Genomic DNA, 112,489 nt, shown 5'->3' with positions numbered 1-112,489 from the left:
CCGAGGGTGAGGTCGTCGGCGCGGGCGTGGGCGTGGATCCCGTGCCCCCGTCCGTCGCGCCGTCGGTGGCCCCGTCTCCCGTGCCGCCGTCGACGGGCGTCGTGGGCACGACGTCCTCGTCACCGGCCGTGGCTCCGGAGTCGCCCTCGAAGATGCTGTCGAGGGCCGCGTCCAGCGTGTCCTCGAACGCGATCTTGTCGCCGAACGCCACCAGCACCTTGCGGAGCAGCGGGTAGCTCGTGTCGCCCGTCGAGCGGACGTACACGGGCTGCACGTAGAGCAGGCCGCCGCCGACCGGGAGGGTCAGCAGGTTGCCGCGCACCACGCTCGTGCGCCCGCCGCGTTCCAGCAGGTTGAGCTGGTTCGCCACGTTCGTGTCGGAGTTGAAGTTGTTCTGGATCTGCGTCGGCGCCGGGATGGTGTCGTCGTTCGGCAGCGTCAGCAGGCGCAGCTTCCCGTAGTCGGCCGCCTTCTCCCCCGCCGTGCTGCCCGCATCCGAGTCGACCCCGAGGTAGCCCGTGAGCACGCTCCGGGAGGTGTCCTGCGTGGCCGGCGGGATGAAGGTCGAGTACAGCGAGAACCGCGGTGCGTCCTGACCCGGCATCTGCATGGTCAGGTAGTACGGCGGCTGGAGGCTCGCCGGGGTGCCCGCCTCGGTGGTCGCGGTCGGGTCGTTCGGCGTGGTCCAGAGGTCCTGGTTCGAGTAGATCGAGCCGGGGTCCGTCACGTGGTACTTGCCGAGGACCGCGCGCTGCACCTTGAACATGTCCGCGGGGAAGCGCAGGTGGCTCATGAGCTCGCCGGAGATGTCCGAGATCGGCTTGAGGGTCGAAGGGAACACCTTCTGCCACGTCTTGAGGATCGGGTCGTCGGTGTCCCACGCGTAGAGCGTGACCTTGCCGTCGTACGCGTCGACCGTGGCCTTGACCGAGTTGCGGATGTAGTTGATCTGATCCGTCGGCACGAGCGGCTGCGTCTGCTGCGAGTCCGCGATGAGGCGGCTCATGTCCTGGCGCTGCGAGTACGGGTACTGGTCGCTCGTCGTGTAGCCGTCGACGATCCACACCACGCGTCCGTCGACGACGCTGGGGTACGGGTCCTTGTCGATGGTGAGGTACGGCGCGACCTTGCCGACGCGCTCCGCGGGGTCGCGGTCGTAGATGATCTGCGACTGGTCGTTGATCTGGTTGGCCAGGAAGATCTGCTCCGACTGGAACTTCAGCGCGTAGATGAGCCGCTTGAAGACGTTGTCGACCTTCGGACCGCCGTCGCCCTGGAACGTCGTGTACGTCTCGTCCGCGCCGTCGACGCCGGACGGGTAGTCCAGCTCGACCTTGTCGCCCGACTCGGGGCCGCCGACGATGGAGTAGTCGGGCGAGTTCTCGCCGAAGTACACTCGCGGCTCGAAGTCGCCCAGGTCACCCGAGGCGGGGATGCCCGACTCGAGGAACACGGGCTGGCCGTCGGAGGTGCGCTGCGTGCCGTACGCCGCCACGAGCGAGTAGCCGTGCGTGTAGACAAGGTGCTGGTTGACCCACGACGTGCCCGTGTTGGTGGGGCTCAGCTCGCGGACCGCGACGACCGTGTCCTGCACGCGACCGTCGATCTGGTACCGGTCGACGTCGAGGTTGTCGCCGAACTGGTAGTACTGCCGGAACTGCTGCAGCTGGCTGAACGCGTCGCCCACGACCGCGGGGTCGAGGATGCGGATGTTCGCGGTCGTCGCGGCGTCCTCGCGGAGCGCGCCGGGCGTGGTGTCCGTGGTCGCGTCGTAAGGGATCTCCTCGATGTCGGCGAGGCCGTAGGCCTGCCGCGTCGCCTCGATGTTGCGCTCGTAGTACTGCGACTCGAGCGCGCGCTCGTTGGGCTCCACCTGGAAGCGCTGCACGATGGCCGGGTAGGCCGTGCCGACGAGGATGCTGGCGACGATGAGGCCGGCGGTGCCGATGATCGGCAGGCGCCAGCGGCCGATGACGGCCGTGACGATGAAGAACAGTGCCACGACTCCGGCGATGCCGGCCAGGATCGCGCGACCGGGGATGACCGCGTTCACGTCCGAGTACGCCGCACCCGTGAACAGCCCGCCGTTCGCGTTGTTGACCACCGACGAGTACTGGTCGAGCCAGATGCTCACACCCTGGAGCAGGAAGTACACGCCCGCGGTGACCGCGATCTGGATCCGCGAGCTCTTCGAGATGCGCACCTCGCGGCCCGTGAACCGCACGGCGCCGTAGAGGTAGCTCGTGGCGAGGACGCCGAGCATGGAGATGATGACGACCGCCGAGGCGAAGCCGACGACAGCGTGGTAGAAGGGCAGCTCGAACATGTAGAAGGACGTGTCGAGCTGGAACTGCGGATCCACCGTGCCGGAGGGCGTGCGGTTCAGCCACAGCAGCGTGCGCTGCCAGCCGCTCGAGGCCGAGACGCCCGCGAAGAGGCCGAAGACCGCGGGGATCGCGAACATGGCGAGGCGGCGCAGCGGCTCGATGACCTGCTGGTAGCGGTCGAGCTGCGAGTTGAGCTTCGCGTAGACGGGCCGTGAGCGGTACGCGACCTGGATGCTGACGAACACCGGGATCGCCATGGCGAGGAACCCGATGAAGAAGAGCGCGATGCCCGCGCCCCACTGCGTGAGCAGCACTCCCAGGTAGCCCAGCTGGTCGTACCAGAGGACGTCGGCGTAGAAGCCGGCGAAGATGAAGAACGCGATCACCAGCGCTGCGATGATGGCCGCGGTTATGGCGAGGGGGGCTCGGCTCCGTCTGGCGGGCCGGGCGGATGTGCTAGTCACAGATGTGCCTCAGAGTCGTAGGACAGCGGAGTCCTCATCCTAGGCGGGGCGGTTGCCAGGTACCTGCGAGCGATCAGGGGTTCCCGTCTGGTAAGGGGCACCTCGCGAGCCCCGTCAGACGCCGCCGGACCACTGCAGCGTCAGCAGGTGGGCAGCGCGTCCAGGTCCCCGCCTGTGGAGATGGCGGCGAGCGCCGCGAGCGAGTCGTCGAGCGTCGAGACGGAGAAGACGCGCAGGCCGTCGGGCACGTGCCCGCGCACCTCGTCGCAGTTGTCGGCGGGCGCCAGGAAGTACTCGGCGCCGGCGCGCTCGGCGCCGAAGAGCTTCTGCCGGATCCCGCCGATGGGGCCGACCGTGCCGCCCGCGTCGATCGTGCCCGTGCCGGCGATGGCCTTGCCGCCGGTGAGCGAGCCCTCCTCGAGCTTGTCCATGATCCCGAGCGCGAACATCATGCCCGCGCTCGGTCCGCCGACGTCGTCGAGCTGGATGTCGACCTCGAACGGGAACTCGTAGGAGGTGGAGGTGACGATGCCGATGACGGGGCGGCCGTCGCGCTCGGCGGGCGTGACCTCGACCGTGCTGTCCTGGCCGTCGCGCGTGATCCCGAAGGACAGCGGTGTGCTGGTCCCCGCGGCGGCCACGCGCGCCTGCAGGTCGGCGAGGTCGACCACGTCGGCGCCGTCGACCGTCCGGATCGCGTCGCCCGTGCGGAGGGGGCCGTCGGCCGGGGAGCCGTCGATGACGCTCTGCACCTGCAGGGTGCGCGGCACCTGGATGCCGAGCTCGGTGAGGGCGGCGGCGACGGCGTCCTGCTGCGAGTCGGTCATCTGGACCTGGTTCTGGGCGTCGCGATCCTCGGCCGTCTGGCCCGCGGGGAAGACGGCCTCCATGGGGACGACGCTGCGGCTCGGGTCCAGCCAGGCGGAGACGACCGCGAACCAGTCGGGGCGCTGCGCGGGGTTGCCGACGACGCTGACGGTGAGCATGTCGAGGCTGCCGTCGGTGGGATACGTGGTGCGGTCGGGGATGGAGATGAGCGGGCGCTCGGTGCCCGCGTGGGCGCTCGTGCCCAGGGTGTCGAACACGGGACCGGGCTGCTCGATGACGTACGGCGACGGCATGAGCCCGAGCGCGAGGGCGAGCACGGCGCCGGTGCCGGCGAGCACGCGGCCGACACGGCGGCGTCGCGCGGGCCGGGGTGCGCGGGGGGCGTGCTGGGCGAACAGGCTCATCCGGATGTCCTCGGTGTCGGGGCGCGTCGGGCCGGGAGGCGGCCGGGCGACGGGCGTCGGGGCGGCCCTCACGGCCGCTGTTCGCGGCGGGCGGAAGCCGCGAGGGCTCAGCCTAGGCGAATGCGGATGGGTTTCCCGTGGGCGCGGGCTAGCGTGGATCCACCGGCCGCGGCACCGCGATCCGGACCCCCTCGACCCCCGGGAGACCCTCCATGGCCGACGAGCCCACCCCGAACCCCGAGGACGAGTTCCGGCGCATGCTGGAGCGGTTCCTCGGCGCCGACGGGCAGATCGACCCGGACAAGCTCGCGGGTGCCGCCGGCCTGCCGCAGGACCCCGAGATGGTCCGCCAGCTCCTCGCGCAGCTCCAGGGCGCGCTCGCCAACACCGGTGACGGCGTCGACTGGAAGGTGGCCCGCGAGGGCGCCAGGCAGCTCGCCGCCGCCGAGCAGACGCAGGTCACCGCCGCCGCGTCCGCCCCGCTCGACCAGGCGTTCCAGGTCGCGGCGCTGTGGCTCGACGAGGTCACGTACGTCAGCCAGCTCACGGTCGCCCCGCGCCTCATCACCCGCGCGCAGTGGACCGAGCTGACGATGCCCGTGTGGACCCAGCTCGCCGAGCCGGTGGCCCTCAGCATCGCGGACTCGCTCACCGAGGTGCTCCAGCAGAACGCGCCCGAGGAGATGCAGGGCATGGTCGCGGGCGCCGGCCGGATGATGCGGAACCTCGGCGGCACGCTCTTCGCGATGCAGCTCGGCCAGGTGGTCGGGCAGCTCTCCACGGAGGTCGTCTCCGGCGGCGACGTCGGCATCCCGCTCCTCGACGACCAGCAGGCCGCGCTCCTGCCGCAGAACGTCGCGGCGTTCGGCGAGGGGATCGACGTCTCCGACGACCAGGTGCAGATCTACCTCGCCGTCCGGGAGCTCGCCCACGCGCGCCTCTTCCGGCACGCGCGCTGGCTGCGGCTGCAGCTCATCTCCTCCATCACGGAGTTCGCGAAGGGCGTGCACATCGACACCGACCGGCTCGAGTCGCTCGCGGAGGGCTTCGACCCGTCGAACCCCGAGGAGCTCCGCCAGGCCATGGTCGACGGATCCCTCATCCCGCCGAAGACGGACGCGCAGCTCACCGCCCTCGCGCGCCTGGAGACGATGCTGGCGCTCATCGAGGGCTGGGTGGACGTGGTGACCGCCGCCGCGACCGTGCGGCTCCCCCGGGCATCCGCCATCGCCGAGACGGTGCGCCGCCGCCGCGCGACGGGCGGTCCCGCCGAGTCCGCGTTCGCGACGCTCGTGGGCCTCGAGCTCCGGCCGCGCCGCCTGCGCGAGGCCGCGGCCATGTGGCAGGCCGTCACCGACGGCGTCGGGGCGGAGCAGCGCGATGCGCTCTGGTCGCACCCCGACGTCCTGCCGACGTCCGAGGACATCGACGCGCCGCATGCGCTCGTCGCGCGCCTCACGCAGGGCGAGCCCGAGCTCGACGAGGTCGACCAGGCGCTCGAGGACCTGCTGAGCGGATCCGACGCCGGCCGGCCGGTGGAGGACGGCCAGGGTCGCGCGACCGAGCCGGGCGAGACGCCGGACGACGGTCCGGACGACGCGCCCGGGACGGATCCGCGCCCCGTCTGACCCGCGCCCGCACCCCACGAAGAGGCCGGCACCGCCGCCGCGGTGCCGGCCTCGCGCACGTCCGCCAGGCCGCGCCTCCCCCGCGTCTGGCCTGTGGACGCGCTCCCCGCGAGCCGCGCCCGTCGGGCACTCTCCGCGCCCATGGCCATCCGACTCGATCCCCGTCTCCCGCTCGTCTGGCGCACGCCGGACTCCCTCCAGCTCGGCGTCGACCGTCCGCCCGTGGTGCTCAGCGCCGTGTCGCGGCTCGACGAACGGCTGCTCGACGCGCTCGGGCGCGGCATCAGCCGCGGCGGGCTCGACATGATCGCCGCGACGGAGGGCGCGACGCCGACGCACGTCACGCAGCTGCTCGACCTGGTGCGGCCCGCGCTCCTGCCGCCGCGCGATGAGGACCTCCCCCGCCGCGCGCGCACCGGTCCGGTCGCGATCGTGGGCGGCGGACCGACCGCCGACCGCATCGCCGACGCCCTCGCCCGTGCCGGGCACGACGTGGCCCCGCGGCAGATGGCCGGCGACGCGGATCCGCGCACCGCCCTCGCCGTGATCGTCGCGCACTTCGCCATCGCCCCGGCCGTCTACGGGCGCTGGTCCCGGGAGGACGTGCCGCACCTGCCGGTGGTCCTCGGCGACCGGCACGCCGTCGTCGGCCCGCTCGTCGAGCCCGGGCGGACGGTCTGCTGCTACTGCCTCGACCTCGCGCGCCGGGACGCGGATCCGGCATGGCCCGCCATCGCGACCCAGCTGCTCGGGCGCGACAGCGGATCCGAGCGGGGGCTCATGCCCGCCGAGCTGGCGGCCCTCGCCGCGCGGCCCGCCGACCGGCTGCTCACGACGGGCGAGAACGCGCTCGCGACGCACCAGGCGGTGCTCGACGTGCGGACGGGCCGGGTCACGCGCCGCGCTTCGCGCCCCCACCCGCGATGCGGGTGTCGAGCTCTGCCAGGAACCGCGACGGCTCCCGCTGCCCCGAGCGATGCGGTCCGCTCCGGCTCCAGGACAGCCGCAGCCCGGAGCGCGCGCGCGTGATCCCCACGTAGAGGAGGCGCCGCTCCTCGTCCACCGCCTCGAGAGTCTGCGCGTAGCTGATGGGCACGAGCCCCTCGCTCAGGCCCATCAGGTAGACGTGCTCCCACTCGAGGCCCTTGGCGGAGTGCAGCGTCGCGAGCGTGACGGCCGAGACGGTCGGCTCGTGCTGGCCCGCCTGCCGCTCGAGCAGCTCATCGGTGAAGGCGCGGAAGGTGCTGCCCGCCGGCATCCGCTCGGCGAGGCCCATGATGGCGTCGAGCGACTCCCAGCGGTCGCGCACGGCACCCGGCTGCTCCGGCGGCGCCTGGCTCCAGCCGAGGCCGCGGAGCACGTCGCTCACCGACTTGAAGAGCGGCTCGCCGGAGATGGAGACGGACGCTCCGCGCAGCGCGAGGAGCGCCTGCTTGATCTCGGGGCGGTCGAAGAACCGCTGGGATCCGCGCACCTGGTAGCTGACGCCCGCGTCGCCGAGCGCCTGCTCGAGCACCGCGGACTGGCCGTTCATGCGGTACAGCACGGCGATGTCCTCGGGCGCGATGCCGGCGGCGATCTGCTGGGCGATCGCGCCCGCGATCGCGCGCGCCTCGGCGCCGTCGGACGGGAACGCGCTCACCTGCGGCGCGCGGAAGCCCTCGCCGCGGCCGGGGACGGCGGCGGATCCGCGGCCCTTCGCGCGCGGGGAGGCCGTGCCCGTGCCGTCGCCGTCCGGATCCGCGTCCGCCGACACGAGCGTCAGCGCGCCCGGGCGGCCGCGCATCAGCCGGTTCGCCGCCTCGGTGATGCCCGAGGTCGACCGGTAGTTCCGCTCCAGCCGCACGACCGTCGCCTCGGGGAAGCGCGACGCGAAGTCGAGGAGGTACGCGCTCTTCGCGCCCGCGAACGAGTAGATGGTCTGGCTCGCGTCGCCGACGACGCAGAGGTCGCGGCGTTCGCCCATCCAGAGGTCGAGGATCGTCTGCTGCAGCGGGGAGACGTCCTGGTACTCGTCGACCACGAAGAAGCGGTACTGCTCGCGCACCTGCTGCGCGACCCATGGCTCCGCCTCGATCATGCCGGCGGTCGCGAGCAGCACGTCCTCGAAGTCGAGCTGGCGGCGCTGGTCCTTGATGTCCTCGTAGGCCTGCAGGAGCGCGACGGCCTGGTCGGCGTCGAGCTGCGGCGGCAGCGTGCGAGTGGTGCGCGCGGCGAGGCCGTACTGCTCGATGGAGATCATCGAGACCTTGCGCCACTCGACCTCGGCGGCCATGTCGCGGAGGGCCGCGGTGTCGAGGCGGAGGCGCAGCGACTCGGCGGCGTGGCCGAGCATCCGCCCCTTGCTCTCGATGAGGCGCGGCATCGTGCCGCCCACCACCTGCGGCCAGAAGAAGTTGAGCTGCTTGAGGGCCGCGGCGTGGAAGGTGCGCGCGGCCACGGGTCCGGCGCCGAGCTCGCGCAGGCGACCGCGGAGCTCCGCCGCGGCGCGCGAGGTGAAGGTCAGCGCCATGACGCGGTTCGGCGGGTACACGCCGGCCTGGATGCCGTAGGCGATGCGGTGCGTGATGGCCCGCGTCTTGCCCGTGCCTGCACCCGCGAGCACGACGACGGGGCCGAGGAGCGCCTCGGCGGCGAGCCGCTGCTGGTCGTCGAGCGCCTCGAGCAGGGACTCGGCGGTGCGGGCCTCCTCGACGGGCCCGTCTGCGGACGCGGTCGCGGGGCCGAGGGAGACGGGTGCGGGGAGGGCGCCCGACGCGGCGGACCCGTAGGGGTCACGTCCGGGCGTGCCGGGGACGAGCTGGTCGGTCACGATCGGCGGATCACCACTCCCGCTCGCCGTCCTCGAGGGGTCCGCCGTACCACTCCTCGATGATGGCGCGCGCGATGGACGACGGGCCGGGCAGCGCGATCTCGCCGAGCGACGCGCGCAGCTCCTCGCGGCTGAACCAGCGCAGATCGACGATCTCGACGCCGTCCGGCGTCGCGGGCCCGCTCGACGCGGCGACCCGCGCGAGGAAGCCCACCATGACGGACGCGGGGAACGGCCACGGCTGGCTGCCCAGGTAGCGAGGATCCTCGACGGTGACGCCGGACTCCTCCAGCACCTCGCGCTTCACGGCCGCCTCGAACGACTCGCCCGGCTCGACGAAGCCCGCGAGCAGCGAGTAGCGGTCGCCGCCCCACATGGCGTTGGCGCCGAGGAGGAGGCGGTCGTCCGCATCCACGACGCCCATGATCACGGCCGCGTCGGTGCGCGGGAAGACCTGCGAGCCGTCGGAGGGCGCGCGACGCACCCAGCCGCCCTGCTCGACGACGGTGGGCTCGCCCGTCTTGGGCGAGAACGGGTGGGAGGCGTGCCAGTTCGCGGTGGCGAGCGCGCCCGTGAACAGCGCGGCGTCGCGGTCGTCGAGCTGCGTCGCGGTCGTGCGCAGCTCCAGCCAGCGATCGTCGGCGGGCTCGAGCTCGGCGGCGGCGGCGTCGGTGAGGACCGCGGCGACGACGGGCGTGCCGACCGGCTCCCCCTCGTGCGCGATGGTCGTGCGGCCGAGGTAGATGCGGACGGTCGCGGCGGTGACCCGGTCGACCGGGAGCAGGTCGAGCGCGGCGCGGCCTTCGGTCGCGGATCCCAGCGCACGGTGGCCGTGCAGGGCGAGGACGCGCGTGGCGGGATCCGCCCACAGCTCGTCGAAGAGCGCCGGCGAGTCGCGGTGCAGGCCGTCGCGGTCGACGCCCTCGCGGGACAGGGGCAGGCGGGAGAGGAAGCTGTCGAGCACGGGGGACCAATCGACTTCGAGGGCGGACGGGCCGAGGGGCGGGACGTCATGCGTCGTGCTCCGCCCACGGTGCGCGGGGGCCGGAAGCGCGTGGCGCGGTGAGACGGAGGGCTCCCAGCGACCTAACCTGTAAGGCATGGCCAGATCCCACCTCACTCTAGCCGCGTTGGCGACCTCGGCCGTTTCGGGGCTCGACGTGGTCCGCAGCACCCCGTTCACGGCCGGCGGCGCGGGCGACTTCGACTCCGCGCTCCTCACCGCGCGCGACGGCCGCGAGCTCCTCGTGCGCGTCCCGACCACGCAGGCCGCCGAGTCCGAGCAGTCCGCCGACCTCGTCGCGCTGCGGGCGCTGAGCACCGGGATCCGCTCGCGGCTGCCGTTCCAGGTGCCCGAGTTCCTGGGGCAGGCGCCCATCAAGCCGACCCGCGGCTTCGTCTACGGGCACGTGCCCGGCCGCGTCATATCGCTCGACGAGATCCCCGCGGGCGACGGCCTGGCGCGCTCGATCGGCGCCGCCGTCTCCGCCGTGCACAGCCTGCCGACCGGGTTCGTCGCCGACGCGGGGCTGCCCGTGCTCTCGGCCGCGGAGATCCACAGCCAGACCGCGGCCCTCATCGACCGGGCCGCGGCCACCGCGCTCGTGCCGAGCCTGCTCCTCTCGCGCTGGGAGGAGGCTCTCGACGACGCGTCGCTCTGGCAGTTCCAGCCCGCGGTCGTCAACGGCGCCGTGCAGGCCTCCTCGTTCCTCGTCGACGGCGACGACGTGACCGGCATGATCGGCTGGTCGGAGCTGCGAGTCGCCGACCCCGCGCACGACCTGCACTGGGTGCTGGGCGCGCGCGCCGAGCACGTGGCCGAGAGCGTCTTCCGCGCCTACAACCAGGCGCACCACGTGACGGTCGACCGCCAGCTCAAGCAGCGGGCGCTCCTCTACGCCGAGCTCGAGATCGCCCGCTGGCTGCTGCACGGCACGGACACGCGCAACCAGGGCATCATCGACGACGCCGTCAACATGCTCAGCGCGCTCGTCGACACGGTGCGCGCCGACGAGGGCCAGCGCATCGCGCACGAGACGCTGCCGGTGATGGACGTCGACCAGGTCGAGGAGATGCTCGACTCCCGGCCTCAGCCCACGGTCTCCCCCGACGGCGCACGCGACGCGTCGGGCGTGCGCGCACCCGACCAGAGCGCCACGAGGTCCTCCTCGGAGTAGAGCCGCTCCGGCTTCACAGAGCGGTCGTCCGCGACGAAGTAGAACTCGGCGTCGATGAGGTCGGGGTCGATGCCCCGCCACTTCGCGAACGCGAGGCGGTAGAGCGCTAGCTGGAGCTGCTTGAGCTCCAGGTCGGCGGCGTCCTTCGGGGTGCGGCCGGTCTTCCAGTCGACGACGCGGTAGCGGCCGTCGATGAGGAACACGGCGTCGATCTTGCAGATGACGACCTGGCCGGCGAGCTCCATGTGGATCTCGACCTCGACCTCCTCGGGCCTCCGGCTCGCCCACTCGCTCGCCTCGAAGGTCGCGCGCAGCTGGTCGAGGTCCTCCTGCTCCACGGGCGGCTCGGTCGGATCCGCATCGAGCTCGACGCCGGACGCGTCGATGACGTCGGCCGTGCCCGCGGGTCCGTAGCGCGCCTCGACCCAGCCGTGGAAGAGCGTGCCGAGCCGGGTCTGCCGGTAGGGCCGCTCGGGCATGGGGCGGCGCAGACGCGCGGCGACGCCCGCGGGGTCGCTCACGAAGTCCTTGAAGCGGGACGCCGGGATGCGCGTGGGCAGGTCGACGAGCTCGGCGTCCCGCGCGCGGGCGTCGCGCTCGGCGAGGAGCAGGTCGATGTCGCGCGTCCAGACGGTCTCCGCCTGCGGATCCGCGTCGGCCACGGCCTCGGCGGCGGCGCGCACGCGGGCCTCGCGCGGGCCGAGCGGCGGCAGCGGCCAGGCGACGCGCGCGGATCCGGGCTCGAGCGGGTTCTCCTCCAACTCGGGCGCCTCGGGCAGCGCGTCGGGTGCGATGAGACCCACCTGCTGGATCTCGCGGAGGAACGCCCCGGGACCGCGCGGCTTCTGCTGCGTGGACCAGAACGACCCGCTCAGCAGCAGGTCGGACCGCGTGCGCGTGATGGCGACGTACGCGAGGCGACGCTGCTCGGCCGCGTTGCGCTCCTCGAGCTCCTCGCCGAACGCCTCCATCGCCTCGGCGAACTCCTTCTGCGTCTCGACGCCGCGCCAGGCGAGCGACGGCAGCTCGGCGGAGTCGCCGCGGAACTCGAACGGCAGGGCGCCGAACGCGACCCAGCCGCGCTTCTCCCGGAGCGTGCCGGGCAGCTCGCCCTCGACCATGCGCGGCACGGCGACGACGTCCCACTCCAGGCCCTTCGAGCCGTGGATCGTGAGGATCTGCACCGTTCCGGGCTCCGGCTCCTCGGTGCGCGGCGCGAGGTTGTCGCGCCGCTCCGCCTCGGCGAGCCACGCGAGGAACGGGCCGAGCGTGCCGGCGGAGTCGCCCTGGAGGTAGCCGGCGACCTGCTCGGTGAAGGCCTCGAGGCTCGCGCGGCCGAGCGGATCCGTCTCGTTGGCCGCGACCTCGATGTCGAGCAGCAGCTCCTGCTGGACGACCGTGACGAGGTCCACCAGGTCGAGCCCGACGCGGGAGCGCAGCACCTGCAGCTGGCGGCCGGCGGCGCGGAGGCGCGCGAGGCCCTCGGCGCTGAAGCCGGCGAGCGCGGTGTGGCCGTCGCGGGCGTCGACGACGAAGTCGAGCGCGTCGACGACGGACCCCACCTCGTCGGGCACCACGGAGGCCCGGAGGCCGTCGCGCACCTCGTCCGCGAGCGGCTTCTGCGCGTGGTCGCGCGACATCAGCCAGGAGGCGACGCGGGACAGCGCGTGCACGTCCTTCGTGCCGATGCGCCAGCGCGCGCCCGTGAGGAGCCGCACGAGCTCGCTGCCCGCGGTGGGGTCGTGCAGCACGCGGAGGACGCACACGAGATCGACGACTGCGGGCTGGTCGAGCAGGCCGCCGAGGCCGAGCACGCGGAACGGCACGCCCCGGTCGGCGAGCGCCGTGGTGAACGGCTCGATGGTCTTGAGGGAGCGGCACAGCATGGCGGCCGAGCGGGGGCGTCCGTCGGATCCGGTCTGCCGCAGCCGGTCGGCGAACCAGGCGGCGGTCGCGGCGGCCTCGTCGGCGACGGTCTCCTCGTAGGCGACGTCGAGGCGGCCGTCGCCCGCGTCGGGCCGGGGCTCGAGGCGCGCCACGGGGATCCGGGAGGCCGCGGTCAAGGGCTCGACGATGCGGTTCGCGGCGCCGAGCACGGAGGCCGGGTTCCGCCAGCTGGTGGAGAGCGCGTAGACCGGCACGTCGGCGGCGGAGGCACCGGCGGGTGCGAAGTCGGCGCCGAAGCGCGCGAGGTTCGCCGCGCTCGCGCCGCGCCACCCGTAGATGGACTGGTGCGGATCCCCGACCGCCATGACGGGCGTGCCGCCGAAGAGCGTGGAGAGGAGCCGCGTCTGCACGACCGAGGTATCCTGGTACTCGTCGAGGAGCACGACGCGGAAGCGCTTCCTGTGCTCGGCGACGACCTGCGGCACGCGCTCGCAGATGGCGAGCGCGAAGGCGACCTGGTCGCTGTACTCGACGAGCCCGCGCCGGGTCTTCTCCTCCTGGAAGCGCACCGCCAGGTCGACGAGCGGCGGCAGCGCGCCGACGGCGGCGACCGCCTCGGCGGCCGGGGCCTTCCTGATCCGAGCGGATCCGAACGGCAGCTCCGCGAGGCCCGTGAACGATCCCGCGAGGCGCACGACCTCGGCGGGATCCGCGACGTTCTCGCTCATCGCGCGGCTGAGGGAGATGACGGCCTGCGTGATGGGATCCACGCCGCGCCCGAGCTCGAGCAGCCGCGGGTCGGTGCTCTCGACGACGAGGCGGCGCGCGAGCTGCCACGCGGACGCCTCCGTGAGCACGACCGACTCCGACTCGCGGCCGATGAGGGTGGCGCTGTCGCGGAAGATGCCGTTCGCGAAGGCGTTGTAGGTCTGCACGGTGGGCGTGGCGAACGCGTCCGCGGGCACGGCCGCGAGCCCGGCCTGCTGGAGCTGCTCGATGCGGGCGCGGATCCGCACCCCGAGCTCGCCCGCCGCCTTGCGCGTGAACGTGAGGCCGAGGATCTCCTCGACCCCCACGTGCCCGTTGGCCAGCAGCCACACGACGCGGCTCGCCATGGTCTCCGTCTTGCCGCTGCCGGCGCCCGCGACGACGAGGCCGGGCTCCAGCGGCGACTCGATCACGCGACGCTGCTGCTCGGTGGGGCTCGGCAGGGCGAGCGCCTCGGCGATGCGGCGGGCGCTGATCACGCCGCCGCCGACCGCGCCGGTCGCCTCCGCGCCGCTCACGCCGACACCGCCCGCACGAGGTGGATGCGGTACCGCCTCGCCGATCCCGGATCCCGCTCCCCCAGATCCGGCGTGCCGTCGAAGGTCGCGCCCGCCATGCCCGTGGCCGCCTCGGCGATGCGCGCGCGGAACCCGTCGAGCTCCTCGCGGGTGAGCGGCTCCTGCGGCAGCTCGCGGTAGGGCAGGCCGCGCGTGCCGCCGGAGACGTAGAGCAGCTTGGCGCCGCCGGACGGCGTGCCGGCCGGCACCTGCTCGAGCGAGCCCTCGACGTACGCCAGCTGGTAGGAGCCGAGCTGCGCGTGCGCGGGGATCTCCGCGCGGGTCGGGTAGTGGCGCCCGGTCTTGAGGTCGACGATGACCACGCGGCCCTCCTCCGTGAGCTCGATGCGGTCGATCTTGCCGCGGAGGCGCGCGACGCCCACCTCGAGCTCGAAGCCGCCCTCGGCCGCGAGCATGCGCCCGCCGCGGGCCTCGAAGTCGCGGAGGTACCCGCTGACGCCCGCGATGAGCTCGCCGGCCTGCCGCCGCTCGCGCTCGCCCACCCAGGGTGACTCGAAGGGCAGCTCGCCCCACCGCTCGTCGAGGCGCTCCTCGAGGGCGGCCGGCCGGAGATCCGCCTCGGGGTCGAGGCTGGCCTCCTCCATGACGGCGTGCACGATCGTGCCGATGCCCATGGCCGTGCTCGTGGATCCGCCGGACGCCTGGTCGATGAACCAGTTGAGCGGCGAGCGCTCGAAGGCCTCGAGCCGCGACGGCGAGACGGGCACGCGGGCCGCGGGATCGGTCAGGTCGACGACGGGCTCCGTGGTCGATGGCTCGCGCAGTCCGTACCACTCGGCCGGATCCGCGCCCGTCACGCCCTCGGCCGCGAGGCGCGCGAGGGCGGATGCCGCGGCGAGGCCGCGCTCGCGGGTGGCGTCGGCGGGGCGGCGAGCGGTGCGGTCGCCCGAGACGACGCGGCCGTCGTCGAGGAGCACGGCGTCGCGGTGCACGACCGCGAGCTCGCGTCGGAGCGCGCCGACCAGCCCGCGCAGCGAGAGCGGGTGATCCGGGCGGATCCGCAGAGCGGCGGGCGCGTCCTGCGCCGCCCTGCCCGATTCGGCGCCGGCCTCCGCCTCGGCGAGGCCGGGCGCGGGCGGCACGAGGCGGAGGAACGGCGACGGCGCCTCCTCGTCGTTGGCGGTCGCGCTGAGGACGACGACGCGGGACGCGCGGGAGACGGCGAGCGCGAGCATCCGCAGCTCGTCGCCGAGGACCTCGGCGCGCTCGTCGACGTCGGCCCGGTCGAGGCCGCGCGCGACGGCGGAGAGGCGCTGGGGGTGCAGCAGGGAGCCGCGCAGCCGCAGGTTCGGCCACACGCCCTCCTGGAGCGCGGCGACCGCGACGACCTCGTATCCCGCGCCCACGACCGCGGACGGCGTGGCGACCAGCACGGTGTCGGCGAGCGGCTGCGGCGAGAGCGTGTCCTCCGGCACCTCGGCGCCGAGCAGCTCCTCCACGAAGTCCGACGCGGGCCGGCCCGGGTTCCGCTCGACGAACCGCCGCGCGGCCGTGAAGAGCGCGACGACGCCGTCGAGGTCGCGGTTGGCCTGGTCGGCGACGATGCCCGTCTGCAGCGCCTGCTCGAACCACGGCTTCGCCAGCTTCGAGCCCTCCCACAGGTGCCAGAGCAGCTCCTCGATGGTGCCGTCGGCGGATGCCAGCTCGCGGGCGCCCTGCAGCGTGCGGGCGAGGCGGGCGAGTCGGCGGGCGGGCGCGAGGTCGAGCGTCTCGAGCCGGCCGGGCGCGGCGAGCGCCTCGACGAGCAGCTCGTCGCTCGAGCGGTGCCCGTCGCCCGCGAGCTCCTCCTGGCGCATCGCGAGCCGGAGCCGGCGGAGCGCGACCCCGTCGAGCCCGCCGAGCGGACCCGTGGCGAGCTCCGCCGCGATGTCCGGAGTGAGCGGCACCCGGCCGAGCACGACGTCGACGGCCCGGATGAGGGCGAGCGCCGCGAGGTCGTCGCGGAGGGCGCGCCCGGCGACGGCCGTGCGCGTGGGCACCTCCGCGGTCGCGAGGCTGCGGGCGACCTGGGGCACGAGGGATCCGGAGCGCACGAGCACGACCATGCGCGCCCACGGCACGCCGCCCAGCAGGTGCTCCTCCCGGAGCCGGCGCGCGAGGCGGGCGAGCTCGAGGGCGCGCGTCGGCGCCTCGATGACCTGGATCGGGTCGGCGTCGTCGACGAGGCCCGGCGCGGATCCCGCCTGCCGCTGCCGCCCCGCGCCCGCCGCCCCGATGCGCGCCGTGACGGCCGAGGTGAGCGCCCGGAGCGCGGGCGGCTGCCGGTGCACCCGGTCGAGCACGAGCGTGCGGAGCCCGGGCAGGCCGAGCACGGTGGAGAGCCGGCCGAGCGCCGACGCCTCCGCCCCGCGGAAGGTGGCCGCCGCGACGTCCGGGTCGCCGAACGCGACCACGTCGGCACCGCGCGCGGCGAGCGCCCGGAGGAGGGACAGGGTCGCGACGGTCGCCTCGTGCAGGTCGTCGGCGACCACGAGCCGGATCCCCGTGAGCGCCTCCCCCCGCGACACGAGCAGCACGGCCTCGGCGATGAGCTCCGCGCTGTCGAGGTGGTCGCCGCGGAAGGAGTCGACGACGTCCTCGTACTCGCGGGCGAACTCGGCCGCGGCGATCCACTCGGGCACGTCGTGCGCACGGCCGAGCTCGGCGAGGGCGTCCGGCCGCACGCCCTCCTCGGTGGCGCGCATGAGCAGCTCGCGGAGCTCCGTGCGGAAGGCGCGGAGACGGCGCACCTCGACGTCGAGCGGATCCGGCCACGCGGGCCCGGTGCCCAGCTCCTCGTGCCCGGCGAGGAGGTCGGCGATGATCTGGTCCTGCTCGGCTCCCGTGAGCAGCCGGGGCGGCTCGGTGCCCATCTCGGCGGCGCGGCGCGCGAGCACCTCGAAGGCGACCGACGTGGCGGTGCGCGCGAGCGGCCCGAGCGTGGGCACCCCGACCCGGAGCGCCAGCTCGTCGCGCAGGCGCGTGGCGGCCGCGCGCGACGGCGCGAGCACCAGCACCTCGGCGGGGTCGATGCCCTGCACGAGGATGCGCTCCGCGACGAGCTCCCGCAGCGTCGTGGTGCGACCCGAGCCCGGCGCCCCGATGACGGCGGCGCTCAACCCGACGGGCAGCTCCACGACGGCGCGCTGCGACGGATCCAGCTCCACCGCGGGGACCTGGCCACCGGAGACGGAGGCGGGCGGCTGGCGGAATCCCCTGATGGTCACGCGCCCACGCTACCGGCGGCCCCCGACGACGGCCGATCCCCGCATCGGCGCCCGCCACGCGGCCGCCGAGGGCGCACCCCGTACCGGCCCCGCCCCCGCCCGTCCGCCCTCAGTGAACGCCGCGGGGCCGCGCATGCGGGTGCCCTAGCCTGAGGGGGCACCGTCGCATCCGACGCATCGAAAGGCACCTCCCGTGGAAATCCGTATCGGCCTCGTCAACACCGCCCGCGAGCTCTCCTTCACCACCAAGCAGACGCCCGAGGAGGTCCAGCGGACCGTCACGGACGCCGTCCGCGACTCCTCGCCCTTCATCTCCTTCACCGACGACAAGGGCGGCACGCACCTGGCAGTCACCGCCCACCTCGCCTACGTGGAGCTCGGCAGCGCCGACGCCCCGCGCATCGGCTTCGTCCGCTAGCCGACGTCCGTGGAGCTCCTCTTCGTCGCGATCTTCGGCGCCCTCATCGGCCTCGTCGCGCGCTACGCGCTCCCCCACCGCGCCACGCACGGTGCTCTGCTGGTCCCCGCCGTCGGCACCGTCACGGCCATGGTCGCGTGGGTCGCGCTCACGTGGGCCGGCCTGCGCTGGGACCAGGGCGTCATCTGGATCGCGACGCTCGCGCTCTCGGCGCTCGGCGCCGCCGGCACCGACCTGCTCATCGGCCGTCGACGCTCCTCCGCGGACGCCCGCGACCTGGCCGCGATCGGCGGCTGACCCTCACCCGCACGACACGACGCCCGGTCCCCTCGAGGGGCCGGGCGTCGTCGCGTGCCGGGCCGGAGCCGGCGGGCCGCGTCAGGCCGTGAGCCCCAGCGCGTCCATCCGACGGGTGTGGGCCGTGATGATCCCCGCGAACACGGGCTCGAGGTGCACGCGCGCGTCGTCCGGGTCGGCGAGGGAGGCGCGCATCGCCGTGCCCGCGACGAGCAGCGTGTCGCCGACGAGACGGCGGCCCCACATGGCCAGGCGCGACGCGAGGCGGGGGTCGCGGCGGATCCCGGCGCGCACCGCGTCGACGATGCCCTGCTGCCCCACGCCCGACGACAGCAGCACGACGACGCGCTGGCGCTGGTCCGACGGGAGCCCGGAGGCGAGGCGCACGAAGAAGTCGTCGAGCAGCCCCGTGGTGATGTAGGCGGAGAGGAGGCACTCGTACCAGTCGGCGCCCGCGACGGTGGCGGTGAACCGGTCGAACGCGGCGCGGTGCGGCTCCATGACGACGCTCGGGTCGCCGTCCTGCCGCTTGATCTCAGCCGCGAGCGCCTGGTGCTTGCCGAGCGCGATGCCGGCGGCGGTCGAGACGGCCTCCTTGCCGGCGAGGTCCGGCGCCTCGGTGACCGCGCGCGAGAGGGTCTCGAAGACCGTCAGCTGCAGGTAGGCGACGGCGCCGAGGAAGCGGAGGGTGTCGGGCGAGAAGTCGTCCACGCTCACGGTCGTCGTCTGGGATCGACGCTTCGACTCGCCGCGGGACCTGACCCGGGGCGCCTCGATCGTCGTCGACCGGCGTCCGAACATCTTGAGCACGTGGCCAGCGTATAGGGCGGCGGAGGCGGCCATCTGGCGCCCGCCCGCTAAACTCGCCCGTGGTCCCTCAACGGAAGGGCCCCATCGCGCCCGCAGAGAAGCAGTCCGGGCGTGGACCGCACCGCTAGACAGGGCACAACGTGACTTTCACCGAACTGAACATCGACGAGGACATGGTGCAGGCGCTCGCCGACCACGGCATCCTCGAACCCTTCCCCATCCAGGAGCAGACCATCCCCCTGGCGCTCTCCGGCCAGGACATCATCGGCCAGGCCAAGACGGGCACCGGCAAGACCTTCGGCTTCGGCCTCCCGCTCATCCAGCGGCTCGGCCTCACCCCGGAGCCCGGCGTGCAGGCGCTCGTGGTTGTCCCGACGCGCGAGCTCGCCGTCCAGGTCACCGAGGACCTCCAGATCGCCACCAAGCACCGCGCCACCACCGTCGTCTCCATCTACGGCGGCAAGGCGTACGAGGGGCAGATCGAGCAGCTCAAGGCCGGCGCGCAGATCGTCGTCGGCACGCCGGGCCGCCTGCTCGACCTCGTGGGCCAGCGCCTGCTCTCGCTCCAGAACGTGCGCGAGATGGTGCTCGACGAGGCCGACAAGATGCTCGACCTCGGCTTCCTCTCCGACATCGAGAAGCTCTTCGCGCAGACCCCGGCCGTGCGTCACACGATGCTGTTCTCGGCCACCATGCCGGGCCCGATCGTCGCGCTCGCCCGCCGCTTCATGACGAAGCCGATCCACATCCGCGCGACGGACCCCGACGAGGGCCTGATGCAGGCGAACATCCGCCACCTCGTCTACCGCGCGCACAACATGGACAAGGACGAGGTCATCGGCCGCATCCTCCAGGCCGAGGGCCGCGGCAAGACCGTCATCTTCACGCGCACCAAGCGCGCCGCCGCCCGCCTCGTCGAGGAGCTCAACGACCGCGGCTTCAACGCCGCCGCCGTGCACGGCGATCTCAACCAGGAGCAGCGCGAGCGCGCCATGGCCGCGTTCAAGGCCGGCAAGAAGGACATCCTCATCGCCACCGACGTGGCGGCGCGCGGCATCGACGTGCTCGACGTCACCCACGTGATCAACCACACCATCCCCGAGGACGACAAGGCGTACCTGCACCGCGTCGGCCGCACGGGCCGCGCGGGCAAGACCGGCATCGCGGTCACGTTCGTCGACTGGGACGACCTGCACAAGTGGGCGCTCATCAACCGCGCCCTCGAGTTCGGCCAGCCGGAGCCCACCGAGACGTACTCGTCCTCGCCGCACCTCTACACCGACCTCGACATCCCGGCCGGATCCAAGGGCCGACTCCGCGCGACCCCGACGGTCAACCCGGACGGCACCCCGCGCGAGCGTCCGGGCAGCCGCGGCTCCGACTCGGGTCGCGACGGCGGACGCGGCGGCAGCCGGGACGGCGGACGCGGCGGCGACCGGGGCGGCGACCGCTCGGGCAACCGCTCCTCCTCTGCCTCCTCCTCCACGGGCGGCGGCGACCGCGACCGCTCGCGCAGCCGCAGCACGTCGACCGCGTCGGCCACCGCGCCCGCGGACGCCACCGCGACGATCGGCAGCGAGCAGCCGAACACGGCGGGCGGCCACGACGCGCCCCACGCCGACGGCCAGACCCGCCCGCGCTCGCGCAACCGCCGTCGCCGCTCGGGCGGCGACCGCCCCACCGCGACGTCCTAGCGCCGCGCGCGCGGATCGCACGAAGGAGGGGCCGCATCCACCGGATGCGGCCCCTCCGTCGTGCCCGGCCCGTGGGTCGCCGGTCGTGCGTCAGGCCGCCGGCACGGGCACGACGGGCGCCCAGCCCGTCGCGCGCTCGACGATGCGGGCGAGCACGGCGGGCTCGGTGGTGTTCTCCGCGAGCCGGTTCGGCTTGCCTGCGCCGTGGTAGTCGCTGGATCCCGTGACCTCGAGCCCGAACCGCTCCGCCAGCTCCGTGAGCCGCACGCGTGCCGCGGGCGGGTTGTCCCGGTGGCGCACCTCGAGTCCGAAGAGGCCCGCTGCGACGAGCGCGGTCATGCGCGAGTCCGACAGCACGCGCTCCGGCCCGCGGGCGCCCGGGTGGGCGAGGACGGCCAGGCCGCCCGCCGCCGTGATGAGCTCGACGCCGAGGATCGGATCCGGCGCGTAGTGCGGCCGGTAGTAGCCGCCCTGCCAGTGCAGGATGCTCTCGAACGCGGCCGTGCGGCTCGGCACGTGCCCTCGGGCGACGAGCGCGTCGGCGATGTGGGGCCGGCCGATCGTGCTGCCGGGCGTGGTCTGCGCCAGCACGTCCGCCCAGGTCAGCGCGTAGTCGCGCGAGATCCGGCCCACCATGGCCTCGGCGCGCGTCATGCGCTCGGAGCGCACGCGTGCGGTCATGGCCGCGAGGTCCGCGTCCTCGGGATCGAAGAGGTAGGCGAGCACGTGCACGCTCGCGTACTCGAGCTGAGTGCTCATCTCCATGCCGGGGACGAGCGTGATGCCGTGCGCGAGGGCGGCCGCTGAGGCGTCGTCCCAGCCGGCGGTGGAATCGTGGTCGGTGAGCGCCACGGCCGACAGGCCCTGCGCGGCCGCCTGCGCGACGAGCTCGACGGGCGTCTCGGTGCCGTCGGACACGGAGCTGTGCGTGTGCAGGTCGATGGGACCTGGCTGCTCCTCCGGCATCCCGCCATCCTACGCGGCGGCCCGATGCCGCCCGGCCGGCCGGAGCCCGCGGCGGCGCTCTCCCAGAGAGCCGCCATAGTGTGGTGGACGTCATGGGTCGGATCGTCGGAGCAGCAGCCATCCTCATCACGGCTGCAGGGCTCCTCGTCGTCACCTGGCCGCAGCTCCTCGGGCTGGAGCAGACGTACCTCGTCGCCCACGCCGTGGCCATCCGCGGCGGCCTCGTCGCCGCGGCGGCCGCCGTGCTGGTGCTGACCCTCGTCCTCTGCCTCGCGATCCGCCCCGGACGCCGTCTCCTCGGCAGCATCGCCGTGCTGCTCGTGCTGTTCATCGGCGCCAACTCGGCCGTGCTCGCCACCCGCGGGCTCGGCGACACGGCGTTCCAGGAGGCGCAGGACGACGACGTCACCGTGCTGACCTGGAACACGCTCGGCGGCGCGACGGGCGCGCGCGCCGTCGCCGACCTGGCCATCGAGTCCGGCGCCGACGTCATCACGCTGCCGGAGACGCGCGAGGAGACCGGCGCGGAGATCGCGGTGCTCATGCGCAATGCGGGACGGCCCATGTGGGTGCGCACCGCCGCGTTCGACGACGTGGCCGCGGCCCGCTCCACCACCATCCTCATCAGCGCGGCCTACGGCGACTACCGCATGGACGAGTCGCGCGGCACCACGAGCGTGCTGCCCACGGTCATCATGGAGCCGGTCGACGGGAACGGCCCCGTCATCATGGCCGTGCACCCCGTCTCCCCCATCCCCGAGCAGATGGACAACTGGCGCGCCGACCTCGCGTGGCTCGGGAAGCGCTGCGACGAGGGGAACGTGATCATCGCGGGCGACTTCAACGCGACGCTCGACCACATGAGCCGGTACGGGGGCGCGCCCACCGAACGCGATCAGGTCACCGACCTCGGGAAGTGCGTGGACGCCGGGCGCGCCTCGGGCAACGGCGCGGTCGGCACCTGGCCCACGGGGCTCCCCGCGCTCCTCGGCACGCCCATCGACCACATCATGGCCACCCCCGGGTGGGCGGTCACGGGCTTCCGCGTCGTCGAGGACCGCGATGGCGCCGGCAGCGACCACCGCCCGGTGATCGCGCAGCTCACGCCGCTGCGCTGACACCGCACGGAGCACGCGGGGATCGCGCAGCTCACGCCGCTGCGCTGACACCGCACGGAGCCGCCCCGCCTCGGTGCCGCGTGCAGGTGGGATGATCGACGGATGGCCGAGAACACCGACACCGCGTCCGAGACCGTCCCCGTCGAGATCGCCGCCGATCCGGCCGCGCCCCTGGCGACGACCGAGACCGCGGCCCCCGTGACGTCCGCCCCCGGCTCCGGCGACGCCCCCGTCCCCCGCGCGACCAGCAACCGCAGCACCACGCCCGCGAGCACGGCCTTCAGCGACTTCGTGTCCACGAACTGGGCCGACCGCGAGGAGGTCGACCCGTCGGCGCGCGAACAGGCGCCCTACGCCGCCGACCGCCGCCGCCGCCTGTCCGCCCTCCACGTCGGCACGCGGCTCGTCATCCCCGCCGGCCGCCTCAAGCAGCGCAGCAACGACACCGACTACCCGTTCCGCGCGCACTCGGCCTTCGCCCACCTCACCGGATGGGGCGCCGACAGCGAGCCCGGCGCCGTCCTGGTCCTCGAGCCGGTGGCCGAGGGATCCGCGGCCGACGGATCAGCGCACGACGCCACCCTCTACTTCCGCGAGCGGGCCGGACGCGACAGCGACGAGTTCTACGCCAACGCCGAGATCGGCGAGTTCTGGATCGGCCCGCGCCCCTCGCTCCGCCAGGTCGCGGCCGACCTCGGGATCGCCACCGCGCCCCTCGCCGACGTCGACGCCGCCATCGCGGCCGCGGGTCCCGTGCGCGTGATCCGCGAGGCCGATCCCGCCCTCGCCGCGCGCGTGGACGAGGCCCGCGCGGCCGCGCCCGCCGCCTCCGACGCCGAACCGGCCGAGCAGACCGATCCCGCCGACGGCGACGCCCTCCTCGCCCGCGACGCCTCCGAGCTCCGCCTCGTCAAGGACGAGTACGAGATCCGCCAGATGCGCGAGGCGGTCGACACCACCGGCCGCGGCTTCTCCGACGTGATCGCGGACATGCCCGCCGTCGTCGCGCACGCGCGCGGCGAGCGCGTCGTCGAGGGCGTCTTCAACGCCCGGGCCCGTGCCGACGGGAACGCGGTCGGCTACGACACCATCGCGGCGTCCGGCCCGCACGCCTGCATCCTGCACTGGACCCGCAACGACGGCCGCGTGGTCGAGGGCGACCTGATCCTCATCGACGCCGGCGTCGAGCTCGACAGCTACTACACGGCCGACATCACCCGCACGCTCCCCGTCTCCGGCACCTTCACCGACGTGCAGCGCGAGGTCTACGAGGCCGTCCGCGAGGCCGCCGACGCCGCGCTCGCGATCGTGCGGCCCGGGATCCGCTTCCGCGAGGTGCACGCCGCCGCGATGGAGGTCATCGCCCGCAAGGCCGCCGACTGGGGCATGCTGCCCGTCACCGCGGAGGAGGCGCTCGAGGCCGACAACCAGCACCACCGCCGCTACATGGTCCACGGCACGAGCCACCACCTCGGCCTCGACGTGCACGACTGCGCGCAGGCCCGCCGCGACATGTACATCGACGGCATCGTGGAGGCCGGCATGGTCTTCACGATCGAGCCGGGCCTCTACTTCCAGCCCGACGACCTCACGGTGCCCGAGCGCTTCCGGGGCATCGGCGTGCGCATCGAGGACGACATCCTCGTGACGCGCGACGGCGCGGAGAACCTGTCCGCGGGGATCCCGCGCACGGCCGACGAGGTCGAGGCGTGGATGGCCGGACGCGCCTAGCCGCCACGGTGGGCGGGACGCGCGGGGATCAGGCGCCCTGCGCGCCCTGCTCGCCGACGGGCCGATCGGTCGACGTGGGAGGCGCGGTCGGCTCGGGGGCGTCGGACGCGCCCGGCTCGGGAACGCGCTCGCCGTACGGGCCGACGGGACGCGAGACGGGCGGCGCGGCCGGCGGCGCGGTGACCGCGGGCTCCCCGTAGACGGAGGTGCTCGCTCCCCCGATGCCGAGCACGTTGCGCGCGCGGTGCATCGAGTCGGGCTCGACGACCACCGAGTAGCTCGTGGCCGTGACCTGCATGACCGAGGTGAAGTCGCGGCGGCGGCGCGTGATGCTGTAGCTGACGATCCCGTAGATGGCGCCGAAGCCGACGCCGATGATGACCGCGCCGACGACGAAGGAGATGTTCGGCACGGGCGAGAACAGGAACGTGACGAGGCCGAGGAAGAGGCCGAGCCACGCGCCGCTCGCGGCTCCCGCGACCGCGGCCCGGGCGGAGGTGAGCTTCCCGGTGACCCGCTCGACGCTCGTCAGCTCGTTGCCGACGATGCTCACCTGCGTCACCGGGAAGTCCGCCTCGGCGAGCGTGACGACGGCCTTCTGGGCCTCGTCGTACGTCTCGTAGGTCGCGACGGGCTCACCCTTCGGCAGCTTCGGCATGCGGGCACGGGACGGGCGTCCGAGGAGCGGGTTGGTCACGTGGCCAGTCTTCCACGGGGTGCCGGGCGGGCGCTGGGCGAGCGACTAGATTGACTCTGTGAGCGCCTCCCGAGTCTTCGTCGCCCGGCTCGCCGGGTGCAGCGTGTTCGACCCCGCAGGAGACCGCGTCGGGCGCGTCCGCGACGTGCTCGTCGTCTACCGCAAGGACGATCCGCCGCGTGTCGTGGGCCTCATCGTCGAGATCCCCGGCAAGCGCCGCGTGTTCCTCTCCATCGGCCGCGTCACGAGCATCGGCTCCGGGCAGATCATCACCACCGGCCTCATCAACCTGCGCCGCTTCGAGCAGCGCGGGGGCGAGGTGCGCGTCATCGCCGAGATCCTCGGGCGGCGCGTGAGCATGCGCGACGGATCCGGGAACGCCGTCATCGAGGACGTCGCCATCGAGGAGTCCGGCCAGGCCGAGTGGGAGGTCTCGCAGCTCTTCTGCCGCCGCCCGCGCACGAGCCCGTCCCCCTTCGCCAAGGGCGCGACCATGTTCGCCACGTGGGAGGAGGTCGCCGAGCTCCAGGACGACGGGGTCGCCCAGTCCGCCTCCCAGTTCCTCGCCGCCTACTCCGACCTGCTGCCCGCCGACCTCGCCAACACCCTCCTCGACCTGCCCCAGGCTCGTCGACTCGAGGTCGCGGAGGAGCTGCCGGACGCCCGGCTCGCCGACGTGCTCGAGGAGATGCCCGAGGCCGAGCAGGTGGAGATCATGGCCACGCTCGACGACGACCGCGCCGCCGACGTGCTCGACCAGATGCAGCCCGACGACGCGGCCGACCTCATCGCGCAGCTGTCGGACGAGCGCGGCGAGACCCTGCTCGAGCTCATGCAGCCGGAGGAGGCGGACGACGTCCGCATGCTCCTCAGCTACGCGCCGGACACCGCGGGCGGCCTCATGACGACGGATCCCGTCATCGTCTCGGGCGACGCCACCGTCGCGGAGGGCCTCGCGCTCATCCGCCGCCACGAGCTCGCGCCCACATTGGGCGCCGCGGTCTGCGTCACGCTGCCGCCGTACGAGCCGCCCACGGGCCGCTTCCTCGGCATGGTGCACTTCCAGCGGATGCTGCGCTACCCGCCGCACGAACGCCTCGGCACGCTGCTCGACCAGGGTCTGGAACCCGTGCGCGCGGACACGAGCGCGGCCGAGGTGTCGCGCATCATGGCGAGCTACAACCTGGTGTCGGTGCCCGTGGTGGACGAGAACCACCGGCTGGTCGGCGTGGTCACCATCGACGACGTGCTCGACCACCTCCTGCCCGACGACTGGCGGAGCGCCGACGCGGAACGCGAGACGCGCAAGCGCGCCACGGCCCGCTTCCACGGCACGGCCACGGCCGCCATCCCCACCGCAGGACCCGTACGAGGACGGAGGATCCCCCGTGGCACGGCAGAGTAACCGCGACGTCCGGCTGGACGCGCCCAAGGGCCTCCGCACGACCGTCCTCCCCATGCGCAACCGCGCGAGCCGCGACCGGTTCGGCCGCTTCACCGAGTCCATCGCGCGCGGCATGGGCACGCCGTGGTTCCTGGTCGGCCTCACGCTCTTCTGCGTCGCGTGGATCGGCTACAACACCTACGGACCGGAGTCCGCGCGCTTCGACTCGGCAGCCCTCGGCTTCACGGCGCTCACGCTGATCCTGTCGCTGCAGGCCTCGTACGCGGCCCCGCTCATCCTGCTCGCGCAGAACCGCCAGGACGACCGCGACCGCGTGCAGATCGAGCAGGACAGGCAGCGCGCCGAGCGCAACGTGGCCGACGTCGAGTACCTCGCCCGCGAGGTCGTGTCGCTGCGCCTGCAGATGAAGGACGTGGCCTCGAAGGACTTCATCCGCGCCGAGCTGCGCCAGCTCCTCGAGGAGCTCGACCGCCGCGACGACCCCGAGGCGGACGACGCCGAGGGCACGACCCGCAGGACGCATGCCCGCTGAGGCCGGCGGCTCCGGGGCGCTGACGGCGGACGCCGTGCGGCGGGCGCTCGCCCGCGTGGTGGATCCCGAGATCCGCCGCCCCATCACCGAGCTCGACATGGTCTCCGACGTCCGCGTCGAGGCCGACGGCGTGGCCCACGTGGACATCGCGCTGACGATCGTCGGCTGCCCGGCCGCGACCTCCATCGAGCGCGACGTGCGCGAGACCGTCGAGGCCGTGCCCGGGGTGGCGCAGCTCGAGCTCACGGTCGGCGTGATGAGCCCCGAGCGGCGTCGCGCGCTCACCGAACGGCTCCGCGGTCCCGCTGCCCAGCGCGGCATCCCGTTCGGGCCGGACAGCCTCACGCGCGTCTACGCGGTCACGAGCGGCAAGGGCGGCGTCGGCAAGTCCACGCTCACCGCCAACCTCGCGGTCGCGCTCGCGGCGAAGGGCCTCGCGGTCGGCCTCGTCGACGCCGACGTGCACGGCTTCTCGATCCCGGGGATCCTCGGCCTGGTCGACGCCGACGGCCGCACCGCGCAGCCCACGCGCGTCGGCGACATGATCCTGCCGCCCGTCGCGCACGGCGTGAAGGTCATCTCGATCGGCATGTTCCTCGACCCCGACGCCACCGGCGGCACCGCCGTGTCCTGGCGCGGGCCGATGCTGCACCGCACGATCCAGCAGTTCCTCACGGACGTCTTCTTCGGCGACCTCGACGTGCTGCTGCTCGACCTGCCGCCCGGCACGGGCGACGTGGCGATCACCGTGGGGCAGCTGCTGCCGCACGCCGAGGTGCTCGTCGTCACGACGCCGCAGCCCGCAGCCGCCGACGTGGCCGAGCGCAGCGGACTGGTGGCGCGGCAGACGGGCCAGCGCGTGGCCGGGGTCGTGGAGAACATGGCCGGGTTCGCGCAGCCCGACGGATCCGTGCTGGAGCTCTTCGGCGCGGGCGGCGGCGAGGAGGTCGCGCGTCGGCTCTCTGCGGGGCAGGACGCGCCCGTGCCGCTCCTCGCGAGCGTGCCGCTCAGCATGGCGCTCCGCGAGGGCGGCGACGCCGGGGCACCGCTCGTGCTGGCCGCGCCGACGGATCCCGCCGCGGTCCAGATCCTTCGGGTCGCGGACCACCTCGCCTCGCGCGGCCGCGGCCTCGCGGGCCGGCGGCTGGGCCTGTCCGTCTCCTAGGAGCGCCGACGCCCCGGTTCCTGTCGACGCCCCGTGACGCACGAGGAGGACAGCAGCCCGCGGGCTGCCGTCCTCCTCGTCCGTGCTGCGGGCGCTGCCTAGACGTGGCTGCGGTGCGTGCGCGTGGGCAGCGCGCGGTAGCCGTCGCGCGCCGTGACGACGACGGTGCCGGCGATGGCGGAGACGGAGAGGGCGGCGATGGCGACGAGGAAGACGGTCATGGTGGTGCTCCTGCGAGAAGGCGGATGGCGGCGCATTCCGCCGCACCTCCATGGGACCACCGCACACCGTTCAGGACAAGCTCATAGCCCTTGTCTGGTTGTGTAGCCTGCCTTCATGGACATCCGTCGCCTCGAGCTCCTCCGCGAGCTCGCCGACCGCGGCAGCGTGGGCGCCGTCGCGCGCGCCGCCGGCCGGACCCCGTCGGCCGTCTCGCAGCAGCTCAAGGTGCTCGAGCGCGAGGCCGGCGTGCCGCTCACGGAGCGCTCCGGACGCGGGATCGTGCTGACCGACGCGGGCCGCGCGCTCGCCCGCACGGCGACCGACATCGCCGTCGCGGTGGCCCGTGCCGAGGCGCTGTGGGAGGACTTCCGGCACCAGCCGTCCGGCGAGGTCACGCTCGCCACGTTCCCCACCGCGGCGCAGATGCTGCTGCCCGGCCTCCTCGACCGCGTCGCCGGGATCCCCGACCTCACGCTGCGGGCGAGCGACAGGGATCCGGCATCCCGCGCCTTCGCCGACCTCACCGCCGACTTCGACGTGGTCATCGCCCACTCGCTCGCGGGCGCGGGCACCTGGCGCGGGCTCGGCCTCGTGATCGTGCCGCTCATGGTGGAGCCGCTCGACGTCGCCATGCCCGCGGACCACCGGCTCGCCGGGCGGGCGTCGGTGAGCCCGGCCGACCTCAGCGGCGAGCCGTGGATCGGGGTGCCGCAGGGCCTGCCGTTCGACCGGATCCTCCTCGACATCGAGCAGGCCGTGGGCGCGCCCGCGCGCGTGGTCCAGCGGTTCAGCGACACCCGCATCACGGAGTCGCTCGTGGCGTCCGGGCACGGGATCGCGCTGCTGCCGCGGTACACCGCAGGCTCGTACGAGGGCGTGGTGGTCAAGAGGCTGTCGGGGGTCACGTCGAAGCGGCACCTGCATGTGCTCCTGCGCCCGGACCGCGCCGAGCGGCCGTCGGTGCGCGCCGTCGTGGACGCCCTCCGCGAGGAGGCGAAGGCGGTGGACGCGCGCTTCAGCGGGAACGGCTGAGGTGCGATGGATGCCCGGATGACGCAGGCGGACGGATCGCGGTCAGGCGACGCGCGTCAGGTGGCCTCGGCGTCGAACGGCGCGGGCTGGGCCGAGGCGGCGGCGGCCTCGCGCTCGAGGCGCTGGCGGCGGGCGATGGTGGTCTCGACGGGGACGCGCGGCTTCGTGACGACGGGCTCGTCCTCGAACAGCGCCTCCTTGATGATGCGGCGCGGGTCGTACTGGCGCGGGTCGAGCTTCTTCCAGTCGACCTCGTCGAACTCCGGCCCCAGCTCGTCGCGCATGCGCTCCCGGGCGCCGGTGGCCATGCGGCGCGCGGCCTTCACCAGATCCGCGAGCTTCTGGGTGTAGACCGGCAGCCGCTCGGGGCCGAGCAGGAACACGGCGATGATGCCGATGAGCATCAGCTTCTCGAACGTCAGGCCGAACATGATCACAGGCTAGCCGGTCGACGCCGCATCTCCGCCCGTCCGCAGGGTCCGGTCAGCGGATGGCGCCCATCCGATCCGCACCGGACATCCGCCGGTCGGGCGGGTGCCGCCGGGCCGATACCCTGGGGACCCGGAAGAGGGAGGTGCCGCGTGTCCGACCAGGAGACCGGGTGGAAGTTCGCCGAGGACGTCGTCGTGGAGGACGAGCACATCGCCCTGGCGCGCCAGCACTCCCGCGAGCTGGGCATCGAGGCCGTCTCCCCCGCCGTCGGCGCGCAGCTCTCGCTCCTCGCCGCGGCGACGCGCGCGACCAGCGTCATCGAGATCGGCACGGGAGCCGGCGTCTCGGGCCTCTGCATCTTCCGCGGCGCACCGCGGGCGGTGCTCACCAGCATCGACGTCGAGTTCGACCACCAGCAGGCCGCGCGCGAGATCCTCGCGGACGCCGAGGTGCCCGCCAACCGCGTGCGCCTCATCACGGGCCGCGCCCTCGACGTGCTGCCGCGGATGAGCGACGCGAGCTACGACCTCGTGCTCGTGGACGCGGATCCCGCCCAGGTCATCGAGTACGTCGAGCACGGCCTGCGCCTCGCGCGCACCGGCGGGCTCGTCCTCGTGCCGCACGCGCTGTGGCGCGGACGCGTGCAGAACCCCGCCGCGCGCGATGCGCAGACCGCGGCGTTCCGCACCCTCGTGCAGGAGACGGCGGGATCGGGCGCCGTGGTCGCGTCGCTGTCGCCCGCGGGCGACGGCCTGCTGCAGATCGCCAAGACCGGGCGCTGACCGCCGCGGTCCGCCGCTCGCACGATCGACGTCGCCGCGAACCCCGCGCATACGACACCGCCCGCCCCGTCGTCGACGGGGCGGGCGGTGTCGCGTGATCCGTTCTCGACTAGCTCGCGCTGGTCACCGCGGCGAGGGCGTCGTGAAGCTCCTTCGCTTCGGCGTCGTTGACGGAGACGACGAGTCGTCCGCCTCCCTCCAAGGGCACGCGCACGATGATGAGCCTGCCCTCCTTCACGGCCTCCATCGGTCCGTCGCCGGTCCTGGGCTTCATGGCTGCCATTCGGCTCCCCTTTCGTGGATGTGCGTCCATTATCCCGCATGGACACGCCCCCCGATGAACGCGCGGCTCCGTGCTACGCCCGCCGCGCCCCCATCCGGCGGTGGAGGGGGCGCGGCGGGGCGGCCGGGAGGAGTCGCGGACGCCGGGTCACGGCGGCGTCCAGTCGCCCGCGGTGGCACGCCAGAAGACGTCGATCCAGATCCACTGGCCTACGACCATGGCGACGACCACCGCGACGCGATAGGCACGAGAACGGGGCACGGCGAGCGCCCCGGCCAGCGGGATCATGGGCAGGAGCAGGCGGAAGACGCTCGACTGCGGGAAGAAGACCGCGAAGAGGTACAGGCCGTAGGACGCGATCCAGATGCGGAGGTCGGGGCCGAGGGCGCGCACGGAGGGGCGCAGCAGGATCAGGACGAAGGCCGCCACGGCGAGCAGCACGGCGATCGCGCCCGCGATCCCGCCGATCCAGAAGTCGCCCGCGTCGAACCACGCCTCGAAGGGCACGAGGTGGCGGTAGCCGACGTACGCCGCGCGCCAGGAGAGCTCCGTGTCGGTGTACGCCGTGAAGGAGCCCGTGCGGATCCAGGCGATCACCGGCCACGCGGCGCCCGCGGCGACGGCGGAGGTCGTCGCCAGGACGAGCCGGGCTCGTTCCGCGGGCGGGAACGGATCGCGGCGGGCCGTGGCGATCCGGTGGGCGCCGTGCAGGACCAGCGCGAGCGCGAAGGCGAGGCTGAGGGGGCGGGTGAACGCCATGATCACCACGACGGGCGCGAGGAGCACGTAGCGCCGCTCGACCAGGAGCAGCAGGGCGACGAGGAGCAGGAGCGTCTGCAGGCTCTCGGCGTACGCGATCTGGAAGAGCGGCGAGACCGGCGCGACGCAGACGATCACCACCGCCGTGAGGGTGGAGGACGGCGAGAGGAAGCGCGACAGCAGGCGGTGCAGCACGAGCACGGCGCCGCCGCCGGCGAGCACCGAGACGGCGACCGCGGTCACGTCGAACGGCGCGCCCGTGGCGTCCTGGATGGCGCGCACGATGGCCGGGTAGACCGGCAGGAAGGCCCACGGGTTCGACTGCACGTGCCCCGCGGCGTCGACGGGGAGGACGGTCGGGTAGCCGAAGGTCGCGATGTCGCGGTACCAGCCGGCGTCCCAGAAGGTGGCGTACTGCAGGTAGGACGGAGAGGCGGGGGCCCACGGGGTGCGGATCTGGCTGCGGGCCGCGACGAGCATCAGCACGGTCGTGAGGACGCGGCTCGCGGCGTAGACGCCGAGGACCGCCGCCCACCAGGGCAGGCGTCCGGCGGGTCGTGCGTCCGGCAGGTCGAGCGGAGCGGGGCGCCCGACCGGCCGGGTCAGCGCGCGGTCAGCCACGCCCGCAGCCCGCGCTCGCACGACGTGATCTGGGCGACGTCGACGCGCTCGTCGTCGTGGTGGGCGAGGAGCGGATCCCCGGGGCCGTAGTTCACGGCCGGGACGCCGAGCGCGCTGAAGCGGGCGACGTCGGTCCAGCCGTACTTGGGGCGCGCCTCGCCGCCGACCGCGGCGAGGAACGGCTGCGCGATCTCGGCGTCGAGGCCGGGCCGCGCGCCCTCCGCGAGGTCGACGACCGTGACCTCGAAGCCGGGGAAGAGGCTCGTGACGTGCTCCACGGCCTCGACGCCGGACCGGCTGGGGGCGAAGCGGTAGTTGACGTGCACCATGGCCTCGTCGGGGATCACGTTGCCCGCGATGCCGCCCGAGACGCCGACGGCGTTGAGGCCCTCGCGGTAGACGAGGCCGTCGACCTCGACCTCGCGCGCCTCGTACGCGGCCAGCGTGTCGAGCACGGGCGCGATGCCGTGGATGGCGTTCTCGCCGACCCAGGAGCGGGCCGAGTGCGAGCGCTTCCCGAAGGCGCGGACCTCGACGCGGAGGTTGCCGTTGCAGCCGCCCTCGATCTCCGCGCGCGTCGGCTCGCCGAGGATCGCGAAGTCGCCCTCCAGGAGCTCGGGCCGGGTGCGGGCGAGGCGGCCGAGCCCGTTGAGGCTGTCGGACACCTCCTCGTGGTCGTACCAGATCCAGGTGATGTCGTACGCGGGATCCACGAGCTCGGCGGCCAGCACGAGCTGCACCGCGACACCCGCCTTCATGTCGACCGTGCCGCGTCCCCAGAGGTACTCGACGCCGCCCTCGTGCTCGGTGCGCGTGGGCAGGTTGCGGTTGAGCGGGACGGTGTCGATGTGGCCGGCGATGACGACGCGGCGGTCGCGGCCGAGGTGCGTGCGGGCGACGACCGCGTCGCCGTCGCGCTCCAGCCGGAGGTGCGCGCAGCCGGCGAGCGCGCTCTCGATGGCGTCGGCGAGCGTGGCCTCGTCGCCGGAGACCGACTCGATGTCGCAGATCGCGCGGGTGACCTCCACGCTCCCCGCCGTGAGGTCGAGCACGGGCACGGGAGGCGTCTCGGTCGGCATGCGGACATCCTAGGTCGGGGGCGGCACGCGGTCCTGGGGAGGACCCGGGACGGGCCACGCCGATCGGTACGCTGGCCGCATGGCCTCCCCCGATTCGCCCTCGTCCGCCGCGCCCGCCTCCGCTCCCGCCTCCGGATCCGCGTGGGGATACGGCCTCGCGACCGTCGCCTCGGACGGCACCGTGCTCGACACCTGGTTCCCCGCGCCCGAGCTCGGGTCGCTGCCCGCCGGCCGCGACCGCTGGATCGCGCCGGCCTGGATCGAGGAGCTCGCCGTGGCCGACCCGCGACGCGGCGTGACGGTCGACATCGTCACGGTCGAGATCGACCTGCAGACGCCCCCCACGTCGACGCCCGACGCGTACCTCCGGCTGCACCTGCTCAGCCACCTGCTCGTGGCGCCGAACACGATCTCCCTCGACGGGATCTTCGGCCACCTGCCCATCGTGGTGTGGACGAACGCGGGCCCCGTGCACCCCGACGACTTCGACCGCCTCCGCCCCTCGCTCCAGCGGGCGGGCATCGCCGCGCACGGCATCGACAAGTTCCCGCGCCTGCTCGACTACGTCACGCCCGACCGCGTGCGCATCGCCGACGCCTCGCGCGTGCGGCTCGGCGCGCACCTCGCGCCCGGCACCACCGTCATGCACGAGGGCTTCGTCAACTTCAACGCGGGCACGCTCGGCGCGTCCATGGTCGAGGGGCGCATCACGCAGGGCGTCGTCGTCGGCGACGGCTCGGACGTCGGCGGCGGCGCGTCGATCATGGGCACGCTCTCGGGCGGCGGCACGCAGCGCGTCGTCGTCGGGGAGCGGGCGCTGCTGGGCGCGAACTCGGGCGTCGGCATCTCCATCGGCGACGACAGCGTCGTGGAGGCCGGCCTGTACGTGACCGCGGGCACCAAGGTCCGGCTCGCCGGCGAGGCGCCCGGTCCGGACGGCACCGTGCCGCAGGTCAAGGCCGTCGAGCTCTCCGGGCGGCCCGGGATCCTCTTCCGCCGCAACTCGCTCACCGGGGCCGTCGAGGCGGTCCCGCGGCGCGCCGGCGGCTCGATCCTCAACGACGCGCTGCACGCCTAGCGCGGGCGTCGCGGACCGGGCTCAGCGGCGGAGGCCGCGGCGCCGCCGGGTGTCGGTCGCGTCGGCGGCCGGGTCGATCCGCAGCACGTCGACCACGATCGCCGTCACGTTGTCGCGCCCGCCGTTCTCCAGCGCGTGCACGACGAGGTCGCGCACCGCGGTCGCCGCGTCGTCGGCGCGCAGCAGGTGCCCGCGGATCTCCGCGTCGGCCAGCTCCTTGGTCAGCCCGTCCGAGCAGACCAGCAGCCGCAGCCGCGCGGTGACGGGCAGCAGCCAGTAGTCCGCCTCGGCGGCGTCGCCCACGCCGACGGCCCGGGTGATGATGTTGCCGTCCGGGTGCCGGTCGGCCTGCGCGCGCGTGATGCGGCCGGCGTCCACCATCTCCTGCACGACCGAGTGGTCGACGGTGACCTGCTCCAGCACGTCGCCGCTCAGCTGGTAGACGCGCGAGTCGCCGACGTTGAAGACGGCCCAGTACGGGCGGTCGGACACCAGGGTCAGGCACGCGCCCGTGACGGTCGTCCCGGCGTGCAGCTCGAGCTCCCCTGTCTCCTCGCGGATGTCGCCGACGGCCAGGTCGAGCGCGGGCTCCACGCCCTCGGGATCCGCGAAGCCGGACTCCGCGCGCTCCTGCTCCTCGGCGAGGCGGCGGATGACGGCGTCGCTCGCCACGTCGCCCGCCGCGTGGCCGCCCATCCCGTCCGCGACCGCGAAGTACGGCACGGCCGCGAGCACGCTGTCCTCGTTGTGGTCGCGGCGGAGTCCGCGATCGGTCATGGACGCCCAGCCGAGCACGAGCGTGCGTCCGTCGGGGAGTGCCAGGGACGCCTCCGCGACGTCCGCTCCGATGGCGGTCATCGGGCGGACAGGATCTCGAGGACGACGCCGTCGCCGATGTCGATGCGCGTGCCCGGCACGACCACGAGCGACTCCCCCGGACGCAGCGCGAGGTGCTCGGCCCCGGGCGCGAGCACGACCGTGCCGTTCGTGGAGTCGAGGTCGGTCACGACGATGACGCCGGCGTCCTGCCGGAGCCCGAGGTGCGTGCCGGAGATCTCGCCGAGCGGCGACGGCACGGCCACGAGGCGCGGGGCGACGCCACGGACGACGCGCGGCGGTCGGGGCCGGCGGCCGACGATGGCGGGCGCGTCGAGGGGGATCCGGTCGGGGACGACGGCGTCGACGTGCGGCACGCCGTCGCGCAGGACGCGGAACGCGTGGACGACGCGCGCGGCGTCCACGTCCTCGGCCGCTGCGGGCGCGGTGGGCATCGCGACGGTGGGGACGCCGGCGGATCCGGCGCGGGCCTCGGCGTCGGCCTCGGCCTCGCGGGCGTCGGGTCCTCCCGCGTGCCCGACCGGATCCGCCGGCCCGTCGAGGACGGTGGCGACGAGGCCGGGGTCGACGGGCGGCGCCGCGTGGCGCGCGGAGGGCGAGCCGCCGCGGCGGTCCGCGTGAGCGCCCGCGGCGTCGCCGGATCGCGCGTCGCCGAGGCGCCAGTCGACGGCGTCGGCGGCGACGGCGCCCGCGATCAGCGGGAGGCCCCCGATCGCGATCCCGGTCGTGCCCGCCGCGGCGTCGGCGTGCCCTGCCCGGTACGCGCGCACGCGGTCGAGGGTGGCGAGGTAGAAGGGCTGGGCCCGCCGCGCGTCCACACGGCGGGCATCCGCGTCACCGTCGACGTCGGCGTCCACGACCGCGTCCCCGCGCAGCACCACCTGGAGGCGCGCGCCCTCCGGCCCCACGGCCTCGTGCACGATCACGGCGAAGGAGGCGACCTCGTCCGCGCCCCGCAGAGGCAGCGCCGCGACGACCGCCTCGGCCGTGGTGGCAGGATCCGCGAGGATGCGCCAGAGGTCCTCCACGACGCGCGTCGGGGCGCCGCCGGGCAGGAGCACCACGGCGTGGGGCGTCACGACCGCGAGGCCTGCCGACCCCCGGGCGGCGGGAGAGGAACGGTGGGAGCCCTCGCTCACGTCATCGGCTCCATCGGGGCTCGGCGCCCGGTCGGGCGGTCGGCGCCGGGCCTCGGGCGGCCGGACGCGCTGACAGGGATCCTACCGGGCGGCCGCGTGCTGACCCGCTGTTGCGCCGCCGTCGGACAGCCGCCCGCCGGGCGCTCCCGGAGGGGCATCCGGACCTCGGGGAGGGACGCTGGCTGCGGATCCGGTTGCCCGACCTCCGCCCGACTGCCATGCTCGGACGATGAGCACGCCGCAGCGCCCCTCCGCCCGCGGGCTCCCCGTCGACGCGATCTCGAGATCCATCGTCGAGCAGCTGCGGGAGGACGGGCGCCGGTCGTACGCCGAGATCGGCAAGGCCGTCGGCCTCAGCGAGGCCGCCGTCCGGCAGCGCGTGCAGAAGCTCACGGACGCGGGCGTGATCCGCATCGTCGCGCTCACCGATCCGCAGCAGCTCGGGCTCACCCGCCAGGCCATGATCGGCGTCACCGTGAGCGGCGACGTGCGGGTGGTCGCGGACGCCCTCGCGGACATCCCCGCCGTCGACTACGTGGTGATGACGGCGGGCACCTTCGACCTGCTCGCCGAGGTGGTGTGCGAGGACGACGAGGAGCTGGTCGAGCTGCTCAACGCCCGGATCCGCGCGCTCGACGGCGTCGTGAGCACGGAGACGTTCGTCTACCTCAAGGTCCACACGCAGGACGGACACGGGCGCTCCCGGTGACGGCGGCGCGCTCCTCCGCCTCCTCCCCCGGCGGCGGCTCTCGCCGTCCCTCCCCCGATCGCGGCGTCCCCGGCGCCATCCGCGCGGCCCGTCGTACGGTCGCCGCATGACCCCCTCCTCCGCACCCGCCGTCGCCCTCGCGCCCCCGACGGTGCCCCCGCCCGGCGGTCGCCGACCCGGATCCCCTGCTCGAGACGCCGATCCGCGCCGTCCGCTCCCGCCCGCAGCGGGCCTCCTGCCCGTCGGCGCCGCTCTCCTCCGGGTGCCCTCCCCCGTCGGCCGCCTGGAGCTCGTGGCCGAGGGCGACCGGGTCGTAGCCCTGTCCATCGCGACCGACGGCGTCCTGCCGCTCGACCACCTGGACGACAGGCCGAGCCCCGTGCTCGCGGAGACGTCCCGGCAGCTCGACGAGTACTTCGCCGGCCTCCGCACATCGTTCGACGTCCCGGTGCGCCTGGCCGGGACCCCGTTCCAGGTCGCCGTCTGGGAGGCGCTGGCCCGCATCCCCCATGGCGGTGTCACGACGTACGGTGCGCTCGCGCTGGCGGCGGGTCGTCCCGGCGGTGCGCGCGCCGTGGGCGGCGCCGTCGGGGCGAACCGGCTCTGCATCCTCGTCCCGTGCCACCGCGTGCTCGGCTCCGACGGACGCGTGACAGGCTTCAGCGCAGGCGACGGGGTCGCCACCAAGGTGCGGCTGCTCGCGCTCGAGGGCTCGGTGCTGTCGTGACCCGCGCGTCGATCGCGGTCGGCGACGACGGCCTCGCGCGCTGCGCCTGGTCCGCGGCCGACACGGAGTACCGCAGGTACCACGACGAGGAGTGGGGCCGTCCGCTGCACGGCGACCGCCCGCTCTTCGAGAAGCTCTGCCTCGAGGGCTTCCAGGCGGGCCTGTCGTGGATCACCATCCTCCGCAAGCGCCCGCGCTTCCGCGAGGTCTTCCACGACTTCGACGTCGACGCGGTCGCCGCCATGGACGAAGGCGACGTCGAGCGGCTCATGGGAGACGCGGGGATCATCCGCAACCGCGCGAAGATCCTCGCGGCCGCCGGCAACGCGCGCGCCGTGCGGGCCCTCGTCGACGCGCACGGGGACGGCGCCCTCGATCGGATGATCTGGGCGCACGCGTCCGATCCCCTGGTCCGCCCACGACCGACGACGGCAGACGAGATCCCCGCCGTCACGGCGGAGTCCACGGCCCTCAGCCGCGAGCTGAAGGCTCACGGCCTCCGCTTCGTGGGCCCCACCACTGTCTACGCGCTCATGCAGTCATCGGGCCTCGTCGACGACCACGTCGTCGGCTGCCACCTGGCCGCCTGACCGCGGGCGCCGTCAGTGCGGCGCGGCGACCAGGACGAGCTCGCCGGAGTCGCCACGGGACAGCTCGATGCCGGCGCCGTCGGCCCAGTCGAGCAGCTCCGCCACGGATGCGAGGTCGCGGCCGGCGAGGATCAGCGCCCGCACCAGCTCGCCCTTCGCCTTCTTGTTGAAGTGGTTGAGCGCCCGCGCTGTGCCGTCCGCACCGCGGGCGACCACGCGCACCACGGCGGAGTCCTCGTGGCCCGGGCGCGGTCCGAGGGCCGCGTATCCCTCCGATCGGAGGTCGAGCACGAGGCCAGGGATCCCCTCCAGCACACGGCGGACCGAGGCCATCCAGTGTGCCTTCATCCGCATGCCCGGCAGCCGGCTGTCGTGCGAGAGCCGGTAGGCGGGGATCGGGTCGGTCGCCCGGACGGGCCCGAGGAGCGCGGAGTGCACGGCCACGTGTCGACCGGCGAACGCGAGCTGCGCGGCGTCCAGGGAGTCGGCGCCGATGGGGTCGTACAGCACGCCGGTGTAACGACGGAGCGCCGGCATGGTCGGCGACGACTCAAGCACCCGGTTCCGCTCGACCTCGCCAGCCTGGCGCGGTCCGAGCTTGAGGGCGCGCGCGGCGGCCTCGGGATCCTGCGCGAGGTCGGCGACAGCCCGCACGACCGTGCGCCGCTCGTCCGTCAGCTCGGGGAAGGCGAGGAGGTCGAGGTCGAGGTGCGATCCCTCCGTCCCGCCGTCGCGCTTCGTCTCGGACGGGGGCAGCAGGACGAGCACGGGACCTCCGGGAGCGGATGTGGTGGATGGGTGGCTCGGCAGGGACGAGCAGCGCCTGCCCGGACGCACGACGGCGGACGGCCCCCGAGGGGACCGCCCGCCGTCGGACGGAGGTGACGCTACGCGACCAGCGCGGCCTTGCGCGCGACCACGGTCACGTTGTCGTTCTCCACCGAGAGGAAGCCCTCGTCGGCGTCGGCCGTGATCACGGCGCCGCCGTCCTGCGTGATGCGGACGTTGCCGGTCGCGAGGATCGCCAGGAGCGGCTCGTGACCGGCGAGGATGCCGATCTCGCCCTCACTCGTGCGCGCGACGACCATGGCCGCCTGGCCAGACCAGACCTGCTGGTCGGCCGAGACCACGGTCACCGTGAGATCAGCGCGGGCCATGTCAGCCGTTCTCCTTCTGGATCTCGGACCAGCGGCGCTCGACGTCGTCGAGGTCGCCGACGTTGAAGAAGGCCTGCTCGGCGACGTGGTCGTAGTCGCCGTCGGCGATCTTCGAGAACGACTCGATGGTGTTCTTCAGCGGCACCGTGGAGCCCTCGACGCCTGTGAACTTCTTCGCCATGTACGTGTTCTGCGAGAGGAACTGCTGGATGCGGCGCGCACGCGACACCGTGACCTTGTCCTCCTCGGAGAGCTCGTCGACGCCGAGGATCGCGATGATCTCCTGCAGCTCCTTGTTCTTCTGCAGGATCGCCTTGACGCGGGTGGCCGTGTCGTAGTGCGCCTGGCCCAGGTACCGCGGGTCGAGGATGCGGCTGGTGGACGTCAGCGGGTCGACGGCCGGGTAGAGGCCGCGCGACGCGATCTCGCGGCTGAGCTCCGTGGTCGCGTCGAGGTGCGCGAACGTGGTGGCCGGTGCCGGGTCGGTGTAGTCGTCCGCGGGGACGTAGATGGCCTGCAGCGACGTGATGCTGTGGCCGCGGGTCGACGTGATGCGCTCCTGGAGCACGCCCATCTCGTCCGCGAGGTTCGGCTGGTACCCCACCGCGGACGGCATGCGGCCGAGCAGGGTGGAGACCTCGGAGCCGGCCTGCGTGAAGCGGAAGATGTTGTCGATGAAGAGCAGCACGTCCTGGTTCTTCACGTCGCGGAAGTACTCCGCCATCGTGAGAGCGGACAGGGCCACGCGGAGGCGCGTTCCCGGCGGCTCGTCCATCTGGCCGAAGACCAACGCGGTCTTGTCGAAGACGCCGGCCTCCTCCATCTCCATGATGAGGTCGTTGCCCTCGCGCGTGCGCTCGCCGACGCCGGCGAACACGGACACGCCGCCGTGGTCCTGCGCGACGCGCTGGATCATCTCCTGGATGAGGACGGTCTTGCCGACGCCCGCGCCGCCGAACAGGCCGATCTTGCCGCCCTGCACGTACGGGGTGAGGAGGTCGATGACCTTGATGCCGGTCTCGAACAGCTGCGTCTTGGACTCGAGCTGGTCGAACATCGGGGGCTTGCGGTGGATGGGCCAGCGCTCGGTGATCTCGATCGGCTCGCCACCCTCGTTGTTGAGGATGTCGCCGGTGACGTTGAAGACCTTGCCCTTGGTGATGTCGCCGACGGGCACCGAGATGGCGGCACCCGTGTCGCGCACCTCCTGGCCGCGGACGAGGCCATCCGTGGGCTTCAGGGCGATGGCGCGCACGACGTCGTCGCCGAGGTGCAGCGCGATCTCGAGCGTGATCTCCGTCGACTCCTCGCCGATGGTGATCGTCGTCTTGAGGGCGTTGTAGACCGGGGGGATCGAGTCGTGCGGGAACTCGATGTCCACGACCGGGCCGGTGACGCGGACGATGCGTCCGACGCCGGCCACGCTGTCGCTGGCGACCGGCGCAGTGGCGGTGTCAGTCATTGATGTCTCTCTTCTTCATTCGTGGAGCAGGAGTGTTACTTGCTGGAGGCGAGCGCGTCCGCGCCGCCGACGATCTCGGAGATCTGCTGCGTGATCTCGGTCTGGCGCGCGTTGTTCCGCAGCCGCGTGTAGGTGGTCACGAGCTTGTCGGCGTTGTCGCTCGCCGACTTCATGGCCTTCTGGCGCGCGGCGTGCTCGGAGGCGGCCGACTGGAGCATCGCGTTGAAGATGCGGCTCTCGATGTAGACGGGCAGCAGGGCGTCGAGCACGTCGCCCACCTCGGGCTCGAACTCGTAGAGCGGCAGGACGGCACCCTCGCCGGGCGCCTCCACCCCCTCGACGACCTCGAGCGGCAGCAGCCGGACGACCTCGGGCTTCTGCGTCGCGATCGACACGAAGCGGTTGAAGACGATGTGGATCTCGTCCACCCCGCCCTCGGACGCCGGCGTCACGAACTTCTCCACGAGCGCGTCGCCGATCGACTTCGCGGTCTCGAACTCGGGCTTCTCGGTGCTGCCCGTCCAGATGCGCTCCGAGGAGCGCTTCCGGAACTTGAAGTACCCGACGGCCTTGCGGCCCACCAGGTAGTAGACGATCTCCTTGCCCTGCGAGCGGAGGAGCTCGGCGAGCTGCTCCGACTCCTTCAGGACGCTGGAGCTGAAGGCGCCGGCGAGGCCGCGGTCGGAGGCGAAGATGACGATCGCCGCCCGCTCCACCTTCTCCGGCTCGGTCGTGAGGATGTGGTCGACGTTGGAGAACGTCGCCACCGCCGAGACCGCGCGCGTGACGGCGCGGGAGTACGGCGCAGACGCCGCCATCCGCTGCTGCGCCTTCTGGATGCGCGACGCGGAGATCAGCTCCATCGCGCGGGTGATCTTCTTCGTCGTCTGCGCGGATTTGATCTTCTGCGTGTAGACCCGGAGTTGTGCTCCCATGAGTCTCCCTAACGGTCTCGGTCGGTGGCGGATCGTGTGGCGTCAGCGCGTCAGCGCTTGGCCTTCACGATCTGCTCCTGGTTGACGTCCTCGGCGTTGGTCGCCTCGAACTTCTCCGAGCCGACGGAGGCGAGAGGCTTGCCCTCGCCCGTCTGGAACTCGAGCTTGAACTGGTCCACGGCCTTGTCCATCGCGTCGACGATGTCGTCGGTGAGGACGTTCTTCTCCTTGAGCTGCGACAGCACCTCCGTGTTGCGGTGGAGGTGGTCGAGCAGCTCCCGCTCGAAGCGGAGGATGTCCTCGACCGGCACCTCGTCGAGCTTGCCCTTCGTGCCCGCCCAGATCGAGACGACCTGCTCCTCGATGGGGAACGGCGAGTACTGGGGCTGCTTGAGCAGCTCGGTGAGGCGCGCGCCGCGGGCGAGCTGGCGACGGCTGGCCGCGTCGAGGTCGGACGCGAAGATCGCAAACGCCTCGAGGGAGCGGTACTGCGCGAGCTCGAGCTTGAGCGTGCCGGAGACCTTCTTGATGCTCTTCACCTGGGCGTCGCCGCCGACGCGGGAGACCGAGATGCCGACGTCCACCGCGGGACGCTGGTTCGCGTTGAAGAGGTCCGACTGGAGGAAGATCTGGCCGTCGGTGATCGAGATCACGTTGGTGGGGATGTACGCCGAGACGTCGTTCGCCTTCGTCTCGATGATGGGCAGGCCCGTCATCGAACCGGCGCCCAGCTCGTCCGAGAGCTTGGCGCAGCGCTCGAGCAGGCGGGAGTGCAGGTAGAACACGTCGCCGGGGTACGCCTCGCGTCCCGGCGGGCGGCGCAGGAGGAGCGAGACGGCGCGGTAGGCCTCGGCCTGCTTGGACAGGTCGTCGAAGATGATGAGGACGTGCTTGCCGCCGTACATCCAGTGCTGGCCGATGGCCGAGCCGGTGTAGGGCGCGAGGTACTTGAAGCCGGCGGGGTCGGACGCGGGGGACGCGACGATGGTCGTGTACTCCATGGCGCCGGCCTCCTCGAGGGCGCCCTTCACCGAGGCGATGGTGGAGCCCTTCTGGCCGATGGCGACGTAGATGCAGCGCACCTGCTTGTTCGTGTCGCCGGACTCCCAGTTGGCCTTCTGGTTGATGATCGTGTCGATCGCGATGGCCGTCTTGCCGGTCTGGCGGTCGCCGATGATGAGCTGGCGCTGGCCGCGGCCGATCGGGATCATGGCGTCGATGGCCTTGATGCCGGTCTGCATGGGCTCGTGCACGCTCTTGCGCTGCATGACGCCGGGCGCCTGGAGCTCGAGGGCGCGGCGGCCCTCGGTCGCGATCTCGCCCTGGCCGTCGATGGGATTCCCCAGCGGGTCCACGACGCGGCCGAGGTAGCCGTCGCCGACGGGGACGGAGAGCACCTCGCCGGTGCGGCGCACCTCCATGCCCTCCTCGATGCCGGCGAACTCGCCGAGCACGATGACGCCGATCTCGCTCTCCTCCAGGTTCTGGGCGAGGCCCAGGGTCCCGTCGGCGAACGTGATGAGCTCGTTGGCCATGACGCCGGGCAGGCCCTGCACGTGGGCGATTCCGTCGCCCGCGTCGAGCACGTAGCCGACCTCGGTGGTCGAGGCCTTGCCGGGCTCGTAGGACTGCACGAAGTCCTTGAGCGCGTCCCGGATCTCGTCGGGGCTGATCGAAAGTTCTGCCATCTTCTTTCCCTTTGCATTCACGAGAGCGGACGGCTCCCGAGGTGACGCCCGCCGGTCAGGCGAACTGGAGTCTCAAATCGTTGATCCTGGTGGCGACGCTGCCGTCGATGACGTCGTCGCCGATCTGGACGCGGAGGCCGCCGACGAGGTCGCGATCCACGACCTGGTTCAGCTCGATCCGCCGGGAGTACCGGCGGCTCAGCGCCTGCGCGAGGCGCTCCGACTGCTCGGGCGACAGGGGCGAGGCGACGCTGACCGTGGCGATGGTGAGGCCCGCCTGGTCGGCCACGAGGGTGGCGGCGTGACGGACGAGCTCGCCGATGCGGCGGCCGCGGGGCTGCTGCACGAGCTGCTCGACGATGACGACCGTCTGCTCCGATGCCCGACCGTCGAGGAGACGGTGGACGAGCGTCGACTTGCCTTGCGGGTCGCCCAGCTTGTCGCCGAACGCCAGCTCGAGGCCGTCGTCGGTGGACACCGCGCGTCCGAACGTGAACAGCTCGGACTCGACGGGCGTGCCCTCGGGCGCCGAGATCGCGACGGCGCGGATGCCGAGCTCCTCGATGCCCGCCAGCAGCTCGTCGTGCGACGACCAGCGTCCGTCGACGACCGCGCGGAGGACGCGGAGCGCCGGCTCCTGCACGGTGGCGCCGAAGACCCGGTCCACGATGCTGTGCTTGACCTCCGGCGCGATGCCGGTGTCCGCCAGCGCGGAGAGCAGGTGCGTGGATCCGCCGATGGCGCGGCCGGCTCCGAGGAGCTGACCGGCCGTCGACAGGTCGACGCCCCCGAGCTCCGCGAGGACGCGGCGTGCGGAGTCGAGCGATGCGCGCGATGCACTGCCCATCAGCTGGCGGATCCCGTCCTGCCGGCGGTCTCGCTGGCCTCCAGGTCGGCGAGGAACCGGTCGACGAGCGCGGTGGAGCGCTGGTCGTCCGTGAGGCTCTGGCCGATGACACCCGACGCGAGGTCGATCGCGAGCGATCCGACCTCGGAGCGGAGCGCGACGACCGCCTGCTGGCGCTCGGCTTCGATCTGCTGCTGCGCGCTCGCGGTGATCCGGGCGGCGTCGGCCGTGGCCTGCTCCTTGATCTCCGCGGCGATCGCCGTGGCGTCTACGCGGGCCTGCTCGCGGATGCGGCCGGCCTCGGCGCGTGCCTCGGCGAGCTGGGCGGTGAGCTCGGCCTTCGCGGCGTCGGCTTCCGCCTGCGCGCGCTCGGCCTTCTCGATTCCGCCGGCGATGGCCTCGGTGCGACCGTCGAGCATGGCGTAGACGCGCGGGAGCGCGTACTTCCAGATGACGACCAGGAGGACGACGAACACGACCGCCGACCACACGATGTCGTAGACCGCGGGTAGGAGGATGCTCGGCGCTTCTTCACCTGCCGCCATCACGTTGTGGGGCGTGAGCATGTGCGACTCCCCTAGTTGGTGAAGATGAAGTAGGTCGCGAGGCCGATGAGCGCGAGCGCCTCGGAGAACGCGATGCCGAGGAACATCGTGGTGCGGAGGCTGCCGGCCATCTCAGGCTGGCGGGCCATGGCCTCGACGGTCTTGCCCGCGACGATCCCGACACCGATGCCGGGGCCGATCGCTGCGAGGCCGTAGCCGACGGTCGCGATGTTGCCGTTGATCTCGGCGAGAATGATGGGGTCCACTGGGGTTTCCTTCCGGTTGGGTGATCTCGTTGGTCGACGAGATCGCTTAGTGCTCCTCCGCCACGGCCATCTGGATGTAGACGGCGGTGAGGAGGGCGAAGATGTAGGCCTGCAGGACTGCGACGAGCAGCTCGAAGAGCGTGAACGCGAACCCGAGGACGAGGGTGCCTGCGCCCAGGATCTTGAGCGCGCCCTGCGCCTCGAAGAGGAAGAACCACGTCGCGGAGAAGCAGAGCACCAGCAGGAGGTGCCCCACGAGCATGTTCATCAGGAGTCGGAGCGTGAGCGCGACCGGCCGGATGATGAACGTCGAGAGGAACTCGATGGGCGTGAGGAGCAGGTAGACCGGCTTCGGCGCACCGGCGGGGAACAGCGTGTTCTTGAAGAACATCACGCCCCGGTCCTTGATGCCGGCGTAGATGAAGGTCACGTACGCCACCAGGGCGAGAAGCAGCGGGAGGCCGATGACCGACGTGCCCGCGATGTTGAGGAACGGGACGACGCCCGTCAGGTTCATGCCGAGGACCAGGAAGAAGATGGTCATGATGATCGGCAGGAAGCGCCGGCCGTCCTTCTTGCCGAGGATGTCCTCCGCGATGTTGACGCGGACGAAGTCGACGCCCATCTCGACGAGGTTCTGGCCGCGGCCGGGCACCAGCGCGAGCTTGCGCGTGCCGACGACGAACAGGACGACGAGGACCGCCATCACCAGGAGCCTGATGAGCATGATGCGGTTGAGGTCGAAGCCCGTGCCCTCGAAGAAGGCGATCGGCGGGAAGAACTCCTCGAGCGTGGGAGCGTGGAACCCCTCACCCGAGTCTTCAGCGGCGAGGGTGATGATGCTGGGTGCAGCGGTGGCTAACAGCGCTATCTCCTGTTTCGGGGCGTGGAGCACGAGCTCTCGCGGCGACGAACGGATGGGGTGAGAAGACGCCGGCGTGAGGTGGATCTGGGCACGGCCCGACGGGAATCGTCTTGACAGAGACTATCAACAATGAGGGTGCCCTGACTAATCGCGTCCCCTCTTCCCGCGGCCCGAGGGCGCGCGGTCAGCGCCCGGGGAGCTGCGCGTCGCTGACGTAGCCGACGCGGGCCTTGGTGATCACGATCATGTCCATGACGAGGGCGCCCACGACGCCCACGATCACCGTCACGAAGAGCACGACCAGGTTGATCCACGGCTGTTCCTTGAGCACCATCGCGACCGCGAGGAACACCACGAACTTGAGGAGCCACGCGCCGAGCACGACCGAGAAGAACAGCGTCGGGTAGATCGGCGAGGACTGGAACCGGTTCGCGAAGAGGATGCTGCCGGCCGTGAGCCCGAGGAACACGAGGGCCATGGCGCTGCCGATGACGGCGCTGAGCAGGCCGCGGCCGCCGTCGACCGCGAAGCCGACGATGCCGCCGACCACCGCGATGGCGAGGGCGAGCAGCGCTCCCCCGATGAGGATGCGCGTGAAGACGTCCTTCTTCGCGGGGGTCTCCGCCGGGGCGGGGGCGCTCGGGCTGTCGGTCATGTCGTCTCCTTGGCTGTCCCCGGGTTCGGGGCGTCGGTGGGGCGGGTCGCGATGGCTCCCGTGGCGAGCTCGGCGTGCTCGCGCTCGACCTCCTCGAGCTCGGACTCCGTGAGGCGCGCGAGCGGCCGGTCGACCGCGGCCTCGTCGAGCGGGTCGAACGCCGCGGCGTCCTCGGACTCGGCGTCGGCGGGCACGAGCTGGGCGGCGGCCTCGAGTCGCTTGCGGCGGCTCAGCGGGGCCAGGGTGACGACCGCGCAGGCGACCATGCCGACCGCGATGAAGGCCACGCCCCATGCGTACGGCTGCACGACGAACATGAGCAGGCAGCCCACGGACACGACGCCCGTCCACGCGTAGAAGATCAGCGTCGCGTGCAAGCGGGAGTGCCCCATGTCGAGCAGGCGGTGGTGCAGGTGCTTGCGGTCGGCGCTGAAGGGCGACTTGCCGGCCTTCAGACGCCGGAAGACCGCGAGGGCGAAGTCGAGCAGCGGGACGATGAGGATCGCGAACGGCAGGAGGATCGGCAGGAAGGCGGGCAGCAGCTGCGAGCGGCCGAACGTCTCCGGGTTCGGGTCGATCTCGCCCGTGACGGCGATCGCGCTCGTGGCCATGAGGAGGCCGACGAGCAGCGCGCCCGCGTCGCCCATGAACAGCTTCGCGGGGTGCCAGTTGAACGGGAGGAAGCCGAGGCACGCGCCGATGAGGATCGCGCTGATGAGGGACGCGAGGTTGAATCGCTCGGTCTGGCCGGTGGCGGTGTCCGAGAGCAGGAAGCTGTAGAGGAAGAAGGCGCCGTTGGCGATGATCGCGACGCCCGCGACGAGGCCGTCGAGCCCGTCGATGAAGTTGACGGCGTTCATCACGAGCACGATCGCGAAGATCGTCAGCATGATCGACATCTGCGACGAGCCGACCGTGAGGCCGCCGATCGGCAGCGAGGAGATCGCGACGCCCTGCCAGGCGAGGAGGCCCGCCGCGAGGATCTGGCCGGCCAGCTTGATCATCCAGTCGAGGTCGTAGATGTCGTCGAGGACGCCGATGACGACGATCATGAGCGCGGCGCCGAGGATCGCGAACACCGGACCCGGCCGGTCGAAGACCAGGCTGAACCAGGAGACCTGCGAGGCCACGGCGAACGCGACCAGGATGCCGGCGAACATGGCCACTCCGCCGAGCCGGGGCGTCGGGCGCGTGTGCACGTCGCGCGCGCGGATGGCCGGGTAGAGCTTGTAGCGGTAGCCGAGCTTCATGACGACCATCGACAGGACGAGCGTGATGACCGCCGACACGACCGCCATGGCGGCGTAGTAGGTCACCGGGGGTGCGCGGGCGGATCCGCGGGGGGCTCGGTCGCGGTCGGGTCGGCGGGCGCCGGATCGACCGGCTCGACGAACTCGGGGTAGGTCGGGCCGGCGTCGGTCGACGTGTCGGCGTCGGTGGACGCGTCGGCGACGGACGACGCATCGGCGACGGGCGACTCGTCGGCGTCGGACGCGGCGTCGGGATCCGCGGATCCGTCGACGCGCTCGGCGCCGCTCGCGGTGCCGCGCGGGGCCTCGGGCTGGTCGGGGACGGGCGGCTGCGCCGCTTCCTGCTCCGGCTCCGTGGGCGCGGTGACGACGGGCTCGAGCTCGTCGCCGATGAGCTGCTGGATCTGCGCGCGCGTGATCGCGCCCTCGCGCACGATGCGGACGCGGCCGCCCGCCTGGGTGACGCGCGAGGCGTCGACGATGGTCGAGGCGGCTCCCCCGGCTGCTCCCCCGTCGAGGAAGACGTCGACCGACTCGCCGAGCTGGTCCACGGCCTCCTGGGCGGTCGCGGCGGCGGGCTGGCCCGTCCTGTTCGCGGACGAGACCGCGAGCGGGCCGGTCTCCGCGAGGAGCTCGAGCGCGTAGGAATTCGCGGGCATGCGCAGCGCGACGGTGCCGCGGGTCTCGCCGAGGTCCCAGACGAGGGAGGGCTGCGCCACGAGGATCACCGTGAGGCCGCCCGGCCAGAACTCGTCCACCAGGCGGCGGACCACGTCGGGGACGAAGTCGGCGAGGGCGTCGAGCGTGGAGTGCCCGGGGATGAGCACGGGAGGCGGGGCGTCGCGCCCGCGGCCCTTCGCGTCCAGCAGGCGCTGCACCGCGTCGGGGTTGAAGGCGTCGGCGGCGATGCCGTAGACGGTGTCCGTGGGGATGACGACGACCTCGCCGCGGCCCACCGCCTGTCGGGCGAGTCTCATGCCGGTGAGGAGGTCGGTGTCGACTGAGCAGTCGTAGATGCGCGCCATGTCGTCGCTCATCGTAGCCGAGCGCGCGCCCCGGGCCCTGAGCGGGCGATCCGCGCCACGCCGACGCCCGCATACTGGGCGTGATGACCTCCGCTCCCCGCTCCCCCGGCCCCGACGGGCTCCTGTTCGTGTTCGACATGGACGACGTGCTGTACGACCACGACTGGCGGGGGCCCGCCGACCGCATCACGGCCGCGACCGGGCACGACCTGCCGGAGCTGCGCCGCCGCTGGTACAACGACGACGGCGAGTGGGCGGCGGAGGCGGGCCGCATCGACGCCGACTCCTACCTCGACGCCTTCTGCGCCGCGGTGGGCGTGGAGATGGACGAGGACGAGTGGGTGCGGCGGCGCCGGGCGTCCATGACGGTGCGGCCGCAGGCGCTCGAGGCGGTGGCCCGGGCGCGCGAGTCCGGGCGGATCACGCTGCTCACCAACAACAACGCGCTCGCGGCCCGGCACCTCCCGGAGCTCGCGCCCGAGCTGGTGCCGCTCTTCGGCGTGGAGCACCTGCGGACCTCGAGCGGGTACGGCGCCCGGAAGCCGGATCCGGCCGTGTTCCGCGGGGTGCTCGCCGCGTACGGGCAGCCGGCCGCGCGGACGTTCTTCGCGGACGACCGCGAGGAAAACGTCGCGTCGGCACGCGGGCTCGGCATCACCGGGCACCACGTGCGCGGCGACGGGGACCTGCTGCCCGCCGTCGAGGCGTTCATCCGGGCGCAGGCGCACGCGGGCTGACCCGGGAGCCGGGCTCGCGATCCCCGTCAGCGCAGCGCGGTCGTCGCGCGGTCGCGCCGGGTGAGGTCCTGGTGCGTCGCGGTCGCGCGCCAGCCGTCGGCGTCGAGGAGGGCGCGGATCGCGTCGCCCTGCAGCTCCCCGTGCTCGATCACGAGCGCACCCCCCGGGTGGAGCAGCCGCCGCGCGGTCGTCGAGACGAGCCGCACGACGTCGAGGCCGTCCGCGCCGCCGTAGAGCGCGAGCGCGGGGTCGTGCAGCCGCACCTCCGGGTCGCGCGGGATCGCGTCGGCGGGGATGTAGGGCGGGTTCGAGACGACGACGGACACCGTGCCGTCGAGCTCGGGGAACGCGTCGGCGAGGTCGCCGAGCACGAGGTCGACGCGGGGCGCGATGCGCTCCACGTTGCGGGCCGTCCAGGCGTGCGCCTCGGGCGACACCTCGATCGCGTGCACGCGCGCGTGCGGCACCTCGGTCGCGAGCGCGAGCGCGAGCGCGCCGGATCCCGTGCCGAGGTCGACGGCGACGGGCGCCTCCCCGGGCGCCGCCGTCAGCGCGTCGATCGCGAGCTGCGCCACGTGCTCCGTCTCGGGTCGCGGCACGAAGACGCCGGGTCCGACCAGGAGCTCGAGCGAGCGGAAGTGCGCGACGCCCGTGATGTGCTGCAGCGGCTCGCGCCGGGCCCGACGCGCGGTCAGCTCGAGGACGCGCGCGGCGTCCCCGGCGTCGACGGCCGCGCGCGTGATCGCGCGCGACTGCACCTGCCCCCGGGAGAGGCCGAGCACGTGGCCGAGGAGGAGCTCCGCGTCGACCGCGGGATCCTCGATGCCGGCGGACGCGAGCGCCTGCCCGACGCGCATGCGGAGGGCGTCCACGGTGACCGGGACGCCCTCTGCGTCAGGCACGCGCGAGCGCGACGCGCGAGGGCGTCACGCGTCCGTCCCCAGCGCGTCGAGACGCGCCTCCTCGTCCGCCTGGATGCACGATTCCACGACGGGGTCGAGGGCTCCGTCCATCACGGCGTCGAGGTTGTACGCCTTGTATCCCGTGCGGTGGTCCGCGATGCGGTTCTCCGGGAAGTTGTACGTGCGGATGCGCTCGGACCGGTCCATCGTGCGGATCTGGCTCCGGCGCACGGCCGAGGCCTCCGCGTCGATCTCCTCCTGCTGCTTCGCGAGCACGCGAGCCCGCAGCACGCGCATCCCGGCCTCGCGGTTCTGCAGCTGGCTCTTCTCGTTCTGCATCGCGACCACGATGCCGGTGGGCAGGTGGGTGATGCGGACGGCGGAGTCGGTCGTGTTGACCGACTGGCCGCCGGGGCCGGACGAGCGGTACACGTCGATCTTGAGGTCGTTGGGGTCGATCGCGACCTCCTCGACCTCCTCGACCTCGGGGATCACGAGCACGCCGGCCGCCGAGGTGTGGATGCGGCCCTGCGACTCGGTCGCCGGCACACGCTGCACGCGGTGCACGCCGCCCTCGTACTTGAGGTGCGCCCACACGCCGAGCGCCGGGTCGTCGGACGTGCCCTTGATGGCGACCTGGACGTCCTTGTAGCCGCCGAGGTCGCTCTGGGTCTGGCTGAGGACCTCGGTCTTCCAGCGGCGCGACTCGGCGTAGTGCAGGTACATGCGGAGCAGGTCGGCGGCGAACAGCGCGCTCTCGGCGCCGCCCTCCCCCATCTTGATCTCCATGATGACGTCGCGCGCGTCGTCGGGGTCGCGCGGGATCAGGAGCCGCCGGAGCTTCTCCTGCGCCTGATCCAGCGCCTGCTCGAGGCCGGGGATCTCGTCGGCGAACGCCGGGTCCTCCTCGGCCAGCTCGCGCGCGGCGGCCAGGTCGTCGCCGAGCTGGGTCCACTCCGCGTGCGCGGCCACGATCCGGCTCAGCTCCGCGTAGCGGCGGTTGACCTTGCGCGAGCGCGACGCGTCGGCGTGCAGCTCGGGGTCGCCGAGCTGCTGCTGGAGCTCCTCGTGCTCCTCCAGCAGCTGGACGACGGACTCGAACACGGGGGTCAGCCCTTCTCGTGCGCGCCGTGCCCGTGGCTCTGGTGGGACACGCCGTTGCCGGTGTTGGGCATGGAGGCCTGGACCTTCATGAGGAACTCGACGTTGGACGTCGTCTCCTTGAGGCGGCTGAGGACGATCTCGAGGGCCTGCTGCTGCTCGAGCCCGGCGAGGGCGCGGCGCAGCTTCCAGGTGACCTTGACCTCGTCGGCGCCCATGAGCATCTCCTCGCGGCGCGTGCCTGAGGCGTTGACGTCGACGGCGGGGAAGATCCGCTTGTCGGCGAGGGCGCGCGAGAGGCGGAGCTCCATGTTGCCGGTGCCCTTGAACTCCTCGAAGATGACCTCGTCCATCTTGGATCCGGTCTCCACGAGCGCCGTGGCGAGGATCGTGAGCGATCCGCCGTGCTCGATGTTGCGCGCCGCGCCGAAGAAGCGCTTCGGCGGGTAGAGCGCCGACGAGTCGACGCCGCCCGAGAGGATCCGACCCGACGCGGGAGCCGCGAGGTTGTACGCGCGGCCGAGGCGGGTGATGGAGTCGAGCAGCACGACCACGTCGTGGCCGAGCTCCACGAGGCGCTTGGCGCGCTCGATGGCGAGCTCGGCGACCGTGGTGTGGTCCTCGGCGGGACGGTCGAAGGTGGAGGCGATGACCTCGCCCTTCACCGTGCGCTGCATGTCGGTGACCTCCTCGGGACGCTCGTCGACCAGCACGACCATGAGGTGGACCTCGGGGTTGTTGGTGGCGATGGCGTTCGCGATGGCCTGGAGCACGAGCGTCTTGCCGGCCTTGGGCGGCGAGACGATGAGGCCGCGCTGGCCCTTGCCGATCGGCGACACGAGGTCGATGATCCGCGTCGTGAGCTTGTTGGGCTCGGTCTCGAGGCTGAGGCGGTCCTGCGGGTACAGCGGCGTGAGCTTGCCGAACTCGACGCGGTTCGCGGCCTCCTCGGGCGGCAGGCCGTTGACCGAGTCGATCTTCACGATCGCGTTGTACTTCTGGCGGCTCTGGCTGTCGTTCTCGCGCGGCTGGCGGATGGCGCCGACGATCGCGTCGCCCTTGCGCAGCGAGTGCTTCTTGACCTGGCCGAGCGAGACGTAGACGTCGTTCGTGCCGGGCAGGTAGCCGCTCGTGCGGACGAACGCGTAGTTGTCGAGCACGTCGAGGATGCCCGCGACGGGCAGGAGGACGTCGTCCTCGGTGACCTCGGGCTCGAAGTCGTCGCCGCCCTGGCCCCGGCCGCGCTTGCGGTCGCGGTACCGGCTGCGGCCGCCGCGGTCGTCGTCGCGGCCGAGGTCGGCGCGGGCCTGGTCGGCGCGCACGTCCTGCGTGCGGTCGCCCTGGCCGCGGCCGTTCTGGCGCTGGCGGCCGGTGCGGGCCTCCTCCTGCGCCTCGTCGTCGGCGTCGGGCTCGCGGGTGGCCTGCTGCGGCTGGCCCTGGTCGCGGCCGCCCTGCTGCTGGTCGTCCTGGTCGCGTCCGCGGTCGCGGTTGCGGCGGTTGCGGCTGCGGTTGCGGCCGCCCTCGCGACCCTCGCGGCCCTGGTCGTCGCGGCGTCCGCCCTGGTCGTCGGCGTCGCGGTCGTCGCGCTGGCGGTCGGCCTGCTCGGATGCGGCGGGGGCCTCGTCGGCGGTCTCCTGGGCGGGCGCGTCCTGCGCGGCGCCGCGGTCGGCGCCGTCCTGGGCGTCGCGTCCGCCGCGGCGACGGCCGCGGCCGGAGCGCTGGGCGGGCGCCTGCTCCTCGGTGGGCGCGTCGGCGGCGGGCGCCTGCGCGTCGGGCTGCGCGTCGGCGGGGACGAGCTGGTCGGCGGTCTGGCCGCTGTTCACGTGCTGCGCGGCCTGGCGCGGGGCCTCGGTCGCGGGGTCCACGACGCCGGAGCTCGTGGCGCGGCGGGATCCGCGGCCGGAGCGCGCGGGCGCCTCGGTGCGGGGTGCCTCGGTGCGGGGCTCCTGCGTGCGGCCCCCGGTGGCCTCGGCGATGCGGGCCTCGAGGCCCGTGCCGGCGGGCTCGGCGGCGGGCGCCTCGACGGTCTCGGCGATGCGCTCGGGCACGATGCGGGCGGTGCTGGCGCGGCGGGATCCGCGGCCGGAGCGCGCGGGCTGCTCGGCCGGGGCGTCGGCGGCGGGCGCCTCGGCGACAAGCGCCTCGGCGGGGGTCGCGTCCGCAGCCGGGGCGGCGTCCGCAGCCGGGGCGGCGTCCGCGATCGGGGCGGCGTCGGCGACGACGGGCTCCGAGGCGGGGGCCTCCTCGACGACGGGCGCGACGGCGGCGTCGTCCGCGGCAGCGGGCGTCGCGTCGCCGGTCTCGGCCGACGCGGCGGCCTCGGGGGCCGTCTCGTCGGAGGGGGCGGTGGTGCCCCGGGCTGCCTGGATCTCGGAGATCGCGGTCACGAGCTCGCCCTTCCGGAGCTTGGAGCCGCCCGGGATCCCGAGCTCGGAGGCGATCGCCTGGAGCTGTGAGACGCGGAGCGCGCTCAGGTCCGCGGTGGTGGCGCGGGTGTCGACATCGGTCATGTGCGTGGGTCCTTTCCCCTGTCCGGCGGGACGAAGCCCGTGCGGAGGAGAGCCGATCGCGTGTGTCTCTGCGAAAGCGGCGGACGGTCTGATTCCGTCCGGAGCTGCTGTCGGGCACGGAGGCACGGGATCTTGCAGAGACGACAGCGGGTGAGTGGTGAGGAACGACCACCGGGACCGGATCTCCGACGCGCATGCGTGGATCCGTTGATTCCGGGGTCGAGCAGAGCCTAGCACCCGGCGCTCCGCCCTCGGGGGGATCGGCGCGCCGGGTGCGCGGGAGCCGCGCGATCCGGCTAGGCGGCGGGAGCGGATCCCTCGGCGACGACCTGCACGGTCGAGCCCTTCACGTCGACGGCGAGCATGAGCGCGGTCCACGGGTTCGTGCTGCGCTCGGCGACGAGCTCGGCCGCGGTGAGGCGCTGGCCCGGGTCGCTGCCGAGGACGAGGAGCGAGGGACCCGCGCCCGAGACGACGGCCGCGTAGCCGCGCTCGCGCAGCAGGTGCACGAGCTCGTTGGTCTCGGGCATCGCGGCGGCGCGGTAGTCCTGGTGCAGCCGGTCCTCGGTCGCCGCGAGCAGGAGCTCGGGGCTCTGGATGAGCGCCGCGATGAGCAGGGCCGAGCGCGACACGTTGAAGATCGCGTCCTCGTGCGGCACCGACTCCGGCTGCAGGCTGCGGGCGAGCGCCGTGGACATGGTCGCGACGGGCACGAGCACGAGCGGCGAGACGCCGCGGTGCACGGCGAGCTTCTTGTGCTGCGGGCCCTGGCCGTCGACCCACGCGATGGTGAGGCCGCCGAAGAGCGCGGGCGCGACGTTGTCGGGGTGGCCCTCCATCTCGGTGGCGAGGCGGAGGAGCGCGTCGGCGTCGATCTCGACCGTGCCGGCGAGGAGGCCCTGGGCCGCCATGATGCCGGACACGATGGCGGCGCCCGAGGAGCCGAGGCCGCGGCCGTGCGGGATCCGGTTCTCCGCGACGAGGTCGAGGCCCGGCATGGGCTGGTCGAACGCGGCGAACGTGTGGGCGATGGCCGTGACGACGAGGTTCGTCTCGTCGGTCGGCACCTCGCCCGCGCCGACGCCGCGGACGTCGACCGTGGCGCCGGGCGCGTCGCGCACCGTCACCGTGAGGTCGTCGTACAGCGCGAGCGCGAGGCCGAGCGTGTCGAAGCCGGGGCCGAGGTTGGCGCTCGTCGCAGGAACGCGCACCTGGACGCGGCGACCCGTCGCGAGCGCCGAGGGCATCGGACCGTCGGTCACGACGCGACCAGGTCGAGCACGCCCGCGATCTCGGCGATGTCGACGCCCACGCTCGTGGGGGCGACGTCCGAGCCGTCCGCGGTGCGGAGCGCCCACTGCGGGTCCTTCAGGCCGTGACCGGTGACCGTGAGGACGACCGTGGCGCCCTTCGGGATCTGCCCGGCCTCGGCGCGCTCGAGGAGCCCGGCGACGCTGATGGCCGACGCGGGCTCGACGAAGATGCCGACCTCGGCCGAGAGGATGCGGTGCGCCTCGAGGATCTTCGCGTCCGAGATCGCGCCGAAGTAGCCGTCGGTGAGAAGCTGCGCCTCGAGGGCGAGCTTCCACGACGCGGGGTTGCCGATGCGGATCGCGCTGGCGATCGTGTCGGGGTCCTTGACGATGGCGCCGTCGACGATGGGCGCGCTGCCCGCGGCCTGGAAGCCGAACATGCGCGGCAGCTTCGTGGCGTTGCCCGCCTCGAGGTCCTCGCGGTAGCCGCGCGTGTACGCGGTGTAGTTGCCGGCGTTGCCGACGGGGATGAGGTGGAAGTCGGGCGCGTCGCCGAGCACCTCGACGACCTCGAACGCGCCCGTCTTCTGGCCCTCGATGCGGTCGTTGTTGACGGAGTTCACGAGGTGCACCGGGTAGTTCGCGCTGAGCTCGCGCGCGATGTCGAGGCAGTCGTCGAAGTTGCCGCGCACCTGGAGCAGCTGCGCGTCGTGGGCCACGGCCTGGCTGAGCTTGCCCATCGCGATCTTGCCCTCGGGCACGAGCACGGCGGCCGTGATGCCCGCGTGCGTCGCGTACGCGGCGGCCGAGGCCGACGTGTTGCCGGTCGACGCGCAGATGACGGCCTTCGCGCCGTGCTCGACGGCCTTGGAGATCGCCATGGTCATGCCGCGGTCCTTGAAGGATCCCGTCGGGTTCATGCCCTCGTACTTGACCCAGACCTTCGCGCCCGTGCGGGCGGAGAGCGCCGGCGCGGGGATGAGCGGGGTGCCGCCCTCGCCGAGGGTGATGATCGGGGTGGCGTCCGTGACGTCGAGGCGGTCGGCGTATTCGCGGAGCAGTCCGCGCCATTGGTGGGCCATCAGGCTCCTTCTACTCGGAGGACGCTCGCGACTGCCGTCACCGCGTCGAGGTTCGAGACCGCGTCGACGGTGGCCCGGAGGGCCGCGTCGGTGGCGCGGTGCGTGCCGATCACCAGGCTAGCGGTGGGCCGGGCGCCCGCCCCTCCCGCCACGGGGGCCTGGTGCGTGGTCTGCTCGAGCGTCTCCACGGAGACGCCGTGCTCGCTGAACAGCTGCGCTATGCGGGCGAGCACGCCCGGCTCGTCCGCGACCTGCAGCGTGATCTGGTACTGCGTCGTGATCGCGCCCACGGGCAGCGTCTCGAGGTCGGCGTGGGTCGACTCGGCGACGCCGGGTCCGCCGACGACGTGCCGGCGCGCCGCGGAGACGACGTCGCCGAGGACGGCCGACGCCGTCTGCACTCCCCCGGCGCCCGCGCCGTAGAACATGAGGTCGCCGGCGGCCTCTGCCTCGACGAAGACCGCGTTGTTCGCGCCGTGCACCGCGGCCAGCGGGTGGTCGCGCGGCACGAGCGCCGGGTACACGCGGGCGGAGACGCCGTCGCGGCCGGTGGCGGGACCGGTGAGGCGCTCGCAGATGGCGAGCAGCTTGATCACGTAGCCGGCCTTGCGGGCGGAGTCGAACTGCGCGGCGGTGAGGCCCGTGATCCCCTCGCGGTGCACGGCCTCGACGGGGACGCGCGTGTGGAAGGCGAGGCTCGCGAGGATGGCGGCCTTCTGCGCGGCGTCGTAGCCCTCGATGTCGGCCGTGGGATCAGCCTCCGCGTAGCCGAGCTCGGTCGCCGTCGCGAGGGCCTCGTCGAAGCCGAGCCCGTGCGTGTCCATCTCGTCGAGGATGTAGTTCGTCGTGCCGTTGACGATGCCGAGGATCCGCTCGACCCGGTCGCCCGCGAGGCTGTCGCGCAGCGGCCGGATGATGGGGATCGCGCCCGCGACCGCCGCCTCGTAGTAGAGCTGCGCGCCGACCTGCTCGGCCGCCTCGAAGAGCTCGGGGCCGTGCGTCGCGAGCAGCGCCTTGTTCGCCGTCACGACGTCGGCGCCCGAGGCGATGGCCGCGAGGATGTGGGCGCGCGCCGGCTCGATGCCGCCCATCAGCTCGATGACGATGTCGGCCCCGAGGATGAGCGACTCCGCGTCGGTCGTGAGCAGCTCCCGCGGGACGGACGGGTCGCGCGGCGCGTCCTGGTCGCGCACCGCGATGCCGACGAGCTCGAGCCGGGCGCCGACGCGCTGCGCGAGCTCCTCGCCGTGCTCCCGCATGAGGCGCGCCACCTGGGTGCCGACCGAGCCGCAGCCCAGCAGGGCGACGCGCAGGTTCCGGTACTCGATCATCGTGCTCCGTTCACGTCGGGGGATGCGGCAGCGGGCGTGCCCGCGTCGCGCGCCAGCAGGTCGGCCTCGGTCTCGCCGCGGACGATGACGCGCGCCTCGCCGTCGCGCACGGCGACGACGGGCGGGCGGCCGATCCAGTTGTAGTTGCTCGCGAGCGCCCAGCAGTAGGCGCCGGTCGCGGGGACGGCGACGAGGTCGTCCGCGCGCACGTCGCCCGGGAGGTAGTCGGCGAGGACGACGAGGTCGCCGCTCTCGCAGTGCTTGCCGGCGATGCGCACGAGCGCGGGATCCGCATCCGAGGCGCGGCCCGCGATCCGCACCGAGTAGTCCGCGCCGTAGAGGGCGGGCCGCGCGTTGTCGCTCATGCCGCCGTCGACGCTCACGTAGCGGCGGACGGCCGACCCGGCCTCCTCCGCGACGCGCGGGTCCTCGACGTCGCCCGTCGCCGACTCGGCCTCCGCGACCGCGCCGTCGACGCCGCCCACGGTCACGAGCACGTCCTTCACGGTGCCGACCGTGTAGAGCGTGGCGGCGGAGGGGCCGACGATGCTGCGGCCGGGCTCGACCGCGATGACGGGCACCGGGATCCCCAGGCGTGCGCACTCGTCGCCGACGATGCGCGTGAGCCGCCGGGCGATCTCGGGCACCGGCACGGGCCGGTCGACGGACGTGTACGCGATGCCGAAGCCGCCGCCGAGGTTGAGCTCGGGCACGGGGCCGTCGGCGAGCAGCCGCTCGTGCAGGTCGAGGAGCCGACGGGCGGACTCGACGAAGGCGTCGGTCTCGAAGATCTGGCTGCCGATGTGGGCGTGCAGGCCCGTGAAGGAGAGGGACGCGTGCGACCGGATCCGCGCGACGAGGCCGGGCGCGTCGGCGAGCGTGATCCCGAACTTCTGGTCCTCGCGGGCCGTGGCGAGGTACTCGTGCGTGTGGGCGTGCACGCCGCTGTTCACGCGGAGGCGCACGGGCTGGACGCGGCCGTGCGCGGCGGCCGCGGCGGCGACGCGCTCCACCTCGATCGCGCTGTCGACGACGATCTGGCCGATCCCGGCGCCGACGGCCCGGTCGATCTCGGCGACCGACTTGTTGTTGCCGTGGAAGCCGAGGCGGGCCGGATCCGCGCCCCCGGCGAGCGCGACGGCCAGCTCCCCGCCGGAGCAGACGTCGATGTGGAGGCCCTCCTCGACCATCCAGCGCGCGACCTCGATGCTGAGGAACGCCTTGCCCGCGTAGTAGACGCGGGCGCTCGTGCCGACGGCGGCGGCCTCGCGCGTGAACGCCGCGAGGGTCTCCGCGGCGCGGGAGCGGACGTCGTCCTCGTCCATGACGTAGAGCGGCGTGCCGTAGCGCGCGGCGAGCTCGGTCGCGGGCACGCCGGCGATGCGGATGGCGCCGTCGTCGCCGCGGACGGTGCCACGCGACCAGACCGCGGGATCCAGCGCGTTCGCGTCGTCAGGGGGCTGCAGCCAGGACGGGGCCAGCGGGTTCGCGGTCACGGAGGTCACCTGTTCGTACGCGGGGCGGACGTGCGGGATGGCGAGCGGACCCGGTGTGGTCCCTGGAGCCGAAGGGGGCGGTGCGAGCCATCCTACCGAGGCGGGACGGAGCCTCCGCCCATGTGACGACGGCCGTCGGGGCCCGGCCGGGAGCGGCTAGCCGCAGCTGCCGGTGACCCCGAGCGAGTCGCGCGTGAGCTTCACCGACGACGACTGGACGGTCATGGACGCGCGCCCGTCCGCGATGGTCACGTCCTGCACCTGGACGCCCGCGGGGAGGTACTGCGCGACGCACACGGGGTAGGTGATGTCGCGGATCCCCTGGATGGTCTGCGCGAGGTCGATCTTGAACGAACCGGCCTGGAGGTCGACCTCGGCGGGCGTGATGACGATCGTCGAGCCGTCCCGCAGCACGGGCTCCGCGGCCACGGTGTAGCCGAGCGTGAGGCCGAGGACCCGCGTGGAGCCGGAGTAGCCGAGCGTCCCGTCGCCGAAGCGCAGGTCGGGCGGCGTGCCCGCGGTCTTCGCGAGCAGGGCGCTGGCGGGATCCTGGTCCATGGACACGGTGCCGACCACGTCCCCCACCGTGCGCTCCTGGTCGGTCGGCACGTCGGTCGCGACGATGTGCGCCTGGAACGGCGTGCCGTCGGCCTGGAGGTTCGGGCCGTCGAGCACGACGCGGTCGAGCGTGCCGCGGATGAGCTGCGGGATGACCCAGTCGCCCTCGATCGAGACGTCGACGCGCCCGGTGATCTGCCCGGGCAGCTGGTCGGCGATCTGCTTCTCGGCCTGGTCCTGGGCGACGCCGCGCACGGTCTGGTCGATGATGCGCAGCCCGAACGCGAGCCCCACGCCGATCACGGCGAGCACGAGGAGCCAGATGAACACGGTGCCGCCGCGCGGACCGCGACGGCGCCGCTTGACCTCCCGCGGGTCGCGCCGCTCGGGCGCCTCGAAGACCTCTGTGCCCTGGAACCGACCCGACATGATCCGCTCCCCTACATGCGCTCGGGGGCCGAGACGCCCACGAGGTCGAGTCCGTTGGCGACCACCTGCCTGACCGCGTCGTTCAGCCACAGGCGCGTGCGGTGCAGGTCGGTGACCTCCTCGTCGCCCCGCGGGACCACCCGGCAGCTGTCGTACCAGCGGTGGTAGGAGCCCGCGAGCTCCTCGATGTAGCGGGCCACCCGGTGCGGCTCGCGCAGCTCGGCGGCCTGGGCGACGATGCGCGGGAACTCCTGCAGGAGGCCGAGCAGCGCCGACTCGGTCGGGTGCGTGAGCAGCTCCGGCGCGAAGGCGGACCGGTCGACGCCCGACGCCTCGGCGTTGCGGTCCACCGCGCAGGTCCGCGCGTGGGCGTACTGCACGTAGAAGACGGGGTTGTCGTTGGTGCGCTTGCCGAGCACCGCGAGGTCGATGTCGAGGTTCTGGTCGGCGGACGAGCGCACGAGCGCGTACCGGCCCGCGTCCACCCCCACGGCGTCGACGAGGTCGTCGAGGGTCACGATGGTGCCGTTGCGCTTGCTCATCTTCACGGGCTCGCCGTCGCGCAGCAGGTTGACCATCTGGCCGATGAGGATCTGCAGGTTGACGCCCGGGGTGTCGCCGAACGCCTCGACCATGGCCATCAGGCGGCCGACGTAGCCGTGGTGGTCGGCGCCCAGCATGATGATGTTCTGCTCGAAGCCGCGCTCGCGCTTGTCGAGGTAGTAGCCGAGGTCGCCCGAGATGTAGGCGGGCTCGCCCGTGGAGCGGATGATCACGCGGTCGCGGTCGTCGCCGAAAGTGGTGGTGCGGAGCCAGACGGCGCCGTCCTCCTCGAAGACGTGGCCGAGCTCCTTCAGGCGCGCGACGGCGCGGTCGACGGCGCCGGACTCGTGCAGCGAGTCCTCGTGGAAGAAGACGTCGAAGTCCACGCCGAAGTCATGCAGCTTCTGCTTGATCTCGCCGAACATCAGCTCGGTGCCCGCGCTCCGGAAGACCTCCTGCTGCTCCTCGCGCGGGAGGGCGTCGAGGTCGCCGCCGTAGCCCGCCACGACGCGCTCGGCGATCTCGCCGATGTAGGCGCCGCCGTAGCCGTCCTCGGGGGTGTCCTCGCCGAGGTGGCTCGCGAGGAGGCTGCGCGCGAAGCGGTCGATCTGGGATCCGTGGTCGTTGAAGTAGTACTCGCGCGTGACGTCAGCGCCCTCGGCCTGGAGGATGCGCGCGAGGCTGTCGCCGACCGCGGCCCAGCGCACGCCGCCCAGGTGGATGGGGCCGGTGGGGTTCGCGGAGACGAACTCGAGGTTGATGCGGATCCCGTCGAGCGTGTGACCGCGGCCGTACGCGGGGCCCGCGTCGACGATGGTGCGCGCGAGGGCGCCCGCGGCCGCCGCCTCGAGGGTGATGTTGATGAAGCCGGGACCGGCGACGTCGACCTTCGCGACCTGCGGCAGCTCGCCGAGCGCCTCGGCGATGTCGGCCGCGATGGTGCGCGGATTCTCGCCCAGCGGCTTGGCGATGCGCATGGCGATGTTGGTGGCCCAGTCGCCGTGGTCGCGGTTGCGCGGGCGCTCGAGCACGACCATGTCGGGGCTGAGCGCGAGGGCGTCGCCACCCGGTCGTCGTCCTGCCGTCCGGGCCACGATGTCGAACAGGGCGCCGGTCAGGTCAGGGGTCGTCATGGGGATCGATCCTACCGGCGGGCGCGACCCGCCCCTCCCGGCGCGCACGCCCGCGCGGACCGCCCCCAGCGCGGCCGCGCGTCCCAGCGGGGCCCCGACCGGTCTCGGTAGGGTGTCGATCCCGCCTCCCGCACGTGGCAATTCGCCGCGCGCCGAGCGTCGCACCCCGCGGCGCGCCCGGATCCGAAGGAGCACCACCATGCCCGTCCGCCTCCCCGCGCCCACCCGACCCCGCATCGCGCGCACCATCCCCGCCGCCGCGGCCGCCGGGCTCGCGGTCGCCATGCTCCTCGCGGGCTGCTCCAACCCCGCTCCCCTGCAGCCCACGACGCCTGACCCCTCGGCGAGCGCGGGCGGCGGCGGCGAGGCCCAGGGCGGCGGATCCGGCAGCGGGCCCACCGCATCGCCCACGCCCGCGCCGCCGAAGGGCACTCCGGTCAGCACCACGTGCGCCCAGATCCTGCCCGACCTCGCCGAGTTCGGGAAGGGCTTCGCGAGCGAGGCGCTCCCGGCCGACACCTCGACGGACGGCCTGCGCGCCGACGTCCTCGCGATGCAGGGCATCGCCTGCGCCTTCCGGTCGTCGGACGGCCCGGCGGTCGAGGTCGACGTGGCCCAGCCCGTCGCGGCGGAGCTGCAGTCCCGGCGCGACGCGGCCATCCTCCTGGCCGACCCCATCGCGGGGTACCCCTCCGGCGTCGAGGCCTACTTCGAGCTCGAGGACGCGATCGGCGTCTCCACCATCTACTCCTCGAAGCACATGATCGTCATGCGGTCCGCCGCGTTCTACGAGCCGGGCGACCACGCCGACCTCGGCAACGCGGTGCTGAAGACCGTCGGCGGCTGATCCGACCCGTCAGCCGGGGCGGACGGCTCAGCCCAGGCGCACGGCCGAGGCGACGTCGTCGACCGGCAGCTCGTCGACCGTGGCCATGACCTCCATGCGCGAGATGGTCACGAGGCTCCGGGTGTTGGTGAGGAACGCGGTGTCCGAGGCGTCGCGGCCCGTGGAGATCCGTAGGAGGCTCTGCCGAGGCGCGAGCCCGGTGGCGTCCACCACGTGCCACGCGCCGTCGACCCACGCCTCGGCGACCGCGTGGAAGTCCATGGGGCTGAGGCCGGGCGCGTAGACGGCGGCCAGCCGCGCGGGCACGTCGAGCGCCCGCAGCATCGCGATCACGAGGTGCGCGTAGTCGCGGCAGACGCCGCGTCGGGCGAGCAGCGTGCGGACGGCGCCGTCGGTCGGGAGGCTGGATCCCGGCGCGTACCGCAGCGACTCCGCCACGAACGCGCGCACGGCGGCGAGGAGCGGGAGGCCGTCCAGGCCGCGGAACTCGCCGCGGGCCGTGGGGAACAGCGTGTCCGACTCGCAGTAGCGGCTCGGGCGGCGGTAGATCCAGAGGTCGACCTCGTCGACGGGCGCGGGGTCGCGGCGGCCGGTGACCGTCGCCCGGTACTCCATGGTGAGCGCTCCGGCGCCGGTCGTCAGGACGTGCAGCCGGGTGTCGTGCCGGTCGACCACCTCGGTCGCCTCGATCGGGCGGCCGTCGAGCGAGAAGGAGAGGCGCTCGGACGCGATGTCGGCGCCCCGGGCGACGGCGACCGCGAAGGCCATCTCGCTCTCGCCGGAGACCTGGAGCTCGAGCATGGAGGAGACGTCGCGGCGCATGCGTCCATCGTGGCATCGGATCCGCCCGGCCCGGTGCGCCTGCCCCGTGCGGCCGCGCGCACGAGCGGCCGCCGCTCAGGCCGGGTGCGGTCCCGTCGACGCGCGCGCCACGAGCGTCGGCTCGAGCATCCGCGACGCGGCCTCCCGGCCGTCGACGAGCGCGAGGAGCGTCTCCAGGGCGATCCGGCCCATCTCGTGCACGGGCGAGCGCACGCTCGTGAGCCCGATGGATCCCGACGCCGCGAGCGGGGTGTCGTTGTAGCCGACCAGCGCCACATCGTCGGGCACCGAAAGGCCCGCGTCGCGGAGGGCCCCCATCGCCCCGATCGCCGCGAAGTCGTTGGTCGCGAAGAGCGCGTCCGGCGCGTGCCCGGCACGGAGCACCTCCTCGGTCGCCTCCCGGCCGGCCGCGGCGTCGAAGCCGCGCTCGATCACGCGCTCGGGCGGCACGGGCATCCCCGCCTCCGCGTACGCCTCGAGGAAGCCGCGCGTGCGGTCGACCGCGGTGGAGGCGAACGACATCCCCGCGAGCACGGCCGGCCGGGTGCGGCCGGCGGCGATGAGGTGCTCGGCCGCCAGGCGCCCGCCGGCCACGTCGTCGCACGTGACGGCCACGTGGTCGCCGCGGCGGCGCGAGACGAGCACGAAGGGGACGCCCTCCTCCGCGAGCTCGTCGAGCAGCGGGTCGTCGAGGTGGGCGTCGCCGAAGATCATGCCGTCGACCCGGCGGTCGAGCATGCTGCGCGTGCGGCTGCGCTGCAGGTCAGGACGGTCGAGGCTGTTCGTGACGAAGGTGGAGATGCGGCGCTCGGTGGCCGCCTCGTCGATGCCCTCGTACACGGTGGCGAGCACGTAGTCCTGGAGGCGCGGGACGAGGACGCCGACGAGGTCGGATCGGGAGGTGCGCAGGCTCGCGGCGTGCGGGTTCGGCCGGTAGCCGCTGCGCTCGGCGATGTCGAGGATGGCGGCGACGGTCTCGGGCCCGGCCCACCGGCCGGGGTGCTCCTCGCGGGAGTTGAGCACGCGGGAGACGGTGGTGATGCTGACGCCGGCGAGCTCCGCGATCATGCGCTGCGTCGTGGGCGGCCGCCGCTTCTGGGTCACTCGTGGCTCCTCACCCGGATCAGCATGGCACAGCGTCTCGCACCCGCCTCGGGCGACCCGCGGGGTGCCGTCGGGCATCCGGCGGGGAAACATCCCCGCAACAGGACGGCAACGTGATCGTTCGACGCAAACCATTGACGCAATCGTTTGTGCATCGCAGGATCGTCCGCATGCCCCACGTCCTCGTGCTCGCCACCGGCGGGACCATCTCCTCGCGCACGCGCCCCGACGGAGCCGCGGTCGCCGCGGATCCCGCCGACCGCCTGCTCGGATCCGTGCCCGCCCTGCCCGCCGGCGTCACCGTCGAGACGCGCGACGTCCTCCGGGTCAACTCGTTCGCGCTCACGCACGCCGACCTCCGCACGATCCAGGACGCGGTCGCCGAGGCGCTCGCGCGCGACGACGTGGACGGCGTGGTCGTCACGCACGGCACGGACACCCTCGAGGAGACGGCGTTCCTGCTCGACCTGGTCACGGACGACCCGCGGCCCGTGGTGCTCACGGGCGCCCAGCGCTCGGCCGACGACCCGGAGGGCGACGGGCCCGGGAACCTGCGCGACGCCATCGTCGTCGCCGCGTCGTCGGACGTGCGCGGAGCCGGCGTGCTCGCCGTGTTCGCCTCGCGCGTCCTCGCGGCCGACGGCCTGGTGAAGGCGCGCACGCTGGATCCCGACGCCTTCGCCGCCCGCGACGGCGCACCGCTCGGCCGCGTGACCGGCGACGAGGTGCGCATCAGCCGCCGACCGCGCGCGCTGCCGATCCTGCCCGCGCCCACGGCGCGCTTCGACCGGATCCGCGTGGACTGCGTGAGCGTCCACCCCGGGGCCGACGCCGTGCTCTTCCGGGCGGCGATCGCCGCGGGGGCCGCGGGAGTCGTCGTCATCGGCACGGGCGCCGGCAACGCGAACCGCGCGCTCGTGCCGGAGATCCGGGCGGCCGCCGACGCGGGCGTCCTCGTCGCCCTCGGCACGCGCGTCGCCCACGGCCCGGTCGCCGCGATCTACGGCGACGGCGGCGCGGTCGACGCCGTCGCGGCGGGCGCCGTGCCGATCGGCCGCCTCTCCGCGGCGCAGGCCCGGATCTTCGTGGCCCTCCTGCTCGACCACCACCCCGTCGACGAGGCGCGCCGCCTGCTGGCCGTCGCCGCCGATCCCGAGACCCGCATCCCCACCCCGGCCGGCTCCCTGCCTGCCTGATCCATCACCCGACGGAAGGACCCCCATGGCCAAGGACATCATCATCGCGTTCGGCATCGACGTCGACGCCGTGAGCGGCTGGCTCGGCTCGTACGGCGGGCAGGACTCGCCCGGCGACATCTCCCGCGGACTGTTCGCGGGCGAGGTCGGCGTGCCGCGCCTGAACGCGCTGCTCGCCAAGCACGGCCTCCCCTCCACCTGGTTCTGGCCGGGCCACTCGATCGAGACGTTCCCGCGCGAGTTCGACCAGGTCGTCGCAGCCGGGCACGAGATCGGCGCGCACGGCTACAGCCACGAGAACCCCATCGAGATGTCGCGCCAGCAGGAGGCGGACGTGCTCGACCGCTCCATCGAGCTCATCGAGTCGCGCGCCGGCCGTCGCCCCACCGGCTACGTGGCGCCGTGGTGGGAGTTCTCGCGCGTGACGAACGAGCTCCTCATCGAGCGCGGGATCCGCTACGACCACTCCCTCATGCACCGCGACTTCGAGCCGTACTACGTGCGCGTGGGCGACACGTGGCAGGGCATCGACTACAGCAAGGACGCGGCCAGCTGGATGCACCCGCTCGTGCGCGGCGAGGAGACCGACCTCGTGGAGATCCCGGCGTCGTGGTACCTCGACGACCTGCCTCCCATGATGTTCGTCAAGGGCAGCCCGAACAGCCACGGCTTCGTGAACCCCCGCCACCTCGAGGAGATGTGGCGCGACCAGTTCGACTGGGTCTACCGCGAGCAGGACTACGGCGTCTTCACGTTCACGATCCACCCCGACGTCTCGGGCCGCCCGCAGGTGCTCCTCATGCTCGAGCGGCTCATCGCCCACATCAACTCGCACGAGGGCGTCCGCTGGGCGACCTTCGACGAGATCGCCCAGGACTTCCAGCGACGCTCCCCGCGCACCCCGCGCGTCCCCTGATCCGCGAACCGACCGACCGCAGGAGACCACCACCATGAGCACCGACACCTCCCGTCCCGGGACTGCATCCGCGGACACCGGCGCCGCATCCGCCGGCGCGCTGCCGGCCGGCCTCGAGAAGGTCAGCGTCCGACAGACCCGCCGGGTCACGGGCATCGCCTTCCTCGCGTGGACCATCGCGGTCTACGACTTCATCCTCTTCGGCACGCTGCTGCCCGACATCTCGCGCGACTTCGGCTGGGACACGAGCGAGTCGCTGCTCGTGTCGACCCTCGTCAGCGTCGGCACGGCGGTCGTCGTGCTGCTCGTCGGCCCGATGGTCGACCGGCTCGGCCGCCGGATCGGCATGGTCGTGTCCGTCACCGGCACGGCGCTGTCGTCGGGTGCGACCGCGCTCAGCGCCGGGGCGGTCTCGCTCGTCGGGATCCGCAGCATCAGCGGCCTGGGCCTCGCCGAGCAGTCCATCAACGCCACGTACCTCAACGAGATCTACGAGCAGACGGAGGACGAGAGGATCCGGCGCAACAAGGGCTTCGTCTACGCGATGGTGCAGACGGGCTGGCCGCTCGGCGCCCTGCTCGCCGCCGCGTTCGTGGGCCTGATCACGACGGCGTTCGGGCCGGGCAGCTGGCGCATCGCCTTCGGGCTCGCGACCGTGCCCGCGCTCGTGGTCGCCGCGATCTGCCTCACGCTCCGCGAGAGCCCGCAGTTCGTCGCGCAGCAGCGGATCCGGCGTCTGCGGTCCGCAGGGCTCCACGACGAGGCGGCCGCGTTCGCGCGCGCCACCGGCCTCGACGTGCAGAAGTCCGCCCCCATCGCGCGCATCTTCCAGGGGAAGCACCTGCGCAGCACGATCGTGCTGAGCGTGGCGTGGCTGCTCAACTGGTTCGGGATCCAGACCTTCTCCGTGCTCGGCACCACCGTGCTCGAGTCGGGCAAGCACATCGACGCGTCGAACGCGCTTCTGCTGATCATCGCGTCGAACTGCGTGGGCGTGCTCGGCTACCTCGTGCACGGCTGGCTGGGCGACCGGCTCGGCCGCCGCAACGTGATCGTCGGCGGCTGGCTCGTCGCGGGCCTCGCGTTCGCGGTCATGCTCCTCGGGCCGGACGACCCGACGTTCGTGATGGGCGCGTACATGGTCGGGCTGTTCTTCCTCCTCGGGCCGTACGCGGCGATCCTGTTCTTCCAGGCCGGCTGCTTCGACAGCGACTGCCGGGCGACCGGATCCAGCTTCATCGGCGCGATGAGCCAGCCGGGCGCCATCATCGGCGGCTTCCTGCTCACCGGCCTCACGGCGAGCGCGATGTCGTTCGGCCAGGCGGCGCTGTGGGTGGGCGCGGGCGGGATCCTCGCCTCGGCCCTCGTGATGCTGCTCGCGAAGCCGACGGGCGAGACCCGCGAGGCGGTCGCGTGACCGGCGCGGCACCCGTCGCGCTCGTCACGGGCGGCGCCTCCGGCATCGGCCGGGCCACCGCCGTGCGCCTCGCCGCCCGCGGCGACCGCGTGGTCGTCGGCCGCTTCCCCGGCGACCCGCACGACGCGGGCGCGACCCTCGATGCCGTGCGCGCGGTCGGCGGCACGGGCATCGCGGTGGACCTCGACGTCGCCTCCACCGCGTCCGTCGACGCGTTCGTGCGGGCCGCGCTCGAGGAGTACGGCCAGGTGGACCACGTGATCGCGGCCGCCGGCATCCTCCGCCGCGCGCCCCTCGGCGCGATGACGGACGAGCGGTGGGACGAGGTGCTGGGCGTCGACCTCGGCGGCGTGATGCGCGTGATCCGCGCGGCCGAGCCGCTCCTCGGCCGCGGCTCGTCGATCGTCGCGGTGTCATCCATCGCGGGCGGCGTCTACGGCTGGGGCGACCACGCGCACTACGCGACGGCGAAGGCGGGGGTCGTCGGCCTCGTGCGCAGCGCGGCCGTGGAGCTCGCGCCGCGCGGGATCCGGGCGAACACCGTGATCCCGGGCCTCATCGAGACGCCACAGTCGCTCGACGCGGTGAACTCCCTCGGGGCCGACGGCCTCCGGCGCGCGGGCGACCGCATCCCCGCCGGGCGCGTGGGACGGCCCGAGGAGGTCGCGTCGGTCATCGCGTTCCTCGCCTCCGAGGACGCCGGCTACGTGACGGGCCAGACGCTCACCGTCGACGGCGGCCTGACGATCCGGATGCAGGAGTGAGTGCCCCTGTGCCCCGCAGCGACCGGCTGCGCGGGCGCACCGCGCTCGTGACGGGCGCGGCCAGCGGGATCGGCGCGGCCATCGCGCGCCACTTCGTGCTCGCGGGCGCCGAGGTCGTGCTGCTCGACCTCGTGCCCGCCGTGCACGAGGAGGCGCGCCGGATCGGGGCGGTGGGCGCGGTCGTCGCCGACGTGTCCGACGAGGCGCGCGTCGCCGAGGCCGTCACGGAGGCCGGGCGGCTGCTCGGCCGGATCGACGTGCTCGTCAACTCGCACGGCATCCTCACCGAGTCCCCCGTCGCGGAGATGACGCTGGCGACCTGGCAGCGCACGATCGACGTCGACCTCACGAGCGTGTTCCTGCTGACGCGGGCCGTGCTGCCGGGGATGCTCGAGCGGCGCGACGGCCGGATCATCACGGTCGCGTCGCAGCTCGGCCAGAAGGGCGGCGTCGGGCTCGCGCACTACGCGGCCGCGAAGGCCGGGGTCATCGCGTTCACGAAGTCGCTCGCGCTCGAGGTGTCCGCCTCGAACGTCCTCGCGAACGTGATCGCGCCGGGCCCCATCTCCACGCCGCTCGTCGACGCCATCTCGGAGGACTGGAAGGACGCGAAGCGCAAGGAGCTGCCGCTCGGCCGCTTCGGCACGGTCGACGAGGTCGCGCCGACCGCGGTGCTGCTGGCGGCGGATCCCGACGGCAACCTCTTCGTCGGCCAGACGCTCGGGCCCAACAGCGGCGACGTGATGCCCTGACCCGAGCCCCGCGGTGATGCGCGCCGCGGTCGTCCCGGCCGGTGTCGGCTCAGGCGGCCGCGGTGCGCGCGGCGTCGGCGGGCTCGCGCAGCGCGCAGGCCTCGGCGAGCGCGTCGAGCAGCGCGGGGAGCTGGTCGCGCGCGGCGCCCGGGTCCTCCGGGTGCCACTGGACGCCGATGACGGGCGCGCTCTCGTGCTCGACGGCCTCCGGCACGCCGTCGGGCGCGACCGCGACCACGCGGAGTCCCGTGCCCGGCCGGTCGACCGCCTGGTGGTGGGCGCTCCGCACGACGACGTCGGTGGATCCCAGCACGCGCGCGAGCCGGCTGTCCTCCGCGACCCGCACGTCGTGGTCGCGCATCACGGCCGTGATCTCGTCGGCGTCGTTGCGGTGCTCCCCCACGCCCTCGATGTGCTGCTGCAGGGTGCCGCCGAGCGCGACGTTGACGATCTGGGCACCGCGGCAGATGCCGAGCAGCGGCGTGCCCTCGGCGACCGCGCGGCGGACGAGCGCGATCTGCCCGGCGTCGGCGACCTCGCGGTGGGTCGAGCGGCCCTCGTACTCGGCGGGTCCGCCGTAGAAGCGCGGGGCGACGTCCTCGCCGCCCATGATCACGACGGCGTCGGCCTCGCGCGTGCGGGCGAGCAGCGACTCGACGCCCTCGTCCTCCGCGGCGATGTTCTCGACCAGCCAGCCCGCGGCGTCGGCGACCTCGGCGACGCGCGCGTTGAGGCCCTGCACGAGCGTGTTGTACGCGGCGGCCTCGGGACGCGAGCGGGTGACCTGCACGACGGCGAGGCGGCGGAGGGTGGCGGGCATGGATCCAGTGTGCGGCGTCGCCCGCGGGATCGCACGCCGCGCGTCATGTTCCGCAACACGCGCGGGCCGCGGCACGCGCGGGACGCGCCGGCCGCGGCACGCGCCGGACGCGCCGGCCGCGGCACGCGCCGGCCCCCGGCGGGCGTCAGGGCCAGACGAGCGTGTGCGACCAGGACCCGTCGGGACCGGACCGGTACATGATCCGCAGCTGCCCGTGGTCCTCGGTCGCCTGCCAGAACTCGACGACCGTGGGCTGGAGCACGTACGCGCGCCACGACTCGGCGACGAGCTCCGGATCCGCGTCCACGGCATCGCGCGCCCGGGCGATCCGCGCGTCGCGCTCGGCGGCGTCGGGCATCGGCTCGCTCTGGTCGCCCGCGATGACCTCGGCGCGCGACGACGGATGCCTGGAGAGGAAGTCGCGCTCGCTCACCTCGCGGTCGCCGTGGAAGACGGGGCCGGTCGCGCGGATCTGCCGCCCGCGCTCCCGCCAGTACGCGACGAGCGCCGCGCGCGGGTTGGCCTCGAGGTCGCGCCCCTTGGGGCTGTCGGCGAGCGACGAGAACCAGAGGGCGCCGGGCTCGTCGTCGACCGTGGGCGTCACGTCCTTGAGCAGCAGCGTGCGCGCGCTGGGCCGCCCGTCCGCGTCGGCCGTGGCGAGGACGACCGCGTTGGGCTCCGCCGCTTCGTGGGCGACGGCGTCGCGGATCCACGCGATGACGAGGTCGATCGGGTCATCCGGGAGGTGCGCGGGGTCGAGCTCGGGGAAGTCGTGGGGTGCGGGCTTCGCGCCCTTCAGGAGGTCGCGGATCGAGGTGGAGTCGTCGTCGTCTGCCATGCGCCGAGCCTAGGCCGGCTGGCGGCGGACGCCCGGCCAACCGGCTCTCGGCCTCGCGACCGCACATCCTGCCTGCCCGGGACTCGCCATTTCGTCACGATGCGGGAATCGGATTGGTCGCTGCACCACTGGACTTTTCCAGTACCGGTCGGCGTGGTCGCCCCGCCGGTCGCCGACTACCTTCGTCTCTAGGCCCGCTCCCCCAGTTGGGCCCAGCACCACGCGGCGGGAACCCGAGACCCGTCTCGGGCCCCGCCGCGTGTGTTCACCGCGTCCTCCGCCCCTGCCGCGCCGCTCCGCGAGCTTGCGCCATGCACACGGCGGTCTCCAGCGGCTGGTGGAATCCGTTACTGCACGTCATAAGCACTATTTGTTCGGTGTTTCATCTAGTAGACCTGACACCCAAGACGCGTCTCAGATCCCTACAACTCGTAGACTTGCTCACAGATTCAAGCCTACTCGGCCAGCTATTTGTCTAATCAAATCGCCTAGCTAACAAGGCAGGATAGGCCCGTGTCACGATTGAGCCGATTGATTAAACGCGGCAACAAAAATACAACCCAACAGGCGTTGAGCGAAGAAATAGCGCATCGCTCTCCCGCGGTCCAGATTAATGGGCAACGTAATCGATACTGCGATAGTCAAACGTTAACGTAATTCATTAGCCACATTCGAAAAATAACGTACTTTAGCTGCTCGCCGAAACCCCGGGGGGGTTTGAAGCTTTGAGTGCAGATACTAACGCAAGTACACCGGGCATGGGATCCTCGGCGACCTTGCCCCCCGCGCCGGACGAGAGGTGGGCCTGCATCACGACCTGGCCCATGGTCATCATGAACCGCTCTTTTTCCACAGGATTGCTTATCTGATTACTGTAAGAAATCATAGTACCCATCGCTGTCGAAAGGTCGTACGCTCGTTGGGCAGCGTGGTCGCGCGATCGAGCGCGTGCCAAAAGTACGCCGGCAAATGTCCCGAGGGCAGCAGTGGATGCGAGATGGACACCAATAACTTCGATTGTGGCGTAATCTGGGCCCCGTCCAAGGTAATGCAAAGCAAGAGGAAGGACTGCAGCTAAAGCGGCTACTCCTAGAACTACCAAACCTGCGATCCAAGCGCCCTTGGATTGCTTCTCGTTGCGTGATGCGTCTTCTATATACAGGGCATTTGTTGCATCCGATAGCACAGTAGTCACAAGCAACCCTGCCTGTTTTGCACTTGTTGTCAGATCGTTTTCCGCCTTAGCGATGGCAGCCGCCGAGCTGGCTACGCTTTCGTCAAACGAAGCACGCGTTTCGCGTGCAGCAGCCAGTGAGTGGTCGAGTTCACTTAAACGCGAGTAACCTTGCTCGACCATTGACGCGAGTTGAGGATCCGATAAAGGCCACGGAGTTTTGACGGACATGACCTTTAGGGCAGCTTCAGGCTGCCCTTGCGCTATGAGATTCCACGCCTGACCCACGAGATCTATTCCGCCCACCCATGGGGCCGCCCATTGCACAAGTTCTGGAATTCGCTCGGCCAGGTGCGGGGCCGAGGGCAAGTTCGCCATCACATTGTTAAAGGTGTTGGCCACCTGCCAAGGGGCTCCGAGCTCCGCTGCTCGGATGGAGAAATCGATACTCTCCGGGTACCCCTCGATTCCCTGCTGCATGCGCAGCCATGCAAACATGGCAGCCGCCCATGGCGCACCTTCGGCTGCGCGTGGGCGTAACAAGTCAACCGCGCCGGTCGGGTTACCGCTATTCCATAGTTGCTGTACTTGCTGGATGAGACCGACGTCGACTGGTTCAACGTCGAGACTTGGCACGCTAGGCATGATTGAAACCTATACCAACAAACATCGCTGCGATAGTCCACTTTCGGGTTACAGATGCGACGTGTTCATGCCCGCCCACAGAGCGTCATGTCGGACTTCGTCGCGCCTGATCAGAGACATCAGTGACAGCTGAAATTGAAGTCATCAGATCTAGAAGTAAAGAGATTTAACCGCTCCACAGAGGGTTGGCTTCGCGCGGGACTCCCGGACGCACGAGAGGCCGACCCCGAAGACGGGACCGGCCTCTCACCGCACCAACACGGGATATGGGAAGGTGTGCCCCCAGGAGGATTCGAACCTCCGCCCCTGCCTCCGGAGGGCAGTGCTCTATCCCCTGAGCTATGGGGGCCAGGGTGCGCGCGAGCGCGGCTCCAGGGTAGCACCGGCGACGAGGCCCGCCGCGCCGTCGCCACGGGCCGGGAGCGCCGACGCATTCCCTCTCCCGGGGAGACTCCCCGCTCCGGCACAGGCGCGGCACGCCAGGATGGACGCAGGACGACCGCCGCGCCGCCCGGGCACGGCGGCCCACCCGATCCCCTCAAGAGGAGACCACCCGTGAAGCTGTCCCGCATCGCCGCCGCCGCCACCGGATTCCTGCGCACGTCCAAGGGCCAGGACGTCGGCCGGACCGCCATCGACAAGGTGTCCGGCATCGCCGACAAGGCCACCGGCAGCAAGCACGCCGACAAGATCCAGAAGGCGCGCCAGGCCGCCGACGACCAGCTGCGGAAGCTCGGCCCCGACGGCGGCCGCGGCCAGGGCCAGACGCCCCCCTCGACTCCGCCCCGCCCCTGAGCGCCGGCAGCCTCGAGCTCACGCTGGACGCGGCCTCCGACGCCGCGGTCCGCGCATCCTGGCGCGCCCTCGCCGACGCCGATCTGCCGAGCCTCGCCGACCATGCGGGCGAGACCAACCGCCCGCACGTGACGCTGCTGGCGGCCGCCGGTCTCGGTGGATCCGCGGACGACGCCGTCCGCGACCTCGCCGCCGCCTCTCCCCTGCCGACGCTCCGGCTCGGCGGCCTCGTCGTCTTCGGCGTCCCGCCGCGGGGCCTCGTGCTCGCGCGACAGGTGGTGGTCGATCGGGCGCTGCTCGACCTGCACGCGCGGATCCACGCGGCAGTCGACCAGGCGAACGCCGACTCGGACGCCGACGCCGCGCCCGTCGAGGTCGTCCCGCACACCCGCCCGGGTCCGTGGACACCGCACGTCACCATCGCCCTGCGGCTCACGGCCGAGCAGCTCGGCGCGGCGGTCGCGGCGCTCGGTCGCATCGACCCGCTCGAGGCCCCGGCCGCGGGCATCCGCCGCTGGGATCCCCGCGACAGCACCGTGACGGAGCTCGCGTGACCCGCGCTGCCCGGATCCTCACGGCCAGCGCACGCACCCGCGCCACTAGCCTGGATGGAGCACGTACTTGAGACGACGGAGGAGTCGCATGCCGCGGTCCGCGAGATTGATCGGGGCCGCGCTCGCGCTCGGCCTGGCCGGGGCCATGGTGCCGATGTCCGCGCAGGCGACGGGGCCGGTGGACTTCGGCGGGGCGACGATCCTCGACCAGGTCGACGCGGTGACGCCCGCGCAGGAGCAGCAGATCCAGCAGGCGATCGACACGCTCCGGACGGACACCGGCATCACCCTCCACGTCGCGTACGTGGACACCTTCACCGGGGAGGCGGACCAGGCGGCGTGGGGCCGCGCGACGAACTCCGCCAACGGCTTCGGGGACTCCGACGCGCTTCTCGCCGTCGCCGTCGACGGCCGGCAGGTCTCCTTCGGGGCTCCCGCGCAGCTGTCGGAGTCCGCACGCGACCAGCTCCTGCAGAACGGGATCCGGCCGGAGCTGCAGGACAGCGACTGGTCAGGAGCCGCCGTCGCCGCCGCGCAGGGCATCGAGTCCCAGGCACGCACCGGCACGGGCACCGAGTCGGGAACCGGGGCCACCCCGTCGTCCGGGAACTCCTCCGGCATCGACTTCGGCCTCGTCCTCCTCCTCGTCCTCGGCGCGATCCTCGTGGCCGCCGTCGCCACGACGCTCGTCGGCCGCCGCAAGAAGCGGAAGGCCGTCGCCGCGAAGCGCCAGGCGGCGCTCGCGGAGATGAGGACCGCCGAGCAGCGGGCGGGCAGCATGCTCGTGCAGCTCGACGACGCGCTCGAGACCAGCGAGCAGGAGGTGGGCTTCGCGGAGGCGGAGTTCGGATCCGGCGCGGTCGGCCCGTATAGAGAGGTGCTCGTCTCGGCGGGCGGCAAGGTCCGCGAGGCGTTCGCCCTGAAGCAGAAGCTCGACGACACCATCGAGGACACCGACGAGGAGCGCCGCACCTGGGCTGCCCGCATCGTCGACCTGTGCGAGGAGGCGCGGGCCGAGCTCGACGCGCAGGCCGAGTCGTTCGAGGAGCTGCGCGCGCTCGAGGAGAACGCGCCGCAGACCCTCGCCGCCATCGTCACCGACGCGGAGTCGCTGAAGACCCGGATCGAGCGGACGCAGGAGGCGGTGGATCTCCTCGGTCGCCGCTACGCCGGTCCATCGATGACGACCGTCACCGGCAACGTCGACCAGGCGCGCTCGCTCCTCTCCTTCGCGACCGACACGGCACAGGAGGCCGCAGAGGCAATCCGCGCGGGCGACCGCGCCTCGACGGGCGAGATCGCGGTGAAGGTGCGCGCGGCGCAGCAGGCGGTGGGGCAGGCCGGCAAGCTCCTCGACGGCGTCGACCGCGTCTCGTCCGACCTCGAGCACGCGTCCACGCGCGTGCAGGAGGAGATCGCCGACGTGCGCAGCGACATCCAGGACGCCCGCGCCGCCCAGCGCGGCGGGCGCATGCCGGAGCTGACCCGACTGGTGGAGGCGGCCGAGCAGGCCATCGCCGACGCGAAGCCGCTGCAGGGCCGGCTCGCGGATCCGCTCACGAGCGTCACGCTGCTGCAGGAGGCGGAGGCCCGGCTCGACGAGGCGCTCGCGCCCGTGCGGGAGCAGCAGGAGCAGGTGCAGCGCGCGATCGGCTACCTGCCCCGGGCGCTGTCGACCGCCGAGAGCCAGGTGGCGACGGCACGCGACTTCATCTCCACGCGCCGCGGCGGGGTCGGCGAGGAGGCGCGCACACGTCTCGCCCACGCGCAGCGCGCGCTCGACGACGCGCACGAGGCCGCTCCGCGGGATCCCGTGCGCGCCGTCGCCGCGTCGCAGGCCGCGACCTCGTACGCGGCGCAGGCCATCGAGGCCGCGCAGCGCGACCTCGACCAGGGCGGCGGATACGGCGGCGGCATGATGGGCGGCCGCGGCGGCGGGGACGCCTTCGGCGGCGCGATCATGGGCGGCATCATCGGCGGCCTGCTGAGCGGCGGCGGCGGCTGGGGTGGCGGCGGCGGCGGCGGCGGCTTCAGCGGCGGGGGCTTCGGCGGCGGCGGCGGGTTCAGCGGCGGCGGCTTCGGCGGAGGCGGCGGCGGCGGGTTCAGCGGCGGCGACTTCTAGCGACGACCAGCACGACGACGAGAACGAGAGCGACCCATGATCAACCCATTCCGACGAAGCACCAGACGAGAAGGAGCAGCATCCATGTCCAAGCAGTCCATCCTCGGCCGAATCACCCAGCTCGCGAAGGCCAACATCAACAACCTCATCGACCAGGCCGAGGACCCGCAGCTCATGCTGGACCAGATGGTCCGCGACTACACGGAGAGCATCCGCGAGGCCGAGAGCGCCGTCGCCCAGACCATCGGCAACCTGCGGATGATCGAGGACGACCACCGCGAGGACGTCCAGGCCGCGCAGGACTGGGGCCGCAAGGCCCTCGCCGCGAGCACCAAGGCCGACGAGTACCGGAACGCCGGCAACACCCCGAACGCCGACAAGTTCGACGCCCTCGCCCGCGTGGCGCTGCAGCGCCAGATGCAGTCGGAGAGCGAGGCGAAGGGCGCGGAGCCCACGATCGCGTCGCAGACCGAGGTCGTCGAGAAGCTCAAGCAGGGCCTCGACACGATGCGCGGCAAGCTCCAGCAGCTGTCGTCGAAGCGCGACGAGCTGAACGCCCGCCAGAAGACGGTGCAGGCGCAGTCGCAGGTGCAGGACGCCATGAAGAGCATCGACATCATGGACCCGACCAGCGAGGTCAGCCGCTTCGAGCAGAAGATCCGCCGCGAGGAGGCCCGCGTCCGCGGCGCCGAGGAGCTGCAGGCCTCCAGCCTCGACGCGCAGTTCGAGGAGCTCGAGGACCTCGGCGAGCTGACCGAGGTCGAGGCGCGCCTCGCCGCCCTCAAGTCCGGCGGATCCGCGCCGAAGCAGGTCACGTCCGGCGAGTAGTGGACCGTCGGATCCACGGGCGCCGTCCTCCGGGGCGGCGCCCGTCGTCGTCCCGGAGGGGAATTCCGCCCCCATGGATCCGGTTCCCCTCAGCATGACCAACATCGGAATCATCGGCGCCGGACTCATCGGCAGCCAGCTCGCCCGTCTGTTCACCTCCACCGGCCACGACGTGGTGATCGCCAACTCCCGCGGCCCGGAGACCCTCACCGACCTCATCGACGAGCTGGGCGAGCACGCCCGTGCTGCCACCGTCCAGGAGGTCGCCGAGGCCGGCGAGATCGTCGTCGTCACCATCCCGCTCAAGAACATCGACAGCGTCCCGGTCGCGCCGCTCGCCGGCAAGATCGTGATCGACACCGACAACTACTACCCGGAGCGCGACGGCAACATCGCCGAGCTCGACGACGAGACCACGACGACCGCGGAGATGCTGCAGCGGCACCTGCCCGAGTCGAAGGTCGTCAAGGCCTTCAACCACATCTACGCGGCCGACCTCACCGAGCACGGCACCCCCGCCGGCACGCCTGGCCGCCGCGCGCTCGTGATCGCGGGCGACGACGCCGAGGCGAAGGCGACCGTCACCTCGCTCCTCGACTCCTTCGGCTACGACGCCGTCGACGCGGGACCCCTCGCGGAGGGCTGGCGCATCCAGCGCGACACCCCCGGCTACGGCCCGAAGCTCGACGCCGACGGCCTCCGCCAGGCGCTCGCCGAGGCGAAGCGCTACCGCGACATGCAGTAGCCGGGCGGAGCGACAGCTCCTCCCCACGACGATGCCCGTCGCCCGCGGCCACGACCGCAGGCGGCGGGCATCGCCATGTCCGGCGCCGCACGGGATACTGAGGACGTGCCCGCCTCCTTCGTCGTCGTCCCCCAATGGCAGGGCTCGGGCTCGTCCCGCGCCATGAGGCTCGCGGACGGGGCCGAGGCGATACGCGGCGACCTGCCCGCATCCGCCACTCGCGTCGTGGACGTGCCCGTCGAGGCCGGCGAGTCGCTCGGCACGGGCGTCCTCCGCTACGCGTCGCTCCTCGCGGTGCGCACGCGCCAGGAGGCGGCTCTCCAGGCGGCGTCCGCATCCGGATCCGGCCCCGTCGTCACGATCGGCGGCGACTGCGGCGTGGAGATCGCGGCCATCGGGCACGCGGCCGCCGCGTACCCCGGGCTCGCGGTCGTCTGGCTCGACGCGCACGCCGACCTCAACTCGCCCGCGTCCTCGCCGACGGGCGCCTTCCACGGGATGGTGCTGCGCGCCATCATCGGCGAGGGCGTCGACGGGCTGGAGCTCCCCACGGGCGCCGTCACGGCCGACCGCGTCGTGCTCGCGGGCGTGCGCGCGCTCGACGACGCCGAGTCCGAGCTCGTGGACTCGCGCGGCATCGCGCTCGTCGACGCCGAGGAGGTGGGGCCCGAGTCGCTCGTCGCCGCCGTACGGGCGACCGGCGCCACCGATGTCTACGTCCACGTCGACCTCGACGTGCTCGACCCGGGCGGGATGTCCGGCGTCGGCCACCCGGAGCCGTTCGGGCTCGACGTCCAGGCTGTCACGGAGTCGATCAAGGCGCTGCGCCGGTCGTTCGGGCTCACGGGCGCGGGGATCACCGAGTTCGCGCCCTCCTCCCCCGCGGCGGCCGTGGACGACATGGGCACCATCCTGCGGATCATCGGGGCGCTGACCGGGCCGGTGTGACCCGACCGGGAGGTCGCGCCGCCCGCCCCGCCCTGCGAGTCTGGGACGGACGATCGAAGGAGACCGCCGTGAGCGACGACACCCGCACCGCATCCACAGCAGGGCCCCCGGCCGACGACGCCCCCCGCGTGCGCGTCGAGCGGCGCGGGCACCTGCTGCTCATCGGCCTCGACCGGCCGGCCAAGCGCAACGCCGCCGACATGCGGATGCTCCGCGAGCTCGCGAGCGCGTACGGCCTGCTCGACAGGGATCCGGAGCTGCGGGTCGGCGTGGTGCACGCGGTCGGCGACCACTTCACGGGCGGGCTCGACCTCGCCGACGTGGCCCCGCACATCGGCCGCGGCCCCGGCGGCGGCCTCGCCACGGTGCCGGAGGACGGCGTCGACCCGTGGCGGATGGTCGGCGACGGCGTCGGCAAGCCCGTGGTCCTCGCGGTCCAGGGCACGTGTCTCACGCTCGGGATCGAGCTGGCCCTCGCGAGCGACGTCGTGGTGGCGGCCGCGGGCACGCGGTTCGGGCAGATCGAGGTCGCGCGCGGGATCCTGCCCTTCGGCGGCGCGACCCTCCGCTTCCCGGCGGTCGCGGGCTGGGGCGACGCCATGCGCTGGATCCTCACGGGCGACCCCTTCGACGCCGAGGAGGCCAGGCGGATGCGCATCGTGCAGCTCGTGGTGCCGGACGGCGAGCAGCTCGAGGCCGCGATCGGGATCGCCGAGCGCATCGCCGCGCAGGCCCCGCTCGCCGTGCAGGCGACGCTCCGGAACGCGCGCGCCGCCGTCCACGACGGACTCCGGTCGGCGGCCGCCGCGCTCCCGGCTGAGCTCGTGCGGCTCGCGGGATCCGAGGACGCGGCGCGGGGCATGCGCGCCGCCGCGGAGCGCCGGCCCGCGGACTTCGTCGGCCGCTGATCCGTCGACCGAACCCGCCCGGCCGATGCCCGGGAGGCCCGGCGTAGGGTCGGCACCATGACCTCCTACGACCTCATCGTCATCGGTGCCGGCCCCGTCGGCGAGAACGTGGCCGACCGCGCGAAGCAGGGCGGGCTCTCCGTGCTCGTCGTCGAGTCCGAGCTCGTGGGAGGCGAGTGCTCCTACTGGGCCTGCATGCCCAGCAAGGCGCTCCTCCGCTCCGGCAGCGCCCTCCGCGCGGCGCGCGCCGTCGCCGGGTCGAAGGAGGCCGTGACGGGCGAGCTCGACGTGGCCGCGGTCCTGAAGCGCCGCGACTCCTTCACCAGCTCCTGGGACGACCAGGGGCAGGTCAGCTGGCTCGAGGGGATCGGCATCGACCTCGCGCGCGGCCACGGGCGTATCTCCGGGCCGCGCCGCGTCAGCGTCACAGCGGCCGACGGATCCGTCACCGAGCACGAGGCGGCGCACGCCGTCGTCGTCTCCACCGGCACCGCGGCGCTCCTCCCCGACATCCCCGGCCTCGCCGAGGCCCAGCCGTGGACGAGCCGCGAGGCCACGAGCGTCGAGGTCGTGCCGACCTCGATCGTCGTCATCGGCGGCGGCGTGGTCGCGGCCGAGATGGCCACCGCCTTCGCCTCGCTCGGCAGCGCCGTCACGCTCGTCGCCCGCAGCGGCCTGCTCAGCGGGCAGGAGCCCTTCGCGGGCCAGCTCGTCGGCGACAGCCTCACGGACATGGGCGTCGACGTGCGCCTCGGCGCATCGCCCTCCCGCGTCAGCCGCGACGGCGACGAGGTCACCGTCGAGCTCTCCGACGGATCCACCCTCACGACCGCCGAGGTGCTCGTCGCGACCGGCCGCACCCCGCGCACCGAGGACCTGGGCCTCGACACCGTCGGCCTCGAGGCCGGCGCCTACCTCGACGTGGACGACACGATGCTCGTCACGGGCGACGTGAACGCGGAGACGCCGTGGCTGTACGCGGTCGGCGACGTCAACCACCGCGCGCTCCTCACCCACCAGGGCAAGTACCAGGCACGCGCCGCGGGCGAGGTCATCGCGGCGCGCGCGACGGGCGGCACCGTCGACGACTCCCCGTGGGGCGTCCACGTCGCGACGGCCGACCACCGCGCCGTCCCGCAGGTCACGTTCACCGACCCGGAGGTCGCGAGCGTCGGCCTCACCGCGAAGGCGGCGGAGGAGGCCGGCATCCGCACGCGCGTCGTCGACTACGACCTCGGCTCCGTCGCGGGCTCCAGCCTGCACGCCGACGGCTACGCCGGGAAGACGCGCATGATCGTCGACGAGGACCGCGGCGTCATCGTCGGCGTCACCTTCGTCGGCCAGGACGTCGCCGAGCTGCTGCACTCCGCCACCATCGCCGTCGTCGGCGAGGTGCCGCTCACGCGCCTCTGGCACGCGGTGCCGTCGTACCCCACCATCAGCGAGGTGTGGCTGCGCCTGCTCGAGACGTACGGGCGGCCGACCGCGTGATCCGCGCGGGGCTGGGCACGGCGGCGGGCGCCGTCCGCGGCGTCCTGCTGGACTCCCCCGTCTCGCGCGCGGGCAGCGGCGTGGCCACCGCGGTGGGCCTCGCCATCGGCCTCCCGCTGAGCACGGGCGAGGTGGGCCGCCACGGCGACCTCATCGTCCTCACCGGCCTGCCGTCCTGGGTCTTCGGGCGCGGCGGCACCTGCGTCGGCCGCGTCTACCTCACGCGCGACAACGCCGGACCCGCGGTGCTCGAGCACGAGGCCGTCCACGTCACGCAGTGGCGCAGGTACGGGCTGCTGATGCCGCTGCTCTACTGGTGGGCGGGGCGGGATCCGCTGCGCAACAGGTTCGAGATCGAGGCGGGCCTCGAGAAGGGCGGATACCGGTGACCGGCCCGCTCGACGGCCGCACGGCCGTCATCACGGGAGCGAGCTCCGGCATCGGCCGCATCGCCGCCCGCGAGCTGCACGACCGCGGCGCCGACGTGGTCGTCGTCGGGCGCGACCCCGAGCGCACGCGCGGCATCGCCGCCGAGCTGGGTGCGCGGCACGTCCTCGCCGACATGGACCGGCTCGACGAGGTGCGCGCGCTGGCGGCGACCCTCCTCGAGACGTGCCCGCGGATCCACGTGCTGGCCCTCAACGCCGGCAGCCTCGTGCCGCGCCGCGCCATGACGGTCGACGGCCACGAGACGACGTTCCAGCGCAACGTCCTCGCGCCGTTCCTCCTCACGCGCCTCCTGCTGCCGCGCCTCGAGGAGACGCAGGACGCGCTCGGCACCGACGAGAGCCCGGTGCGCGTCATCGGCACCGCGAGCCGCGCGAACCTCTGGGGCCGCGTGCGCCTCGACGACCTCGACTGGCGGAAGCGCCCCTGGCTCGGCGGCTGGCAGGCGTACGGCACGTCGAAGGCGATGATGATCCTGATGATGCGCACGCTCGCGGAGCGCGTCGGCCCGCGCGGCCTCGAGGCGTGCTCGTTCCACCCGGGCCTCGTGCGCACGTCGTTCGGATCCGACAGCACCGTGATGAAGGCGCTGCTCGCGCTCTCGATGGGCGCCTACGGCATCTCCGCGGAGGCGGGCGCGGTGCCCCTCGTGCAGCTCGCGTCGGTGCCCGACCTGGGCGCGCCGAGCGGAACGTACTTCGACCAGCTCACGCCTGATGGGAAGATGACCGCGCAGGTCAGGGATCCGCAGCTCGGGCGGGACCTGTGGGCCGCCCTGGACCTGGCGGCGGGGACCGACGAGCGCGTCCGGCGCTGAGCCGAGATCGCCCGACGCGAGCCCGGCGGATCCGCGTCAGCGCGTCGCGAGCAGGTGCAGCAGGTCGTCGTGGCCGCCGACGTGCCCGCCGAGCAGCACGCTGACCTCGGTGACCGGGTGCTCGTCGGAGATGGGCGCGGCGAACACCATCATCTCGCTGGCCCACGCGCCGACCGCCCGGGCGACCGCGGTCATGGGCGCCGCGGGCGCGCCGTCGATGCCGCGGCCCTCGCGGGCGATCACGGTGACGACCATGCGCGGCGGGTGCGCGAGCGCGACCTCGACGGACGCATCGGGCACCTCCACGAACACGCTGCCGCGCGTGCACAGGGGAAGCACGGCGAGCGCGGCCTGCGTCGCGGCGAGGCCGGTCTCGTCCGTGACGAGCAGCACCTGGCGCTTCACGTCCTTGCGCGTGCGCGAGCGGGTGGCTCCGGCCATGGTCAGGATCCCTCCGCCGCGCCCCGGCGCCAGTAGCCCATGAAGGCGACCTGGCGGCGGTCGATGCCGGTGTCGCGCACGAGGAAGCGGCGCATCGCCTTGATGCAGCCGGACTCCCCCGCGAGCCACGCGTAGAGCGTGGAGCCCTCGTGGACGACCGGCGCGTCCCAGACGATGCCCTCGGCGTCGTCCTCCGCGAGCGGCTGGGCGTCGTCGGCGAGCGCGACCTCGGGAGCGGCGATGGCGCCGACCTTCACGTGGCAGTCGACCCAGTGGCGCACGGCCTCCTCGAGGCGGGATCCGTTCGGGCGGCCGTCGCGCGGCAGCCAGGTGAGGTTCACGCCCTTCGGCACGCGCACGTCGAGGCGGTCGCCCGTGACGGGGACCTCGATGAAGGCGCAGCCCACGGCGTCGTCGGGCAGGGAGGAGAGGATGTTGCAGATGGCGGGCGCGGCCGTCTCGTCACCCGCGAGGAGCAGGGAGCGGGCGGCGCCCGGGTGCCACTCGATGCCGAGGCCTCGCGCGGGGCTCAGGGCGTCGGGCCCGATGATGACCATCTCGTCGCCGGGCTGCGCCTGGCCGGCCCAGCGCGAGGCGGGGCCCATGTCGCCGTGCAGCGCGAAGTCCACGTCGACCTCGCCGAGGTCGCGGCGGACGGCGCGGGACGTGTAGGTGCGGAGCGGGTTGCGCTCCGCGTCGGGCAGCGCGCGCCACCAGGCGAACCAGTCGTCGCCGCCGACGCCGGTGAGGTCGGGCAGGCCGTGCTCGGCGACCGGCAGCAGCAGCTTGATGCGCTGGTCCAGGCACTCGTCGCCGAAGTCGCGGAGGTCGTCGCTCTGGAACGTGATCCGGAGGAACGTGGGGCTGACGCGCTCGATGCGGGACACGCGCGCGGCGAACGGCCGGTAGGCGGGGCGCTCGACCGCGGGTTGCTCCTCGACCGTGTCCTCGACGGGAGCAGTGCCGGCGGCGAGGGTCGCGGTGGAGGTAAGCACAGCCTAAGTATGGCATGCCTTACCTCAGGGGGCGAGGGCGTCGGGACGATCGGGCGGCGGATCCACGGGAGGATGTCATCGTGTCCGCCCTCGTCCTCGCCGCCGTCTTCGTGGGCGCCGTCGCCCAGCGCGTCACCGGGCTCGGCTTCGCGCTCGTCGTCTCGCCCGTGCTCGTGATCCTGCTCGGCCCCTTCGACGGCGTGCTCATCGTGAACCTGTGCGGCGCGCTGTCGGCGGCGATCATCCTCGCGGGCGTCCGGCGGGACGTGGAGTGGCGGCGCTACCTCTTCCTCGCGATCCCCGCTCTCGTGGGGATCGTGCCCGGCGCCCTCCTCGCCTACCTGCTGCCGGACGAGGCGCTGGAGATCGGGATCGGCCTGCTGCTCATCGCCGCCCTCACCACCTCGCTCGTGCTCCGGCGCACGGCGCGCCCGATCGACGGGCCGGGCGTCATGGCGGGCTTCGGATTCGCGTCGGGCGTCATGAACGCGGCGGCCGGCATCGGCGGGCCGAGCCTCAGCGTCTACGCGGTCGTCAGCCGCTGGGAGCAGCGGGCGTTCGCGGCGACGCTCCAGCCGTTCTTCGTCACGGTGGGCGCCTCGTCCCTCCTCACCAAGCTCCTCATCGCGCCGGAGCGCTGGCCGGACCTGGGGACGGCGGCGTGGGTGGGCATCATGGTGACGATGCTCGCGGGGATCGGGGCGGGGACGCTCCTCGGCCCCCGGATCCCGACGCGCGGCGCCCGCGCGGCCGTCGTGGTGCTGGCGTTCGGCGGCGCGGTCTCGGCGATCGTCAAGGGGATCAGCGGGCTGGGCTGACCCGCCGCCTCACCACTGCGGCGGGTGCCGCCGCTGCCAGTGCAGCCGCCGCTCGAGCTGCCGGCCGATCGCGAGGAGCGTCGCCTCGCCGCCCGGCCGCCCGATGAGCTGCACGCCCATGGGCAGGCCGTCGTCGGTGAGGTGCACGGGCAGCGTGATCGCGGGCAGGCCCGTGACGTTCGCGAACGACGTGTACGGCGTGTACCCCACCTGCTGCGCGAAGTTCCGCTCGCCGTCCTCGGCGTCGTACCAGCCGACCGGCCGCGGCTCCTGCGCGAGCGCGGGCGTGAGCACGGCGTCCACGTGGGCGAACTGGGCGATGACGCTGCGCTCGTAGGCGGCGAGCTGGGCGAGCGCGCGGGCGAGGTCGCGCGCGCTGAGCGCCCGGCCGCGCTCCACGAGCCAGCGCGTGAGCGGCTCGAGGAGCTCCAGCTGGGCGCCCTCGGCGGGGATCCCCGCGGCGCCCGCCTGCCAGATGGTGCGGAACGCGGGCGCGTAGGTGGGATCCGGCCGGAGCGCGAGGTCCTCGAGGCCGTGGCCCATGGTCGCCAGCTCGCGCACGGCGAGGGCGAGCGCGTCGTCGGCGGACGCGTCGCGCACGATCTCGTAGGCGTCGTCCCACGGCGTCGTGGTCATCACGCCGATCTGGAAGCGGCCCTCGCCGCGGACCGCCGCGCCGAGCAGGTCGCCGTCCGGGTCCTCGGGCGCGCGCAGCGTGAAGGGGTGCGGGATGCGGCCGTTGACCCGGCCGATCATCGCGTCGAGCAGCATGGCCGCGTCGGCGACGCTGCGCGCGAGCGGGCCGGGGACCACGAGGCCCGCGAGCGACTCCTGGCCGGATCCCGCGGGCACCAGGCCGCGCGACGGCTTGAGGCCGACGAGCCCGGTGGCCGCCGCGGGGATGCGCACCGAGCCGCCGCCGTCGGATCCCGGCGCGAAGGGCAGCAGGCCCGCCGCGACCGCGACGGCCGCTCCCCCGCTCGATCCGCCCGCGCCGCGCGTGGTGTCCCACGGCGTCCGGGCCGGCGGCGCGACGAGGCTCTCCGTGTACGACGGCAGGCCGAACTCGGGCGCGCTGGTCTTCCCGAGGCTGATGCCGCCCGCGTCGTCGAGCGCCTGCGGGATCGCGTCGGTGCGCTCCGACACGTGGTCGCGGAAGAGGCGCGACCCGAAGGTGGTGCGGACGCCGGCGCGCTCGGAGAGGTCCTTGTCGCCGAACGGCAGGCCCCAGAGCGGCGCGGTGCGCGGGACCTCGCGCTCGACGAACCGCGCGCGCTCCAGGGCGCGGTCGGCGGTGACGGTCGTGAAGGCGCCGAGGCCCGGATCCAGCCGCTCGATGCGCTCGAGGTAGTGGGTCACGAGCTCGGTCGGGGTGACCTCGCCGCGCTGGAGCTGGTCCCACTGGTCCTGGGCGCTGAGGTGGTGGAGTTCGAACACCGTCCCAGCGTAGGCCGGGGTCGCCGCGGGCCGACCGGCGGCGGATGCACGGACGGGGCGGGCGCCGGTCGTCCCGGCACCCGCCCCGTCGGCGGATCGTCGCGCGACCGTCAGCGGCGCGCGGCCGCCTGCGCCCGGCGGCGGAACGCCATGAGCGCGAGACCCAGGACGAGCGCGGCGAGCGAGGTGCCGAGCACGGGTCCGGACTCGGATCCGGTCGCCGCGAGCGTCGGCTCGGAGCTCGGCGCGGGCACCGTCCCCGTGCCGGACGGGACGACGGATCCCGCCTGCGTGTCGAGCGCGTACAGCACCGAGGCGCCCGTGCTCGGCAGCAGGAACGCGAGCTGGTGCGATCCCGCGGCGAGGTCGGCCGGCACGGTGAAGCGGACGCTCGCGCGACCCTGCTCGTCGGTCGTGTCGACCACGGCGGCGTCGATCGGCGTGCGCGCGACCTCCTCGCCGTCGATGAGCGTCACGACCTCGGTGTCCTGCACGGGCGCGTTCGAGACCAGCAGCGAGGACAGCTCGTAGGAGCGATCCTGGCCGGCGCGGGGCGCGGCGCCGGTGGTGTCGACGATGCCGATCGAGCGCGTCGCCGAGTCGGGCTCGACGGGCGAGAACTCGGTGATGTAGTCGACGAACGCCGTGAGGTCGACGCGGCCGGAGTCGCTCTGCTCGGTCGAGTTGGCGAGCTCCGTGAAGTTGTCGCCGCCCTCCGCGAGGAAGCTGTTCGCGACCATCGTGAAGACGCGCGCGGGATCCACCGGCTCGCCCTGGAAGAACACGCCCGTGATCCGCTCGCCGCGCGCGGCGGTCGGGTCGTACGTGTAGGTGAGGTCGCGCGAGAGGCCGAGCTTGAGGAACGGCCGCGAGGATCCCTCGGGCTGCCACTGCTGCTCGAGCACCGCCTTGACGCCCGCGCCGGTGATCTTCGCGGTCGTGAGCGTGTTGGCGAACGGCTGCACGATGGCGGCCTCCTTGTAGGTCACCTCGCCCTCCGCGTCGCCCGCGCCGGAGGACGCGATGGTGAGGTCCTGGCGGACGCCGCCGGGGTTCATGAACGCGATCTCGGTGCCGAGGTCCGCCTGCGTCGCCCACAGCTGCGCGTCGGCGACGAGGTTGCCGATGGTGGACTCGCCGCCGCGGTTCTCGGAGCCGTCCGCCTGGCGGGCGCGCGTGATGTCGCCCGTGATCTCGCCGACCGTGCGGCTGCCGATGACCTCGGCCTTCGCGACCGCGTCGTCCACGATGCGCTGCACGGCGGGATCCGCCGGGAACGCCGGCTTCCCGTCCGCGGTGAGCAGCGGGACGAGCTCGGAGGAGACGGAGGTGAGCGCCTTGGTGGCGGGATCCACCGTGAGCGACAGGTGCCCGAGGTTCGTCCCGTAGCTGCCGGTCTGCAGCACGGGCAGCGGCAGGGCCTTGCCCGCGACCGGCAGCTCGTAGTCGTAGCCGAGGTGGGTGTGGCCGGAGATCACGGCGTCGATGTCCTGCTGCACGCCCGTGACGATGCGGCCGAAGACCGAGTCGTCGGTGAGGGAGGACTCGTCGGAGGTGGACGCGCCCTCGTGCACGACGAGCACGACGACGTCGGCCTCCCCGTTCGCGTCGTCGCCGTCGCGGAGCGCGCGGGCCGTCGCGGTGGACGCGTCGACGACGCTGCCGACGTCGAGCGTCGCGATCCCGGCCGGGCTCACGAGCTCGGGCAGCGCCTCCGTAGTGGCGCCGACGAACGCGACGCGCACGCCGTCGATGTCCTGCACGTCGTACGCCGCGTACGCGTGCTCCTTGGTGCCCTTCTCGTAGAGGTTCGCCGAGATGTAGGGGAAGTCGGAGTGGTCCGCCACGCGGCCGTCGACGTCGTCGCGGCCCTGGTCGAACTCGTGGTTGCCGAGCGTGGACACGGAGACGCCCATCGCGTTGAGCGCGTCGAGCGTCGGCTCGTCCTGCTGCGACAGCGACGTGAAGGTGGACGCCCCGATGTTGTCGCCCGCGCTGATGAGCGTGCTGTTCGGGTTCTCGGCCTTCGCCTGCTGGAACGCACCCGAGATCACGGCGGCGCCCGCGGTGGACGAGGTGGTCTCGAGCCGGCCGTGGAAGTCGTTGATGGAGTAGACATCGATCGCGACGTCGCCATCCGCGGCGGACGCGGGCGCGGCGCCGAGGCCGAGGACCGCGGTGGCGGAGAGGCCCGCCACGAGGGCGAGGACGCCGGAGCGCGCGGCTCCTGGCGGACGGCGGCGGGTGGGAGCAGGGCGCATGCGGGGACATCCTCGTTCGGGCGGGCGGCGGTGCTCAGTACCTTACGGAGCTGAGGTTTCCGTGGGGTTAACTCCGGGACCCGCTGCGAGCGCCGTCCCGCTGTCGCGCCGCTCGCTCCGCGCCGCCTCAGCCCCGCACGAGCCCCGCGAGCTCCGCGCGGGTGGACGCGCCCATCTTCCGCAGCAGGTTCGCGACGTGGAACTTCACCGTGTTCTCGCTGATCCCGAGCGAGGTCGCGATGGCGCGGTTGCGGGATCCCCCGGCCACGAGCGCGAGCACCTCCCGCTCCCGCGCGCTGAGCCCCGCCTCCCCCGCGGCGTCGAGGCCGGCGGCGGGCGCGTCGAGCGGCAGGCGCACCGCGATCTCGGATCCCCAGCCGGGCGTCGCCGTCACGTCGAGCGCGCCGTCGAGCGCGGCGACGCGGTCGGTGAGGCGGCGGAGCGCGTCGAGGTCGGCGGTGGTGGCTCCCGCGCCGTCGTCGCGGATCCCGACGAGGAGGTTGCTGCCGTCGCAGTCCCACTGGATCCGCACCCGCGTCACGTCCGGCTGCTCGACGAGCGCGAGCACGGCGCCGCGCACGATCGCCCGGCCCGCGTGCGCGACCTCGCCCGGGAGCGCACGCCCGTCCACCGGCGGCTCGACGAACTGCACGTCGAGGTCGCGGAAGCGGACGAGCGGGCGCAGGTCGTCGCGGAGGCGGGCGAATGCGCGGGCGACGGGCTCCTCGCCGAGCGACCGGTCGCGGTCGCTCGCGGCGCGCAGCTCGACCATGGCGTTGGTGGCGAGGTCGGCCGCGGTCTGCCGGGCGGCGGCGTCGCCCGTGCGCGAGGAGCGGAGCACGGCGAGCAGCGACTCGAGGGTGGTGGCATGCGCGTCGCCCAGCTCGGACACGACGCGGGCGCGCTCCGAGGAGACGGCCCGCGCCTCGGCGAGGTACGCGGGCGGCGCGGCGGCGACCTGCTGCCGGATCCCCTGGGCGACGCTGCGCCACAGCGCGCGCACCAGCTCGCGGGCGGCGGGGACGTCGTCGTGCGCGGCCACGGGATCCACCAGCACGAGGAGCGCGCCCGTGTCGGCGCGCCAGGCGGCGACCGTGCGCGGCCGGCCGCCGACGGGGTGCTCGACGGCCCAGGCGGAGCCGGCTTCGCCGTCGGACCCGTCCGCCAGGCTCGCGAGGATCCGGTCGAGCTCGGCGATCGTCACGTTCTCCACCACCTCGGCCTCGCCCGCCTTCTTGCGGGGGCGGCCGGTGCAGTCCTCGGTGAAGATCACGAGGGCGCGGTGCGCGACCACCGGCTGCAGCAGGCCGGACAGGGCCTCGGCCACCTCCTGCAGCGGGGCGGCGAGCGCGTCATGCAGCCCGTCGAGCAGCGCGACGGCGTCGGCTGATGCGGCGGCAGGGCGGGCGGAGGGATCGACGGGGTGGGTCCGGGACGGCATCCCGCCACCGTACGCCCACCCGATCCGCGGCCCGCGGGACGACGACCTGCTCGGACGGGTAGGCGGATCCACCCGTCGGGTGGGCGTCACGGACGGGCCGCGAGGAGCACCATCGAAGGGTGACAAACACGACGCACCCCCGCCCGATCGGCGACGCCCCCGTCGACGTGGCCGCCGCCCTGACGCTCATCTCCGACGAGAACGTCCGCGTCGCCCGCGCGCTCACCGACCCTGACCTCGCCGCGCGCCTCGACGAGGCCGCCCACGTGATCCGCGACGGCCGCCGCGTCTTCGCCCTCGGCGCCGGCCGCTCGGGCCTCGCGCTCCGCATGACCGCCATGCGGTTCATGCACCTCGGGCTCGACGCGCACGTCGTCGGCGAGGCCACCTCACCCGCGATCGAGGAAGGCGACGTCCTCCTGGTCGCGAGCGGATCCGGCACCACGGCCGGCATCGTCAGCGCCGCGAAGACGGCGCACGAGGTCGGCGCCCGGATCGTCGCGCTCACGACGGCCGACGACTCGCCGCTCGCCGACCTCGCGGACGTGACCGTGCTGATCCCCGCGGCCGCCAAGCAGGACCACGGCGGCACGGTGTCGGCGCAGTACGCGGGCGGGCTCTTCGAGCTGAGCGTCGCGCTCGTCGGCGACGCCGTGTTCCACGCGCTGTGGCAGGCGTCCGGCCTCACGGCCGACGAGCTGTGGCCGCGTCACGCCAACCTCGAGTGACCGACGGTCGCTCGATCCCCCACCCCCCCCCCGCATCACGACAGGAAGAGGAACCGCATGAAGCTCCAGGTAGCCATGGACGTGCTCACGACGAAGGACGCGCTCGAGCTGGCCGGCAAGGCCGCGCCGCACGTCGACATCATCGAGCTGGGCACCCCGCTCATCAAGGCCGAGGGCCTCTCCGCGATCACCGCGATCAAGGAGGCGCACCCCGACAAGATCGTCTTCGCCGACCTCAAGACGATGGACGCCGGCGAGCTCGAGGCCGACATCGCGTTCTCCGCGGGCGCCGACCTCGTCACCGTCCTCGGCGTCGCGGGCGACAGCACCATCGCGGGCGCCGTGAAGGCCGCCAAGAAGCACGGCAAGGGCATCGTCGTCGACCTCATCGGCGTCCCGGACAAGGCGAAGCGCGCGAAGGAGGTCACCGAGCTCGGTGCCGAGTTCGTGGAGATGCACGCGGGCCTCGACGAGCAGGCGGAGGACGGCTACACGTTCGGCGACCTGCTCGAGGCCGGCAAGGCATCCGGCGTGGCGTTCTCCGTCGCGGGCGGCGTGAAGCCCGGCACCATCGGCGACGTGCAGGACGCGGGCGCCGTGGTCGCCGTCGCCGGCGGCGCGATCTACTCGGCCGACGACCCGGCCGCGGCCGCCGCCGAGCTGCGGGCCGCGATCCGCTGATCCACCCTGCTCCCCCCGAGCGCCGCGCACCCCGTCTCCGGACGGGTGCGCGGCGCTCGTGCGTGCAGCCCGTGCGTCAGCCGAGCGCCGCCAGGACCTGGAGCTCCTCGTCGCGCGCGAGGCCGGATGCGCGCGGCCGGTCGATCCCGCGCTCGCGTTCGTCGGCGAGCACGTCGCGCATGGTCTCGGCGAGCGGCCGACGCGCGGCGCCGAGGGCGCGGATCCCCGCGTCGCTCCGGGCCAGCATCCCTGCCGCCGTTCCCGGCAGCCACAGCGGCAGCGAGCGCGGTCCCGCCCAGTGCCGCACGTCGGCCGCGGCCAGCTGGTCGTCGGTCGCGATCACCCGCTCGCCCGTGGATCCCGCCACCTCGGCCGCGAGATCCAGCGCGTCGGCCAGCGGCACGCTCTCCCCCACCGCGTCGACGACGCCGTCGAGGGCGCGCACGCCGACGTCGACGACCAGGTCGGCGAGGTCCCGCGCGTCGATCGCCTGGGAGTGCCGGCCCGTCGCGTCCGGCACGAGGACGGGTCCGTCGCCCGCGAGCGCGAAGCGGGCCGGCCAGTAGCCGAACCGGTCGCTGTCGTCGCCCGGTCCGACGATCAGGCCGGGGCGCACGATCATCCGCCGTCCGGCGAGCGCCGCGGTCACCGCGCGCTCGGCCGCGACCTTCGCCTGCCCGTACTCCTCGAGGTCGACCGGCTCCACGAGCGCCGCCTGCTCGTCGTCGCCCGGGTGCGCGAAGGACGCGTACACGGAGACGGTGCTGACCAGGGTCCAGTGCCGGGCGCGATCGGCGAGCGCGGCCACCGCGGAGCGCGCGTGCTCCGCCGAGGATGTGAGGTCGACGACCTCGTCCCAGTCCGCGCCGACGACGGCGGCATACGCATCGGGCAGGTCGCGGTCGGCCGCCACGAACCGCGTGAGGTCGGGCGCGGATCCGCCGGTGCCGCGCGCGAGGCACGTCACCCGGTCGCCGCGCGCCGCGAGCCGCTCCGCGACGAGCCGGCCGATCCACCCGGTGCCGCCGAGCACGATCACGTCGCGCGGGGCGGCCGTCGCGCCGGTGACCATGCCCGCGTCGCTCACGATTCGCGCGCCGGGGTCGTCTTCCCGGGCCGCACCGACGCCGTGTCCGCCACGTCGATCCGCGTCACGCCGTCGTCGTGCTCGGTCACGTCGATGCGCGGTGCCGCATCCGACTCGACCGCCTTCGGCGCCGTCGTCAGCTGCTCGTGCCGCTTCTCCGCGAAGTCGGCATCGCGGGCCTCGTCGTGCCCCTGGTCCTCGTGCTCGTCCTGCTGCATGGGTGCGCCTCTCGTCGCGTCCACCGTACGCGGCGGCGCTACGTCGCCCGGCGTCCTCCGCCGTCCGCCGCGCGCCCTCCGCCGTCGGGGGGATCCGCGCCCCGGCCCGCCCGCGTACCGTGGCGGCATGAGCGCACAGGAGCCGACCGCCCCCGATCCCGCAGCGAACCCGTCGCCGCCCGTCGCCCCGCCCGTAGACCCCGGCGCCCCGCCGACCGCCGCGATGACCGGCGCGTTCCCGCCCGAGCTCCCGCCGCTCCCCGAGCGCCCGCCCGTCCCGTACCACCACGGCCTCCGCGACACGGGCGGCCCCTGGCGCGGGATCCTCGCGCTCGTGCTGTTCGGCGTCGCCTTCCTCGTGCTCTCCCTCGTCTTCGGCGGCGCCGCGATCCTCATCGAGATCCTCACGGGCCGGATGGACCCGTCCGACGAGGCATCCCTCACGACCATGACGCCGATCGTCCTGCTCGCCACGAACCTGTCGCTCGCCGCCCTGATCCCCGTCTCGATGCTCCTGCAGCGCTGGCTGTTCGGCATCCGGATGGGCGCGACGTCGTCCATCGCCGGCCGGTTCCGCTGGCGCTGGCTCGGCCGCGTCGCGCTCGTGATGGTGCCCGTCTTCCTCGTCTACATCGGCGTCACGTTCGCGCTCGACCCCTCGGGCGAGGTCCGCTTCGACGGCGAGGTCTGGCTCTACCTGGCCATCGTGCTGCTCACCACGCCGCTCCAGTCGGCGGGCGAGGAGTACGGGTTCCGCGGCCTCATCCAGCGCTCGGTCGGATCCTGGTTCCGCAGCACCCGCGTCGCCCTCGTCGTCGGCGCGGTGGTCTCCAGCTCACTGTTCGCGCTCGCGCACCTCGCCGAGGACCCGTGGCTCATCGCCTACTACTTCGTCTTCGGCCTGTCGGCGACCCTCTCGGCGCGGCTCACGGGCGGCCTCGAGGCGCCCGTCCTCATCCACGCGCTCAACAACACGCTGCTCTTCATCCCCACCGTGATCCTCGGCCAGATGTCCCAGAGCTTCGACCGCAGCGCCGGCACCGGCGGACCGTTCATGCTCCTGCCCATGGCGGTCGTGCTGGGATCCGCGCTGCTCACCGGCTGGTGGGCCCGCCGTCACCGGCTGGAGACGGTCGCGCCCCGCCCGCTCACCGCGAAGGAGGAGCGGCGGGAGCGGGAGCGGGCGTGGTGGGAGCAGGAGCGGCAGCGCCAGGCGTCGCTCGCCGCATGGTCCGCGCCCACAGGCCCGGCTGCGCCGTCGGCTTGAGCGTCAGCTGCATCGTGACGGTGCCGAGCCAGCGCCCGAACTTCCAGCCGACGCGGCCCATCCGCCCGCTCTCCGTGAAGCCCAGCGAGGCGTGCAGCCGGATCGACGCGTCCGCGCCCTGGTCGGCGATCACCGCGATGACCTCGCGGATCCCGGCCTCGCGGCACGCGTCGACGAGCGCCTCCAGCAGCGCGCGGCCGAGGCCCTTGCCCGTGGACGCCGCGCCCAGGTAGATCGAGTCCTCGACCGTCGTCCGCGACGACCGCCGGTTGCCGACGGGCTCGACGAGCGCGTAGCCGAGCACCTGCCCCGACGGCGAGACGGCGACGAGGAACGGCATCCCCATCCGCTCGAGCTGGCCGAACCGGCCGCGCCACCTGGCGAGCGTCATGCGCGTCTCGTCGAAGGTGACGGTGCTGTTCATCACGTAGTGGTTGTAGACCTCGCGGATGTCCGGGAGGTCGTCGGTCGTCGCCCGCCGGATCTCGTAGGAGAACACGGGCAGCGGCGGCGCGGGCTTCCGGAGGTGGGCGGGCAGGCGGCGTCGCCGCTGGTATTCCTCCTCGAGCATGCCGCGATCCTACGGGGACGGCCGCGCGCGCGGACGGATCCCGCGGGACCGGCTCAGAGCCGCCAGTCGACCGGGTCGGCGCCCTGCTCGGCGAGGAGCGCGTCCGCCCGGCTGAACGGCTTCGAGCCGAAGAACCCGCGCGACGCCGACAGCGGGCTCGGGTGCACCGAGGTGATCGACGGCACGGGCGCGAGCAGGGGCGCGAGGGATCCCGCGTCCTTGCCCCAGAGGATCGCGACGAGCGGGCCGCCGCGCGCCGCCAGGCCGCGGATCGCGCACTCCGTCACGGCCTCCCAGCCCTTGCCGCGGTGCGACGCGGGCGCGCCCGGCCGCACGGTGAGCACGCGGTTGAGCAGCAGCACGCCGCTGCGGGTCCACGCGGTGAGGTCGCCGTGCTCGGGGGTCGGGATCCCCAGGTCGTCGCGCAGCTCGCGGTGGATGTTGACGAGGCTCCGCGGCACGGGCCGCACGTCGGGCTCGACCGAGAAGGAGAGGCCGACGGGGTGGCCGGGCGTGGGGTACGGATCCTGCCCGACGATGAGCACGCGCACGTCGGAGAGCGGCTGCTGGAACGCGCGCAGCACGCGGTCGCCCGCGGGGAGGTAGGGGCGGCCGGCGGCGACCTCGGCGCGCAGCCACTCCCCCATCCGCGCGATCTCGTCGGCGACGGGCGCGAGCACGTCGGCCCAGCCTGCGTCCATGAGGCCGCGCTCGACGAGCTCGGGCAGGGTCAGCGCCACGGGCGGCGGATCAGGACGCGCCGGCGGAGCTGACGGTGACGCCCGTCTCCGAGCCGATGACCGACCAGACGCTGCCGCGTCCCTCGACGACCAGCTGGCCCTCGCCCACGATGAGCACGGTGCCCTCGTCGATGGCGACGCCGCCCTCGACGAGCCCGGCCTCGGTCGCGGCGATGAGCCGGGTGAGGGTGCCCCACTGGGCGGCGTGCACGTCGACCGCGACGTCGATGAGGCCGATGCCCTGCTCGACGGTGACCTCGTCGAGGTCCTCGCTGGCGGACTCCTGCACGACCTCGACGTCGCCGATGCGCCAGCCGCCGACGATGGCGGTCTCGGCGGCGACCGCGGCGCCCGCGGAGAAGCCGAGGTACGGGACCCCGGCGGTGACCTGGCGGCGGATCTCGCCGAAGACCGGCTCGAGCGCCTTGCGGTACGCGGGGGTCAGGCCGCCGCCGACGACGATGCCGTCGACGTCCTGCAGCTGCGCGACCTCGATGGACCCGCCCTCCGGCGCCAGCACGGCGACCGGCTCGCACGCGCCCGCGGCACGCAGCGCGCCGGCGTACTCGTCGAACCACTCGGCACCCAGGCCGTCGTGCACGAGGACCACGGCGATGCGGGCCGGCTCCAACCGGGCGGCATCGGTCGCCCTCGTCGTCGCCTCGGACAGGAACCGCGCGAGGAGGGGGGTGTCGTCATCCGACAGGCCGCCTCCGACCAGGTGCACACTCACCCCTCGACGGTACAGGGCCGAGCCGTGCGCCCCGGCCCCGCGGGCGACGAGGGCAAGAAGAAAGCCCGGCACCTCCGTGAGGAGGGACCGGGCTGGTGATGCGGTGGTGACCCCAACCGGATTCGAACCGGTGTTACCGCCGTGAGAGGGCGGTGTCCTAGGCCGCTAAACGATGGGGCCGTTTTTGCAACTCGTCGAGTATGCCACAGCGCGCACAGCCCGACCAAATCGAGCCCCGACCGGGCCGGATCCGCCCGATCCCGTCCCGATCGCGCGCCCCCGACGGGCGCGTCCGGACGCCCCCGCGCGCCGGTTTGCCCCGGCCGCTCCGACGGTGTTGGCTCCTCTCATGCGATTGACGAAGCTCGAGCACGCCGCCCTGGTCCTGGAACTCTCGGGGCGCAAGCTCTTCATCGACCCGGGCTCCTTCACGACCCCCATCACGGAGGCCATGAACGCCGATGCCATCGTCATCACCCACGAGCACGCGGACCACTGGACCCCGGAGCAGCTCAAGCGGATCCTCGACAAGAACGAGAGCGTGCCCATCTACGCCCCGTCCGGGGTCGCGGCCGCGGTCGGCGACTTCGACGTGACCGTGGTCGAGGCCGGCGACACCATCGAGGCCGGACCCTTCACGCTGCGCTTCTTCGGCGGCACGCACGCCGTGATCCACGAGTCCATCCCCGTGGTCGACAACCTCGGCGTGCTCGTCAACGACACGCTCTACTACGCGGGCGACTCGTTCACCATCCCGGAGGGCGTCGAGGTCGACCTGCTCGCCGCTCCCGCGGGCGCGCCGTGGATGAAGATCAGCGAGTCCATCGACTACGTGCTCGCCGTGAAGCCGCGCCGCGCCTTCCCCACGCACGAGATGGTGCTCTCCACCGCGGGCAAGGCCATCTCGAACGGGCGCCTGCAGTGGGCGACCGAGCAGGGCGGCGGCGAGTTCCACGCCCTCGAGCCCGGCGATAGCATCGACCTCTAGGCCCTGTTCGGGCTCTCGACGAGCGGACGCGGGGTCATCGGCATGGACGGTCTCGCCGCGGCGTCGCTCATCATCGAGTTCCTCACCTGGATCGCGCTCGTCCCCGGCGTCCTGCTCTACGTCGCGGGGTTGTCGATCCGCCTGCTGGGCCGGCGCTGGACGACGGCCGAGGGCCTCGTCGCGGACGGGCCCGCGCGCGAGGACGGCGCAGCACCCGGGCGCGTCCTCCGCTGGTTCGACGGCGACGGCGACGTGCACGAGGCGCCGGCCGACACCCCGGAGACCCACGACCTCGCCGCGGGATCCGACGTGCGCGTCTGGTTCTCGCCGCGCTCCCCGTGGCGCGTCCGTACGCACGCCCCCGAGCTCGACGGCCGGGCGCTCCGCGTGACCGGGCTCGTGCTCATCGGCATCGGCGCCCTCGCGGCCGTCGCGGGGATCGTCCTGCTCTTCCTCGAATAGCGGGCCTCCGCTCCCGACCAGGCGTCAGCTGGGGATCCGCCCGCGCGGTCCGGAGCGCTCCATGCGGCCGTATAGGGTGTTCCCTCGAAGGGGAGTACTCCCATCCGGCGGTCGTGTCGTCAATACGGTCGGACCACTCCGACCCGTACGGCCGGTTCCGTGAGCAGCAGCTCGCGGGGTGGAGGAGACCTTCAGTACCCCACCGGACCCACGAGCGGTCCGAGTACTGGAGAACCCACAATGGATGTCCCCTTCTGGCTCTGGGCCGCGACCATCGCGGCCGTCCTCGGCCTCCTGGTCTTCGACTTCTTCGCGCACGTGCGGAAGGCGCACGAGCCGACGCTCAAGGAGTCCGCGACCTGGTCGGTCGTCTACATCGTCATCGCGCTCGTGTTCGGCGTCGGCGTCGGCGTCTTCTCGAACTGGACCTTCGGCGGCGAGTACTTCGCCGGCTACGTGACGGAGAAGGCCCTGAGCGTGGACAACCTCTTCGTCTTCCTCATCATCATGTCGAGCTTCGCCGTGCCGCGCGCATTCCAGCAGAAGGTGCTGCTCGTCGGGATCGCGATAGCCCTCGTGATGCGCGGGATCTTCATCGCGATGGGCTCCGCGATCATCGACAACTTCTCCTGGGTCTTCTACCTCTTCGGCGCCCTGCTGCTCGTCATGGCCTACAAGCAGATGAAGGAGACGCACGACGAGGACGAGTCCGACTCGAAGCTCATCCGAGTGCTCCGCCGCTTCATCCCCACCTCGGACCACTACGACGGCGACAAGCTGACGACCCGCGTCGACGGCAAGAAGCTCTTCACCCCGATGTTCCTGGTGATGCTCGCCATCGGCCTCACCGACGTGCTGTTCGCGCTCGACTCCATCCCCGCGATCTTCGGCCTGACGCAGGAGGCGTACATCGTCTTCACCGCCAACGCGTTCGCGCTGCTCGGCCTCCGCCAGCTGTACTTCCTGATCTCCGGGCTCCTCGAGCGCCTCGTGTACCTCTCGCAGGGGCTCGCGGTGATCCTCGGCTTCATCGCCGTGAAGCTCGTGCTGCACGCGATGCACGTGAACGAGGTGCCCTTCATCAACGGCGGCGAGCCGATGCTCTGGGCGCCCGAGATCCCCATCTGGTTCTCGCTGTCGTTCATCCTCCTCACCATCACGGTGGCGACCGTGGCCAGCCTCGCGAAGACGAAGCGCGACGGCACCGCGGTCGAGGGCACGGATTCCGCGGCCTCCGCCGAGGGCGAGAATGCCCCGGCCGACGCAGACGACGACGCGGCCCGTGGCTCCGGCCGCAGCGTCGACGTGAGCCGCGACGCGGACGCCCCGCGCCGCTAGCGCTCCCGCGCACGACCACGACGCCCGCTCCCGGATCCGGGGGCGGGCGTCGTCGTGCGCGGCGCGGGTCAGCCGAGCCGCGTGCTCGCGATCCCGCCGTCGACGTCGAGCCGTGCGCCGTGGACGAACGACGCCTCGTCCGAGACGAGGAAGCGCACCGCGAACGCGATGTCGACCGGACGCACGGGCACGCCGGCGACGGTGGTGGCGGTCATCGCGGCGACCGCATCCGCATCCGCCGCGTTGCCCGGGGTCGAGGTCGCGCCCGGCGCCACCGAGTTCACGCGCACGCCGCGCGGCCCGTACTCCGCCGCCCACGTGCGCGTCATCTGCTCGATCGCGGCCTTCGACGCCGTGTAGGCCGCGCCGAACGGGATGCCCACCCGGGACATCCACGAGCCGACGTCCACGATCGCGCCCGTGCCGCGCTCGGCCATGGCGGGCGCGAGCTCGGCGACGAGCACGTGCGGCGCGCGGACGTTGACCGCGAGGATCGCGTCGAGGTCGTCGTCGGCGAGGCCGGCGGTCGTGCCCACCGGGTAGACGCCGGCGTTGTTCACGAGGATGTCGACGCGTCCGCCCAGGGCCGCGGCGGCGTCGCGGGCGAAGGCGCGAATGACGTCGTACCCGCCGCCGAGGTCGGCCGGCACCGCGTGGGCGATGCCGCCCGCCGCGGTGATGGCGTCGACGACGGAACGGGCGCGATCGACGTCGCGGCCGCTGACGACGACCTCCGCGCCGGAGGAGGCGAGCACGCGGGCGACGGCCTCGCCGATGCCGCTGGTGGATCCGGTGACGACGGCCGTGCGGCTGGCGAGACGGGTGTCGGGGACGAGGGACTGGAGGACTTCATTGTTGGACTGCATGGTCCAATTGATAGCACGCATTGGACCTTCCGGTCCACAACGGTAGGATCAGGGCATGGCCGAGCCCAAGATCACCGAGCGCGGGCGCCGCACCCGCCAGCGGATCATCGAGGCGACGGGCGAGCAGATCCTCGCCACCGGCATCGGCGGCACGACCCTCGACGACGTGCGCGCGGCGACGCTGACGAGCAAGAGCCAGCTGTTCCACTACTTCCCGGGCGGCAAGATCGAGCTCGTGCGGGAGGTCGCCGAGTGGGAGGGCCGCCAGCTCCTCGAGGCGCAGGAGCCGCACATCCACGACCTGGGCTCGTGGGAGTCGTGGGAGGCGTGGCGCACGGGTCTCGTCGACTACTACATCGGCCGCGGGCGGTGGGCGTGCCCCATCGGTTCGCTCGCCACGCAGGCCGCGGCCGTCGACGCGGAGCTCGAGCGCACGATCGCCGCGTCCATGCGAGCATGGCGCGCGTTCCTCGCCCGCGGCGTCGAGCGGATGCGGGAGGCGGGTCTCGTCGCGGCGACGGCGGATCCGGAGCGCATCGCCACCGTGATCCTCGCGGCCATCCAGGGCGGCCTGGTGCTCAGCCAGCCGGAGCGCTCGGCCTGGCCGCTGGAGGCGGCGCTCGACACCGCGCTCGCGCCCCTGCACGTGATCCGCTCCCCCGCCGCCTGACCGCGCCGCCGGCCCCGTCGCACACTTTCGTGCGGGACCGCGGAGGTGCCCGGCGTACGGTCGGAGCATGGAATTCAGATACCTCGGCAACTCCGGCTTCAAGATCTCCGAGATCACCTACGGCAACTGGCTCACCCACGGATCGCAGGTCGAGAACGACACCGCGACCGCGTGCGTGAAGGCCGCGCTCGAGGCGGGGATCACCACATTCGACACCGCGGACGTCTACGCCAACACCAAGGCGGAGACCGTGCTCGGCGAGGCGCTCAAGGACGAGCGACGTGCCTCGATCGAGATCTTCACCAAGGTCTTCGGCCCCACCGGGCCCAAGGGCCACAACGACGTGGGGCTCTCGCGGAAGCACATCATGGACTCCGTCGACGCGTCGCTCACGCGCCTCCAGACCGACTACATCGACCTGTACCAAGCGCACCGATTCGACTACGAGACGCCCCTCGAGGAGACGATGCAGGCGTTCGCCGACGTCGTCCGCCAGGGCAAGGCCCTCTACATCGGCGTGAGCGAGTGGACGAGCGAGCAGCTGCGCGCCGGCCACGCCCTCGCCACCGAGCTGGGCTTCCAGCTCATCTCGAACCAGCCGCAGTACTCGGCACTCTGGCGCGTCATCGAGGAGGAGGTCGTGCCGACCTCGAGGGAGCTGGGCATCTCGCAGATCGTGTGGTCCCCCATCGCCCAGGGCGTGCTGACGGGCAAGTACAAGCCCGGCCAGGAGCTGCCGTCCGGATCCCGCGCGACCGACGACAAGGGCGGCGCGAACATGATCAAGCGGTTCATGAACGACGACACCCTCTCCCGCGTGCAGGCGCTCCAGCCCGTCGCCGACGAGCTGGACCTGTCGCTCGCGCAGCTCGCCGTCGCGTGGGTGCTCCAGAACGAGAACGTGGCCTCCGCGATCATCGGCGCATCGCGTCCCGAGCAGGTGCACGAGAACGTGAAGGCGTCCGGCGTGAAGATCCCCGCGGAGCTCCTCACCCGCATCGACGACGCCCTCGGCGACATCGTCGAGAGGGACCCGCGCAAGACCGAGGACAGCTCGCCGAAGACCCGCGAGGCCTGATCCTCCTCCTCCTCCTCCTCCTCCTCCTGCACGACCGTGCGGCCCCGCCCGAGACCATCGGACGGGGCCGCACGTGCATCTCCCGGTCACCGGTCGGACAGACCGCGTCCCGGGGTCGCCCAGCGCGCCCGGCGTAGGCTCGGAGGATGGAATTCCGCTATCTAGGCAACTCAGGCTTCAAGATCTCCGAGATCACGTACGGCAACTGGCTGACCCACGGGTCGCAGGTCGAGAACGACACCGCCACGCAGTGCGTGCAGGCGGCCCTCGAGGCCGGCATCACCACGTTCGACACCGCGGACGGCTACGCGAACACCGTCGCCGAGAAGGTCCTCGGTGACGCGCTCAAGGGCGAGGACCGCGACGGGCTCGAGATCTTCACGAAGGTCTACTTCCCGACCGGCGCCAAGGGCCACAACGACACCGGCCTCTCGCGCAAGCACATCATGGCGTCGATCGACGGCTCGCTCGAGCGCCTCCAGACCGACCACGTGGACCTCTACCAGGCCCACCGCTACGACTACGAGACCCCGCTCGAGGAGACGATGCAGGCCTTCGCCGACGTCGTCCGCCAGGGCAAGGCGCTCTACATCGGCGTCAGCGAGTGGACCCCCGAGCAGCTCCGCGCGGCGCACGGCCTCTCCCGCGAGCTCGGCTTCCAGCTCATCTCGAACCAGCCGCAGTACTCGGCCCTCTGGCGCGTCATCGAGGAGGAGGTCGTCCCGACCTCGAAGGACCTCGGCATCTCGCAGATCGTCTGGTCCCCCATCGCCCAGGGCGTCCTCACCGGCAAGTACAAGCCCGGCCAGGACCTGCCGCAGGGCTCCCGCGCCACGGACGACAAGGGCGGCGCCGACATGATCAAGCGCTACATGAACGACGACGTCCTCACGCGCGTGCAGGAGCTGCAGCCCGTCGCCGACGAGCTGGACCTGTCGCTCGCCCAGCTCGCGGTCGCATGGGTGCTCCAGAACGACAACGTCGCCTCCGCGATCATCGGCGCCTCGCGCCCCGAGCAGGTCCACGAGAACGTCAAGGCCTCGGGCGTGAAGATCCCCGCGGAGCTCCTGACCCGCATCGACGACGCCCTCGGCGACGTCGTGGAGAAGGACCCGTCGAAGACCAGCGACAGCTCCCCGAAGGGGCGCCTCGCCTGATCCGCACCCGCTGGACGCGACGACGGCCCCGCTCGAGCAGATACTCGGGCGGGGCCGTCATCATGGGACCTGCTCGACCGGACGCCGGTCGCGGGTGATCAGGCCTCGGCCCGGTCAGCCCAACGGAGGCGGGCGCGCGAACGCTCCTCGACGACGCGGACAGATGCGCGCGGGTCCTCCTGGATGTCGGCGAGGACAGCGCGGATGGCCTCACGACGACGTTCGGGGTGCGGGACCTCGGTGAACTCGCCGGTGTCGGAGCTCCAGATGATGGTGTCGCTCATGATGCGCCTTCCTGCCGGTACCCGATCATAGGCACGACGCCCGACGTCCCGCTGCGGCCCACGGCGGCATCCGTCGCGGTCCGGTGCGCGTGCGTCGTGAGGCACAGCAGCTCCGCGAGGCCCAGGATCCTCGCCATGGCCGCGACGTAGAGCTTGTCCTCGTGGAGGAGGCTGCCGGGACGGACGGCGTTCACGGTGAGGATGCCGAAGGCCACGCCGCCCGCCTCGACGCGGGCGGTGATGAACGTGCCGTAGGAGCGCGTCCCGCGCGCACCGATCCGGCCGGTCTCCCACTCCGCGACGTCCTCGACGAACGAGGTGGGACGGCGTCCGTCGAGGACCTCCCACACGTCCTGGTCGTCGTCACCTGCTTCCTCGAACACGGTCGTGAAGCCGTCCGTGCGCTCGGGGCTGCTCGCGACCTTGTCCGGCGTCATCCGGCGACGGACCGCGCGGAGGTCATCCACGCGGAAGTACGCGGCACGGGCATCCACCGCGCCGACGCCCTCCTTGCACTGCACCGCGGCGGACTGCCGGACGGCCGCGATCTCCTGGGATCGCTCCGAGGGCGGGCGGCGGGCGAGGCCGTCGATCGTCCCGAGGAGCTCGCTGAGGTTGTAGCCGAACAGGATCGCGCTGCGCTCCCGCTCCGCACGCGCCCGTCGGAGCGCCTCCTCCTCCTGGGAGCCGGCCCGCGCCCGCAGCGCCTCCTCCGCGACCGTCTTGCGCCACGCCAGGACGACCCCGGCGAACACGGCGAGGGCGGACACCGCTGCGGTGAGGACCCTCCACTCCGCAGTGACCAGGAGGCCCACGAGCGTCGCCAGCGCGACCATCGCTCCGGCCACGACGAGCCACCGCTGGAGCACGACGGGGCGGGTGATCGGTCGTCCCCTCGTACGGTCTGGCATGCCTCGATCATGGCCCGACGGGCCGACATCCGGCCGCTGCCAGATGAGAGCGGCGACCAGGACGCATCACCGAGGACTGTGGAGGAAGCGGGAAAAGGAAAAGGCCCGGATGTCCGGGCCTGTCATTTCCTGCGTATTCGGTGCTGGGGTACCTGGACTCGAACCAAGAACAAAAGAATCAGAATCTTCCGTGTTGCCAATTACACCATACCCCAAGGCCCCGATGCGCGATCGGGCCTCGTCGAGTGTAGCCCATCGGCCGGATCCGCGCCAAACCGGCAGGCGCCGGACCGGAGCGCGCCCGACGGGCCCCACCCGTCAGATCACGGGCAGCAGGTCCCGGTTGATCGCGCTGGCTGCACGCGCCCCGAAGCCGGCCGCGATGATCAGCTGCTGCGGGCCCGGCTGCGAGCTGTCGCCCGCCGCGTAGACGCCCGCGTGCGAGGTGCGGCCCTCGGCATCGACGGCGATGTGGCCGTCGTGATCCGTGTCGAGGTCGAGCCCGGCGAGGAAGTCGAGCGCGGTCGAGTAGCGCGGGCGCACGAAGCCGCCGGTGCGCGGGACGACCGAGCCGTCCTGCAGCCGGATGCCCGTGACGACCGCGCGCTCGCCCTCGATGTCGGCGACGGGTCGGCGGTCGACGCGGATGCCGAGCGACGCGAGCCCGCGCTCCCCCGCCTCGTCGATCTCCGCGACGCCGTTCGTGAAGACGATGATGTCGCGCGACCACTGCGAGAGCAGCAGCGCGCGCTCCACGAGGTCGTCGGTCTCGCCGATGAGGAAGAGCGGCTCGTCGGCCTTCTCGTAGCCGTCGCACTCCATGCAGCTGTGCACGGCGGTGCCGTAGTAGGCGCGGATGCTCGGCAGGTCGGGCAGCGTCTCCACGAGGCCCGTGGCGATGAGGACCCGGCGCGCGTGCACCTCGCGGTCGGGCGCGCGGCGCACGCCCTTCGCGCGGATCGTGAAGCCGCCCTCGGCGGGCTCAGCCGATTGCACGACGGCGAGCTGGAATTCGCCCTCGTCGTACCCCTCGACCTCGACCTGGCCGAGCTTGCGGAGCTCGAGCGGGGAGATCCCGTCGCGGGTGACGAAGCCGTGCGACATGAGCGTCGCGGCGTTGCGCGGACGGCTGCTGTCGAGCACGAGCGTGCGACGGCGGGCGCGCACCAGGTTCAGCGCGGCGGACAGGCCCGCGGGGCCCGCGCCGATGACGACGACGTCGTAGGAGTCGCCGGTCGCGGTGGATCCCGCGCCCGCGTCGTCAGGCACCGATGCGTCAGGCACCGAGCATCCCCGCGAGGCGATCGAGGCGCGCGATGGTCTCGTCCTTGCCGAGCAGCACCATCGACTCGAACAGCGGCGGCGAGATGCGGCGCCCAGAGACGGCGACGCGGAGCGGGCCGTAGGCGAGGCGCGGCTTCATGCCCATGCCGGTGATGAGGGTGTTCTGCAGCACCTCCTGGACGAGGTCGATGTCCCACTGCGTGTGCGGGACCCCGGCGAGGGCGCCGCGCGAGGCCGCGACCACCTCGGGGGCGTCGTCCTTGAGCGCCTGGACGGCCGCGTCGTCGTAGGGCAGCGCGTCGGCCGTCGTGAAGAGGAAGGAGAGGAGGTCGGGCGCCTCGCCGAGGAGCTGCATGCGCTCCTGCACGAGCGGGGCGGCCGCGTCGAGCATGCGCTGCTCGTCGTGCGTGAGCTCGGCGCCGACCACGTTCGCCGCCTGCAGGTAGGGCACGAGGCGCTGGGCGAAGTCGTCGAGGGCGAGCAGGCGGATGTGGTCGCCGTTCAGCGACTCCGCCTTCTTGAGGTCGAAGCGCGCGGGAGCGGGCGTGACGTCGGCGACGTCGAACGCGGTGACCATCTCCATCCGCGAGAACACGTCGCGGTCGTGCGTGAGCGACCAGCCGAGCAGCGCCAGGTAGTTGATGAGGCCCTCGGGGATGAAGCCGCGGTCGCGGTGGTGGAACAGGTTCGATTCGGGGTCGCGCTTGGAGAGCTTCTTGTTGCCCTCCCCCATCACGTACGGCAGGTGGCCGAAGCGCGGGATGGCGTCGGCCACGCCGATGTCGATGAGCGCGTGGTACAGCGCGATCTGCCGGGGAGTGGACGAGAGCAGGTCCTCGCCGCGGAGCACGTGCGTGATCCCCATGAGCGCATCGTCGACGGGGTTCACGAGCGTGTACAGCGGGGCGCCGTTGGGGCGCACGAGCACGAAGTCGGGGAAGGATCCGGCGGGGAACGTGACCGTGCCGCGAACGAGGTCGTCGAACGAGAGGTCGGTGTCCGGCACGCGGAGGCGGAGGGCGGGCGCGCGGCCCTCGTCGCGGAACGCCTGGCGCTCGGCCTCGGTGAGGTCGCGCTCGAAGTTGTCGTAGCCCATCTTCGGGTCGCGGCCGGCGGCGCGGTTGCGGGCCTCGATCTCCTCGGCCGTCGCATAGCTCTCGTAGAGGTGGCCGGACTCGGTGAGCTTCCGGATCACGTCGAGGTACAGCTCGGTGCGCTGCGACTGGCGGTACGGCGCGTGCGGTCCGCCGACGCCCTCGCCCTCGTCCCAGTCGATCTCGAGCCAGCGCAGCGCCTCGATGAGCTGCCCGTAGCTCTCCTCGCTGTCGCGCGCGGCGTCGGTGTCCTCGACGCGGAAGACGAGCTTGCCGCCCGTGTGGCGCGCATACGCCCAGTTGAAGAGCGCCGTGCGGATGAGCCCCACGTGCGGCGTCCCGGTCGGGGACGGGCAGAACCGGACGCGGACGTCGGTGCCGGTGGCTTGGGTCACGGGGTGCGCGGTTGTCTCAGTCATCCTGGGTCCGATTCTAGGGCTCGGTGCCCGCCGCCCCCGCGGCCCCGTCGGCGCAGTACGGCTCGAGGAGGTCCCACCGGTCGTACTGGTCGCCGGGCGGCACGCCGCACTCGAGGAGGACGGCGCCGGCGGACCGCGTCGGGTCGAGCCCCTCGAGCGTGCCGGATCCGCGGAACGCGCCATCGCAGCCCGTGACCGTGACGTGCGCGGACTGCGCGGAGCCGAGGTACCCGATCACGTAGCGGGCCTCGCGGTCGAGCACGGGATCGAACGAGGTGATCTGCAGCGGCCGCCCGAACCGCGGCCCCACGAGATCGCGGTCGCGGAGATCTGCCCCGAGGAACGAGGCCCAGGTATCCGACGGCGCGAGGTCGTCGGCGACGGGGGTCGCGGATCCGTCCCGCTTGTCGAGCTCCAGGCGGAGCGCCGGGCGCAACGCGATGTCGTTCCGCGTGACGCGCTGGGTCGTGGATCCGAGGCCGGGCTGCTCCCCCGCGCTCGGGATCCGCACCTGCATCACGCGCACGGCGAGCAGCTCGTCGACGGGTCCCGCCTGCGGCTCCGCCCAGTCGATCGAGAGGTCGGCGGGCGTGCAGCCGGCCGGCAGGCCGAGCTCCGCGGCGCCCGGGGTCGGCGACGCGGTCGGCGTGGCCGCGTCCGTCGGCCCCGGCGTCTCCAGCCCATAGTCCGACACGTCGTAGACGCAGCCCGAGAGCAACGCCACCACCGCGGCCGCCAGCGCGAGGCGCGCGGGACGGCCGGGGCGGATCACGGTCAGGCGCGGGCGCGCGCGGGGTTGGAGAGCGTGCCGATGCCTTCGATCGACACCTCGACGACCTGGCCGTCGGTGAACGGGCCGACGCCCGCGGGCGTACCGGTGAGGATCACGTCGCCGGGCAGCAGGGTCCACACGCGCGAGGCGAACGCGATGAGCTCGGGCACCGTGTGCACCATCTCGCTCGTGCGGCCGGACTGGCGCAGCTCCCCGTCGACGCGGGTCTCGATGAGCGCGTCCTCGAACGAGCCCTCGGTCTCGATGACCGGGCCGAGCGGGCAGAACGTGTCGTAGCCCTTGGCGCGCGCCCACTGGCTCTCGGAGTGCTGGATGTCGCGGGCGGTCACGTCGTTCCCGATCGTGTAGCCGAAGATCGAGCGCGCCGCGTCCTCCACCGACACGTCGCGCGTGATCCGGCCGATGACGACCGCCAGCTCGCCCTCGTGCTCGACCTGCTGGCTGTCGGCCGGGAGGCGGATCGCGTCGTCCGGACCGATGACCGAGGTGTTGGGCTTGAGGAAGATGAGCGGCGTGGTGGGCGCCTCGCTGCCGTGCTCGGCGGCGTGCGCCGCGTAGTTGCGGCCCACCGCGACGACCTTGGAGCGCGGGATCACCGGCGCGAGCAGCCGGGCGTCGGCGAGCGGCACGCGCTCCCCCGTCGTCTGGTAGCCGCTGAACATGGGGTCGCCGGAGAGGACGACCAGGTGGCCCTCCTCCTCGTCGAGGATGCCGAAGCGGGGGTCGTCACCGGTGCTGAAACGCGCGATCTTCACGAGACACGACCCTAGCCGTGCCGACGGCGCGCGGCCGCCGGCACGAGCGGACGAGCGCTACGCGTCGAGGCGCGTGAGCCAGCCGTGGCGGTCCGGGATCCGGCCGTACTGGATGTCGGTGAGCTCCTGGCGCAGCGACATCGTCAGCTCGCCCGCGGGCGCCTCGATGTCGCCGACGTCGAGGCCCTCGCCCATCAGGCGGCCGATGGGCGTGATGACCGCCGCGGTGCCGCACGCGAACACCTCGGTGATCTCGCCGGACGCGACGCCGTCGACCCACTCCGACAGCTCGACGCGCCGCTTCTCGACCGTGAGGCCGCGGTCGCGCGCGAGCTCGAGGATCGAGTCGCGCGTGATGCCCTCGAGGATGCTCTCCGAGTCGGGCGTGACGAGGCGGCCGTCCCTGTAGACCAGGACGATGTTCATGCCGCCGAGCTCCTCGAGGTAGCGGCCCTCCTCGGAGTCGAGGAACAGCACCTGCGCGCAGCCGTGCGACGCGGCCTCCGCCTGCGGGAGGAGCGACGCGGCGTAGTTGCCGCCGCACTTGGCGGCGCCGGTGCCGCCCTTGCCCGCGCGGGAGTACTGCGTGGACAGCCAGATGGACACGGGTGCGACGCCACCCGTGAAGTACGCGCCCGCGGGGCTCGCGATGACGTAGTAGCCCACGCGCTGGGCCGCGCGCACGCCGAGGAAGCTCTCGTTGGCGATCATGAACGGACGCAGGTACAGGCTCTGCTCGGGCGCCGACGGCACCCAGTCCAGGTCGGCGCGGACCAGCTGTCGCACCGACTCGACGAAGTCCTCCGTGGGCAGCTCGGGCAGCGCGAGGCGGCGGGCCGAGCGCTGGAGGCGGGCGGCGTTGCGGTCGGGGCGGAAGGTCCACACGGATCCGTCGGCGTGGCGGTACGCCTTCATGCCCTCGAAGATCTCCTGGCCGTAGTGCAGCACGCTCGCCGCCGGATCCAGCTGGAGCGGCCCGTACGGGACGACGCGGGCGTCGTGCCAGCCGGCGTCGAGCGTCCAATCGATCTGGACCATGTGGTCCGTGAAGTGCTTGCCGAAGCCCGGGTCGGCGAGGATCGCCTCCCGCTCGGCGTCGGCGCGGGCGCTCTCCGACGGGGTCTGCTCGAAGGACAGGGGGAAGGCGGTGGACGTGATGCCGTGGGTGGAGGCTGTGCTGCTGGTGGTGCTCATGGGGTCCTTCAGCGGTTCGTGGAGAGGGCGCGGATGACGGCGTCGCCGACCTCCGCGGTGGATCGGGGTGCGGTGTCGCCGTCGGCGCGCGCGGCGAGGTCGGCCGAGACCGCGGCCGTGACGCGCGCGGCGGCGTCCGACAGGCCGAGGTGGTCGAGCAGGAGCGCCACCGACAGGATCGCCGCGGTCGGGTCGGCCTTCTGCTGGCCGGCGATGTCGGGCGCGGATCCGTGCACCGGCTCGAACATGCTCGGGAACGCGCCCGTGGGGTTGACGTTGCCGGACGCGGCGAGGCCGATGCCGCCCGAGATGGCCGCCGCGAGGTCGGTGATGATGTCGCCGAAGAGGTTGTCGGAGACGATCACGTCGAAGCGGGACGGGTCGGTGACCAGGAAGATCATCGTGGCGTCGACGTGCAGGTAGTCCACGGTGACGTCGGGGTGCTCGGCGGCGACGCGGTCGACGGTGCGCTGCCAGAGGGACCCGGCGAAGGTCAGCACGTTCGTCTTGTGCACGAGGGTGACGCGCTTGCGGTCGCGCTTCGAGGCCAGGTCGAACGCGAACCGGACGGTGCGCTCGACGCCGTGCGCCGTGTTGACGGACACCTCGGTCGCGATCTCGTGCTCGGTGCCGCGGCGGAGCACGCCGCCGTTGCCGGCGTACGGACCCTCGGTGCCCTCGCGGACGACGACGAAGTCGACCTCGCCGGGAGCCGCGAGCGGGGAGGTCACACCGGGCAGCAGGGTCGTCGGCCGCAGGTTGATGTAGTGGTCGAACGCGAAGCGCAGCTTGAGCAGCAGGCCGCGCTCGATGATGCCGCCCGCGAGGCGCGCGTCGCGGGGGTCGCCGCCGACGGCGCCGAGCAGGATCGCGTCGTGCCGCGCGAGGGCCGCCAGGTCGGAGTCGGTGAGGATCTCGCCGGTCTCGAGGAAGTGGCCGGCGCCGAAGGGGTACTGCGTGGTGTCGAGCGACACGTCGGCGGGGACCGCCTCCCGGAGCACGCGGAGGGCCTCGTGGACGACCTCCGGGCCGATGCCGTCCCCGGGGACGACGGCGAGCGAGATGGTGCGGGGCATGGATCCTCCCGGGGCTCGGTGGGTGTCGGGCCAGGTTACCCGTCCGCCGCGGGCACCCGCGCGCTACGGTGGATCCACCCGGCGCCTCCGACGGGCAGGACCCGAAGGACCACCCATGAGCATCGGACTCGGCATCTTCCTCGTCATCGTCGGCGCGATCCTCGCGTTCGCCGTCGACATCACCGTCCCCGGCGTCGACCTCCAGCTCGTCGGCTACATCCTGATGGGCGGCGGCGCGCTGGTCATCATCATCGGCGTCGCGCTCCTCGCCCGCCGCCGCACGGCCGTCAGCGAGACGCGCACGCGCATCGACCCCGCGACCGGCCAGCGCATCACGCGCAGCGAGCGCTCGGACGACAACGTCGTCTGATCCGCTCCTCCGCGCGCGTCGGGCCCGTCACCTCGCGGGGTGACGGGCCCGACGCATGCGACGGGTCGGGTCGGGCTCAGTCGTGCGAGCTGGCGCGGCGGAGGCTCGTGAGCGAGATGACGATCGCGCCGACCATGAGCAGGGCGCCGATGATCGAGGTGGTCACCACGCCGCCGTCGAAGGCCGCGTGCGCCGACTCCAGCAGCGCCGATCCCACGTCGGCCGGCACGCGCTCGGCGACCGACACCGCTCCCCCGAGCGTCTCCCGGGCCGCGGACGCGTCCCCCTCGGAGAGGCCGGCGGGGAGGACGAGCCCGGTGCGGTAGCTGGCCGTGAGGATGCTGCCGAGCACGGCGGTGCCGAGCACCGCGCCCACCTCGTACGCCGTCTCCGATACTGCGGACGCCGCGCCCGCCTTCGCCGGCGGGACGGCCGCGATGATCAGGTCGTTCGAGATGGTCTGCGACGCGCCGATGCCCGCGCCGAGCAGGCAGAACGCGAAGACCAGCAGCCCGACGGATGCGCCATTGCCCGTGACCGCGAGGATCACGTAGGCGACGGCCGAGAACGCCAGCGCGATCGCGACCACGCGCGACGGGCGGGCGCGCGCCACGATCGGCACGATCACGAGCCCCGAGACGATGACGACCACGGATCCGGGGATGAGCGCGAAGCCCGCGGCGAGCGGATCGAGCCCCGCGACGAGCTGCAGGTGCTGCGTCACGAAGAAGAGGAAGCCGACGAGCGAGACGACGCTCAGCAGGTTGACGAGCACCGCGCCCGTGAACACGGGCTCGCGGAACAGCGCGACGTCGAGCATGGGGTTCCGCGCCCGCGACATGCGGCGCACGAAGAGGATGCCGGCGACCACGCCCACGACGGGCGCCGCGATCGCGAGCGGCGTGACGCCCTCGGTCGCGAAGGTCTTGATCGCGTAGACGATGGGCGCGACGGTCGCGAGCGACAGCAGGATCGCGATGCCATCGATGGGACCCGGCGCCGGGTCCTTCGACTCGGGCACGAGCACGGGCGTGAGGATCAGCAGCGGCAGCAGCACGGGCACCGCGACGAGGAAGACGGATCCCCACCAGAAGTGCTCGAGCAGCACGCCGCCGACGAGCGGGCCGAGCGCGGAACCGCCGGAGAAGCCCGAAGCCCAGATGGCGATCGCGAGGCGGCGCTGCTTCCGGTCGGTGAAGATCGAACGGAGGAGCGACAGCGTGGAGGGCATGAGCATCGCGCCGAAGAAGCCGAGGGCGGCGCGCGCGGCGATGAGCTGCGAGGCGTCGGTCGCGAAGGCGGCGAGGGCCGAGACGACGCCGAAGCCGGCCGCGCCGATCATGAGCAGGCGTCGGCGGCCGTAGCGGTCGCCCATGTTGCCCATCGCGACGAGGAGCCCGGCGAGCACGA

106 protein-coding genes, 3 tRNA genes and 1 pseudogene (2 of these 110 running past the window's edge) are annotated in these 112,489 nt (G+C 73.1%); 45 read left to right on the top strand and 65 right to left on the bottom strand.

Going from position 1 to position 112,489, the window contains the following annotated elements; genetic code table 11:
- Window positions 1-2,791, bottom strand: the 5' portion of a protein-coding gene (locus tag NL142_RS06255) for a UPF0182 family membrane protein (protein WP_435081361.1). Its footprint begins 161 nt before the window's first position; only the first 2,791 of its 2,952 coding nucleotides appear in the window; the start codon lies at window positions 2,789-2,791; its stop codon lies beyond the left edge, outside the window.
- Window positions 2,792-2,931: 140 nt separating this feature from the next.
- Window positions 2,932-4,023 (bottom strand): YlbL family protein, encoded by a 1,092-nt coding sequence (locus NL142_RS06250; RefSeq protein ID WP_194682907.1) that lies wholly within the window; start codon window positions 4,021-4,023, stop codon window positions 2,932-2,934.
- Window positions 4,024-4,235: 212 nt separating this feature from the next.
- Here NL142_RS06250 and NL142_RS06245 point away from each other — a divergent pair, with 212 nt between their 5' ends.
- Both NL142_RS06245 and NL142_RS06240 read left to right on the top strand, forming a co-directional pair.
- On the top strand, window positions 4,236-5,651 hold the full coding sequence (locus NL142_RS06245) for a zinc-dependent metalloprotease (protein ID WP_435081360.1): 1,416 nt from the start codon (window positions 4,236-4,238) through the stop codon (window positions 5,649-5,651).
- Between the two features lie 141 nt (window positions 5,652-5,792).
- Window positions 5,793-6,566 (top strand): annotated as a pseudogene (locus NL142_RS06240) (TOMM precursor leader peptide-binding protein); the annotation flags it as partial.
- Here NL142_RS06240 and NL142_RS06235 read toward each other — a convergent pair.
- Window positions 6,544-8,463 carry an ATP-dependent helicase gene (locus NL142_RS06235; protein ID WP_435081359.1) on the bottom strand — a complete coding sequence of 640 codons (1,920 nt, stop codon included), beginning with the start codon at window positions 8,461-8,463 and terminating at the stop codon, window positions 6,544-6,546. The pseudogene NL142_RS06240 and the gene NL142_RS06235 overlap by 23 nt on opposite strands.
- Before the next feature lie 10 nt (window positions 8,464-8,473).
- The gene (nudC, locus tag NL142_RS06230) at window positions 8,474-9,427 is read right to left on the bottom strand and encodes an NAD(+) diphosphatase (protein ID WP_435081358.1); all 954 of its coding nucleotides are present in this window, start codon (window positions 9,425-9,427) and stop codon (window positions 8,474-8,476) included.
- A gap of 136 nt (window positions 9,428-9,563) precedes the next feature.
- On the opposite strand from nudC, the gene NL142_RS06225 reads away from it, so the two are divergent.
- Entirely contained in the window at window positions 9,564-10,640 is a 1,077-nt protein-coding gene (locus NL142_RS06225) for a phosphotransferase (protein WP_194682911.1), read from the top strand.
- Here NL142_RS06225 and NL142_RS06220 read toward each other — a convergent pair.
- Both NL142_RS06220 and NL142_RS06215 read right to left on the bottom strand, forming a co-directional pair.
- Window positions 10,553-13,813 carry an ATP-dependent helicase gene (locus NL142_RS06220; protein ID WP_435081357.1) on the bottom strand — a complete coding sequence of 1,087 codons (3,261 nt, stop codon included), beginning with the start codon at window positions 13,811-13,813 and terminating at the stop codon, window positions 10,553-10,555. The genes NL142_RS06225 and NL142_RS06220 overlap by 88 nt on opposite strands.
- Entirely contained in the window at window positions 13,810-17,079 is a 3,270-nt protein-coding gene (locus NL142_RS06215) for an ATP-dependent helicase (protein ID WP_435081356.1), read from the bottom strand. The genes NL142_RS06220 and NL142_RS06215 overlap by 4 nt, the downstream gene beginning before the upstream one ends.
- Before the next feature lie 193 nt (window positions 17,080-17,272).
- Here NL142_RS06215 and NL142_RS06210 point away from each other — a divergent pair, with 193 nt between their 5' ends.
- Both NL142_RS06210 and NL142_RS06205 read left to right on the top strand, forming a co-directional pair.
- On the top strand, window positions 17,273-17,497 hold the full coding sequence (locus NL142_RS06210) for a DUF3107 domain-containing protein (RefSeq protein WP_194682914.1): 225 nt from the start codon (window positions 17,273-17,275) through the stop codon (window positions 17,495-17,497).
- Between the two features lie 9 nt (window positions 17,498-17,506).
- A complete protein-coding gene (locus NL142_RS06205; protein WP_435081355.1) occupies window positions 17,507-17,794 on the top strand; it encodes a hypothetical protein in 288 nt (95 codons plus the stop codon).
- A gap of 81 nt (window positions 17,795-17,875) precedes the next feature.
- On the opposite strand, the gene NL142_RS06200 is transcribed toward NL142_RS06205, so the two are convergent.
- The gene (locus NL142_RS06200; RefSeq protein WP_435081580.1) at window positions 17,876-18,595 is read right to left on the bottom strand and encodes a ferritin-like fold-containing protein; all 720 of its coding nucleotides are present in this window, start codon (window positions 18,593-18,595) and stop codon (window positions 17,876-17,878) included.
- 149 nt (window positions 18,596-18,744) lie between these two features.
- On the opposite strand from NL142_RS06200, the gene NL142_RS06195 reads away from it, so the two are divergent.
- Window positions 18,745-20,298, top strand: a complete 1,554-nt coding sequence (locus NL142_RS06195; RefSeq protein ID WP_435081354.1) for a DEAD/DEAH box helicase — start codon at window positions 18,745-18,747, stop codon at window positions 20,296-20,298.
- A 90-nt stretch (window positions 20,299-20,388) separates the two neighbouring features.
- On the opposite strand, the gene NL142_RS06190 is transcribed toward NL142_RS06195, so the two are convergent.
- Window positions 20,389-21,264 (bottom strand): PHP domain-containing protein, encoded by an 876-nt coding sequence (locus tag NL142_RS06190; protein WP_119373640.1) that lies wholly within the window; start codon window positions 21,262-21,264, stop codon window positions 20,389-20,391.
- Between the two features lie 92 nt (window positions 21,265-21,356).
- Here NL142_RS06190 and NL142_RS06185 point away from each other — a divergent pair, with 92 nt between their 5' ends.
- Both NL142_RS06185 and NL142_RS06180 read left to right on the top strand, forming a co-directional pair.
- Complete coding sequence (locus NL142_RS06185) at window positions 21,357-22,382, top strand: endonuclease/exonuclease/phosphatase family protein (protein WP_435081353.1); 1,026 nt, start codon at window positions 21,357-21,359, stop codon at window positions 22,380-22,382.
- Window positions 22,383-22,484: 102 nt separating this feature from the next.
- Window positions 22,485-24,113: an aminopeptidase P family protein gene (locus tag NL142_RS06180; protein WP_194682919.1), complete on the top strand. Its 1,629-nt coding sequence runs from the start codon at window positions 22,485-22,487 to the stop codon at window positions 24,111-24,113.
- Between the two features lie 28 nt (window positions 24,114-24,141).
- Here the strand turns inward: NL142_RS06180 and NL142_RS06175 are convergent, their stop codons facing one another.
- A complete protein-coding gene (locus tag NL142_RS06175) occupies window positions 24,142-24,810 on the bottom strand; it encodes a YflT domain-containing protein (protein WP_435081352.1) in 669 nt (222 codons plus the stop codon).
- A 58-nt stretch (window positions 24,811-24,868) separates the two neighbouring features.
- Here NL142_RS06175 and NL142_RS06170 point away from each other — a divergent pair, with 58 nt between their 5' ends.
- From NL142_RS06170 to NL142_RS06160, 3 genes are read left to right on the top strand one after another with little or no spacing between them, the layout of a single operon-like run.
- Window positions 24,869-26,215 carry a magnesium transporter MgtE N-terminal domain-containing protein gene (locus NL142_RS06170; protein ID WP_012037873.1) on the top strand — a complete coding sequence of 449 codons (1,347 nt, stop codon included), beginning with the start codon at window positions 24,869-24,871 and terminating at the stop codon, window positions 26,213-26,215.
- The gene (locus NL142_RS06165; protein WP_043587578.1) at window positions 26,199-26,747 is read left to right on the top strand and encodes a DUF1003 domain-containing protein; all 549 of its coding nucleotides are present in this window, start codon (window positions 26,199-26,201) and stop codon (window positions 26,745-26,747) included. The genes NL142_RS06170 and NL142_RS06165 overlap by 17 nt, the downstream gene beginning before the upstream one ends.
- Window positions 26,737-27,912: an Mrp/NBP35 family ATP-binding protein gene (locus NL142_RS06160; protein WP_194682921.1), complete on the top strand. Its 1,176-nt coding sequence runs from the start codon at window positions 26,737-26,739 to the stop codon at window positions 27,910-27,912. The genes NL142_RS06165 and NL142_RS06160 overlap by 11 nt, the downstream gene beginning before the upstream one ends.
- A gap of 98 nt (window positions 27,913-28,010) precedes the next feature.
- Here NL142_RS06160 and NL142_RS06155 read toward each other — a convergent pair whose 3' ends face one another.
- Window positions 28,011-28,133 carry a hypothetical protein gene (locus tag NL142_RS06155; RefSeq protein ID WP_435081351.1) on the bottom strand — a complete coding sequence of 41 codons (123 nt, stop codon included), beginning with the start codon at window positions 28,131-28,133 and terminating at the stop codon, window positions 28,011-28,013.
- 115 nt (window positions 28,134-28,248) lie between these two features.
- Here NL142_RS06155 and NL142_RS06150 point away from each other — a divergent pair, with 115 nt between their 5' ends.
- A complete protein-coding gene (locus NL142_RS06150) occupies window positions 28,249-29,166 on the top strand; it encodes a LysR family transcriptional regulator (RefSeq protein ID WP_194682922.1) in 918 nt (305 codons plus the stop codon).
- A 56-nt stretch (window positions 29,167-29,222) separates the two neighbouring features.
- Here NL142_RS06150 and NL142_RS06145 read toward each other — a convergent pair whose 3' ends face one another.
- Window positions 29,223-29,597 carry a twin-arginine translocase TatA/TatE family subunit gene (locus tag NL142_RS06145; RefSeq protein ID WP_012037868.1) on the bottom strand — a complete coding sequence of 125 codons (375 nt, stop codon included), beginning with the start codon at window positions 29,595-29,597 and terminating at the stop codon, window positions 29,223-29,225.
- Between the two features lie 150 nt (window positions 29,598-29,747).
- On the opposite strand from NL142_RS06145, the gene NL142_RS06140 reads away from it, so the two are divergent.
- Window positions 29,748-30,380, top strand: a complete 633-nt coding sequence (locus tag NL142_RS06140) for an O-methyltransferase (protein ID WP_043587585.1) — start codon at window positions 29,748-29,750, stop codon at window positions 30,378-30,380.
- 109 nt (window positions 30,381-30,489) lie between these two features.
- On the opposite strand, the gene NL142_RS06135 is transcribed toward NL142_RS06140, so the two are convergent.
- The 3 genes from NL142_RS06135 to dapE all read right to left on the bottom strand — a co-directional run bounded on the left by NL142_RS06135 (window position 30,490) and on the right by dapE (window position 33,122).
- The gene (locus tag NL142_RS06135; protein ID WP_012037866.1) at window positions 30,490-30,663 is read right to left on the bottom strand and encodes a DUF3117 domain-containing protein; all 174 of its coding nucleotides are present in this window, start codon (window positions 30,661-30,663) and stop codon (window positions 30,490-30,492) included.
- Between the two features lie 147 nt (window positions 30,664-30,810).
- Window positions 30,811-32,043, bottom strand: a complete 1,233-nt coding sequence (locus NL142_RS06130; RefSeq protein WP_435081350.1) for a hypothetical protein — start codon at window positions 32,041-32,043, stop codon at window positions 30,811-30,813.
- Window positions 32,025-33,122 (bottom strand): succinyl-diaminopimelate desuccinylase, encoded by a 1,098-nt coding sequence (gene dapE, locus NL142_RS06125; RefSeq protein WP_435081349.1) that lies wholly within the window; start codon window positions 33,120-33,122, stop codon window positions 32,025-32,027. Before dapE ends, NL142_RS06130 begins: the two co-directional genes overlap by 19 nt.
- 79 nt (window positions 33,123-33,201) lie before the next feature.
- Between dapE and dapD the strand changes: the two genes are divergently transcribed.
- Complete coding sequence (gene dapD, locus NL142_RS06120; RefSeq protein ID WP_435081348.1) at window positions 33,202-34,200, top strand: 2,3,4,5-tetrahydropyridine-2,6-dicarboxylate N-succinyltransferase; 999 nt, start codon at window positions 33,202-33,204, stop codon at window positions 34,198-34,200.
- A 21-nt stretch (window positions 34,201-34,221) separates the two neighbouring features.
- Here the strand turns inward: dapD and NL142_RS06115 are convergent, their stop codons facing one another.
- Together NL142_RS06115 and NL142_RS06110 are read right to left on the bottom strand one after the other, a co-directional pair.
- Window positions 34,222-35,058 (bottom strand): PP2C family protein-serine/threonine phosphatase, encoded by an 837-nt coding sequence (locus tag NL142_RS06115; RefSeq protein ID WP_435081347.1) that lies wholly within the window; start codon window positions 35,056-35,058, stop codon window positions 34,222-34,224.
- The gene (locus NL142_RS06110; protein WP_435081346.1) at window positions 35,055-36,116 is read right to left on the bottom strand and encodes an FHA domain-containing protein; all 1,062 of its coding nucleotides are present in this window, start codon (window positions 36,114-36,116) and stop codon (window positions 35,055-35,057) included. Before NL142_RS06110 ends, NL142_RS06115 begins: the two co-directional genes overlap by 4 nt.
- Before the next feature lie 289 nt (window positions 36,117-36,405).
- Here NL142_RS06110 and NL142_RS06105 point away from each other — a divergent pair, with 289 nt between their 5' ends.
- The 3 genes from NL142_RS06105 (at window position 36,406) to NL142_RS06095 (ending at window position 38,202) form a co-directional block, all read left to right on the top strand.
- Window positions 36,406-36,885 (top strand): Lrp/AsnC family transcriptional regulator, encoded by a 480-nt coding sequence (locus NL142_RS06105; protein WP_104236117.1) that lies wholly within the window; start codon window positions 36,406-36,408, stop codon window positions 36,883-36,885.
- Between the two features lie 106 nt (window positions 36,886-36,991).
- The gene (locus NL142_RS06100) at window positions 36,992-37,612 is read left to right on the top strand and encodes a methylated-DNA--[protein]-cysteine S-methyltransferase (protein WP_435081345.1); all 621 of its coding nucleotides are present in this window, start codon (window positions 36,992-36,994) and stop codon (window positions 37,610-37,612) included.
- On the top strand, window positions 37,609-38,202 hold the full coding sequence (locus NL142_RS06095; RefSeq protein WP_435081344.1) for a DNA-3-methyladenine glycosylase I: 594 nt from the start codon (window positions 37,609-37,611) through the stop codon (window positions 38,200-38,202). The genes NL142_RS06100 and NL142_RS06095 overlap by 4 nt, the downstream gene beginning before the upstream one ends.
- Before the next feature lie 12 nt (window positions 38,203-38,214).
- Here NL142_RS06095 and yaaA read toward each other — a convergent pair whose 3' ends face one another.
- The 12 genes from yaaA to NL142_RS06035 all read right to left on the bottom strand — a co-directional run bounded on the left by yaaA (window position 38,215) and on the right by NL142_RS06035 (window position 48,909).
- The gene (yaaA, locus tag NL142_RS06090; RefSeq protein WP_435081343.1) at window positions 38,215-38,970 is read right to left on the bottom strand and encodes a peroxide stress protein YaaA; all 756 of its coding nucleotides are present in this window, start codon (window positions 38,968-38,970) and stop codon (window positions 38,215-38,217) included.
- 119 nt (window positions 38,971-39,089) lie between these two features.
- Complete coding sequence (locus NL142_RS06085) at window positions 39,090-39,359, bottom strand: F0F1 ATP synthase subunit epsilon (protein WP_435081342.1); 270 nt, start codon at window positions 39,357-39,359, stop codon at window positions 39,090-39,092.
- Window position 39,360: 1 nt separating this feature from the next.
- A complete protein-coding gene (gene atpD / locus NL142_RS06080; protein ID WP_012037855.1) occupies window positions 39,361-40,821 on the bottom strand; it encodes a F0F1 ATP synthase subunit beta in 1,461 nt (486 codons plus the stop codon).
- Window positions 40,822-40,856: 35 nt separating this feature from the next.
- Window positions 40,857-41,756 carry a F0F1 ATP synthase subunit gamma gene (locus tag NL142_RS06075; RefSeq protein ID WP_043587601.1) on the bottom strand — a complete coding sequence of 300 codons (900 nt, stop codon included), beginning with the start codon at window positions 41,754-41,756 and terminating at the stop codon, window positions 40,857-40,859.
- A gap of 50 nt (window positions 41,757-41,806) precedes the next feature.
- Entirely contained in the window at window positions 41,807-43,444 is a 1,638-nt protein-coding gene (gene atpA / locus NL142_RS06070) for a F0F1 ATP synthase subunit alpha (protein ID WP_435081341.1), read from the bottom strand.
- Window positions 43,445-43,499: 55 nt separating this feature from the next.
- Entirely contained in the window at window positions 43,500-44,291 is a 792-nt protein-coding gene (locus tag NL142_RS06065; protein WP_043587604.1) for a F0F1 ATP synthase subunit delta, read from the bottom strand.
- Entirely contained in the window at window positions 44,291-44,857 is a 567-nt protein-coding gene (locus NL142_RS06060; protein WP_086520641.1) for a F0F1 ATP synthase subunit B, read from the bottom strand. Before NL142_RS06060 ends, NL142_RS06065 begins: the two co-directional genes overlap by 1 nt.
- A gap of 11 nt (window positions 44,858-44,868) precedes the next feature.
- Window positions 44,869-45,102 carry an ATP synthase F0 subunit C gene (locus NL142_RS06055; RefSeq protein ID WP_012037850.1) on the bottom strand — a complete coding sequence of 78 codons (234 nt, stop codon included), beginning with the start codon at window positions 45,100-45,102 and terminating at the stop codon, window positions 44,869-44,871.
- Between the two features lie 46 nt (window positions 45,103-45,148).
- Complete coding sequence (gene atpB, locus NL142_RS06050; RefSeq protein ID WP_012037849.1) at window positions 45,149-45,997, bottom strand: F0F1 ATP synthase subunit A; 849 nt, start codon at window positions 45,995-45,997, stop codon at window positions 45,149-45,151.
- 154 nt (window positions 45,998-46,151) lie between these two features.
- A complete protein-coding gene (locus NL142_RS06045; RefSeq protein WP_043587605.1) occupies window positions 46,152-46,622 on the bottom strand; it encodes a Cg1360 family ATP-synthase-associated protein in 471 nt (156 codons plus the stop codon).
- Window positions 46,619-47,938 carry an MraY family glycosyltransferase gene (locus tag NL142_RS06040; protein WP_435081340.1) on the bottom strand — a complete coding sequence of 440 codons (1,320 nt, stop codon included), beginning with the start codon at window positions 47,936-47,938 and terminating at the stop codon, window positions 46,619-46,621. The genes NL142_RS06045 and NL142_RS06040 overlap by 4 nt, the downstream gene beginning before the upstream one ends.
- Window positions 47,935-48,909: an L-threonylcarbamoyladenylate synthase gene (locus NL142_RS06035; protein ID WP_435081339.1), complete on the bottom strand. Its 975-nt coding sequence runs from the start codon at window positions 48,907-48,909 to the stop codon at window positions 47,935-47,937. The genes NL142_RS06040 and NL142_RS06035 overlap by 4 nt, the downstream gene beginning before the upstream one ends.
- 71 nt (window positions 48,910-48,980) lie before the next feature.
- On the opposite strand from NL142_RS06035, the gene NL142_RS06030 reads away from it, so the two are divergent.
- Complete coding sequence (locus NL142_RS06030) at window positions 48,981-49,634, top strand: HAD-IA family hydrolase (protein WP_435081338.1); 654 nt, start codon at window positions 48,981-48,983, stop codon at window positions 49,632-49,634.
- A gap of 26 nt (window positions 49,635-49,660) precedes the next feature.
- Here NL142_RS06030 and prmC read toward each other — a convergent pair whose 3' ends face one another.
- The 9 genes from prmC to argS form a co-directional block, all read right to left on the bottom strand.
- Window positions 49,661-50,536, bottom strand: coding sequence for a peptide chain release factor N(5)-glutamine methyltransferase (gene prmC, locus NL142_RS06025; protein WP_435081337.1), 876 nt, complete (start codon window positions 50,534-50,536; stop codon window positions 49,661-49,663).
- A gap of 24 nt (window positions 50,537-50,560) precedes the next feature.
- Window positions 50,561-51,640 (bottom strand): peptide chain release factor 1, encoded by a 1,080-nt coding sequence (prfA, locus tag NL142_RS06020; RefSeq protein WP_086505611.1) that lies wholly within the window; start codon window positions 51,638-51,640, stop codon window positions 50,561-50,563.
- 5 nt (window positions 51,641-51,645) lie between these two features.
- Complete coding sequence (gene rho, locus NL142_RS06015; RefSeq protein WP_435081336.1) at window positions 51,646-54,147, bottom strand: transcription termination factor Rho; 2,502 nt, start codon at window positions 54,145-54,147, stop codon at window positions 51,646-51,648.
- A 296-nt stretch (window positions 54,148-54,443) separates the two neighbouring features.
- Window positions 54,444-55,394, bottom strand: coding sequence for a homoserine kinase (gene thrB, locus NL142_RS06010; RefSeq protein WP_435081579.1), 951 nt, complete (start codon window positions 55,392-55,394; stop codon window positions 54,444-54,446).
- An 11-nt stretch (window positions 55,395-55,405) separates the two neighbouring features.
- A complete protein-coding gene (gene thrC, locus NL142_RS06005) occupies window positions 55,406-56,482 on the bottom strand; it encodes a threonine synthase (RefSeq protein ID WP_079532519.1) in 1,077 nt (358 codons plus the stop codon).
- Window positions 56,482-57,813, bottom strand: coding sequence for a homoserine dehydrogenase (locus NL142_RS06000; RefSeq protein ID WP_435081335.1), 1,332 nt, complete (start codon window positions 57,811-57,813; stop codon window positions 56,482-56,484). Before NL142_RS06000 ends, thrC begins: the two co-directional genes overlap by 1 nt.
- Window positions 57,810-59,309 (bottom strand): diaminopimelate decarboxylase family protein, encoded by a 1,500-nt coding sequence (locus NL142_RS05995; RefSeq protein WP_435081334.1) that lies wholly within the window; start codon window positions 59,307-59,309, stop codon window positions 57,810-57,812. Before NL142_RS05995 ends, NL142_RS06000 begins: the two co-directional genes overlap by 4 nt.
- Window positions 59,310-59,465: 156 nt before the next feature.
- Window positions 59,466-60,296, bottom strand: coding sequence for an LmeA family phospholipid-binding protein (locus NL142_RS05990; RefSeq protein WP_435081333.1), 831 nt, complete (start codon window positions 60,294-60,296; stop codon window positions 59,466-59,468).
- An 11-nt stretch (window positions 60,297-60,307) separates the two neighbouring features.
- Window positions 60,308-61,972: an arginine--tRNA ligase gene (gene argS, locus NL142_RS05985; protein ID WP_435081332.1), complete on the bottom strand. Its 1,665-nt coding sequence runs from the start codon at window positions 61,970-61,972 to the stop codon at window positions 60,308-60,310.
- A gap of 199 nt (window positions 61,973-62,171) precedes the next feature.
- On the opposite strand from argS, the gene NL142_RS05980 reads away from it, so the two are divergent.
- The gene (locus tag NL142_RS05980; protein ID WP_435081331.1) at window positions 62,172-62,819 is read left to right on the top strand and encodes a hypothetical protein; all 648 of its coding nucleotides are present in this window, start codon (window positions 62,172-62,174) and stop codon (window positions 62,817-62,819) included.
- Between the two features lie 27 nt (window positions 62,820-62,846).
- On the opposite strand, the gene NL142_RS05975 is transcribed toward NL142_RS05980, so the two are convergent.
- Both NL142_RS05975 and NL142_RS05970 read right to left on the bottom strand, forming a co-directional pair.
- Complete coding sequence (locus NL142_RS05975; protein WP_194682941.1) at window positions 62,847-63,641, bottom strand: transglutaminase-like domain-containing protein; 795 nt, start codon at window positions 63,639-63,641, stop codon at window positions 62,847-62,849.
- A 75-nt stretch (window positions 63,642-63,716) separates the two neighbouring features.
- A complete protein-coding gene (locus NL142_RS05970) occupies window positions 63,717-64,745 on the bottom strand; it encodes a LacI family DNA-binding transcriptional regulator (RefSeq protein ID WP_435081330.1) in 1,029 nt (342 codons plus the stop codon).
- A 170-nt stretch (window positions 64,746-64,915) separates the two neighbouring features.
- On the opposite strand from NL142_RS05970, the gene NL142_RS05965 reads away from it, so the two are divergent.
- From NL142_RS05965 to NL142_RS05945, 5 genes are read left to right on the top strand one after another with little or no spacing between them, the layout of a single operon-like run.
- Window positions 64,916-65,941, top strand: a complete 1,026-nt coding sequence (locus NL142_RS05965; RefSeq protein ID WP_435081329.1) for an asparaginase — start codon at window positions 64,916-64,918, stop codon at window positions 65,939-65,941.
- 25 nt (window positions 65,942-65,966) lie between these two features.
- Complete coding sequence (locus NL142_RS05960; protein ID WP_194682944.1) at window positions 65,967-66,857, top strand: polysaccharide deacetylase family protein; 891 nt, start codon at window positions 65,967-65,969, stop codon at window positions 66,855-66,857.
- Window positions 66,858-66,891: 34 nt separating this feature from the next.
- Entirely contained in the window at window positions 66,892-68,274 is a 1,383-nt protein-coding gene (locus NL142_RS05955) for an MFS transporter (protein ID WP_435081328.1), read from the top strand.
- Window positions 68,271-69,038, top strand: a complete 768-nt coding sequence (locus tag NL142_RS05950; RefSeq protein WP_194682946.1) for an SDR family NAD(P)-dependent oxidoreductase — start codon at window positions 68,271-68,273, stop codon at window positions 69,036-69,038. Before NL142_RS05955 ends, NL142_RS05950 begins: the two co-directional genes overlap by 4 nt.
- Window positions 69,035-69,790 (top strand): SDR family oxidoreductase, encoded by a 756-nt coding sequence (locus NL142_RS05945; RefSeq protein WP_435081327.1) that lies wholly within the window; start codon window positions 69,035-69,037, stop codon window positions 69,788-69,790. The genes NL142_RS05950 and NL142_RS05945 overlap by 4 nt, the downstream gene beginning before the upstream one ends.
- Before the next feature lie 49 nt (window positions 69,791-69,839).
- Here NL142_RS05945 and NL142_RS05940 read toward each other — a convergent pair whose 3' ends face one another.
- The 4 genes from NL142_RS05940 to NL142_RS05925 form a co-directional block, all read right to left on the bottom strand.
- Window positions 69,840-70,610: a gamma-glutamyl-gamma-aminobutyrate hydrolase family protein gene (locus tag NL142_RS05940; protein WP_435081326.1), complete on the bottom strand. Its 771-nt coding sequence runs from the start codon at window positions 70,608-70,610 to the stop codon at window positions 69,840-69,842.
- Window positions 70,611-70,755: 145 nt separating this feature from the next.
- Window positions 70,756-71,448, bottom strand: a complete 693-nt coding sequence (locus NL142_RS05935) for a pyridoxine/pyridoxamine 5'-phosphate oxidase (RefSeq protein ID WP_435081325.1) — start codon at window positions 71,446-71,448, stop codon at window positions 70,756-70,758.
- Between the two features lie 688 nt (window positions 71,449-72,136).
- Window positions 72,137-73,258: a hypothetical protein gene (locus NL142_RS05930; RefSeq protein WP_435081324.1), complete on the bottom strand. Its 1,122-nt coding sequence runs from the start codon at window positions 73,256-73,258 to the stop codon at window positions 72,137-72,139.
- A 286-nt stretch (window positions 73,259-73,544) separates the two neighbouring features.
- Window positions 73,545-73,616 (bottom strand) — tRNA-Arg (locus NL142_RS05925).
- A 206-nt stretch (window positions 73,617-73,822) separates the two neighbouring features.
- On the opposite strand from NL142_RS05925, the gene NL142_RS05920 reads away from it, so the two are divergent.
- The 10 genes from NL142_RS05920 (at window position 73,823) to NL142_RS05875 (ending at window position 82,922) form a co-directional block, all read left to right on the top strand.
- Window positions 73,823-74,062: an antitoxin gene (locus tag NL142_RS05920; protein ID WP_435081323.1), complete on the top strand. Its 240-nt coding sequence runs from the start codon at window positions 73,823-73,825 to the stop codon at window positions 74,060-74,062.
- Entirely contained in the window at window positions 74,059-74,616 is a 558-nt protein-coding gene (locus NL142_RS05915) for a 2'-5' RNA ligase family protein (protein ID WP_435081578.1), read from the top strand. Before NL142_RS05920 ends, NL142_RS05915 begins: the two co-directional genes overlap by 4 nt.
- Window positions 74,617-74,704: 88 nt before the next feature.
- A complete protein-coding gene (locus tag NL142_RS05910; RefSeq protein ID WP_435081322.1) occupies window positions 74,705-76,738 on the top strand; it encodes a TPM domain-containing protein in 2,034 nt (677 codons plus the stop codon).
- A gap of 84 nt (window positions 76,739-76,822) precedes the next feature.
- Window positions 76,823-77,566 carry a PspA/IM30 family protein gene (locus NL142_RS05905; RefSeq protein WP_435081321.1) on the top strand — a complete coding sequence of 248 codons (744 nt, stop codon included), beginning with the start codon at window positions 76,823-76,825 and terminating at the stop codon, window positions 77,564-77,566.
- 94 nt (window positions 77,567-77,660) lie between these two features.
- Window positions 77,661-78,311: an NADPH-dependent F420 reductase gene (locus NL142_RS05900; protein WP_435081320.1), complete on the top strand. Its 651-nt coding sequence runs from the start codon at window positions 77,661-77,663 to the stop codon at window positions 78,309-78,311.
- Between the two features lie 105 nt (window positions 78,312-78,416).
- The gene (locus tag NL142_RS05895) at window positions 78,417-79,259 is read left to right on the top strand and encodes an arginase family protein (RefSeq protein WP_435081319.1); all 843 of its coding nucleotides are present in this window, start codon (window positions 78,417-78,419) and stop codon (window positions 79,257-79,259) included.
- 68 nt (window positions 79,260-79,327) lie between these two features.
- A complete protein-coding gene (locus tag NL142_RS05890; protein WP_435081318.1) occupies window positions 79,328-80,167 on the top strand; it encodes a crotonase/enoyl-CoA hydratase family protein in 840 nt (279 codons plus the stop codon).
- A 57-nt stretch (window positions 80,168-80,224) separates the two neighbouring features.
- Window positions 80,225-81,658 carry a dihydrolipoyl dehydrogenase family protein gene (locus NL142_RS05885; protein WP_435081317.1) on the top strand — a complete coding sequence of 478 codons (1,434 nt, stop codon included), beginning with the start codon at window positions 80,225-80,227 and terminating at the stop codon, window positions 81,656-81,658.
- Window positions 81,655-82,047 carry a Fe-S oxidoreductase gene (locus tag NL142_RS05880; protein ID WP_194682955.1) on the top strand — a complete coding sequence of 131 codons (393 nt, stop codon included), beginning with the start codon at window positions 81,655-81,657 and terminating at the stop codon, window positions 82,045-82,047. Before NL142_RS05885 ends, NL142_RS05880 begins: the two co-directional genes overlap by 4 nt.
- The gene (locus tag NL142_RS05875) at window positions 82,044-82,922 is read left to right on the top strand and encodes an SDR family NAD(P)-dependent oxidoreductase (RefSeq protein WP_435081316.1); all 879 of its coding nucleotides are present in this window, start codon (window positions 82,044-82,046) and stop codon (window positions 82,920-82,922) included. Before NL142_RS05880 ends, NL142_RS05875 begins: the two co-directional genes overlap by 4 nt.
- 36 nt (window positions 82,923-82,958) lie before the next feature.
- On the opposite strand, the gene NL142_RS05870 is transcribed toward NL142_RS05875, so the two are convergent.
- On the bottom strand, window positions 82,959-83,363 hold the full coding sequence (locus NL142_RS05870) for an SIP domain-containing protein (protein ID WP_435081315.1): 405 nt from the start codon (window positions 83,361-83,363) through the stop codon (window positions 82,959-82,961).
- 2 nt (window positions 83,364-83,365) lie between these two features.
- Entirely contained in the window at window positions 83,366-84,358 is a 993-nt protein-coding gene (locus NL142_RS05865) for a siderophore-interacting protein (protein ID WP_435081314.1), read from the bottom strand.
- Between the two features lie 80 nt (window positions 84,359-84,438).
- Between NL142_RS05865 and NL142_RS05860 the strand changes: the two genes are divergently transcribed.
- Window positions 84,439-85,176 carry a sulfite exporter TauE/SafE family protein gene (locus NL142_RS05860; protein ID WP_435081313.1) on the top strand — a complete coding sequence of 246 codons (738 nt, stop codon included), beginning with the start codon at window positions 84,439-84,441 and terminating at the stop codon, window positions 85,174-85,176.
- A gap of 9 nt (window positions 85,177-85,185) precedes the next feature.
- Here NL142_RS05860 and NL142_RS05855 read toward each other — a convergent pair whose 3' ends face one another.
- The 3 genes from NL142_RS05855 to NL142_RS05845 all read right to left on the bottom strand — a co-directional run bounded on the left by NL142_RS05855 (window position 85,186) and on the right by NL142_RS05845 (window position 90,315).
- Window positions 85,186-86,613 (bottom strand): amidase, encoded by a 1,428-nt coding sequence (locus NL142_RS05855; RefSeq protein WP_435081312.1) that lies wholly within the window; start codon window positions 86,611-86,613, stop codon window positions 85,186-85,188.
- Between the two features lie 110 nt (window positions 86,614-86,723).
- Complete coding sequence (locus tag NL142_RS05850) at window positions 86,724-88,874, bottom strand: bifunctional metallophosphatase/5'-nucleotidase (RefSeq protein WP_435081311.1); 2,151 nt, start codon at window positions 88,872-88,874, stop codon at window positions 86,724-86,726.
- Window positions 88,875-89,001: 127 nt separating this feature from the next.
- Entirely contained in the window at window positions 89,002-90,315 is a 1,314-nt protein-coding gene (locus NL142_RS05845; RefSeq protein WP_435081310.1) for a LuxR C-terminal-related transcriptional regulator, read from the bottom strand.
- A gap of 119 nt (window positions 90,316-90,434) precedes the next feature.
- Here NL142_RS05845 and hxlB point away from each other — a divergent pair, with 119 nt between their 5' ends.
- Window positions 90,435-91,043 (top strand): 6-phospho-3-hexuloisomerase, encoded by a 609-nt coding sequence (hxlB, locus tag NL142_RS05840; protein ID WP_435081309.1) that lies wholly within the window; start codon window positions 90,435-90,437, stop codon window positions 91,041-91,043.
- A 57-nt stretch (window positions 91,044-91,100) separates the two neighbouring features.
- Complete coding sequence (hxlA, locus tag NL142_RS05835) at window positions 91,101-91,724, top strand: 3-hexulose-6-phosphate synthase (protein ID WP_012037809.1); 624 nt, start codon at window positions 91,101-91,103, stop codon at window positions 91,722-91,724.
- Between the two features lie 76 nt (window positions 91,725-91,800).
- Here the strand turns inward: hxlA and NL142_RS05830 are convergent, their stop codons facing one another.
- Complete coding sequence (locus tag NL142_RS05830; RefSeq protein ID WP_435081308.1) at window positions 91,801-92,811, bottom strand: NAD-dependent epimerase/dehydratase family protein; 1,011 nt, start codon at window positions 92,809-92,811, stop codon at window positions 91,801-91,803.
- Window positions 92,808-93,029, bottom strand: coding sequence for a hypothetical protein (locus NL142_RS05825; protein WP_043587680.1), 222 nt, complete (start codon window positions 93,027-93,029; stop codon window positions 92,808-92,810). Before NL142_RS05825 ends, NL142_RS05830 begins: the two co-directional genes overlap by 4 nt.
- A gap of 127 nt (window positions 93,030-93,156) precedes the next feature.
- On the opposite strand from NL142_RS05825, the gene NL142_RS05820 reads away from it, so the two are divergent.
- Window positions 93,157-94,296: a CPBP family intramembrane glutamic endopeptidase gene (locus NL142_RS05820; protein WP_435081307.1), complete on the top strand. Its 1,140-nt coding sequence runs from the start codon at window positions 93,157-93,159 to the stop codon at window positions 94,294-94,296.
- Here the strand turns inward: NL142_RS05820 and NL142_RS05815 are convergent.
- The 4 genes from NL142_RS05815 to NL142_RS05800 all read right to left on the bottom strand — a co-directional run bounded on the left by NL142_RS05815 (window position 94,178) and on the right by NL142_RS05800 (window position 96,520).
- Entirely contained in the window at window positions 94,178-94,867 is a 690-nt protein-coding gene (locus tag NL142_RS05815; RefSeq protein ID WP_167603503.1) for a GNAT family N-acetyltransferase, read from the bottom strand. The two genes, NL142_RS05820 and NL142_RS05815, sit on opposite strands and share 119 nt — an antisense overlap.
- Before the next feature lie 53 nt (window positions 94,868-94,920).
- A complete protein-coding gene (locus tag NL142_RS05810; protein ID WP_435081306.1) occupies window positions 94,921-95,607 on the bottom strand; it encodes a uracil-DNA glycosylase in 687 nt (228 codons plus the stop codon).
- A gap of 10 nt (window positions 95,608-95,617) precedes the next feature.
- Window positions 95,618-96,340 carry a Type 1 glutamine amidotransferase-like domain-containing protein gene (locus NL142_RS05805; protein WP_194682966.1) on the bottom strand — a complete coding sequence of 241 codons (723 nt, stop codon included), beginning with the start codon at window positions 96,338-96,340 and terminating at the stop codon, window positions 95,618-95,620.
- Window positions 96,341-96,444: 104 nt separating this feature from the next.
- Window positions 96,445-96,520: transfer RNA gene (locus tag NL142_RS05800), tRNA-Glu, on the bottom strand.
- A gap of 169 nt (window positions 96,521-96,689) precedes the next feature.
- On the opposite strand from NL142_RS05800, the gene NL142_RS05795 reads away from it, so the two are divergent.
- The 3 genes from NL142_RS05795 to NL142_RS05785 all read left to right on the top strand — a co-directional run bounded on the left by NL142_RS05795 (window position 96,690) and on the right by NL142_RS05785 (window position 99,128).
- Window positions 96,690-97,328, top strand: a complete 639-nt coding sequence (locus NL142_RS05795) for an MBL fold metallo-hydrolase (RefSeq protein ID WP_435081305.1) — start codon at window positions 96,690-96,692, stop codon at window positions 97,326-97,328.
- 42 nt (window positions 97,329-97,370) lie between these two features.
- Complete coding sequence (locus NL142_RS05790) at window positions 97,371-97,790, top strand: sortase (RefSeq protein WP_435081304.1); 420 nt, start codon at window positions 97,371-97,373, stop codon at window positions 97,788-97,790.
- Between the two features lie 240 nt (window positions 97,791-98,030).
- Entirely contained in the window at window positions 98,031-99,128 is a 1,098-nt protein-coding gene (locus NL142_RS05785) for a TerC family protein (RefSeq protein WP_435081303.1), read from the top strand.
- Window positions 99,129-99,196: 68 nt separating this feature from the next.
- Here the strand turns inward: NL142_RS05785 and NL142_RS05780 are convergent, their stop codons facing one another.
- A complete protein-coding gene (locus NL142_RS05780) occupies window positions 99,197-99,994 on the bottom strand; it encodes an SDR family NAD(P)-dependent oxidoreductase (RefSeq protein WP_435081302.1) in 798 nt (265 codons plus the stop codon).
- Between the two features lie 55 nt (window positions 99,995-100,049).
- On the opposite strand from NL142_RS05780, the gene NL142_RS05775 reads away from it, so the two are divergent.
- From NL142_RS05775 to NL142_RS05765, 3 genes are all read left to right on the top strand, one after another.
- Complete coding sequence (locus NL142_RS05775; protein WP_194682970.1) at window positions 100,050-100,664, top strand: TetR/AcrR family transcriptional regulator; 615 nt, start codon at window positions 100,050-100,052, stop codon at window positions 100,662-100,664.
- 67 nt (window positions 100,665-100,731) lie between these two features.
- Window positions 100,732-101,742: an aldo/keto reductase family protein gene (locus NL142_RS05770; protein ID WP_435081301.1), complete on the top strand. Its 1,011-nt coding sequence runs from the start codon at window positions 100,732-100,734 to the stop codon at window positions 101,740-101,742.
- A 146-nt stretch (window positions 101,743-101,888) separates the two neighbouring features.
- Window positions 101,889-102,899 (top strand): aldo/keto reductase family protein, encoded by a 1,011-nt coding sequence (locus tag NL142_RS05765; RefSeq protein WP_435081300.1) that lies wholly within the window; start codon window positions 101,889-101,891, stop codon window positions 102,897-102,899.
- Window positions 102,900-102,997: 98 nt separating this feature from the next.
- Here the strand turns inward: NL142_RS05765 and NL142_RS05760 are convergent, their stop codons facing one another.
- From NL142_RS05760 to NL142_RS05720, 9 genes are all read right to left on the bottom strand, one after another.
- The gene (locus NL142_RS05760; RefSeq protein WP_043587702.1) at window positions 102,998-103,183 is read right to left on the bottom strand and encodes a hypothetical protein; all 186 of its coding nucleotides are present in this window, start codon (window positions 103,181-103,183) and stop codon (window positions 102,998-103,000) included.
- Window positions 103,180-104,094 carry a hypothetical protein gene (locus NL142_RS05755; RefSeq protein ID WP_435081299.1) on the bottom strand — a complete coding sequence of 305 codons (915 nt, stop codon included), beginning with the start codon at window positions 104,092-104,094 and terminating at the stop codon, window positions 103,180-103,182. The genes NL142_RS05760 and NL142_RS05755 overlap by 4 nt, the downstream gene beginning before the upstream one ends.
- 143 nt (window positions 104,095-104,237) lie before the next feature.
- Window positions 104,238-104,309: transfer RNA gene (locus NL142_RS05750), tRNA-Gln, on the bottom strand.
- Between the two features lie 103 nt (window positions 104,310-104,412).
- Window positions 104,413-105,378, bottom strand: coding sequence for an NAD(P)/FAD-dependent oxidoreductase (locus tag NL142_RS05745; protein WP_435081298.1), 966 nt, complete (start codon window positions 105,376-105,378; stop codon window positions 104,413-104,415).
- On the bottom strand, window positions 105,371-106,891 hold the full coding sequence (gene gltX, locus NL142_RS05740) for a glutamate--tRNA ligase (RefSeq protein ID WP_435081297.1): 1,521 nt from the start codon (window positions 106,889-106,891) through the stop codon (window positions 105,371-105,373). The genes NL142_RS05745 and gltX overlap by 8 nt, the downstream gene beginning before the upstream one ends.
- Before the next feature lie 13 nt (window positions 106,892-106,904).
- Window positions 106,905-107,663: a hypothetical protein gene (locus tag NL142_RS05735; protein WP_435081296.1), complete on the bottom strand. Its 759-nt coding sequence runs from the start codon at window positions 107,661-107,663 to the stop codon at window positions 106,905-106,907.
- Window positions 107,664-107,665: 2 nt separating this feature from the next.
- Window positions 107,666-108,439 (bottom strand): fumarylacetoacetate hydrolase family protein, encoded by a 774-nt coding sequence (locus NL142_RS05730; RefSeq protein ID WP_043587710.1) that lies wholly within the window; start codon window positions 108,437-108,439, stop codon window positions 107,666-107,668.
- A 57-nt stretch (window positions 108,440-108,496) separates the two neighbouring features.
- The gene (locus NL142_RS05725; RefSeq protein ID WP_435081295.1) at window positions 108,497-109,633 is read right to left on the bottom strand and encodes a branched-chain amino acid aminotransferase; all 1,137 of its coding nucleotides are present in this window, start codon (window positions 109,631-109,633) and stop codon (window positions 108,497-108,499) included.
- Window positions 109,634-109,641: 8 nt separating this feature from the next.
- Entirely contained in the window at window positions 109,642-110,709 is a 1,068-nt protein-coding gene (locus tag NL142_RS05720; protein ID WP_435081294.1) for a 3-isopropylmalate dehydrogenase, read from the bottom strand.
- A gap of 115 nt (window positions 110,710-110,824) precedes the next feature.
- Here NL142_RS05720 and NL142_RS05715 point away from each other — a divergent pair, with 115 nt between their 5' ends.
- Complete coding sequence (locus NL142_RS05715; RefSeq protein WP_194633417.1) at window positions 110,825-111,079, top strand: DUF6458 family protein; 255 nt, start codon at window positions 110,825-110,827, stop codon at window positions 111,077-111,079.
- 76 nt (window positions 111,080-111,155) lie between these two features.
- Here the strand turns inward: NL142_RS05715 and NL142_RS05710 are convergent, their stop codons facing one another.
- Window positions 111,156-112,489, bottom strand: partial view of an MFS transporter gene (locus NL142_RS05710; protein WP_435081293.1) — the 3' portion only. It continues 208 nt past the right edge of the window; 1,334 of the gene's 1,542 nt are visible here — the last part of the coding sequence; the start codon falls outside the window, past its right edge; its stop codon occupies window positions 111,156-111,158.

Origin of the sequence: Clavibacter quasicaliforniensis (assembly GCF_051201715.1) — a bacterium.
Classification (GTDB): Bacteria; Actinomycetota; Actinomycetes; order Actinomycetales; family Microbacteriaceae; genus Clavibacter; species Clavibacter seminis.
The sequence above is the reverse complement of the archived record's forward strand: the minus strand, read 5'-3'. Positions and strand labels throughout refer to the sequence as shown.

Excerpts from the sequence above, each read along its gene's own strand:
- NL142_RS05940 (WP_435081326.1), bottom strand. The coding sequence starts at position 70,610 with ATGCCCGCCACCCTCCGCCGCCTCGCCGTCGTGCAGGTCACCCGCTCG.
- NL142_RS05825 (WP_043587680.1), bottom strand. The coding sequence starts at position 93,029 with ATGCAGCAGGACGAGCACGAGGACCAGGGGCACGACGAGGCCCGCGAT.
- NL142_RS05770 (WP_435081301.1), top strand. The coding sequence starts at position 100,732 with ATGGAATTCAGATACCTCGGCAACTCCGGCTTCAAGATCTCCGAGATC.
- dapE (WP_435081349.1), bottom strand. The coding sequence starts at position 33,122 with ATGCCGACCGAGACGCCTCCCGTGCCCGTGCTCGACCTCACGGCGGGG.
- NL142_RS06155 (WP_435081351.1), bottom strand. The coding sequence starts at position 28,133 with ATGACCGTCTTCCTCGTCGCCATCGCCGCCCTCTCCGTCTCCGCCATC.
- NL142_RS05900 (WP_435081320.1), top strand. The coding sequence starts at position 77,661 with ATGACCAACATCGGAATCATCGGCGCCGGACTCATCGGCAGCCAGCTC.
- NL142_RS06035 (WP_435081339.1), bottom strand. The coding sequence starts at position 48,909 with ATGAGCGACGACATGGCGCGCATCTACGACTGCTCAGTCGACACCGAC.
- NL142_RS05850 (WP_435081311.1), bottom strand. The coding sequence starts at position 88,874 with ATGCGCCCTGCTCCCACCCGCCGCCGTCCGCCAGGAGCCGCGCGCTCC.
- dapD (WP_435081348.1), top strand. The coding sequence starts at position 33,202 with ATGGCCTCCCCCGATTCGCCCTCGTCCGCCGCGCCCGCCTCCGCTCCC.
- NL142_RS05715 (WP_194633417.1), top strand. The coding sequence starts at position 110,825 with ATGAGCATCGGACTCGGCATCTTCCTCGTCATCGTCGGCGCGATCCTC.
- NL142_RS06135 (WP_012037866.1), bottom strand. The coding sequence starts at position 30,663 with ATGGCAGCCATGAAGCCCAGGACCGGCGACGGACCGATGGAGGCCGTG.
- NL142_RS05795 (WP_435081305.1), top strand. The coding sequence starts at position 96,690 with ATGCGATTGACGAAGCTCGAGCACGCCGCCCTGGTCCTGGAACTCTCG.
- NL142_RS05955 (WP_435081328.1), top strand. The coding sequence starts at position 66,892 with ATGAGCACCGACACCTCCCGTCCCGGGACTGCATCCGCGGACACCGGC.
- atpA (WP_435081341.1), bottom strand. The coding sequence starts at position 43,444 with ATGGCAGAACTTTCGATCAGCCCCGACGAGATCCGGGACGCGCTCAAG.
- NL142_RS05755 (WP_435081299.1), bottom strand. The coding sequence starts at position 104,094 with ATGCCAGACCGTACGAGGGGACGACCGATCACCCGCCCCGTCGTGCTC.
- NL142_RS05720 (WP_435081294.1), bottom strand. The coding sequence starts at position 110,709 with ATGCCCCGCACCATCTCGCTCGCCGTCGTCCCCGGGGACGGCATCGGC.
- NL142_RS05885 (WP_435081317.1), top strand. The coding sequence starts at position 80,225 with ATGACCTCCTACGACCTCATCGTCATCGGTGCCGGCCCCGTCGGCGAG.
- NL142_RS06190 (WP_119373640.1), bottom strand. The coding sequence starts at position 21,264 with ATGCCGGAGGAGCAGCCAGGTCCCATCGACCTGCACACGCACAGCTCC.
- NL142_RS05975 (WP_194682941.1), bottom strand. The coding sequence starts at position 63,641 with ATGCGCCGCGACGTCTCCTCCATGCTCGAGCTCCAGGTCTCCGGCGAG.
- NL142_RS05760 (WP_043587702.1), bottom strand. The coding sequence starts at position 103,183 with ATGAGCGACACCATCATCTGGAGCTCCGACACCGGCGAGTTCACCGAG.
- gltX (WP_435081297.1), bottom strand. The coding sequence starts at position 106,891 with ATGACTGAGACAACCGCGCACCCCGTGACCCAAGCCACCGGCACCGAC.
- NL142_RS06085 (WP_435081342.1), bottom strand. The coding sequence starts at position 39,359 with ATGGCCCGCGCTGATCTCACGGTGACCGTGGTCTCGGCCGACCAGCAG.
- NL142_RS05980 (WP_435081331.1), top strand. The coding sequence starts at position 62,172 with ATGCCCGTCCGCCTCCCCGCGCCCACCCGACCCCGCATCGCGCGCACC.
- NL142_RS05905 (WP_435081321.1), top strand. The coding sequence starts at position 76,823 with ATGTCCAAGCAGTCCATCCTCGGCCGAATCACCCAGCTCGCGAAGGCC.
- NL142_RS06250 (WP_194682907.1), bottom strand. The coding sequence starts at position 4,023 with ATGAGCCTGTTCGCCCAGCACGCCCCCCGCGCACCCCGGCCCGCGCGA.
- NL142_RS06060 (WP_086520641.1), bottom strand. The coding sequence starts at position 44,857 with ATGCTCACGCCCCACAACGTGATGGCGGCAGGTGAAGAAGCGCCGAGC.
- NL142_RS06000 (WP_435081335.1), bottom strand. The coding sequence starts at position 57,813 with ATGATCGAGTACCGGAACCTGCGCGTCGCCCTGCTGGGCTGCGGCTCG.
- rho (WP_435081336.1), bottom strand. The coding sequence starts at position 54,147 with ATGACCGATGTCGACACCCGCGCCACCACCGCGGACCTGAGCGCGCTC.
- NL142_RS05790 (WP_435081304.1), top strand. The coding sequence starts at position 97,371 with ATGGACGGTCTCGCCGCGGCGTCGCTCATCATCGAGTTCCTCACCTGG.
- NL142_RS05785 (WP_435081303.1), top strand. The coding sequence starts at position 98,031 with ATGGATGTCCCCTTCTGGCTCTGGGCCGCGACCATCGCGGCCGTCCTC.
- NL142_RS05870 (WP_435081315.1), bottom strand. The coding sequence starts at position 83,363 with ATGGCCGGAGCCACCCGCTCGCGCACGCGCAAGGACGTGAAGCGCCAG.
- NL142_RS06150 (WP_194682922.1), top strand. The coding sequence starts at position 28,249 with ATGGACATCCGTCGCCTCGAGCTCCTCCGCGAGCTCGCCGACCGCGGC.
- NL142_RS05815 (WP_167603503.1), bottom strand. The coding sequence starts at position 94,867 with ATGCTCGAGGAGGAATACCAGCGGCGACGCCGCCTGCCCGCCCACCTC.
- NL142_RS05845 (WP_435081310.1), bottom strand. The coding sequence starts at position 90,315 with ATGCCGTCCCGGACCCACCCCGTCGATCCCTCCGCCCGCCCTGCCGCC.
- NL142_RS05765 (WP_435081300.1), top strand. The coding sequence starts at position 101,889 with ATGGAATTCCGCTATCTAGGCAACTCAGGCTTCAAGATCTCCGAGATC.
- NL142_RS05965 (WP_435081329.1), top strand. The coding sequence starts at position 64,916 with ATGCCCCACGTCCTCGTGCTCGCCACCGGCGGGACCATCTCCTCGCGC.
- NL142_RS06100 (WP_435081345.1), top strand. The coding sequence starts at position 36,992 with ATGACCCCCTCCTCCGCACCCGCCGTCGCCCTCGCGCCCCCGACGGTG.
- NL142_RS06245 (WP_435081360.1), top strand. The coding sequence starts at position 4,236 with ATGGCCGACGAGCCCACCCCGAACCCCGAGGACGAGTTCCGGCGCATG.
- argS (WP_435081332.1), bottom strand. The coding sequence starts at position 61,972 with ATGACGACCCCTGACCTGACCGGCGCCCTGTTCGACATCGTGGCCCGG.
- NL142_RS05775 (WP_194682970.1), top strand. The coding sequence starts at position 100,050 with ATGGCCGAGCCCAAGATCACCGAGCGCGGGCGCCGCACCCGCCAGCGG.
- NL142_RS06075 (WP_043587601.1), bottom strand. The coding sequence starts at position 41,756 with ATGGGAGCACAACTCCGGGTCTACACGCAGAAGATCAAATCCGCGCAG.
- NL142_RS05935 (WP_435081325.1), bottom strand. The coding sequence starts at position 71,448 with ATGGCAGACGACGACGACTCCACCTCGATCCGCGACCTCCTGAAGGGC.
- NL142_RS06160 (WP_194682921.1), top strand. The coding sequence starts at position 26,737 with ATGCCCGCTGAGGCCGGCGGCTCCGGGGCGCTGACGGCGGACGCCGTG.
- NL142_RS06065 (WP_043587604.1), bottom strand. The coding sequence starts at position 44,291 with ATGGGCAGTGCATCGCGCGCATCGCTCGACTCCGCACGCCGCGTCCTC.
- NL142_RS05960 (WP_194682944.1), top strand. The coding sequence starts at position 65,967 with ATGGCCAAGGACATCATCATCGCGTTCGGCATCGACGTCGACGCCGTG.
- NL142_RS06030 (WP_435081338.1), top strand. The coding sequence starts at position 48,981 with ATGACCTCCGCTCCCCGCTCCCCCGGCCCCGACGGGCTCCTGTTCGTG.
- thrB (WP_435081579.1), bottom strand. The coding sequence starts at position 55,394 with ATGCCCTCGGCGCTCGCGACGGGTCGCCGCGTCCAGGTGCGCGTTCCT.
- NL142_RS05990 (WP_435081333.1), bottom strand. The coding sequence starts at position 60,296 with ATGTCGGGTCGGTTCCAGGGCACAGAGGTCTTCGAGGCGCCCGAGCGG.
- NL142_RS06115 (WP_435081347.1), bottom strand. The coding sequence starts at position 35,058 with ATGACCGCCATCGGAGCGGACGTCGCGGAGGCGTCCCTGGCACTCCCC.
- NL142_RS05780 (WP_435081302.1), bottom strand. The coding sequence starts at position 99,994 with ATGCAGTCCAACAATGAAGTCCTCCAGTCCCTCGTCCCCGACACCCGT.
- NL142_RS06185 (WP_435081353.1), top strand. The coding sequence starts at position 21,357 with ATGGGTCGGATCGTCGGAGCAGCAGCCATCCTCATCACGGCTGCAGGG.
- NL142_RS05820 (WP_435081307.1), top strand. The coding sequence starts at position 93,157 with ATGAGCGCACAGGAGCCGACCGCCCCCGATCCCGCAGCGAACCCGTCG.
- NL142_RS06180 (WP_194682919.1), top strand. The coding sequence starts at position 22,485 with ATGGCCGAGAACACCGACACCGCGTCCGAGACCGTCCCCGTCGAGATC.
- atpD (WP_012037855.1), bottom strand. The coding sequence starts at position 40,821 with ATGACTGACACCGCCACTGCGCCGGTCGCCAGCGACAGCGTGGCCGGC.
- NL142_RS05910 (WP_435081322.1), top strand. The coding sequence starts at position 74,705 with ATGCCGCGGTCCGCGAGATTGATCGGGGCCGCGCTCGCGCTCGGCCTG.
- thrC (WP_079532519.1), bottom strand. The coding sequence starts at position 56,482 with ATGGCCCACCAATGGCGCGGACTGCTCCGCGAATACGCCGACCGCCTC.
- NL142_RS05725 (WP_435081295.1), bottom strand. The coding sequence starts at position 109,633 with ATGAGCACCACCAGCAGCACAGCCTCCACCCACGGCATCACGTCCACC.
- NL142_RS06105 (WP_104236117.1), top strand. The coding sequence starts at position 36,406 with ATGAGCACGCCGCAGCGCCCCTCCGCCCGCGGGCTCCCCGTCGACGCG.
- NL142_RS06225 (WP_194682911.1), top strand. The coding sequence starts at position 9,564 with ATGGCCAGATCCCACCTCACTCTAGCCGCGTTGGCGACCTCGGCCGTT.
- NL142_RS06045 (WP_043587605.1), bottom strand. The coding sequence starts at position 46,622 with ATGACCGACAGCCCGAGCGCCCCCGCCCCGGCGGAGACCCCCGCGAAG.
- hxlA (WP_012037809.1), top strand. The coding sequence starts at position 91,101 with ATGAAGCTCCAGGTAGCCATGGACGTGCTCACGACGAAGGACGCGCTC.
- NL142_RS06200 (WP_435081580.1), bottom strand. The coding sequence starts at position 18,595 with ATGTTCGGACGCCGGTCGACGACGATCGAGGCGCCCCGGGTCAGGTCC.
- NL142_RS06145 (WP_012037868.1), bottom strand. The coding sequence starts at position 29,597 with ATGTTCGGCCTGACGTTCGAGAAGCTGATGCTCATCGGCATCATCGCC.